Here is a 106,497-nt window from a genome sequence, read left to right on the forward strand (position 1 = left end):
CGCTTCGCCGCCGGCGGCAAGGCGCTGGGCGCCGCCGCCGTGGCGCGCTGGCTCGGGCAGTCCGCTGCCGATAGCGCTGATAGCGGCGATAGCGCCGCCGCCGCCGACGATGGCCTCGGCTACGTGATGCGCGACATGGCGTTCTGGAGCCACCTCACCCAGGCCATGCGCGGCGCGCAGGACGGCGTGCCGGGCACGCTCGATGCCGGCGTGGCCGAGTTGTTCCGCGCCGCCCAGCGCAGCGCGGCGGATGACTTCCAGCAGGCGCTGTCGCTGCTCAAGGAGAGCCTGGCGTGGCGCCGCAGCGACCGCCTCGACCAGAGCCGCGCGGCGCTGCGCCGCTTCCACCGCGTGGTGGCGCGGGGCGGCGTCAGCGCGGCCCTGCCCACCTTCGCGGCGATGGGCCACGTGGTGCGTGCGTGGGAACACTACGCACGCGGCGACCTGGACACCGCACAGGGCGAACTGGCGCGGCTCAACGCCGATGCCGAGCTGCGCCCGGTGGTGCGCTACAACCCGCGCGTGCGCTTCGAAACGCTGAACCTGGGCGCACTGGTGCGCAAGAGTCTGGCGCTGCGGCCGGACGACCCCAAGGCCAAACCCGGCAAAGTGGATCGCCACGCCGCCGCGCGCGACGCCCTCCAGGCGTTTTCCGGCGCGCTGCAGGCCGGCTACGAGGCCGATTCGGTCGATGCCGTGCAGCACGCCGCCGCCAATATCGGCTGGTCGCTGTGGCTGTTCTGGCAGCACGGGCTGGTCGATGAAGGACGCGCGCTGGCCGCCGGCGACGTGCAGCGGCAGGCCATGCGCTGGCTGGGCCTGTCCGAATGGATCTGTGACCGCTTCGGCGTGGGCGGCGGCTCGGCCTGGAACACGATCTTCCTGCTGCGCGTGGCACGCGGCACCGCCGATGTGGAGGCCCCCGACAGCGTTGCCGCGTTCCGCAGCCAGCGGCCGCTCACCGTGGCCGCCGCCATCGACGCCCTGCGCCCCTTCCACGCCCCGTTCGCGCCGGCCAAGGGCTTCGTGCGCTGGTCGTCGGTGGCCGCCTTCGCGCTGGAGGAGCACGATGCCGGCCACGTGCGCTACAACGCGCTCCAGCTCGCCAACCTGCTGATGGAATCGGCCTGGTACCTCACCCACGAGCAGGGCGCCACGGCCATCGCCTATACCGCGATGGAGCGGCTGGCGCAGCAGATCGGCGCGCTCAGGCCCGCCGAGCGCGGCTTCTTCCGCGCCGGGCTGCGCGCGTTTCCGCCGGAGTTACGGGCGGCGGCGGCGGAAGCCATGCGCCGCCCGCGCCTCAGCCGCTGAACTGAACCGCCCGCACCGGCAACGCGCGGCGGCGCGGCGCATTGGTCATGTCGGCCACATCGCCGGCCCCTCCCCCCGCCCGGCCCGGCAGGCGGAAGAACGCCACCGCCTCGTTGAGCATGCGGCCCTGTTCGTCAAGCGAGCGGGAGGCCGTGGCGGCCTCGTGTACGAGGGTGGCGTTCTGCTGGGTGACCTGGTCGATCTGCACGATGGCCTGGTTGACCTGCTCGATGCCCCGGTTCTGTTCGGCGGACGCCGCCGCGATCTCGTTGACGATGCCCGTCACGCGGGCCACCGCCTGGGTCACCTCGCCCATCGTCTTGCCGGCCTCGCTGGCCAGCAAGGCGCCTTCGCTCACCTGCGCCACGGAGGCCTCGATCAGCTCCTTGATCTCCTTGGCCGCGCTGGACGAACGCTGCGCCAGCCCGCGCACCTCGCTGGCCACCACCGCAAAGCCGCGCCCCTGCTCCCCGGCGCGCGCCGCTTCCACGGCCGCGTTGAGCGCGAGGATGTTGGTCTGGAAGGCGATGCCCTCGATGATGCCGGTGATATCGGCAATCTTGGCCGAACTGGCGCTGATGCCGTTCATGGTGTCCACCACGCGGCCCACCGTGCCGCTGCCCTCTTGCGCCACGGTGGCAGCGCTGCGGGCCAGTTCGCTGGCCTGGCGGGCGTTCTCGGTGTTGTGGCGCACCGTGGCGGTCAGTTCCTCCATGCTGGCGGCGGTCTGCTCCAGTGACGCCGCCTGCTCCTCGGTGCGTGCGGACAGGTCCGCGTTGCCGTTGGCGATCTCGCCCGTGGCATCGACGATGCTGGCGCTGCCCTGCCGCACGCGCGCCACGGTTTCGGTCAGGCGGTCGTTCATGTCGCGCAGCGCGCCCAGCAGGCGGCCGGTCTCGTCGTCCGAATTCACCTCGATGTGCATGCCCAGTTCGCCCCGCGCCACGGTGCGCGCCACGTTCACGGCGCGCTGGATCGGGCCGGTGATGGCGCGCGTCAGCAGCAGGCCGCCCATCAGCCCGAACACCACGGCGGCCAGCGAGACCACGACCAGCAGGTTGCGCTGCGTGCCGTAGTCGGCCTCCAGGGCGGCCACCATCTCCTGCTGGCGCTCGTGCGTGAAGCTGGCGTAGGCGTCGGTGGCCTTGACCAGCTCGGCCAGCAGCGGACGGCACTCCGCATTCATCCTGGCGATGGCCGCTTCCTGCTTCTTGTCCAGCGCAAGGCCGACGATGGCTGTCGCCACCGGGCCGTAGCGCGCCTCCACGGCGGCCATGCCGGCCACGAGGCCGCGCGCGGTTTCACTGACGTCGTCGCGCGACACCATCTCCCTGAGCCTGGTCATGCGCGCCGCCACGTCGTCATGCGCGCGCAGCACCTCGGCCTTTTCCACGTCGAGGTCCGCCTGCGTGGTCACCAGCACCAGATTGCGCGCGGCAATCGCGCGGCGGTCCACGGCGGAGCGCACTTGGGCGGCCACCTCGGCACGCGCGTTGAGGCCATCGACATAGGCCTTGAAGCCGCTGGTGGCACGGTTCAGCGCGTACAGCGACAGCCCCGACACCAGCAGCACGACCAGCGCCAGCGTGCCAAAACCGGCCACGAGCTTGGTCTTGATCGAAAGATTGCGAAAGCTCACGGTGATCCCCCTTTTCCCGAAGGCTTGCCCGCAGGCATGCCGGATTGCGCGTCACGCACACGCGTGACGGCCGAATCGCTGAGAGCCCGTTCCCCACTCGCTGGCACATCGCGATATGACTGACTCTGCCCTTGCTGGCGCGCTCGCGATTTGGCGCGCGTACGCGCCGTGCTCTGTCTAGTGCGTGGGCTAACGGCACGCCGTGGAAACCTTTACCCCTACCGCAGTAGGGCTACCCGCAGGGAGGGAATGGTTAACCCGCGCGAAGTGACGGCACCGCCAGATTTCGGTGCAAACCCGCCCCAGGACTGGGCCAATTTTAAAGTTGCATATGTAATGCATGTTTTATAGAATCGATCCGTCGCGGCGTTCGGCCGCGTGTTCATGCGAGCAACGATGTCCGTCCTGCTGCCGATCTCTCCCCCCTCCCGTCCCGACGCCGGCTATCGCGGACTGCCCGTTTTCGCACTCGGCTTCCGCCCCTTCTATCTGCTTGCCGCCGCCTTCGGCGCGCTGGCCGTGCCGGCCTGGGTGGCGCTCTACCTCGGCTGGTGGCAGCCGGCCGCGCAGCCGTGGATGGGCACCATGGCCTGGCACGCGCACGAGATGGTGTTCGGCTTCGCGGCGGCGGTGGTGGTGGGTTTCCTGTTCACCGCCGGCAAGAACTGGACGGGCCTGCAGACACCGCAGGGCACCTGGCTGGCCGCGCTGGCCGGCACGTGGCTGGCGGCACGCATCCTGATGTGGGCCGGGCCGGCCTGGGCGGCCATCGCCGTGGATGCGGCGTTCCTGCCGCTGTGCAGCTTCAGCTTCTATCGCCTGCTGCGCCGGGCCAGGAACCAGCGCAACATGGGCCTCGCCATCGCACTGGGGGTGCTGGGCGCGCTGAACCTTGCCTTCGACCTCGCCATGGCCAGCGGCCATCCCGGACTGGCCTTCCAGATGGCCGATGCGGCCACGGGGCTGGTCATCGTCTTCGTCACGGTGATCGGCGGGCGGGTGATTCCGATGTTCACCGCCAACGGCGTGCCCGGCGTGCGCATCCGCCGGATGGCGACGGTGGAGCGCGCGGTCATCGCGCTGACCCTGCTCGCCATCGTCGCCCATGCTTCGATGGTGTCGCCGCTGGCCACCACGCTGCTGGCACTCGGCGCGGCGGCGGCGCACGGCATCCGGCTGGCCGGCTGGGACCCCCTGCGCACCTGGCGCAAACCCATCGTCGCCATCCTCCACCTGGCCTATGCCTTCCTGCCGATTGGCTTCCTGCTGATTGCCGGCGCCGCGCTGGGCTGGCTGGACCGCTCCACCGCGCTCCACGCGCTGACCGTGGGCGTGATTGGCTGCGCCATCATGGCCATGATCACCCGCACCGCGCTCGGCCACACCGGCCGGCGGCTGGAAACCGGCCATCTGGAACACCTGGCCTACGCCTGCATCGTGCTGTCCGCGCTGGTCCGGGTGGCGCTGCCGCTCTGGCTGCCGGCGCTCAAGGCCGAAGCGGTGGCCGGGGCCGGCGCGCTCTGGGTGGCGGCGTTCCTGTGCTACCTCGTCAAATACACGCCCTACCTGTTGCAGGTGCGCGTCGACGGCAGGGATGGCTGATGCAGGGGTATGTCGTGTCGATCTCCATCACTTGACCAGACCGTGTCTGTCCCGGGCGAGGTGACCGTGATGCGTCACACGCTGTCTGGATATGACGTCCTAGGTCTTGAATGCCTCCTTCGGGAGGCATTTTCAATTGGCCGCGTCGTATGATGAGGGCTTTCCCGCGTCGCGATCCCGCGAGGTTGGCCATGCCTATCACCTATCTGCGCAGTCTCACCGCGCGCCAGCGCACTGCCCACGCCAACCGGCAACTGGCCGGATTCCTGTGCTTCGTGGCGGGCGCGGCCAATGCGGGCGGGTTCCTCGCGGTCAAGCAGTACACCTCGCATATGTCCGGCATCGTCTCGGCGATGGCCGACGATCTGGTGCTCGGCAACATCGCCCTGCTGCTCCAGGGCCTGGGCGCCTTCCTCTCCTTCCTGCTCGGCGCTGCCTGCTCCGCCATCACCATCAACTGGGCCCGGCGCAACAGCCTGCGCAGCGAATACGCGCTGCCGCTGGTGCTGGAAGCCGGCCTGCTGCTCTGCTTCGGGCTGATGGGCGCGCAACTGGGCCTGAAGCAGTGGCTGTTCGTACCGGCCACGGTGATGTTGCTGTGCTTCATGATGGGCCTGCAGAACGCGATGATCACCAAGGTTTCCAACGCCGAGATCCGCACCACGCACGTCACCGGCATGGTCACGGATATCGGCATCGAACTGGGCAAGCTGTGCTACTGGAACTGGGCGCCGCCGCTGGGCAACCGGCGGCCCGTGACGGCCAACCACACCAAGCTGCGCATGCTCTCCCTGCTGGTGGGACTGTTCTTCGGCGGGGGCGTGGTGGGGGCGCTGGCGTTCAACGGCATCGGCTACACCGCCACGATTCCGCTGGCGGCGCTGCTGCTGCTGGTGGCGCTGGTGCCGGTGCTCGACGACGTGCTGCCGCGTCTCTTCCTCCTGCTGCGCGCGCGCCGGCTGGCGCGGCGCAGCCGCCGCTGGGGCCGCCGGCGCTAGGCGAACAGAACAACCCGCCAGCCACCCTAAGCGCGCGCCGCGCGCCGCACCGCCTGCGGCGGCAGGCCGAAACCGCGCACGAAGGCCTCGCGCATATGCCGGCGGTCCCGGAAGCCGGTTTCGCGCGCCACCACGTCCAGCGGGTGGCGGCTCTGTTCGATCATCAGCCGCGCCGCCTCCAGCCGCAGGCTTTCAATCGCCTTGGCCGGCGACTGCCCGGTCTCCGCCGTAAAGATCCGGCTGAACTGGCGCGGGCTCAGGTGCACCGTCTGCGCGAGTTCCTCCACCGTCAGCGGCTGGCTCAGGTGCTTGCGCGCGTGGTCGATGGCGCGCTGGATGCGGTCTGACTTCGGCGCCATGTCCAGCAGTTCCGAGTGCTGCGACTGCCCGCCCGCGCGCCGCTGCACCATCACCAGCTTGTGCGCGAGGGACCGCGCCGCGTCCGCGCCAAGATCCTTCTCGACCAGCGCCAGCGCCAGGTCAAACCCGGCCGTCATGCCCGCAGAAGTCCAGATCGGGCCATCGACGATATAGATCCGGTCGTCCTCCACGCGGATGTCCGGGTGCTGCTGCTGCATCGCCCGCGCGTACGCCCAGTGCGTGGTGGCGCGCCGGCCTTCCAGCAGCCCCGCCTCGGCCAGCACGAAGGCGCCGGTGCATATCGACGCCGCCCGCCGTGCGCGCGGCGCCGCGCGGCGCACGAAGTCCAGATGCGCCGCCGGCGTCGGCGTGGCGACCGGGTCCCCCACGCCGACGATGATCCACGTATCCACCGCCGTGCGCGGGCCGGCGGCGCGCGTCTCCACATGCATGCCCAGCGAGGAGGCCACCGGCCCGCCTTCCACCGAGTAGTTGTCGATGGCGTAGAACGGCTCGCCCGCCACCATGTTGGCGTACTCGAACACGCTCTGCGTGGCCAGCGCCATCACCTGAAAGCCATCCAGCAACAGAAATCCGATGCGATGCATTGATCACTCCACTACCCGCCGTGGGGTCATGTCCTGAATCCGTACCATAAACGTCATTTCGGCCATCGTCAAACGTCCCTACGATGGCATCCATGGATTCGACGAATCCGATCCGACGATACGAACCGATTCACAAGGAGCATCACCATGGCAATCATCCCGACCCCTCCCCTCGGCACGGCCCTGATCACGGGCGCCTCCACCGGCATTGGCGCGCTCTACGCGGAGCGGCTGGCGCGGCGCGGCTACAACCTGATCCTGGTGGCCCGCAACCGGGAGAAGCTGAACGCGCTGGCCGCGCGCATCACGGACGAGACGCGCCGCGAAGTGGAAGTGCTGGTGGCGGACCTGAACGACCGCGCCTCGCTGGCCACGGTGGAAGACAAGCTGCGCCAGGACGCCAGCATCACGCTGCTGGTGAACAACGCCGGCGTCGGCACGCACACGCCGCTGCTGGAGAGCGATGTGGACAACATGACGCGGATGGTCGAGCTGAACGTGACCGCCCTGACGCGCCTCACCTACGCCGCCGTGCCGGGCTTCGTGGCACGCGGGCAGGGGTCGATCATCAATATCGCGTCGATCGTGGCGGTGGCGCCGGAGATCCTCAACGGGGTCTATGGGGCGAGCAAGGCGTACGTGCTGGCGCTCAGCCAGTCGCTCCATCACGAGCTGAAGGACCAGGGCGTGCGCGTGCAGGCGGTGCTGCCGGGCGCCACGGCGACCGATTTCTGGGCGATTGGCGGCCTGCCGGTAGAGCACCTCGACCCCGCCATCGTGATGCCGGCGGCGGCCATGGTGGATGCGGCGCTGGCCGGCTTCGACCAGGGCGAGCTGGTCACGATCCCGTCGCTGCACGCCATCGAGACGTGGCAGGCCTATGAAAGCGCGCGCCAGTCGATGATGGGCCAGCTGTCCCGTAACGAGCCGGCCCCGCGTTACGCCACGGCGGACTGATTGTTATCGCAGTCCGAGTGACGCAAGCGTCTCTCGCAGGCCCAGCAGCTCGACCATGGTCGCGCCCTGGGCCAGCCGCTCGCGCATCTGCGCCTCCTTCTGCTCGCGCGCCGCGCTGGCGGCGATGACCTCGGGCACCTCCTCCGCCGCCACGATGACGAGGCCATCGCGGTCTCCCACCACGATGTCGCCGGGCCGCACCACCGCCCCGCCCAGGACCAGCGGCAGGTTCAGCTTGCCCGGCTGGTGCTTGTTGGTGCCGCGAATGCTAAGGCCCCGGCAGAACACCGGGAAGCCCATCTCGACGATTTGCGAGGCATCGCGCACCGCGCCGTCGATGACCAGCCCGGCAATGCCGATCTGCTGCGCCGCGAAGGTCAGCACATCGCCCCACGGGCCGGCATCGACGAACGCCTTGGCGTCCACGACCAGCACATCGCCCGGGCGCGCCTTGGTCAGCGCGTAGTGAATCATCAGGTTGTCGCCGGGGCGGATGTCCACGGTCAGCGCCGGGCCGGCCAGCCGCATGGACGGGTCCAGCGGCGCGATGCGCGGGTCCACGGCGCCCCGCTGGCCCTGTGCCTCGTGAATCGTGGCGGTACCCAGGCGCTTGAGCTGGTCCAGCTGGGCGGCGGTGATCGAAGTTGTCATGGTGAGCGGCGATGGATGTCAGTCAACGGTCGCGCCGGAGCGCTTGACCAGGGATTCCCAGTACGGCAGTTCCTTGCCGATAAAGGCGCGGAACTGGGCCGGCGTGCCGCGCACGTCGCCCGAGCCCATCTCGGCCAGCTTGGCGGCGACATCCGGCTCGCCGAGCACGGCGTTGAGGTCGTCGCTCAGGCGCTGCACCAGCGGCGCGGGCGTCTCCGCCGGCACGAACAGGCCGTACCAGTTCTCGATCACGAAGCCCGGGAAGCCGGCCTCCTGCATGGTCGGCAGGTCAGGCAGCGCACGGGCGCGCTTCGCGCCCGTGGTGGCCAGCGGCCGCACGCGGCCGGACTTGAGCTGCGGTGCCAGCGCCGTGGTGGTCTCGAAGGCAATCGGCACCTGCCCCGCCAGCACATCGCTCAGCGCCGGCCCCTGGCCGCGATACGGCACGTGGATCAGGTCCAGATGGCGCTCCAGCTTCAGCAGTTCGCCCGCCAGATGCTGCGGACTGCCGCTGCCGCCCGAGGCGTAGCTGTACTTGCCCGGCGACGCCTTGACCAGATCCACCAGCTGCCCGACGTTGCTGGCCGGCAGCGCCGTGTTGACGTAGAGCACCAGCGGCACGGACGCCACCTCGCCCACCGGGGCCAGCGCGCGGGTGGGGTCCAGCTTGAGCTTGTACAGGCTGCGATTGATGACGATGCCGGTGTTGTTGCCGAGCAGCGCCGTGCAGCCATCGCCCTTGGCGCGGCCCACGAACTCGGTGCCGATATTGCTGCTGGCGCCGCCCCGGTTGTCCACGATCACCGGCACGCCAAGGCGCTTCGACAAGCCCGGTGCGACGATGCGCGCGAGGATGTCCGTGGTACCGCCCGGCGGGTAGGGCGAGACGACGCGCAGCGTGGTGCAGGGGTAGGCGGGGGTATCGGCAGCGGCGAGGGCGGTGGATTGCACGCCGGCGAAGGCTGCAGCAAAGGTCGCGGCCAGCGCGAATCCGTACGCCGCGCGCCGGCGCCCACTGGTCTGCGGGGAGGGGAATGCCATGTCTGTCTCCATCTCTATTTATAGTGTGCGAGGGGCCGGGGCAGCCCCTTCGCCACGCCGGGCTCAGTGGCCGGCGCGTTGCAGCGTGTGATAGCCGAACTGGCGGCGGGCGTCACGCAGCGCCATGCCCTCCAGCGCGGCGCCGAGAATCTGGTCCTCCACGTCACGCGTGCGCAGCGCGCGTTCGAACACCTCCTGCGCGCGAGCCTGCGGGACGACCACCACGCCGTCCGGGTCCGCCACGATGAAGTCGCCGCTGGCCACGCGCACATCGCCCAAACTCACCGGCTGCTCCACCGCCCGCACCTGCACCCGGTCCTTGCCGGTGCGCATGAAGCGGCCGCGCGCATAGAGCGGATAGCCGGCCGCGTCGGCCTCGGCGGTGTCCCGGCAGACGCCGTGGATCACCGTGCCGCCCACCCCGCGATGCGCCGCCAGCCGGCTCATGATGCCGCCCCAGACCGTGCAGTCCACGCGGCCCGCGTTGTCCAGCACGGCCACTGCGCCCTGCGGAATGTCATCGAGAAAGTCGCCCACGGTGCCCGGCGTGGCCAGGTCCACCGGCACGAAGGCCACGGTGAAGGCCGGGCCGAACACCTGCGGCTGGCCGGCGATGTGCTGGATGCCCAGCGCGCTGCCGGGCAGGCGGAAATAGTCGAGGGCGTCCGAGATCTCGGCGGTCGAGAGTTGGCGGGCGCGGGCCAGCCAGTCGGCCTGGCCGGGTTGGGAGGTGTCGGGGGTGTCGGGGGTGTCGCTCATCGTGCTGCGTCTCCTGCTGCTTTTCTCTACGGATGCACGCAGTTTCAAGTAAAGTCCTATCGAGATCAAACATCGAAAAATGGACTCGACTTCAATAAAAATGAACTTGCGGCAGCTACGTTATTTTTGCGAAGTGGTGGATGCGGGCAGCGCGGCGGAAGCCGCCAACCGGCTGTTCGTGGCACCCACGGCCATCAGCATGCAGCTTGGGCAGCTGGAATCCCTGCTCGGCGCGCCCGTGTTCGACCGCTCCCGCCGCCCGATGACGCTGACCGCCACCGGCCAGTTTCTCTATCCGCGCGCCAAGGACCTGCTCGCGCAGATGCGCCGGCTGGACGAGGAGGCGCGCGCCATCGCCGCCGGCAACCTGGGCTGGCTCGGCATCGGCTTTACGCGCTCGGCCATCTTCTCGATCCTGCCGGCAGCGGTGCAGCGCTTTCGGGAACAGCATCCGGATGTGCACTTGGATCCACTCGAACTGCTGTCCGAGCACCAGCCGGCGCAACTGCGGCGCGGGCGTATCGACGTGGGCATCTCGCGCTATGTGGGCGAGTTCGAGCGGCCTGCCGACCTGCACTACACCACGCTGTTCGAAGACCCCTTCGTGGCCGCCGTGCCGTTGCAGAGCCCGCTGGCACAGCGCACCGCCATCGCCGCGCGGGAGCTGGACGCGCTGCCGCTGATCCAGTATCCGAAAGACCCGCAGAGCGGGTTCGCCAGCCATATGGTGACGGCACTGCGCGACGCCGGCGCCCATCCCACGCCAGGACATGAGGCCATCGAGATCCATACCGCGCTGGGGCTGGTGGCAGCCGGGCTCGGCTTCACGCTGGTAGGGGCGTCGGTGGCGGCGCCGAACCGCACCGACGTCGCCTTCGTGCCGATCGACGATCTCCGCGTGCGCGCCACGCTGGTGGCCGTGACCCGCGCCGGGACACCGAGCCCGGTGATCGACGCCTTCGTGGCCGCGCTCGCCGCCAGCCATGATGGCGTGAAACCCCGATGACATCGGCCGGACTTTATTAGAGGTTCACGTGCAGCAATCGTCATAACAGCTTCACGCTCCCTCCCTAGCATGGCGGGCTTCCGTTCGTTCCCCGGCCGCCGCGCCTGCCCACCATGCTCTCTCCCCGCCATGCCCGTACCCTGATCGCCAGCCTGATCGGGGCCATGCTGCTGACCGCCTGCGGCGGCAGCGACGACAACAACACCAACAACACGGGCGCATCGACCCCGCCGCTGGCCGTGCCGGCGGCGCCGAAGGACCTCGGTTTCGTCGATAGCGCGCCCGTGGCCGACCAGGCGGCGGTGCTGCCGTTCGTCGACTTCGCCTATACCAACCAGCGCGGCGACGCGCGCTACGCCACGCAGGACACCAACGCCGGCGTGCGCGTGCTGGGTGGCTTCCTCGACCTGTGGCAGCCCCGCTCGCTGATCGTCGATGCCGGCACCACCGCGGCGGCCAACGGCAGCTTCCCGGCCGTGGTGGCCTCGGACTGGACCGGCCTGCCCGGCGACGCCACCGACGGCACGATCCGCAACGCCGCCGTGCTCGCCGCCAACATCGACTACGTGGCCACCGTGACCGCGCAGCGCACCGCCGCCCAGACGCTGGCCGCCTATCTCGACGACCGCCGGGGCAAGGCGTACAGCATCACCGACGGCATGGGCCCGCTGACCACCGCATGGCGCACCGCCGCCCAGCAGACCACCACGATCACCGACATCGCCGCCGACGCCACGACCGTGCTCTACAACGACAGCGGCAACAACACCGGCGTGGCCGGCAGCGCCAACACGGCGTTCGGCACGGTGGTGGACTTCGTCAACAACATCGGCGAGAACGGCTCCACCGAACCGGCCAAGCGCTTCTTCAAGTACGCGCGTCCGTGGCGCTGGAGCGCCAGCGTGCAGGTGGTGCCGGCGCTGGAACCGGCCAAGAGCCCCACGCCGGCCACCGATGGCGGCTACACCAGCGGCCACACCGCCGAAGCGGTGCGCGACGCCATCGCCATGGCCTACGTGGTGCCCGAGCGCTTCCAGGAGATGGTGGCGCGCGGCCTGGAACTTGGCGAGAACCGCATCCTCGCCGGCATGCACTCGCCGCTGGACGTGGTGAGCGGCCGCATGCTCGGCCAGGCCACGGCGGCGGCCAGCATCGCCACCGGCAACAATGCCGCCCGCAAGGACGCGGCCTACGCCCAGGCCCGCAGCACGCTGATGGCGGCGGCCAACGTCACCACCGACGCAGCGTTCCGTGACTTCGCGCATTCGGGCAGCACCGCCACCGACCGCTTTGCCGACTACGCCACCAACAAAGCCAACTACGTGCGCCGCATGACATTCGGCTTCGCGCCGATCGCCGATACGACGAAGCCGGCGGTGGTGCCGAAGGGGGCCGAGGTGCTGCTGGAGACGCGCCTGCCGTACCTGGACGCCGCCCAGCGCCGCGTGGTGCTGAAGACCACGGCCGTGGCGTCGGGCTACCCGGTGATGGACGATGCCGAAGGCTGGGGCCGCCTGAACCTGTTCGCCGCGGCCGATGGCTACGGCGCGTTCCGGGGCGACGTGGTCGTGAACATGGATGCCAGCCGTGGCGGTTTCCACGCGCTGGACACGTGGCGCAACGACATCGGCGGTGACGGCAAGCTGACCAAGCAGGGCACCGGCACATTGCGCCTGGGCGGCCAGAACACCTACACGGGCGGCACGCAGGTGACGGCCGGCATGCTGCAGGCGGTCTCGGCCACGGCATTCGGCAAGGGAGAGGTCTATCTGGGCGGCGGTACGCTGGCGTCGAGCGCGGACGCGCAACTGGTGATCGCCGGCGCGTTCACGCAACTGGCCGACACCACGCTGCAACTGGACATCGGCAGCGGCGGCGCGGGGCGCCTCGCGGTCAGCGGCATCGCCACGGTGGCGGGCGGCACGCTGGCGGTGAACTTCCGCAGCGGCTTCCGTCCGTCGGTGGGCGACACCATTGCGCTGCTGAACTGCGGCAGCCTGCGCGGCCGCTTCACGACGATCTCGGTGCCGGGCTACAAGACCACGGCGGTCTACACCGAGACGGGCCTGTCGATCCGCATCGACGGCACGGCCTGAGGGAGCTTGAGGGAGCCTGAGGGAGCCTGAGGGAGCCTGAGGGGCTAGAACACGCCGAGCGCGAGGCCGGCCGCCAGGCCGGCGCCAAGCTCGGCGCAATGGTCCAGGTCGTCCTGGCCGATCTGTTTCGTGGCGAGGATGGCTTCCGGCGTCTGCGCCCTGGTGCAGACAATCAGCGTCGGCGCCACGCGGTTGAGGCGCCAGCCCGTGGCGATGCGCTCAAGCTGGCGCTGCGCGTTCTGGCCGTCACTGCCGGCGCAGATCATGGCCGCGTAGGGGCGGCCGTTCACGCGGTCCAGCACCGGGTAGTAGCAACGGTCGAAGAAATCCTTCATCAGGCCGGACATCGCCGCCAGGTTCTCTGGCGTGGCGAACAGGTAGCCGTCGGCCGCGAGCACATCGGCGGCGCCGGCCTCGGTGGCGCGCAGCAGCCGGACGGCCACGCCCTCCTGCCCGCGCGCCGCCCGGGCCGCCGCCTCCGCCATCTGCGCCGTGCCCCCGGTCATCGTGTGATAGACGATCAACAAGGTCTTCATGGTGCGCCGACTCTACCATGTGGGACCGGGTGTGTTCAGCGCGCGGAGTCGAGCACCTCGCCTGCCGACTGCACGGCCTGGGCCTTGGTGTAGCTCTCGATCAGCAACTGGTAGGCCGGGAAGATCTTCGTGTAGACCTCGGCCCACTGCTGGGCATCGTCGCGATGCCAGGTCTGCTGGAGTTCGGAGGCCACGGCGGCGGTGTCCATCGGCACCACGCCGGCCTGCACCACGCGCGCCAGCGTGATCTCCTGGGCCATTTTCGAGTAGGTGCCGGACGCATCGACCACCGCGAACACCTTGTAGCCGTCCGCCACCGCGCTGATCGACGGAAAGGCCATGCAGACGCTGGTGATGGTGCCGGCGATGACCAGCGTCTTCCGCCCGGTCTCCTTCACGGCGGCGACGAACTCGGGGTTGTCCCACGCGTTGATCTCGCCCCTGCGCGCCACATAGCGCGCGTGCGGCGCATTCTCATGGATTTCGGGAATCAGCGGGCCGTTGGGCCCCTGCGGCACGGACGCGGTGGTGATGACCGGCAGCTTGCAGAGCGTGGCCATCCGGGCCAGCGCCGCCGCGCGCTGGCGCAGTTCGGGCATCGGCATGTCGCCGATGGTCTGAAACAGGCCGCTCTGATGGTCGATCAGGAGCATCGCGGTATCGGAGGGGTCGATAACAGGACGCTGGCCGTTGAAGTTTGCCGGGCTGCTCATGGTGGTTCTCCTTGGAGGTGAGTGCGGACTCAGCATAGGCTGCCCGCGGCTTTGGCTGTAGACTCGGATTCACGCTCTCAGCGTCCTATTTCGTGAACGACAAACCCAGGCACGCATGCAAGATCTGAACGATCTCTACTACTACGTGGAGGCAGTGGAACATGGCGGCTTCGCGCCGGCCGGCCGTGCGCTGGGGGTGCCGAAGTCCAAGCTCAGCCGGCGCATCAGCCTGCTGGAGGAGCGGCTCGGCGTGCGGCTGATCCACCGCTCCACGCGCCAGTTCGCCATGACGGAGATCGGCCGCACCTACTACGAGCACTGCAAGGCGATGCTGGTGGAGGCGGAGGCGGCGCAGGACGCCATCGACATGACCCGCGCGGCGCCGCGCGGCATTGTGCGTGTGACGTGTCCGGTGGCGCTGCTGCAGGTTCACGTCGGCACCATGCTGGCGGACTTCATGGTGCGCCACCCGCATGTGACGCTTCATCTGGAAGCGACCAACCGGCGCGTGGACCCGGTGGCGGAAGCGGTGGACGTGGCCATTCGCGTCCGGCCGCCGCCGCTGCAGGACAGCGACCTGGTCATCCGCGTGCTGGCCGAACGCACGCAATGCCTGTTCGCCAGCGCCGACCTCGTGCGGCAGCGTGGCCTGCCGCAACGCCCGGCGGACCTGGCCGACTGGCCGAGCCTGAGCCTGGGCGCCCCGCAGGCCGAGCATGTCTGGCGACTATGCGGCCCCGATGGCGAGGCGGCGGACATCCGCCATCGGCCGCGCTTCGTGACCGGCGACATGATCGCGCTGCGCACCGCCGCGCTGGCGGGGGTGGGCGTGGGACACCTGCCAGTGATGATGGTGTCGGCGCAGCTGGCCGAGGGCTCGCTGGTACGGCTGCTGCCGGAATGGCCGCCCCGGCCCGAAATCCTGCACGTGGTCTTCCCCTCCCGGCGCGGCCTGCTGCCGTCGGTCCGGGCACTGGTGGACCATCTCGCCGAAGCGTTCGGGGCGCTGCGCGAAGCCTAGCGCCCCAGGGCGCGGGACGGCCCGGGCCGGCGCCGTCCCATCGGCGAAATCAGGGCGGCTTACTTGCTGCCCTTGACCGTGGTGTAGCTCGTGATCAGGTTGCGGTAGTCGGGAATGTGGTTCGAGAACAGCGTGCCGAGCCCCTCGATGTCGTTGCGCCAGTCGCGGTGCAGCTCGCACGCCACGCCGAACCAGCTCATCAGCTGCGCGCCGGCCTGGGTCATGCGCTGCCAGGCCGCGTCCCGCGTGATCGGGTTGAAGGTGCCGGAGGCGTCGGTGACCACGAAGACGTCATAGCCTTCCTCGATGGCCGACAGTGCCGGGAAGGCGACGCAGACCTCGGTGACCACGCCGGCGATCAGCAGCTGCTTCTTGCCGGTGGCCTTCACGGCGGCGACGAAGTCGGCGTTGTCCCAGGCGTTGATCTGGCCGGGGCGCGGAATGAACGGCGCCTCGGGGAACATCGCCTTCAGTTCCGGGGCGAGCGGGCCGTTCGGGCCATCCTCGAAGCTCGTGGTCAGGACGGTGGGCAGGCCGAAGTATTTGGCACAGTCGGCCAGCGCCAGCACATTGTTCTTGAACTTGTCGGGTTCGATATCACGCACCAGCGACATCAGGCCGGCCTGATGGTCCACCAGCAGCACGGCGGCTTGGGACTTGTCCAGGCGGTTATACGTTTTGGTCATCATGCGCTCCAATGGAAGACCTGGGCCGGGCGGACGGGCATCCGCCCGGCGGGGGTAGCCCTGCGGGCCAGGCTCCGCCGCGAAACGGCGGCGTGAAGTCCACTGTAGGCGATCCATCGGCAGCGCGGCAGTCATGAAATGCGGATCGCAGCGTCCTGGCAAAGGAACGCTGCGCGGGACTGCCATCCAACCAGATCGGGCCGATCAGACCAGATTGATCTCGATATGGATGTTGCCGGTGAGGGCCTTCGAGTACGGGCAGGTCTGGTGGGCCGTCTCCACCAGCGCCTGCGCCACATCGCGCGGCACGCCCGGCAGGCTCACGTTCAGGCGCGCCTGCAGCAGGTAGGCATCGCCGGCCTTGCCGAGGTCCACTTCCGCGTCCACGGCGGTGTCGCCCGGCAGTTGCACCTTGCGGGCCTTGGCCGCGAGGCCCATGGCGCCGATGAAGCACGCGGACCATCCGGCGGCCAGCAGCTGTTCCGGGTTGGTGCCGATGCCGCGGGTGCCCGGCGAGGCCAGCTTGATGTCCAGCCGGCCGTCGTCGCTGCGCGCCGCGCCGTCACGGCCGCCGGAGGTGATGTGGACCTTGCCGGTGTACAGGACGTTTTCGATACGGGTCATGTCGTTTTCCAGTTTGCGGGTTGAAATGCGTGGATCCAGTCGGGCGGATCAGGTGAATCAGGCGAATCAGTCGAATCAGGCGTAGGCGCCGTCGAGGTAGGGGTCGACCGTGCGTGCCGGGTCGGCCGAGACGCCGGTGCGGTCCAGGCCGGCCACGATGCGGGCGCCGTCCGTGTACGGATCGACATTGCGGGCGCCATCGGTGAACGGGTCGACGTTGCGGGCGCCGTCGCTGTACGGGCTGCGGGCGTCCTGCACGGAGCGGGCACCGTCGCTGTACGGGTTGCGCGGCTCCTGCACCGAGCGGGCACCGTCGGTGTAGACATCACGGGCGCCGGTTACGGCGGCTTGGGCGCCGGCAGCGGCGGCAACGAGGGCAACGGCGAGAACGAGGCGCTTGGCGATGGAGGTCATGATCGTATTTCCTTGAAATTTGGGTTCGGTAGTCATTCAGGTATTGCGAGGCGGGTTGCGGTGCGTCTGGTTTGTTCGCTTGCCGCGCTGCCACGGAATGCATTTAAGTCGACGGACGTATCGCGCCCGTAGCGATTTGGGGGCCTTACTGTCAGGGCACGTATCGCTGCGGGAGCCAGATACAAAGGCGTACAAAAAGGCGGCGGGGCGGAGGGGGGGAGCACCCCGATCCGGCGGGATTCGGGTGACGGGAACGGGCCAAAGCGGGCCAAACCGGGGACCAAATCGGGCCGGCTCGGACCAAATCGGGCAAATCGGGCAAATCGGACGCTACCGGGCCGATCGGCGAGCCCGCCGGACGCCGCCATGTATCACTCTGTATCTGGCGACGGCCTCGCCACAGTGGCATACGCCCAGCCGCGCTGGCGACACATCGGCGATATGCGCAGCGGGTCTGATCGAGGCAAGCCAATCTTCCTACCGGATGCCAATCATGACCCTGCTGATACTTGCCTATATAGGTGGCGCACTCACCATCCTGAGCCCGTGCATCCTGCCGGTGCTGCCCTTCGTGTTCGCCCGCGCCGGCCAGCCCTTCGTGCGCAGCACGCTGCCGATGCTGGCCGGCATGGCGCTGACCTTTGCCGCCGTGGCCTCGCTGGCCTCGGTGGGCGGCGCCTGGGTGGTGCATGCCAATCAGGTGGGGCGCTACGCCGCGCTGGTCCTGCTCACGATCTTCGGCGCGAGCCTGCTGCTGCCCGCGCTGGCGGACCGGCTGGCCCGACCCGTGGTGGCACTCGGCAACCGGCTGGCCGGTGATGGCGACACCTCCACGGTATGGCGCTCGCTGCTGCTCGGCGTGGCCACCGGCATGCTCTGGGCGCCCTGCGCCGGCCCGATCCTCGGCCTGGTGCTGACCGGCGCGGCGCTCAATGGCGCCAGCGTGCAAACGTCGCTGCTGCTGGCCGCCTACGCGGCGGGTGCCGCCAGCTCGCTGGCCGTGGCGCTGGGCATCGGCGGCCGGGTCTTTGCGGCGATGAAGCGGTCGATGGGTGCCGGCGAGTGGCTGCGGCGCGGCCTGGGCGTGGGCGTGCTGGCTGGCGTGGCGATCATCGGCACCGGCACGGACACCGGTCTGCTGGCGCGGCTGTCGGCCGGCAGCACCACCGGGATCGAACAGGCGCTGCTCAATGCGGTGGAAAAGGCCCGCGACATGCCGCCGCAGGCCGCAAAAAACGGCGCTAATGCCGCTAATGCCGCTAATGCCGCTAGCAACGCCAACCACACCAATGACGGCATGCTGCTGGCCGCTAACGACGTCCGCGTGGGCTTCCCGGGCGGTGTGTCGGGCGCGTTGCCCCCGCTGCCGGTCGAAGGCCGCCTGCCCGCGCTGGACGGCGCGGTGCAATGGCTCAACTCGGCCCCGATCACCCGGGAGCAGTTGCAGGGCAAGGTCACGCTGGTCTACTTCTGGACCTATTCCTGCATCAACTGCATCCGCTCCCTGCCCTACCTGCGCGCCTGGGCGGACAAGTACAAGGACCAGGGCCTGACCGTGATCGGCGTACATACGCCGGAGTTCGCGTTCGAGAAGCAGCCCGAGAATGTGCGCCGTGCGGTGGCGGACTTCCGCATCGGCTTCCCGGTGGCCATCGACAGCAATTACAAGATCTGGCGCGCCTTCGACAACAGCTACTGGCCGGCGGCGTATTTCGTCGATGGTCGCGGCAACATCCGCCATCACCAATTCGGCGAAGGTGGCTATGCGACGTCCGAACGTGTGATTCAAGCACTACTTGCGGAAGCCGGCGACAAGTCGGTGGCCACGGGGCTGGTCGCCCCGGAGGCGCGCGGCGCGCAGGCCATGCCTGACCTGAACAACGTGCGTTCGGGCGAGACCTATGTCGGCTACCAGCAGGCTACCAACTTCGCCTCCCCCGGCGGCCTGCGGCCCGATGCGGCGCGCGACTACACGGTCGGCAAGCTGGATCTGAACAGCTGGGGGCTGTCTGGCCGCTGGACCGTGGGAGCGGAGCAAGGGACACTTGACCGCGCCAACGGCACCATCGCCTACCGCTTCCATGCGCGCGACCTGCACCTCGTGCTCGGCCCGGCAGCCAATGGGCAGGCGGTGCGCTTCCAGGTGACCATCGACGGCAAGCCGCCCGGTGCCAGCCATGGCGCGGACACCGACGAGAACGGCAATGGCGCGGTCACGCAAACCCGGCTCTACCAGCTGGTGCGGCAGGCGGGCGAAGTTGGCGACCACACGTTCGAGATCCGCTTCCTCGATCCGGGTGTGCAGGCTTACGCGTTCACCTTCGGCTGAAGATGAATTAGCAACGTAATCGTCACTTTCGCGGGGCTTCCCCGCGCATGCGGTAAACTACGCCCCGTTCTGCCGGCCGGGGCGCCGCTGCATCCAGCCCCTCCCAGCATCATCTGCCCGGCAAACACCCCTCTGCTTCACCTTCGCTCCGGGGACTGCGCCGCCCATCGCGCGCAGCCGCCCGGTCATTGACCTGCGCCCCCCATCGGAGACCTATCCGGGAACCCTTCCGGGAACCCGTCGGCGACCCATCGGGGACCGCGCGCAGGACTGAATCCCTCAGGCAGTTTGTCTGACTCCACCCTCCCGGGGCACGCGTGCGTGTGCCGCGGGCGGTCCGTTTTCCGGAGGACAACGCAATGAAGAAGCCAGCCAGCCTTTGGCTGCTTGCGGCCGGGCTCCTGCCCGTCGCCGCCCACGCCGCACCGGGCGTGACCCTGTACGGCATCGTCAGCTCGGCGGTGCGCTATACGTCGAACATCGACGGTCATCACAACGACCAGGCCGCGCTGGTCTCGGGCGGCATGGTCGGCAGCCGCTGGGGCCTGAAGGGCGATGAAGACCTGGGCGGCGGCCAGCACGCCATCTTCCAGCTGGAAAGCGGCTTCGCCAGCGACGACGGCCGCGCGTCCTACAACGCGCTGTTCGGCCGGCAGGCCTGGGTGGGCCTGAGCGGCGACTGGGGCAGCCTGACCTTCGGCCGCCAGTACAACGCCATCAACAACATCGGCTGGGCGTTCGACCCGCTCGACCAGGGCTGGGGCAATTTCTGGTCCGATCCGCTCTACATCGGCGGGGACATCTTCTTCCAGGACTACCGCATCGACAACAGCGTGGTCTACCAGCGCACCGTGGGGCCGTTCTCCGTGCAGCTGGACTACGGCGCCGGCGAGCAGGCCGGCAGCATGGGGCGCGGCACCACGCTCGGCGGCGGGGTGAAATACCAGCAGGGCCCGGTGGTGCTCGGCGTGGCCTACGACCAGCGCCGCAGCGACGATGGCGCCAACACGCTGCGCAACTACTCGGTGGGGGGCTCCTACGCGGTCGGCAAGGCTACGGCCTACCTCGGCCACATGGGCCGGCGCGAGTCCGCCGGCGACGCGCGCTTCGCCATCTCGTTCGTCGGGCTCGGCTACCAGCTCACGCCGGCGTTCCACGTCTCGGGCGCCTATTACCGCTACCAGCAGTCCGGCGACGTGACCACGCAGTTCCAGGACACTCCGGTGCGGCTGGGCGGCGGCAACGCGGACAGCATCGCGCTGGTGGGCGACTACGCGCTCTCCAAGCGCACCAGCGTCTACGTGGAGGCGGATATCGTGCATGCGCGCGGCGGCGCGGTGGGGCGGGAGACCGAGTACTGGGCCGGCACGCCGGCCACGGACGTGGACGACTCCACCCGCATCGGCGTGATGGTGGGCATGCGGCACCATTTCTGAAGCCGCGCTATCATCGCCCGCTCAGTCCGTTACATCTGTTCAACCCGGGAGCCGGCGATGACCGCGAACATGGACACCATCGAGATCAAGGCGTTTCTGCCGGCGCAGGATTTCGACCTGTCGAAGCGTTTCTACCTCGACCTCGGCTTTACGGAGGCGTGGGGCAGCGACGAGATGGCCTACCTGCACGCCGGGCGCTCCAGCTTCCTGCTGACGCGCTTCTACGAGAAGCCGTTCGCCGAGAACCTGATGATGTCGCTGCTGGTGGTGGATGTGGAGGCGTGGTGGCAGCACGTGGTGGCCCAGGACCTGGGCGCGCGCTACGGCGTGCGCGTGAACCCGCCCGAGGACCGGCCCTGGGGCATGCGCGACTTCACGATCGACGATCCGTCCGGGGTGCTGTGGCGGATCGGCCAGTCCATCGACCAGCCGGCCTGATGGCTGCCTGATGGCTGTCTTGGCTCCCTTCCTTCCGCTTTACGCCTATGTCTTCGATACTTTCCCCCCGCGAGCCCGGCGACGCCGCCTACTACCAGCTTCTGGCCGATAGCTACCAGCGGCTGCTCGGCCGCACGCTGGTGCCCGAGCCGATGCCCGCCACCAAGGCGGCCCGCTGGCTCTACGAGGAAGCGCCGTTCGCGGTACTTGCCCACAACACGGCGCCCGATCCGGTTTTCGTCTACGGCAACCTGGCCGCCCAGCAGCGTTTCGAGTACGACTGGGCCGCCATCACGCGGCTGCCGTCCCGGCTCTCCGCCGAGCCGCCCAATCAGGCGGAGCGGCAGGCGTTCCTGGCGCGCGTGCAGCGCGTGGGCTACGAGACCGGCTACACCGGCGTGCGCATCACCCGCACGGGCAAGCGCTTCATGATCGAGGAAGCCACCCTGTGGCAGCTGATCGACGCCGACGGCGTGCTGCACGGGCAGGCGGTGATCATTCCCCGGACGCGCGACCTGTAGGGAAGCGCCGTGACCGTGCCTTGAACGTCACTTGACCGGCGCTACCAGCGGCACGCCCTTCCGGACCACATAGGTCGCCAGTTCCGACGCCTTGCCACGCCCCACGTTCTTGGCCACGTGCGCGGTGCCGTCCGGGATGAACAGCGCCTCGCCGGCCTTCAGCGTCACCGGCGCGCGGCCCTCCAGCTGGTATTCGAGTTCGCCCGCCAGCACGTAGGCGATTTCCTCGCCCGGATGGGCATGCTTGATCGAGACGGCGCCCGGGTCGAAGTCCACCCGCACCTGCACGGCTTCGCGCCCCGGCGTGCTCAGGTCGCTCTGCACCAGGTCCGTACGATGGAGGCCGACGTTCTGGGCGTGCGCGGCCTGGAACAGCCCCGCGCCGGCCAGCAGGACGGTAGCGGCGAGGATACGGCTGGAGATACGGGCGGGGGTGCTGGCGGGGGTGCGGGCGGGGGTGCGGGTAGCAGTCATGGGAAGCCTTTGCGTTGCAGTGGAATGAGTCGACATTGCAACGCGCCGGTGTGTGGCGCGTGTATCGGGCCGGGGGCGGTTCTGTATGCCGATGTACGAACGCCCGGCGCCGATACGCGGCGATACAATGTCCGCCACGCCCGCCCCGGTGCGGGCCGGCGCCCTCCCCCAACGTAGGTTTCCGACTGCTACCCCATGACCGTAGACAAGCCACTCCTGGACGCCTTCGCCCCGACCGGCGTGCTGCGTGCCTCGATCAACCTGGGCAATCCGATTCTTGCGCACCGCGTTGACGTTCCCGCCGCTGGCGGCGCTGGCGGCGCTGGCGGCGTATCCGTGGACCTGGCCGGCGCGCTGGCCGAGCGGCTGGGCGTGAAGCTCGAGCTGGTGGTGGTGGAAACCGCCGGGAAGTCGGTCGATCTGGTGGCGAACGAGCAGGCCGACATCGGCTTCTTTGCCATCGACCCCAAGCGCGGCGCCAGCATCGCCTTCACCGAGCCCTACGTGCTGATCGAGGGCTACTACCTCGTGCACAACGACTCGCCGGTGCGCACCAACGCGGACGTGGACCACGCCGGCACCCGGGTGGTGGTGGGCAAGGGCAGCGCCTACGACCTGTTCCTGTCCCGCGAACTCCAGCATGCGGAGATCGTGCACGCGCCGTCGTCGCAGGAGGTGGTCCGCACCTTCCTCGAACAGGATCTCGACGTGGCCGCCGGGGTGCGCCAGCAACTGGAGGCGGATATCCGGGGCCTGCCCAACCTGCGCCTGCTGGACGAGCGCTTTATGGTGATCCGTCAGGCGATGGGCGTGCCGAAGTCTCGCGGCGACGCGGCGGCGGCCTTCCTGGCGGCGTTCGTCGAGGAGCGCAAGGCGTCCGGCGCGGTGGCGGCGGCGCTGCAAAAGCACCGCATCCAGGGCGCGACCGTGGCGCCGTTGGCGGCGGGCTAACCCATCGACGAGCCTCAGCGGCCGACGAAGGTCGGCTTGCGCTTCTCCGCGAAGGCCGTCGCCGCGTTCCGATAGTCCTCGCTCTGGTCGCTGCGGCGCGTGGCCTCCGCAATGGCGTGGCGCGCATTCGAGAATAATTGTTAGCGGATCGCAATACATCATTACTGCATTTGTCCGCACTGACCTATCCGTCGAACGCCCCGCTATGCCTTCAGGTCTGCTCCATGCCGCGCAGGCACAGGCTCATCAGCCCCATGCGCCCGCGCACGCCAAGCTTGGTGAAGACCCGGGCGACATGCGCCTGCGTGGTGGATGCCGTCAGGCCCAGCCGTCCGGCGATCTGGTTCTCGGAAGCTGCCGTCAGCAGCAACATCAGCACCTGCTGCTCGCAGGGCTCCAATACATTCAGCAAGGCGGCGGGAATCAGGTGGTCGCAGGTGGGCTGCCGCAAGGCGGTGACGTCGTGCGCCACGCCGAAGCGCAGTTGATGCGTCTCCAGCCAGCGGGCGGACCATGAGAAGTGAACGTCACTGCCGTCGCGGTGCCGGTAGCGGTTCTCGAACCCCGTGCGCCGGTGCCCGGCCATCACCGCGCCCGCCTCACGGAGCGTCCGGTCGCGGTCATGCGGCGCCACCAGTTCGATCATGGTCTGGCCGATGATGGCGGCCTGGGACAGGCCCAGGCTCTCCGCGCACCGCGCATTGACGTAGCGGATCTTCCCAGCCTTGTCGACCAGGAACACCGTGTCTGGCAAGCTGTCCGCCAGCGTCAGGATCGCGTCTTCCGCCAAGCGTTCAATCATGTGTACCGATCCCCGGGGCCGCGACAAAGCCATCGCGACAATGTGGCCGATCATGCCAGAGGATCGGCGTTCACTCCAGCGGCACCGGCCCTACGTCTCGTCCTTGACCGCATGCACGATGTTGTCGCGCAGTGCGATGACCTCCTTCTGCAACTTGGCAAAGGCCGGCGGCGTCAGCCCGCATGCCGACATCAGGTCGGTGCTCGCGGCCTTCTCGCGCACGCGTCGCCCGCTTTTCGTCAGGCTCACGCGCACCTGCCGTTCGTTCTCCGGGTCGCGCTTGCGTTCGACATGGCCCATCGCCTCCAGCTTCTTGAGGATGGGCGTCAGCGTGTTCGACTCCAGGAAGAGCTTTTCGCCAAGGCCGCTGACGGTCTGGCCGTCCGCCTCCGACAGCGCCACCAGGGTGACGTACTGGGTGTAGGTGAGCCCGAGCTTGTCCAGCACGGGACGGTAGAGCTTGCCGAAGGCGAGATTGGTCGAGTAGACCGCGAAGCACAGGAAGTCCGACAGCGGGGTATCCGCGGCGCTTGTCTCATCAATGGGTTTCATCTGCTTCCTCGTCGTGATGGGCCGATGGCAAAGAATACATCGTATGCGACGCAATCGTAAGCGCTGAGCGCCGTCCCCGGCCCACCGCCACGCCGCCCGCCGGGTTTCTTCACGCGCGCCGTACAAACGCCTTGACTTGTCCGGTCCCGTGAACCATTATGCAACGCATGCGATTACATCGCATGCGATTTGTTAAACCACACTAGTTTGAGAGAGACCCTCACCCATCATGACCAAGATCGAAAAAGTACTGTTCACCGGCAAGACCCACACCACCGGCAGCAAGGGCGGCCCGCGCCATCACGGCAACCTCGACCTCCATCTCACCACGCCCGGCAACGACACGGCGCCGACCTATGCCTATGAAGCGGTGCAGTCCCACCCGACGGCTGAACAGCTCTTCGCCGGCGCGTGGTCGGCCTGTTATATCGCCGCGCTGGGCCTTGCGGCCAAGGAGTTGAAGGTGGCGGTGCCGGCCGACCTGTCGGTCGAGATCGAGGTGGACCTGGGCATGACTGGCGCGGACTACTTCCTGCAGGGCCGCATCCACGTCAACCTGCCCGGCGTGGCGCAGGAGGCGGCCGAAGCCGTGGCGCACCGCGCCGATGCCATCTGCCCGTACTCGAAGGCTACGCGCGGCAATATCGACGTCGTGCTGAGCGTCGTCACCGCGTAACGGCGGTAACGGGGGTCATGGCGCAACCGCTTCCGCGTTGCGCCATGCCTGCCTTACTCCCGGTGAATCGCCAGCGGCCCGAACGACTGGGTGACCGGCATCACTTCCACGAAGTTGATGTTGACGCGCGCGGGCAGCGTTGCGGCCCAGAACACGGTTTCGGCGATGTCGTCCGGCGTCAGGGCGTCCGCGCCTTCGTAGACCTTCTCCACGCGAGCCTGATCGCCGCTGAATCGCACCGACGAGAACTCGGTGCCGCCCACCAGCCCCGGCGCCACGTCGGTCACGCGCACGCGGGTGCCTTGCAGGTCGGCGCGCAGGTTCAGCGAGAACTGGCGCACGAAGGCCTTGGTCGCACCGTAGGCGTTGCCGCCCGGATAGGCGTAGGCGCCGGCCGTGGAGCCGATGTTGATCACGTGGCCGCGGTTGCGCGCCACCATGCCGGGCAGCACGGCGCGCGTCATATACATCAGGCCCTTCACGTTGGTGTCGACCATCGTGTCCCAGTTGTCCAGATCAGCCTTCTGCGCCGGCTCCAGGCCCAGTGCCAGGCCGGCGTTGTTCACCAGCAGGTCGATCTCGGCAAACTCCGGCGGCAGCGCGGCCACGGCGGCGGCCACGGCTTCGCGGTCGCGGACATCGAGGATCAGCGGCAATACCTTATCGCGGCCCAGCGCGTCGGCCAGCTCGGCCAGGCGGTCCGCACGGCGTCCGGCCGCAATCACGCGATGGCCCGCCGTGGCGAAACGGCGGGCAATGGCGGCGCCGAATCCTGAGGTGGCGCCGGTAACGAAAACGATCATCTTGCTCTCCAAACTGGGACGGGTTCGGGCACCGATACTACACCGTATCCCCTGCCCCAGCCGTGGCTGGCGACACGCACTGGCTGCCCTGAGACCTGCCGGCGTGGAAGGCCATGGCACTGGGCCGGCGTCCGCCATCCTGGCGGGCGAAACCCCACACGGTCTTCTATAGTTTCTGGACGACCGACCCCGCACCCAAAGGAGCTCGACCATGCCGACCGCGCACGATGACCCTGCCCCGAACGTCTTTGATGCGTGGTCCAGTTCCACGCGGCAGCTGATGCAGGACTGCTCGCGCTACTTCGTGTCGCCATGGCTGAGTCAGCCGATTCTGCCGAACTGGCGCTTTGGGGATACCTACATTGTCTCGGAGGACAATTCGAGGGACCCCGGCATGGAGCGCCGCATCCTCTCGGAAAACAGCTATGGCCGCCAGCTCGGCCGCATCATGGACGCCCTGGAAGTCCTGGTCAAACACCAGAAGCCTGCCGACGACCCCGACAGCAAGGCCGCGCTGAAGGCGTTCCTGGAACTGGCCGAACAGATCCGCCAGATCAAGGCCGAGACCCAGTCCGACCGGGTCGACCAGCTCAGGACCAGCCTGGAGCGGCTGAAGACGCAATGTCCTGATGACTTCCGGCGCCTGATGCACAGCCTGCCCAAGCCGTAGCCCAAGCCGTAGCCCAAGCCCCGTAGCCCCGTAGCCCCCCACCCGTTGGCGCGCCTGCTCACCGCCCGCCCGTGACATCGAGGAAGGTGCCGGTGCTGTAGGACGCGTCGGCGCTGGCCAGCCACAGGATCGCGCGGGCGACCTCTTCCGGCTGGCCGCCCCGGCCCATCGGGATCGAGTCCTTGACGCGATCCACCCGTCCGGGTTCGCCGCCGCTGGCATGCATCTCGGTGTAGATGTGCCCCGGGCGGATGCAGTTGACGCGGATGCCCTCCCGCGCGACTTCCTTGGCGAAGCCGGTGGTGAAGGTCTCCAGGGCGCCCTTGGACGCCGCGTAGTCGACATACTCGTTCGGACTGCCGAGCCGGGCCGCGCCCGACGAGATATTGATAATCACGCCGCCCCGCCCGTTGTGACGCTGGGACATGCGCCGGGCCGCCTGCTGGGCGCAGAGCATGGGGCCGATGGCGTTGACGGCGAAGATGCGCTGCATCCGCGCGAAATCGAGATCCTCCAGCCGGGACTGCCGTGCGAGGATGGCGGCGTTGTTCACCAGCACGTCGATCCGGCCGAACGTCTGGTCGATGGCGGCGAATAGCTGGGCGACCTGCTCGGGGTCCGCGCTATCCGCGCGCACGGCCAGCGCCCGGCGGCCCAGCGCTTCCACATCGGCCACCACTGCGAGGGCGGCGGATTCATTGGCGACGTAGCTGATCGCCACATCGTAGCCCTGTGCGGCGGCCAGGCGCGCGGTGGCGGCGCCCACGCCACGACTGCCCCCCGTGATCAGAATCAGCGGTGCCTGCGGGACGGTATTCATGTTTTGCGCATCCTCATGTGATGATTGATTAACTATTGTGGCAGGCTCAAACCCCCAGGCACACCGCGCCGGCCGCGACGACGATGCAGGCGAGCCAGCGCGTACCGCTGACCGACTCCCGCAGGAACACCCGCCCGATCAGGACCGCGAAGACCACGCTGGTCTCGCGCAACGCCGAGACCGCGCCCATCGCACCCGATTGCAGCGCCCAGATCACGATGCCATAGGCGGCAATCGACACCAGCCCGCCGACCAGCGACGAACCCACCGCCAGCGGCTCGGACCGCACCGGTGCCCAAAGCGGCGCCAGCCCCCGCACCGCGACGAACAACACCGGCATCAGCCAGTAGAACAGGAACATCCACGCCGTATAGCTGAGCGGCTGGTCGCCGGACAACCTGACGCCGATGCCGTCGATCACGGTGTAGAGGGCAATCATCGCCCCGGTGGTCAGCGCGGCCAGCGCCCCCGCGCGGGACGCGCGGTGCCCCTGCAGGGCCATCACGATGATGCCACCCGAGACCATCGCGACGCCAAGCGCCCGCAAGGGGCCGATCGCCTCGCCCGCGAAGAGCGCGGCGCCAAGCGTGACCAGCAGCGGCGACGAGCCGCGCGCAATCGGATACGCCAGCGCCAGGTCGTTGCGGCGATAGGACCGCACCAGACTCACGTTGTAGACGATATGCACGAGCCCCGACGCGACGATGTACGGCCAGGCGGCGCTGGCCGGCAAGGGGTTGCGCAGGACGACGAGCGTGGCGACGGCCGCGATGGCGATGCTCATCCACGTCATCGACAGGAACCGGTCGCGGTTGCCGTGCAGCATGGCGTTCCAGCTCGCGTGGAGCATGGCGGCGAGGAGCACGATACCGCCGGTATAGCTGAGCATTGGGGTGGGAGGGGAGCAGGAAATGCCCAAGAATATCTATCTTGAAGCGGCACGACAAACCAGATAAATTGCCACATCGCGTTAGAAAATCTATTGCCATGAAACGGGTATTGCCGCCGCTCAATGCCTTGCGGGCCTTCGAGGCCGCAGGCCGGCTGGGCAGCTTCAAGGAAGCCGCCGCCGCGCTGCACGTGACGCACGGGGCGGTGAGCCAGCAGGTGCGCCTGCTCGAGGAATGGCTCGGCGCCGCGCTGTTCGAGCGGCATAACCGCCGCGTGACGCTGACGCCGGCGGCGAAAGCCTATCTGGCGGAAATCGGCCCCTTGTTCGAACAGCTCGCGCAGGCCACCGCGCGCTACGGGGTGCCCGGGCCGGTCTCCCGGACCCTCTCCGTCAACGCGCCCGCCACCTTCACCCTGCGCTGGCTGGTGCCGAGGCTGGCCAAATTCCGCGCCGAGCATCCCGATGTGGAGATCAAGGTGGAGACGTCGAACGAGCCGCTGGAGAGCCTGAAGGACGACCATGACCTGATCATCCGAGGGGGTCCGGACACGTTCTACGGCTACGCGATGCGGCCTTTCCTGACCGAGGAGCGGCTGCCGGTTTGTAGCCCGGCGCTGTTGCAGCGCCAGCCGCTCGGGGTGCCGGGCGACTTGCGCCACCACACCCTGCTGCATACCTCGAGCCTGCCGCGCCTTTGGCCGGACTGGCTGGCGAGCGCGCAGATCCCCGGGCTGCGGCCGGCGGCCACGCTGACCTTCGACCACTTCTACCTGACCTTGCAGGCGGCCATCGACGGTATCGGCATCGCCATGGGGCCGACGTCGCTGGTCTCCGACGACCTCGCCGCCGGGCGGCTGGTCGCCCCATTCGCCGGCCCGCGCCTGCCGTCGCGCAGCTATTGCGCCTACGTGCCGGACGAGAAACGGGGCGATGAACTGGTCGGGCTGTTCCAGTCATGGCTGGAACGGGAGGGGATGTGATTCTGCGGCGATGCGCTACGGACCCATACGGATCTGGTATACCATCGCCCGCTAGTCCCCGCCCTCCCAAGACCCCGGCATGAAGTTCAAGGAAATCAGTGCGTTCCAGGCCGTGATGCGCTCCGGCTCGATGACCGCGGCGGCCACCGAGCTGTACACGTCGCAACCGAATGTGAGCCGGCTGATCGCGCAGCTGGAATCGTCCACGGGACTGACGCTGTTCACGCGCAGCGCCGGCCGCCTGATTCCCACCGAGGAGGGCCTGGCTTTCCTGCGCGAAGTGGAACGCGCCTTCGTGGGCCTGGACACGCTCAAGGACGCCGCCCGCAACATTCGCCAGTTCGGCAAGGGCCGGCTGCGCATCGCCACGGTCCCCTCGCTGGCCATGACCGTGCTCCCGCTGGTGCTGCAGCGGTTTCATGCCGACTACCCGGGCGTCAACGTCGCCATGGAAACCGGCAGTACGCAGCTGGTGGCCGACAGCGTCGGCAGCCGCTACTGCGACCTCGGGCTGGTATCGTTCCTGCCCCCCGCCGCCGTCACCGATGCCCAGCCCGTGGCCGAACTCGCGGGCTGCTGCGTGCTGCCGCCCGGCCATCGCCTGGCCAGTCTGGACGTCATTACGCCCGCCGACCTGGCCGGCGAGTCCTTTATCTCGATGAGTCACGGGGATGGCCTGCGCGCCGCCGTGGATGCGGCGTTCGCCGCCGACGACCGGCGTGTCATGCACTTCGAGACCCCCTACGGGGCCACCATCTGCAAGATGGTCGGGCTGGGGCTGGGCGTGGGCATCGTCAATCCGCTGGTCGCCCGCATGCACGCCGCCGAGGTGGTGGTCCGGCCATTCCGGCCGCGTATACCGTTCGTCAGCTACCTCCTGCTGGCCCGGAACCGGCCCGCCAACGTGCTGGTGGACCGCTTTATCGAGCGGCTGAAGGAACTCATCGCTGCCGAAACGGCATCCCTGCCACCGGGGCTATCAGGTTTTCGTATAGACGCCTGACAGACTCGTATTTGCGCGCGCGGCGCGCGCTCCGCATACTGGCTCGCACTGACACACCGCTGTTTCGGCTGGTGTTTTCATGATGCTTGCGAGTACCAGACATGATTTCCAGCAGGGCCCAAGGCCCGCAATCCCCTCACGGAAGGCGCTGCAGATGACCGCAGCCTCCACCTCCCGACTCCCCGTGTTCGACGTTGCCGTCATCGGCGGCGGCCTGGTCGGCTCGGCCGTGGCCTACGGCCTGCGCGGCAGCGTGGGCACGATCGCCGTGCTCGACGAGGGCGATATCGCCCTGCGCGCCTCGCGCGGCAATTTCGGCCTGGTCTGGCTGCAGAGCAAGGGCTACGGCATGGGCGCGTACAGCCGCTGGACGCTGAACTCCACGCGGCTGTGGCCAAAACTTGCAGCCGGCCTGCTGCAGGAGACCGGCATCGACGTGGCCCTCGAGCAAAAAGGCGGACTGACGCCGCTGATGGGCGACTACGAGATCGAGGCGCGCCTGGCCTGGGTCAACACACTGATGTCACAGCCCGGCGTAGAGCCCTACGAATGGAAGTTCCTGGATCATCACCAGGCCGCTTCGCTCGTGCCCGGCCTGGGTCCCGATGTCACCGGGGCGATCTGGACGCCGCACGATGGCATCGTCAATCCGCTCAAGCTGCTGCGCGCCTTCCATACCGCGTTCAGCACCAGCGGGGTCGAGTACCTGCCGCACCACGGCATCACGGACATCGTGCAGCAGCCTGGCGGCGACTTCGTGCTGACCACGCCGAATGGCACCGTGCGGGCGCGCAAGATCGTGCTGGCCGGCGGCCTGCGCAACGGCGACCTGGGCCGCATGGTGGGCATCGACCTGCCGATGGCCCCGCAGCGCGGCCAGATCCTGGTGCTCGAACGCACGCGCCGCCTGCTGGACACGCCCATGGTCACGCTGCGCCAGAACGACGAGGGCAGCTGGCTGGTGGGCGACTCCCAGGAAGAGGCGGGCTACGCCGAACAGGTCACCACGCTGCCCATACTGGCCACGCTGGCCGACCGTGCCGTGCGCACCCTGCCCGCGCTGCGCGACGTGCGCGCGGTACGCGCCTGGTCCGCGCTGCGCGTGCGCGCCAAGGACGGCTTCCCGGTCTACGAACAATCGGCAACGCACCCCGGCGCGTTCATCGTCACCTGCCATAGCGGCGTGACGCTGGCCGCCACGCACGCGATGCACCTCGCCCCCATGATCGCCGCTGGCGAGCTGCCACCCGAGCTGGCCACTTTTTCGACCCGGAGATTCCATGTTCAGACGCATTGACGCGGCCGTCCTGCAAGCGACGGATCGCAAGGTACGGGTCACCGTGGATGGCACCGCGCTGGAATGCCGGGAAGGCGACAGCGTGGCGGCGGCCCTGTTCGCCGCCGGTGTGCTGGCCTGCCGCGACACGGCCGTTTCCGGCGCCGCACGCGGCCCCTATTGCATGATGGGCATCTGCTACGACTGCCTGGTCCGCATCGACGGCCGGCCCAACCAGCAGGCCTGCATGGCGCGTGTGCGCGATGGCATGACCGTGGAACGCCAGCACGGCGCGCGCGAGGTGGCGGCATGAGCATCGAGATCGCTACCACTACGTGCGACCTGCTCGTGGTCGGCGCCGGCCCTGCCGGGCTGGCTGCGGCCACCGAAGCTGCCGCGCTGGGCCTGTCGACGGTACTGATCGACGAGCAACCGGCCCCGGGCGGACAGATCTACCGCGCGATCAGCAGCACCCCGGTGCAGAACCGCGCGATCCTGGGCGAAGACTACTGGCACGGCCTGAGCCTGCTGGAGCCCTTCGCCAGGAGCGGTGCACGCCATCTGCCGGCGGCAACCGTATGGTCGGTCAACACGCTCGACGCGCAGCCTGGTACGGAGGGCGATGGCGACGGCGATACCGATACCGATGGCCGGGCCGCCGGCTTCGAGGTCGCGTATTCGGTGGCCCACCCCGGCCAGGACCCGCAGGCCGCGCTGCTGCACTGCCGCCACATCATCCTGGCCACCGGCGCGCAGGAGCGGCCATTCCCCATTCCGGGCTGGACCTTGCCCGGCGTGATCACGGCCGGCGCCGCGCAGATCCTGCTGAAGACCTCCGGCGTGGTGCCCGAAGGGCGCACGGTGCTGGCGGGCGGCGGGCCCCTGCTCTACCTGCTCGCCTATCAATACCTGAATGCCGGCGTGAAGCTCGAGGCGATTCTCGAGACGACCGATAGCGCCCAATGGCGCAAGGCGCTGCCGCACGCCTGGGGCTTCCTTCGCTCGCCTTATCTCGGCAAGGGGCTGAAGCTGCTGCGCGCGGTTCGCAAGGCCGTGCCGATCGTGAGCGGCGTGACGGCGCTTGAAGCCATCGCCGGCGCCGGCGGCCAGGTCGCCGAGCTGCGCTATCAGGCGGCGGGCCAGCGCCACAGCATGGCGATCGACCAGTTGCTGCTGCATCAGGGCGTGGTGCCGAATACCAACCTCTCGCGCGCCATTGGCGCCGAGCATGTCTGGAACGAGCGCCAGGACTGCTGGGAGCCGATGGTGGATGCGTGGGGCGCGACGTCGATGCCGCACGTGAGCATTGCCGGGGATGGCGCAGGCATCGCGGGCGCCGTGGCCGCCGAGCATCGGGGCCGCATCGCCGCCGTGCATGCCGCTGCCGCGCTGGGTCGCATCGGCAAGGCAACCCGTGACGGCAAGGCCGCCTCGCATCAGGCGGCGCTGGCGCGCGCCACGCGGGGCCGCGAGTTCTTCGAGGTGCTGTATCGCCCGCTGCCGCAGTTCCGCCGCCCAGTGGGCGACACCATCGTCTGCCGCTGCGAGGAAGCCACCGCCGAACAGGTGCGCCACGCCGCGCGCATCGGCTGTCAGGGCCCGAACCAGCTGAAGGCGTTCCTGCGCTGCGGCATGGGGCCGTGCCAGGGTCGTCTGTGCGGGCTGACCGTGACCGAACTGATCGCCGACGAACAACAGCGCCATCCGCGTGACGTGGGCTATTACCGGCTGCGGTTTCCCACCAAGCCGGTGACGCTTGGCGAGATCGCCACGCTGCCGCAGACCCAGGCGTCGCGGGACGCCGTGGTCCGGTTCAAGAAGTAAAGCGCAGTAGGCAGCAACATGAAAACAGAAGCGAGGACCGGGTCATGCATGGCATCCCGCGTCCCGCCAGTCGAACCAGCACAGCGACGACATCCTGAGAGCACTCCTCAACCCCCTTATCGAGAATCAACCATGGCGTTTTCCAAGATCGTCCCCGCTCTCGCCCTCGCACTGGCCGCCGCCCAAGGCATGGCCCAGGAACTGCCGCCGGGCCCGATGCGGATGCTGGTCGGCTTCGCGCCGGGTGGTGGCAACGATGTCATCGCCCGCACGGTCGCCACGCAGTTCCAGCTGAACACCAAGACCACCATCGTGGTGGAGAACAAGCCGGGCGGCGGCAGCACCATCGCCACCGCCGAGATGGCGCGCGCCAAGCCGGATGGCTCGGTGCTGCTGCTGGGCTCGGTGGGCGGCCAGGCGATTGCGCCGTCCATCTACAGCAAGCTGCCGTACGACCCCGTCAAGGGCGTGCAGCCGGTCTCGCTGGTGGCCAAGTCCGCCAACGCGCTGGTCGTGAACAATGACCTGCCGGTCAAGAGCGTGCAGGAGCTGCTCGCCTACGCCAAGGCCAATCCGGGCAAGCTCAATGTCACGTCGCCGGGCAATGGCACGATCTCGCACCTGTCGGCCGAACTGTTCAAGAGCATGGCTGGCGTCTCCATCACGCACATCCCCTATCGCGGCGATGCGCCGGCGATGCAGGATGTGATGGCGGGTCAGGCACAGATGACCTTCGCGAGCCTGCCATCGGCCAAGGCGGGGGCCGATTCCGGCAAGGTGCGCATCCTCGCCGTGACCAGCACCAAGCGCGTGGAAACCATGCCGAACGTGCCGACCATCGCCGAGTCCGGCGTGCCCGGCTATGAAGTGGTGTCGTGGTACGGCGTCTTCACCACGGGCGGCACGCCGATGCCGACGGTGAACCGCCTCGCACAGGAGATCGCCGCCGTGGTGGCGCAACCTTCCATCCGTGATTCGATCGCCAAGCAGGGCATGGAGCCCAGCGCGCTGGGCCCGGTGGAGTTCACGCAACTGGTGAACCGTGACGCCCAGAAGTGGGAGAAGGTCGTGAAGACCGTCGGCATCAAGCTGGACTGACCAGCGGGATGACCCAGGCAGGGCGGGCGTTGAGTGGCTCAACGCCCGTTACAGGGAGGATCAACGCAGCTCCCTTGCCAGATATCCCGCCGTCCGGCTCACCTCCACGCTTGCAATCTCGCTTGGGCGGCCGCAAGCCACGACGCGACCGCCCTGTTCTCCGGCACCGGGCCCCATGTCGATCACCCAGTCCGCCTGTGCCACGACACGCATGTCGTGTTCGACGACCACGACGGTGTTTCCCGCATCCACCAGTTCCTGCAGTTGCACCAGCAGGCGGTCCACATCGGCCGGATGCAGTCCATTGGTGGGCTCGTCCAACACGTAAAGCGTGTCGCCGCGCTGCGCGCGTTGCAGTTCATTGGCCAGTTTGATGCGCTGTGCCTCACCACCCGAGAGTTCGGTGGCGGGCTGCCCCAAGCGAAGGTATCCCAGTCCGATATCACGCAACGCCTTCAGCGATCGCATCACCGGCGGCTCGTCCGCAAAGACGTCGCATGCCGCATCGACGGTCAGACCGAGGATGTCAGCAATATTCCTGCCCTGCCAGGCAATCTCCAGTGTCTGCGGCTGATAGCGCGTGCCATGGCAGGTGGAGCACGGTGCATAGACACTCGGCAGAAACAGCAACTCCACGCTTACAAAGCCCTCGCCTTCGCATGTCGGGCAACGACCTTGTGCCACATTGAAGGAAAAGCGCCCTGGCGTGTAGCGCCGTCTGCGCGCCGCGGGGGTGTCCGCGAAAAGCTTGCGCACATGATCGAACAGTCCGGTATAGGTAGCGAGGTTCGATCGCGGCGTGCGGCCAATCGGTTTCTGATCGACGCGCACCAGGCGGCGCACCGCTTCCATGCCGCCCGTGATGCGCCCTTCCGTCGGCGCATCCGTTACCGCGAACAGCGGATCGCGCTCCTCGTCGGCATCGTTGTCGGTCGCGCGGCCCAGATGACGGTTCACCAGTTCCGGGAGTGCCTGGCTGATGAGGCTCGATTTCCCCGAACCCGAGACACCCGTCACCGCCGCGAAACATCCCAGCGGGATTGCAGCATCGAGCTTGTGCAGATTGTTGCGGGAGACATGCGCGAGCTGGAGCCAGCCTGCCGGATCACGCTGCATTCGCTGCGGCGCCTGGTGCTGGCCAAACAGATACCCTGCGGTACGCGATGCCGACACCGCCGCGAGTCCGTCAGGCGGCCCGCTATAGAGCACACGTCCGCCGCCCTCACCCGCGGCCGGTCCAACGTCTACGATCCAGTCCGCGTGGCGCATGGTCTCCGTGTCATGCTCGACCACGAACAGCGAGTTGCCGGCCGCCTTCAATCGTCGCAACGCCAGCAACAGCGCCTCGCCGTCGGCTGGATGCAGCCCGGCCGATGGCTCGTCGAGCACATAGACCACGCCGAACAGCTGGGACGACAATTGCGTAGCGAGCCGCAGCCGCTGCAATTCGCCCGACGACAGGGTCGGTGTGCTGCGGTCCAGCGACAGATAGCCCAGTCCGAGATCGATGAGCGTGGACACCCGCTCCATCAGCTCTTCCGCGATGCGTTGCGCGGCCAGCCGCTTTTCGTCGGAGAGGTTGGGCGTGCGGCGCACGTCGGGCGCCACCTTGTGCGCGGAGCCTCCCGCGGCGACGCGCCTCGCCGTGGCAGCGCGCATCGCTTTCGTGCTCAGCACCGCGCCGGATGCTACATCGGGGCTCGCCCACTCTCCGTGCGCAATGGGACGCATGATCTCCGCCACGCGGGCAAGGGGAAGGTGCGCGAACTCGCCGATGTCGATGCCCCCGAACGTCACCGACAACGCTTCCTTCTTGAGCCGCTTGCCGTGACATGCCGGGCATTCGCGCCCCAACATATATTGCGCCACCCGCTTCTTCATCAACGCGCTCTGCGTCGTGGCAAAGGTCTGCAACACATAGCGGCGGGCGCCCGTGAACGTCCCCTGGTAGCTGGGCTCCAGCTTGCGCTTGAGCGCAGCGCGCACTTCCCTGGGCGTAAAGCCAGCGTAGACCGGCACCGTGGGCTGTTCCTCGGTGAACAGGATCCAGTCACGATCCTTCTTCGGTAGCTCGCGCCAGGGCTTGTCCACGTCGTAACCGAGCGTGACCAGGATGTCGCGCAGATTCTGTCCATGCCATGCGGGCGGCCATGCCGCAATCGCGCGCTCGCGTATCGACAACGAATCGTCGGGGACCATGGACTGCTCGGTGACATCATAGATTCGCCCCAGACCATGGCAGGTGGGGCAGGCGCCCTCCACCGTATTTGGCGAAAAATCCTCCGCATACAGCATTGGCTGCCGGGCAGGATAGGTGCCGGCGCGCGAATAGAGCATGCGCACAAGACTCCCCAACGTGGTGACACTCCCGACGGTGGAACGTGCATTCGGCGTACCGCGCTGCTGCTGGAGCGCAACGGCCGGCGGCAGTCCTTCGATGGCGTCCACCTCCGGCACGCCGACCTGATCGATCAGCCGTCTGGCATAGGGGGCTACCGACTCGAAGTAGCGCCGCTGTGCTTCCGCATAGAGTGTGCCGAACGCCAGGGACGACTTCCCTGAACCCGAAACGCCGGTGAAGACCACCAGCGCGTTCCGAGGGATATCGACATCCACGTTCTTGAGATTGTGCTCACGCGCACCGCGCACGCGGACGAAGTTGCCTGCCACGCCGCCGGCGGCAGCCGGCAACGTGTCGTCCTGTGTCAATTGGCCCTGGCGTTTTTCATCCTTCATGCGAACTGGCCGTACTCGTTTCTGATTCGCTTGCTCGGAACCGGCACTCTTGCAGAAATTCCCGACGGAATCTACGGCTTTCAGCTAATTCGTACGTGGTCGGGGACCGCGAGCGGCGGCAATAGTCCCGCAAGGCAGGAACCATGCCAAGGAGGGGGTGAGGACGAGGAGAATATGAGAAAGCATCCTATCGGACGCTTCTGCGAGGGGCGCTGGGCTTGCGAACGCGTCGTGCGATAGCGTTCTTGAGCAGGACTGGTAAGCGACAATCGGGTGACGCTGGCGTCCGCCCGAGAGCCAGGAAGAGCAGCTTCAGTGTGCGACCGTTGTCCGCAACAGTGATGAGCTTGGGCCGGGCCGAGAAGACGCGGACGTCGACTTCATGACCCGGTGTGAGGGACGAACAAGGTTTGGAAAGTTCGTCCTCTCACCACCTCACAAACGCCGGGCCCACCTCTCAAACGCCGGGCCGGCGGCGGCCCGTCCTCTCTTACAGATACTTGAACAGGTTCATCCCCTGGATCTGCATGAACGATTGCTGCGCGCCTTGCAGCGCGGTCTGGCGCTGGTAGAACTCGCTGATGGCGGCCGCGTAGTCCAGGTCTTGCAGGCCCGACAGCGTTTGCGCGTTCGAGAGCGCGCGGTTCTCGCCGATGGTGTCCAGCGCGTCGATTTCATTCAGGCGCGAGCCCACCGACGAACGTACCGTCAGCACGTTGTCCAGCGAGTTGCTGAACTGGCGGATGCCCGTGGCGATCACGTTCTGCAGGTTGGCGTTAGCCGCTTCCTGGTTCAGGCCGGTGTTGATCGGGGCCTTCAGCGCATCGATCACGGCCTTCAGGTTCGCGAACACGTCTGCGCCGGCCTGCTGCGCCGGCTTGGCGGTCATGGTGTCGCCGTCTGCCGGGGCGCCCTTCACCGAGAACGACACGCCAGCCACATTGATGGCCACGCCTTCCGCGTAGTCCGTCGGGGTGCCCACGGCGGTACCGGTGGTGGTGTCCATGATGCTGTACTGCATCCTGCCCGTGCCGGCATTGGTCTGGAACGTCAGCGTCAGCGAGTGGCCGTACAGCGGGTCGGTCGGGTCCGTGACGGAGATCGCGCTGTAGGTGCCCGTGCCGGTGTTGGTCGAATTGCCCTTGAGCACGTAGCCGGCGTTGCCGGTGACGCTCATGAACACTTCCGAACCGTTGTTGCCCGCTTCCATCTGGCGCGCGGCATCCACCTGCAGCAGCTGGTGGCCGGTGTCGCCCTGGTACAGCGCACCGCCCGCCGCGTTGAGCGAGAACGGCACGGTGCCCGACTGCAGGCCGGCGAAGATGTAGTTGCCGTTGCCGTCGTCGGCGTTGGCCAGGCCCATCAGCTGGTCGAACTGGCCCTGCAGCGCGGTGGCCAGCGACGCGCGGTCGTTGTCGCTCATGGTGCCGTTACCGGCGTTCACCAGCATGGTCTGGATGCTCTGGATCGTCGTGGTGACGGTGGCCAGCGTGTTGTCTTCCAGGCCGAGGGAGGCCGTGGCCTGCCTGCGCGACGTGGTGTACTGGGTATTCACTGCACCGGACTGCGACACACCCAGCGCGCGCGTGGCGGCCACGGGGTCGTCGGACGGCGTCAGGATGCGGCGGCCGGTGCCGAGCTGCTGCTGCACGTGCAGCAGGGCCGATTGCTGGCCGTTCATCGAGGCCAGGCCCTGGTGGTACAGGGTAGAGGTAGCAACGCGCATGGCGAGATTCCTTCGTATCCGTTGAGATCGTTGGCGGCCGCGATTACGCGCCGATGCCGATGAGGGTGTCGAACAGCGTGCTGGCCGTCTGGATCACGCGTGCGTTGGCCTGGTACAGCTGCTGGAACTTGAGCATGTTCACGGTTTCCTCGTCCATGTTCACGCCCGAGACCGACTGCTGGGCCACATAGATCTGGTTGGTGATGCTGTCCTGCGAGGTCGAGGCGATGGTCGCTGACTTCGTCGCGCTGCCCACGTCGTTGACCAGCTGCGCGTAGGCGTCGTTGAAGCTCGACGTGCCGTTGATGGTCTTGGCCGTTTGCAGCTTGGCCAGCGCCAGCGCGTTGCCGTTGTCGGCCACGGCGCCGGAGTTGTTGGCCAGCGTGAAGGTGTCGCCGTTCTTCGGCGCGCCGTCGAACGTGAAGGTCATGCCGTTGAAGGTCACATCGGTGCCCGTGCCGTTGGGCGCGGTGCTGGTCGGGGTGACTACCGCGCCGGTGGAGTCGGTGAAGGTGTAGGCACCCGCCACGCTGTCGTACGTGGCCGTGATCGGCGCATTGGCCAGCAGCGCAAAGCCCTGCGCCACGTTGGTGAGCTTGGCGGTGCCCGTGCCGGTGTTGTTCTTGTTGACGTCGGCGCGTGCCGGGGAGGCGGCGGCTACCTTGGCCGGGTCGGTGATCAGCGTGCCGAAGCTGGCAGCCGCGTTGCGCGTCGGCTGGATCTGGAACGAATCGTTGGCGTTCATCGGCGCGCTAAGGCTGATCGAGACACCATCGACGACCATCGGCGTGGCGGCGGTCGGGGCGGCCGCTTGCGAGGCCACCACTTTATTGTCCGACAGGCGCGTCAGCGTGTAGTTGGTACCGTCGAACTTCAGCGCGTAGTCGCTGGTCGTCAGGTTGCTGGCGTTATCGATGGTGGCCGAGGCAATCGCCGCCGAGGTGTTGTTCTTGTTGGCGTAGACCACCGGCGAGCCCAGCGAGAACATGTCCGTGCCGATGGCGCCGTTCAGGTCTATGCCCAGCTTGTGCTGGTTGTTGAAGGTCTGGCCGATGGCCAGCGAGAGGCGGCCGATGGCGTTCTGTGCCGGCTCCAGGGAGTCCGAGCGGAACTTCAGGATGCCACCGAGCGAGCCGCCCGTCACCGAGCCCTCGGAGGCTTCGATGATGTTGCCGCTCAGGAGCGTGTAGCCCACCGTCGTGCGGCCGGGGTCGGTGGCCGAGGGCAGCGCCACCATGTCGTACGAATCGCTACCCATGACCAGCGGCTGGCCGTTGCCGACGAACACGTTGTACGTGCCGCCGTCCTGCACCACCACCTTGGCGCCGACCAGTTCGGTCAGCATGGCCACGGCCTGGTCGCGCTGGTCGAGCAGGTCGTTCGGCGGCTGGCCACCGCCGGCGGCGGTCATGCGCGTGATTTCCTTGTTCAGGTTCGCGATCTGCTTGGTGTAGTCGTTGACCTGGGTCACCGTCGACTTGATCTGCGTGTTCAGGCCGTCCTGCAGCTGCTTGAAGTAGTCGCTCGAAGACTTGATCTGGCCAGCCAGCGCCTGGGAAGCCGAGAGCAGGCTCTGGCGCGCGGCGGTGTCCGCCGGCGTGTCCGACACGGCCTGCACGGCGGCGAAGAACTTCTGCATCAGCGGCGAGAGACCGCCCTTCTGGTCGGCCAGCAGGTTGTCGATCTGCGAGAGCTGGTCCGCGTACGTCGCCAGCTGGGCGCTGGCCGACGTGGCGCCACGCAGCTGCCCGGTCAGGAAGCTGTCGTACACGCGCTGCACGGTAATGGTGTTGGAGCCCTGGCCGTAGAAGCCCGAGCTGGTGTACTGGCCGCCCGCCGACGCAATAATCGTGTTCTGGCGCGTATAGCCCGCGGTAGCCGCGTTGCTGAAGTTGTGGCCGGTCGTCGTCAGCGCGTTCTGCGCCACGTTCAGGCCCGAAAGACCGATATTAAAGAGAGACATGTGTCTGACCCCGGATCTGTTGGTAGCCTTCGGCGTGCGGCCGGCGGCGGTGGATGAGCAAGTTAACGGCGCGAACCACGCGGGACTTTAGCGTCTCATCGGCCATTTCCACGTTCTGGCTGGCGCGCATGTTGTGAGCGATCACTTGCTTGAAGACGTAGTCTGGAAGCGACAATAGCGCGGCCGAGAGCGGGCCGCGCGAGGCGTGGTACGGGGCGTTGGGCGGCGAATGCGTTGCCATGCCGCCCACCCTTCAGGTCGAAACCTTCTTCATGATCCGGACCAGCTTCTCGCCGTAGGCCGGATCGGTGGCGTAGCCGGCGCGCTGCAGGCCATGCGCGGCTTCTTCCGCGCTGTTGGCGGCCACCACGCCCGCGTAGCGCGAGTTGGTGGTCAGCAGTCGCGCGTAGTCAGCGCACGCTTCGTCGTAGGAGCCGTAGGCACGGAAGCGGGCCCGCACCTTCTGCGGCTGGCCATCGACATATTCGGTGGTCAGCACTTCGGCGGTCGGCCCCTTCCAGTTGGCGCCGGCCTTGATGCCGAACACGTTGAAGGTGGTGGAGCCGTCCGGGTTGGTGATCTCGCGGCGGCCCCAGCCCGATTCCAGCGCGGCCTGGCCGACGATCAGCTTGGCCGGCACGCCCGAGGCGCGCGAGGCGGCCATGGCCGGTCCGGCCAGCCGGTTGACGAAGTTGCTGATGTGTTCGGGGGAGTCGTCCGGCAACTGGCCCAGTTGCGACTGGCCGTTCTGCTGCCAGTCTGCCTGGCCCTGGTATTGGCGCACGCCGGCGGTGGGGTTCCACGCGCTGCCGGGCAGTACGGTGCCGATCGGCGGCGGGCCGTCGGCGTCGGTAGCGCCGCGGCTATCGAGCAGGGCCGCCATCTGGGCGTCCTGCTGGCGTCCGCCCACCCCGGGCGCGGCCATGGTGTCCGGCAGCTGCGTGCCCGTGGCCCGCGCCAGCTGGCGGATCATCACATCGGCCAGGCCAATGCCGCGCGAGGACAGCTGCTGCGAGAGCTGCTGGTCCATCATCGACATGTAGAGCTTGGTCTGCTCGTTGTCGAACAGGCCGTCCTGCGGCGTGGCGTCGCGCATGCTCTTGAGCACCATCTGCGTGAAGACGGCCTCGAACTGCTTGGCGGCCGCCTGCAGGGTGTTCTGGTTGTTGCCGGCGCGAGCCTGGTTCTTGAGCGCCTCGAAGCCCTGCGTATCGAGCGCGAAGCGCTGCGAGACGTCGGTCTGCGAGGAAAGCGTGGCGCCCGACATCAGATGATCTCCAGTTCCGCGCGCAGTGCCCCGGCGGCCCGCATGGCCTCCAGGATGGTCTGCAGGTCGGCCGGCGTGGCGCCCAGCGCGTTCAGGCCCTTGACCACCGCGGCCAGCGAGGCGCCCGCCTTGACGATCTGGAGCGAGCCGCCGCCCTGCTTGAGGTCGATCTGCGACACCGGCGCCACCACGGTCTGCCCGTTGCTGAACGGGGCCGGCTGGCTGATCACCGGTTGCGTGTTGATCACCACCGACAGGTTGCCGTGCGCCACGGCACAGTCTTCCACGGTGACCGCCTGGTTCATCACGATGGAACCGGTGCGGGCGTTCAGGATGACCTTGGCGGCGGCCTTGGCCGGGGTGACGTCGAGGTTCTCGATCCGGGCAAGGAAGCCCACGCGTGCCGTCGGCGCCTGCGGGGCGCGCACCTGGACCACGCGGCCATCCATGGCGGCGGCAGTACCGGGGCCCAGGTTGCGGTTGATGGCGTCGACCACGCGCTCGGCGGTGCCGAAATCGGTGTCCTTGAGTTCCAGGTTCATGTAGCCGCCTTCTGGCTGGAAGGCCGCGACGGCGCGTTCCACCACGGCGCCGTTGGCGATGCGCCCTACGGCCAGCTGGTTGATCTGGACCTTGCTGCCGTTGGCCGCCGCACCCGCGCCGCCCACCAGCATGTTGCCCTGCGCGATGGCGTACACCTGGCCGTCGGCGCCCTTGAGCGGCGTCATCAGCAGCGTGCCGCCGCGCAGGCTCTTGGCGTTACCCATCGACGAGACCACCACGTCGAGCTGGCTGCCCGGCTGCGCGTACGGCGGCAGCGTGGCGGTCACCATCACGGCCGCCACGTTCTTCAGCTGCATGTTCTTGCCGGCGGGCAGCGTCACGCCGAGCTGCGAGAGCATGTTCGTAATGCTCTGCGTGGTGAACGGCGTCTGCATGGTCTGGTCGCCGGTGTTGTCCAGCCCCACGACCAGGCCGTAGCCGATCAGCGGATTGTCACGCACGCCCTGAAACGTGACGAGGTTCTTCAGACGTTCCGCATGCGCCGTGCCGGCGCCCGCCAGTCCGAAGACCAGCGCGAGCGCGAGCAACAGGCGAGGAAGAGAGACCGCGCGACCCCAGCGGGTAGAAAGGCCGGGCGGGGTGCCCAATAGCGAGCCTGGCTTGTGGAAAGGCATCGGAGGCAGAAACATGGCGGGATCAGAACGGTAAGACATTGAGGAAGAAGCGCTGCAGCCAGCCCATGTTCTGCACTTCGTCGATGTATCCCTTGGCGGTGTACTCGATCCGTGCATCCGCCACCTGGGTGGACGGCACTGCGTTGTCGCCGGTGATCGTGCGCGGATTGACCACGCCGGAGAAACGGATGAACTCCGCCCCCTGGTTGATGGCCATCTGCTTTTCTCCGGACACCACCAGGTTGCCGTTGGCCAGCACTTCCAGCACCGTGACGGTGATGGTGCCGTTGAAGGTGTTCGCGGCGGTGGCGCCGCCGCTGGCCTTCAGGGCATTGCTGCCGTTGACATCGGCATTCGACCTGGCGCTGAACAGACCGGCCAGCGCACGTGGCACCGCGTCGAACGACAGCGTGGTGCTGCCCGTGCGGCTGGCATTGGTCCCGGAGTTCTTGCTGGCGTTGACGTTCTCGCTGATCACGATGGTCAGGATGTCGCCAACGTTACGTGGCCGCCGGTCCTCGAACAGCGGATTGCCCGCGTAGGACGAGGCAAAGATGGAACCCGTGGGCGCGCCCACGGCGCGCGGCTCGGCGCGTGCCGTGGTGGGCGTCTGCACGAGGGGCTCCTTCGGCATCAGCGCGCAGCCGCCGCTCGCCAGCACGGCCAGGCCGGCAAAGGCGTACAGGGCAAACACACCGAGGCGATGCAGCTTGGCGGCCATGGTCACTCCCATCATCCCATCTGGGTCAGGCGTTGCAACATCTGGTCGGACGTCTGCACTGCCTTGCTGTTGATTTCGTACGCGCGCTGGGTCTGGATCATGCTGACCAGTTCCTCGACCACGTTCACGTTCGACGCTTCAACGTAGTTGTTCTGCAGCGTGCCCGCGCCGTTCAGGCCCGGCACGGTGGTGTTCGGCGCGCCCGAGGCATCGGTCTGCGCGTAGAGGTTCTCGCCCAGGCTTTCCAGGCCGGCCGGGTTCGGGAACGTGGCGAGCTGGATCTGGCCGACCGTGGCGGCGTTGGTCTGGCCCGGCTGCATCACCGTGACGGTACCGTCGCGGGCTACGTTCACCGAGGTGTAGTTGGCCGGCAGCGTGATGGCCGGGTTCAGCACGAAGCCGCTCGACGTCACCAGCTGGCCGTTCGGGTCCACCTGGAACGAACCGTCACGCGTGTAGGTGGTGGTGCCGTCCGGCATCGTCACCTGGAAAAAGCCCTGGCCGATGATGGCCACATCGCGCGAGTTGCCGGTCTGCGTGGGGTTGCCCTGCGTGTGGATACGTTCCGTGGCCACGGGGCGCACGCCGGTACCCAGCTGCATGCCCGAGGGCAGCACGGTCTGGTCCGACGACAGCGCGCCCGGCTGGCGGATGGTCTGGTACATCAGTTCCTCGAACACGGCGCGGCTGCGCTTGAAGCCCGTGGTGGACACGTTGGCCAGGTTGTTCGAGATCACGTCCATCTGCGTCTGCTGCGCATCGAGGCCGGTCTTGGCAATCCAGAGTGAGCGGATCATGGTTTTCCTTCGAGTTCTGTGTCAGCGCAGCGCGCTTCAGTTGTTGGACAGCAGCGCGTTGGCCCGCTGGTCGTTGCTATCGGCGCCGGTAATCATCTTCATCTGCATCTCGAAGCGGCGCGCGTTGGCGATCATGTCGACCATCGCCTCCACCGGATTCACGTTACTGCCCTCCAGCGCGCCGGAGATCACACGCACCGTGGGGTCCTGCTCCAGCGCGTTCACGCCGGGACGCAGGCGGAAGTAGCCGTCGTCACCGCGTGCCAGCCCTTCGGGCGGCGGCGATACCACGCGCAGCTTGCCGACCTGGGCCAGGCCGTTGGCGGCCTCGCCCGGGCCACGTGCCACCACACTGCCATCGGTACCGATGGATACCGTGGCGCCCGGCGGCACCGCGATCGCGCCACCGTCGCCCAGCACCGGCCGGCCGGCCGAGGTCTGGAGCTGGCCGTCGGCCGAAATTTGCATCGCGCCGGCGCGGGTGTATGCCTCGGAGCCGTCGGGCATCTGCACCGCCAGCCAGCCGTTGCCCTGCAGGGCGACGTCGAGGTCGCGGCCCGTGTACGTCAGCGGGCCGGCCTTCATGTCGGCACCCGGCGTGGAGGCCAGCGTGAAGGCGCGGGTCTGCGTCTCCTGCCCCACTACCGGCACGGCGCGATACAGGTTGATCTGCGCGCGGAACGCCGGCGTGGAGGCATTGGCCAGGTTGTTCGATACCGCGGCCTGCTGGTCGAGTATCTGCTTGGCGCCCGAGAGGGCGGTGTAAATCATGCGGTCCATGTCGGCGTTCCGGCGGAGAGATCAGCGTGGATCAGATGTTCACCAGGGTCTGCAGGACGGTGTCCTGCGCCTTGATGGTCTGCGCGTTGGCCTGATAGTTACGCTGCGCGACGATCAGGTTGACCAGCTGGCCGGACAGGTCCACGTTGGACTCTTCCACGGCGTTGGACTTCAGCGTGCCCATGGCGCCGCCGGCCGTGCCGAGCAGTTCCTGGCCCGAGGCACCGGTGGCGGACCACACGTTGTCGCCTTCCGGCTTCAGGCCTTCCACGTTGCCGAACGTCGCCATGGCGATCTGGCCCAGCGACAGCGTCTTCTCGTTCGAGTAAGAACCGAGGATCGTGCCGTCTTCCTGCACCGAGAAGCCCAGCAGCGCGCCCGATGCGTAGCCGTCCTGCACGATCTTCTTCGGATCGTTGTCCGAGCCGAACTGCGTGGAACCGGTCAGGTTCAGGTTGGCGGTCAGCGCGGCGGCGCCGTTGGCGGCCGGCAGTGCGAGCGTCGGGTTCGCCGGCGTGGTCGATTGCATCACGCCGTTGCTGTCGAAGGCCATCGATACCGGCATGCCGGCCAGCGTGTTGCCCGCGGAATCGGTCAGGTACATGTTCCAGTTGGTACCGCCCGGCACGGTCGGCGCGGCAGCCGACTTGGCGAAGTACGCGGTGACCTGCTGCTTGTTGCCCAGCGAGTCATAGACGCTGATCGCCGTGCTGTAGTTGAACATGTCCGACGTCGGCAGCGCACCCGGGGCGCTGGCGAAAGCCGTGGTCGGCACGGTGCTGCGCGAGTCGAGCTGGAACTGCGCCGTCACCGTCTGCGTGGCGCGCGGGGGCATCTGTGCATTGCTGATGGTGATCGGCTGCGGAGCCACGCCGCCGGCGGTGGTGCCAGCCGGGTAGCCCGTGACCTGCAGGCCCGTGGCGTTGACCAGGCGGCCATCGTCCAGGCGGTTCATCTGGCCGTTGCGCGAATAGAACACCGAGCCATCGGTATTGGTCAGGCGGAAGAAGCCGTTGCCGTTGCTGATGGCCACGTCCAGGTTACGACCGGACGAGGCGATGTTGCCGTTGGTGAACGACTGCACCACGGCGTTCACGCGCGTGCCCAGGCCGATCTTCGAACCGGCGTACACGTCCGCGAACTGCGCGGTGGATTGCTTGAAGCCAACCGTGTTGGCGTTGGCGATGTTGTTGCCAATCACGTCCAGGTTGGACGCGGCGGCGTTCAGGCCGCTTACCCCTTGACCAAAACCCATGATTTTCCCCTAATAAGGCTGTCGTTCGTGAATTGCCCGCGCGTATGCCGGACCGGGTGATACGTAAAAGTGGATCAGGAAATGCGGCGCACGTCGTCGACGTTGGCGGTCTTGCCGTCGCCAAGTTCGACCAGCACGCCGGTGCTGTCACCGCTGATGGACTGGACCTTGCCGTAGACCAGCGCGATGGCGCTGACGTCCTTGCCCTCGGCCGTGCCGGACACCTTGAAGGTGTACTCGCCATTGGGCACGGCGTTGCCCTGGTCGTTCTTGCCGTCCCAGGCGATGTCGTGCACGCCGGCGGTCTGGCCCTTCATGTCGATGTTGCGGACCACGTTGCCGTTCTTGTCCAGCACCTGCACGGTGACCGAGTCAGCCGTGGACGGCACGTCCACGCCAATCTTGGTGGCCACGCCGTCCGCCACGGTGATTGCGTTGCCCGGCACCATCACGGTCTTGCCGATCAGGTTGGCGGAGTCCATCGCGCGGCTGGCCGCGGTCTGCGAGAGCAGCGCGGTCAGGGTTTCGTTCATCGTCTGCAGGCCGCTCACCGTGCTGATCTGCGCCAGCTGCGAGGTGAGCTGGGCGTTGTCCATCGGGTTGAGCGGGTCCTGGTTGTTCATCTGCGTCACCAGCATCTTCAGGAAGTTGTTCTGAAGATCTGCCGCGCTGGAGCTGCCGCCCTTGAGCGCGTCATTGACGGCGGAGTTGCTGTTGACGTTAGAGGTGGTCGTCATGGTGTCGGTTCCGGCGGTTCCTGGAAGGATTCGAAAGGTTGTGGGTTACTGACCGATCGTCAGCGTCTTCAGCATCATGGTCTTGGCGGTGTTGAGCACCTCCACGTTGGCCTGGTACGAACGCGACGCCGAGATCATGTTGACCATCTCTTCCACCGGGTTCACGTTGGGCATCGTCACGTAGCCGTTGGCGTCCGCCAGCGGGTGCGACGGGTTGTGCACCATGCGGGCCGGGGCAGCGTCTTCCATGACGCCGGCCACCTGCACGCCGCCCACGTCGGACTGGCCGGGCGTGGGCGCCATCTCGAAAATCACCTGCTTGGCGCGATACGGCTGGCCGTTCGGCGCCACGGCGCTGTCCGCGTTGGCCAGGTTGGAGGCCGTCACGTTCATCCGCTGCGACTGCGCGGCCATGGCAGAGCCGGCCACGTCGAAAATGTTCATGCTGGGCATGGTCGGTCCTCGTTAGCTCTGGATCGCCGACAGCATCGTCTTGATCTTGCTGCTCATGACCGTCAGGCCGGCTTCGAAGTGCACCGTGTTGTCGGCGAACGCCACGCGCTCGGTGTCCATTTCCACGGTGTTGCCGTCCATGCTCGACTGCAGCGGAATGCGGTAGTCGAGGTCGGCGCTGCTCGAAGTCGGCGCCTGGCCCGGCAGGTGGCGCTTCTGCGTGGTGGAAAGCGTCATGCCTTCGCTCTGGCGGCCGCGCTCCACCGACGTCGCCAGGGTGCTGGCGAAGTCGAAATCGCGTGCCTTGTAGCCCGGCGTGTCCGCGTGGGCGATGTTCGAGGCAATCACCGATTGCCGCTGGGTCCGGAGGCTCAGGGCTTCCTGCTGGAAGCGCAACGCCGCATCGAGTCTGTCGATCATGTCTGCCTTTCCTGCTCTGGCTTCAACTTCGGGGAGAAAACTGCCGTAGACCTGGGTATGCGTATACGCGTGCCGGTCCGGGGCTTCTTCAGGGTTGCCATCTTAGGGGCCGCCCTGTCACGCCAATCGTGCGAATAGGACCGAGAAATCCGCGCAATTCGCGCCGACCCTTCGCGCGAGGCTGCCTACAATTGCCCCACAGATTCGTTGTTGTATGCCGATGTCGTGGGGCGGCATCGCGCGGGCCCGCCCGCGCCGGCCACCCCCCATCCTTGCTGGGATGACCCCTATGAACCTCACTCGCCAGGCCGCCGGGCTGATGGCGCTGGCCGGCTTCGCGCTGGCCCAGCCGTCCGTCGCCGCGCCCGCCCAGGTCACGCCGGTGGCAATGCCGTCGGCTGCCACCCCGTTTGCCGACGACCCCGTGCGCGTGGTCGTCGAACAGTTCCTGCTGCGCCAGGCCACCGGCCTGCCGGGCAAGGTCAGCGTGCAGGTGGTGCCGCCCTCGGGCGGCCGCGCGCCCGATTGCCAGAACCCCGAACCCTTCCTGCCGTCCGGCGCCGCCCCGTGGGGCCGCGTGGCGGTGGGTGTGCGCTGCGGCGGCGACCGGCCCTGGACGCGCTACGTGCAGGCCCGGGTCTCGGTACTGACTGATTACTATGTAGCGGCCCGCGCAATGGCCCCCGGCGAGACCATCAGCGCCGCCGACCTCGAAGTGCGCCAGGGCGATCTGGCCGCGCTACCGCGCGCGGTTGTGACGGATCCGGCACAGGTAGCCGGCGCCGTGGCGGCCAACCGCATCGCGGCCGGTTCGCCCATGCGCACTGATCTGCTCAAGAAGTCGATTGCCGTGAAATCCGGCCAGACTGTCAACGTGACCGTCGAAGGTGACTCGTTCCAGCTCACCAGCGAGGGCAAGGTGCTCGCCGATGCCGCCACCGGCAATTCGGTGCAGGTGCGGCTACGCAACGGACAGGTGGTCAGCGGCCTCGTGCGCAGCGGCGACACCGTCGTCCTGCAGCAGTAATCGTCACATTTTTAACGGAAGAAGCCCGAAGTAGTCGCCAGGATTCCCGCGGAAGCAGGAAGAAAGAGCAGGCGCAGGCGGCGCATGCGAGAATGCCGCCCCACCCTGATCCGGATGCGAAAACCCTAAAGTTCCGGGTGGAACATCCGATAAGCCAAGGGAACCCAGCAAGGATTTCACCGTGAAGATCAACCAATCCACTCCGTCCCTGCCCGCCGATGCCGCGGCAACCGACAGCGCAGCCCGTCCGGCCGCCAACGGTGCCGCCTCGTCCGCGACTTCCGGCGCCTTGACCGGCGTGCGCGTCAGCCCGCTGACCGCGCAAGTGCGTGAGATCGGTTCGCGTCTGGTCAATGAGACCGACGACGACATCGATACCGCGAAGGTCGAGGAAATTCGCCAGGCCATCGCGGAAGGCAGGATCAAGATCGATCCCAGCAAGATCGCCGACGGCTTGCTCGCTTCGCTGCGCGAGTTGAGCCAAGGCGAAAGCCAATAACTCCCTGACATGAGCCAAGCCCTGATCCAGACCCTGAAGCTCGAAGCTGACGCCATCGCCGCATTTGGCCGCACTCTCGCCGAGGAGCGCGACACCATCAAACGCCAGGATTTCCAGGCGTTGAGCGAGCTGCTCAACCAGAAGATGGAACTGGCTCAGGGCCTCACGCGCGCCACCGCGGCGCGCGAAGCGCAGATGATTGCGCTGGGCCTGCGCGTGGGCCCGGGCGGCCTGCTTGTGGGCGGGCTGGTGGATGCGGCCGTGGCTGAGGCGTGGCGCAAGGTGGTGTTCTTCGCCAGCAAGGCCAAGGACGCCAACGAGTTGAACGGCGCCATCGTCAACGCCCACCTCGAATTCACGCAGGAAGCCATCCAGGTGCTGCGCCAGGGCGGCGCCGGCCCCAACGAGATGTATGGCCGCGACGGCCGCGCGCAGAACGCCGCAAGCGGCGTGAGCCTGGCGGCCGGCTGAGTTACATACGCATCACACCGCCGGTCCCAATCCGGCGGTAGTCAGAACCGGCCTACGCAAGGCTAGGTCATCGACCGATCCCGGCCGGCAGGCACCTTGCCTACATTGACAGTCAGGCGCATCCGCACGACACGCGCGGATGCCACCACTTTCTGTCTGGGAGGTGTCACTCATGTCCTTCGCGCTCTATCTCATCGGGCTCATGCTGCTTGTCGGCGGCATCGCCTGGGGCCTCAGCATCGCTGGGTTGGCTCCGGTTTATATCGGTATTGCCTGCTTGGTGGTACTGGGAATTGGAGTGATGTCGGCGGTATCGCGGACGCGGACTAAGGATCCGTCGTAGGGATGTGTCCGTCCAGGCTGGCGCGTCCCTGAGGCGCGCTCGGCCCTATGTCGCGTCAGTTGCGATTGGAGACGTCGGCTCCTCAGAACCCATGGCGTCAACGCACAGATTTGTTTTAGCCGTCCTCATTGCAACCCAGGCCTGATTCGATAATTTCACTGCTCATCACTGAAGATAAAGTCGTCCGCTTCCAGGTTGTGATCAAGCCTGTACTGCTCCTCCCACTTCCAAAAATCTCCCGGCGGGTCCGAATCGATACCCCTGTGCCAATACTGCTCACCATGAGCCAGTAGCATAGCAAAGTGATAGTCCAGTTCGTGTGCACGCACGACAATGGCCATATATCTATCTAGAGCGTGCTCTACTAAGGGTGAGTCCAGGACAAGGGACTTGGCTTCCTCCTCCGACTTACCCGCATACTTCACCATGATGGCCTGGATTATTGCCACCCAGGTACGGAAGTTAAAAACAACACTCTCTCTGGGATCGCGGTCGTTAACGATGACGATACCATCTACGATTTTGCTTTCCTCTATCACCTAGCAGTCTCCCTTTTTTGCTTTATCGAAAATCAAAGCCGCTTTCGCTGAAAATATAGCCATTTGACATCCCTTAGGGCTTGGCGGCACGCCACGACTTAATTTTTTAGGATTGCCGACCATTGGACCACTCACGGCATCATAATCATGGGAAAGCGTACCGTTGCGACCACGTGTCACGACGTCGGCCCACTCCGCATCCGCCGAACTAAATACCTTCACATTAAGACTCGCCAAATCTGAGTTCGGAACGACGAATTCGGTAATCGTCGGCTTAGCTTTTCGAAGCATCCAATCCTCAGCTTGTGCCCGCTCTGTCGTCACATAAAATCCCCCTTTGCCTGCGGGATTGAAGTCCAGCTTTCGACGCCCTTCAGACGGATCGATCGGTCCCTTGATGTTTCCTGCATGATAAAAAGTCGTCGTACTTTCATCAGCTGATAATCCCAGCGGATCAATATATTCCACTGGATTGGGCGCATACCCATACCCGTTCAGCCCTCCCCGAAGCCCAATCGGATCCCGGCTCACAAACCGCCCGCTTACCGGATCATAGTACCGGTGCCGGTTGTAATGGAGCCCGGTTTCCTCGTCGTAATACTGGCCCTGGAAGCGCAGTGGGTTGGCAATGCCTGCCTTGCGCGCCGCTTCGGAGATGACCTCGCGCGCGGCGCCCCAGGCCTTGTACTGCGCAGACCATGCAATCTCGCCGGTCTCGTCGGTCAACTCCTGGGGTGTGCCGAGGTGGTCGCACTGGTACCACGCGATGGCGTCGAACGGCCGGGGGGCGATGTCCTCGGTCCACAGCGGATCCTCATCGATGTCGTAGTCGCCCGCGTAGTCGGGCTGGCGATGCAGGGCGATGGCGTCATGGCGCACAGCCTGGGCCAGCGGTATGAAGCTGCCGGGCTCGTACAGATAGTGCGTGCTGCGGTCCGGCCGGCTTTCCCACGCCAGTTGGTCGCCGTCCCAGCCATAGAGCGTGACGCCCTGGGCGGAGGACGACTTGACGAGCCTACGCCCCAGCGCGTCGTAGATGTACTGCACTGACAGGTCCGCTTGGCGATAGCCGGCCAGCCGATTGAAAGCATCCCACGTGAAGGAGGCCGCCACGCCATGGTCCAGACGTCCGATGAGGTTGCCGCGTTCGTCCCATTGATATTGGGTGCCGGCGTATTGCCGGAGCAGGTTGTCCACCAGCCTCGGGCGGCCGGTCAGGCGACTATCGGTGGCCCGTCGTCCATGTGCCGGAGTAGCCTCATACAAGCGCGTATCGGGATCGTCGAGCAGGTTGCCGGCCGGGTCGAAGGCGAACGTTTCGCTGCCCAGTGCGCTGTGCGCAGCGAGCAGCCGGCCCACTGGGTCATAGCGATATCGCAGCGTGCCGCGCCGCATGTCGCGGATACCCGATAGCTGCCCGACCGCGTCGTACTGGTACTGGCGGTGCAGCAAGCGATGGCCCGCCCGGGCGCCCTCGATGTGGGATAGCGTCTGTTCCACCAGGCGCCCCGCCGGATCGTAGGCCTGCGCATGGGCGAGCCGGTTGCCCTGCGTGCGAAGCACCTCCCGGTGCAGGTCGTCGCGCTCCAGATGGACCAGTTCGCGGTCATCCAGCATCACGCCGTGCACGTGCCCCGCGCCGTAAGTCAGCGCGGCCACGCGGTGTCCGTCCGGACGGATCGTGGCGATGCGCTGGTGCAGCGCGTCTAACTCGTGCCGCCAGACCGCCACCAGCGGCTGCTCCAGGCACCGGTAGTGCTGATGTTCGCGCACCACATTGCCCGCGGCGTCGTGGAACCATTGCAGGCGGCTGTCCGCGTTCTCGGCCAGGATCATGCGGCCGTCGCCGTCATAGGCGAACGTCTCGGCCTGGCTGTGCCTGACCTGGCCTTGTCGATCCAGCTGGCCCGCCTCGCGGCGGATCAGGCGACCGGCTGCATCGAAGGCGTAGGTGGTTTGCAGTTGCCCGGCATCGACGCTCCGTGCCAGCCTGCCCGTGGCCGGCTCATGGAAGTGGCGCGTGGTCCTGCCGTCGAAGCCGGTTTCCTCCAGCAAACGCCCCACTGGGTCGTAGTGGAACTCGGTCCTCGCGTCGTTCTCGTTGACGAGCGCAATGAGCCGCCCGAGCTTGTCCCACTGGTAGCCGAGCGTGCGGCCCGCCGCATCGGTGCGCCCTGCTATCAGGCCGGCCTCGCTGTAGTGCCAGGTGGTACGCCGGTGCAGCGCATCGGTGTACGCCAGCAGCCGGCCTTCAGCGTCGCGCTCGAAGTATTCCGCGCGCCCATCGGGGTGGCTGACGCTGGCCAGTTGCCCGGCCTCGTACTGGTACTGGGTCGCCTCGCCTGCCGCATTCGTGAATGTCACCAGCTCGCCGCGTGCGCCGTACTGCCAGGTGCTGGTCTTGGCCGAGCAATCGGTGTAGCTGGCGAGCTGCCCCGAGGCGGTGTAGGCCAATTGCTTCCTCCCGCCCCGGGCGTCGAGGATCTCCACCAGCAGGCCTGCCTGGTTGTAGGCGTATTCGGTCTTGTGTCCGAGCGGATCCGTCTCCTCGATCAGGTTGCCCCGGTCGTCATGGCGGCGCTGCCACAGCCCGCCCTCGGCATCCCGGATGCCGATGAGTTGGTCGCCGTCGTCCCAGGCGTAGTGCACCGCGCTGCCGTCCGGGCGCAGGTGCTCGAGCAGGTTGCCGCGCCCATCGTAGGCGAACCTGTCCACGGCACCGTCCGTACGCACATGCCGCACAACATTCTTGGCGTCGTCGCGGAAGAACCATTCGGATCGTCCGTCGGGATGCCGGATCCGATAGGTGTAGCCGAGGATGTCGTAGTAATGCGAGGTTTCGTGGCCGAGCGCGTCGGTCACGCAGGTCACGCGGATGTCGGGGTCCCACGCCAGGCGGATGTCGAAACTGCCGTCATCGGCCCATTCGCGCACCGCCCGGGCATTGGGGCCGTCGCCGTGCCACTGCAGGTTCGTGCCGCGTCCGGTGCGGTCCGTGTAGCGCGTGAGCAGGTGATGCCGGTAGGTGTAGTCCCAGTGGGCGGCGTTCTCGTCCTGCGCCATCACGAGATCGCCCGCGCCGTCGTAGGTATAGCGCGAGAGCTGCCGCACAAGCTGGCCGTCGGCGATCTGCCACAGTTCGGCAATGCGCCCGGCCGCGTCGGGGCGGACGCCGATGTGGGCCATCGTCGCCGTACCTTGATAGGCGATCACATCCGACAGCACGGTGTCGCCGTGAACGCGATGGTCATAGTGCAGCGCCACGCCCGCGCCGCTGCGCAGCTTGATGCCGGTCAGGCGGAAACGCTGCCCGTGGCGGCGGTAGGTCTCCTCAGCTTCGAAACCCCGGGCGAGCGTCAGCGCGTTCTCCGACACCCGCACAAGCGTGATGTTCTCGATCGGATCGTGGTGGAACTTGCCAATCTCGGGGAGCGGATATGCATGGCTGCGGCCATCGCCGGCGTGATACACCACGCCCTTGGACACCTGATCGAAGCGGGTGGTGTACGGGGTGATCCAGCGCGCGCCGCATGGGTTCAATACACCGGTGTCGTAGGCGGCGAGGCTCGAGCGGTAGGTACGCGTCCAGGCAAGCGGCAACTGTCCCGGCAGGATGAAATCGGTGTGCGACAGCGTCTCGTCGCCGGTGGCGAAGCTGATGCTGCGCCGGCTGCCGGAGGGTGCCGGGCAGTTTCGGCAGCCGGGGCTGCCCCGTGCTGGCGCCTGACGGCCGATGGCGCCCAGTTCGCCATCCTGCGCGCGTTGCCGTGCCTCGCTGGTGTACTTCGGATGGACATTGGCGCTCTGGCCGGCGCGCCGCTTCTGGCGCCATCGCGCCACCGCCTGGCTGAGTATCGCCAGCAGCCAGCCGAGGCTGTGCGTGGCTTGCGGGTCGGCCAACTTCGCCAGTTGCGCCCGCAGTGTCGGGCCCATCTCGCGCAGGGCGCCCGCGCTGGCGGCCACCTGCTGCCGCATCTTCTCGGGCATCGCGAGCCGCACCGCCGTGTTGGCCACCGCCTTGCCCGACGCCTTGTGGGCATCCCACACCGCACCAAAGATATTGCCGATGGCCGCCCGGGGATCGTTCAGCAACTGCTCCGCCGCAACGCCGGCTTGCGTGCGGGCCGACCGCGCGTTGCCGGCGGCGTCGAGCCGGCCCAGCGCGACGGCTTCCATCCCGCCGGCAATCTCGCCCAGCAGCCTCTCGCCCAGGGCGCCGGCATCTTCCAGGATGCTGCCCAGCTTCGCCTGCGCCTGCTGCACAAAATCGTCAAGCTCGCCGATGATGGTGGCGTTCAAATGCCCGACCAGCACCTCGATCAACCCATCTCCGAGAGCAGCCGTGGCGGCGTGGCGCAGTTCCTGACGAACCAGCGCGAGCGTGGGCCGCAGGCTCATGCGTGCCGCTGCCATGCCCGGTGGCAACGGCAGGACGCCGATCAGGTTAATCCCCAGGCTGGCCCAGTCGAACACATCGCGCGAGCGGCTGCGCATCAGCGCGAAGATGTCGTTGAGCGCATCGACCAGTGCCATGATGTTGCCCACCACGGGCAAGCCGCCGGCCACGGCCTGGATGCGCGCCAGCGTCACCAGCCCGCCACTGGCCTGCCGCAGCCACGCATCGACCTGCGCGGCACCCCGGCCCACATCCTCCACGGCGATGGTATTGAGCGGGGCCACTACTGTCTCGGGCGGGCGCGGAGCAGGTGAAGGCGTCGGTTGGGACATGGCTGGGCGTGATGGCGATGGAGGGTTTCGGCGGGAATCAGGAGACAAATCCCGGCGTGGTCATCGAAGGCCGGGCGGGATGCGATACGGCCTTGGCCAACGCCGGCACCGCCATCGACGTCGGCATCGCGATCGGCATCGCCTGGCCCAGCAGCGCCTGGGCGCCGGACAGGCCGAATGCCGCAAGCCCATCGGGAAGGCCCTTGACCGCCGTGGTGAGCTGTTGCGCGATCTGCAGTGCCTGGCTGGTCTCGCTGGCCCGGCTGGCGGCAGCGAGCACCTGCCCGGCGACAAACCCGGCGGCGCTGTCGGCCATCGCGCTGGCGCCCGCCTGCCCTGCCGCGCGCGGCGACCATGTCGGCTGGCCGACATGACTGGCCTCGACCCAGGTATCGGCGGGGTCCTTGCCAAAGCGCACCGTGGCAGGGCCCGGTGCAAGCCCGCCGACGGCCGCGAAGCCCTTGGCGTTCAAGCGGCCGGTCACGGCCTTGCCCAACGCGTCCTCCACGCGGAACTCCCCACCGATGCCGGTGCGGTTGGCGTAGTGGTTGAACAGTTCGAGATTGCCTTGCCCGGGCTTGCGCGGCGGCGGGAACGCCGCGGCACCGCGCTGTGCCGTGATCAGGGCATAGCTGGCGGTGCGAATGACATACGCGGCGCCGGTGCGATGCGTGATGCCGCCCGCGTCATAAGTGGTACTGCTGCCGCCGCCGCTGATGACGAGCTGCTGCCGGGCCGACAGCGTGATCCGGTCGGCGGTGGCCGTGATCCCGATCCGGGCCAGCAGGTTGATGCTGTCGCGCAGCGCGCGCAGGTCGATGTCGCCGCCGGCCGCCACCAGCCGCCACCCCATGCTCTGGATAAAGATCCGCACGCCCCGGCTCGCGCTGGCCAGCAGCCGCTTGCCCACGGCCAGGCTGGTATGCCCGCCGCTGGTGAGCGCCAGATGCTCGCCCGAAGCAAGATGCGTGGAGCGCGCCGTGGTGGCCTCGATGCCGGCCGGGCTGGCAAGCACAAGGTGCGGCGCGGCCAGTTCGGGAAAGCTGCCGGCATCCGCGTTGGCGACCCCTGTGCCGTGGATGTCGTCGTTCTGCTGCTGGATGGCGCTGGCCACTTCGGCCTGGTCGGCCGCGTCCTGCGCCGCGTGCTGCTGCGCCAGCGCGGCCAGCGTTTCCTGCTGTGCACGGGCCACCGCCAGCCGCTCCACGGTCTCGCCCAGGTCCTTGTGATGCGCGCTGGCGTTGGCACGTCGCTCGGTGGTCAGCAGCATGCCGTGGGCGCGCACTACGCCCTGGCCGTCCGTGCGCAGCTCGAAACCCTCGCCCCGCTTGTCCTTGCGCCCGGCGCCGTGCAGCACGCGCGTCAAGAAGCCGAGGCCAAGCCATGAGGTCTGATGGTCGCTCTGCAACTGGGTCTGGATTTCTCCCTGGGTATCGTCCTGGACAAAGGCGTTGGCGCGCTCGCCATGCAATTCCTTGCTGACAAAGCCGGACAGCGCGTGCTGCGCCGGCAGGGGCCACTGCGGCATATTGAGGCGGTTCGGTACGCGGCCGGTGACGATGGGACAATCGGGATCGCCATTCAGGTGCTCGACCACCACCTCCTGGCCGATGCGCGGCACGTGCACCGCCCCGAAGCGATTGCCCTGCCACGCCGAAGACACCCGCACCCAGCATGAGCTGTTGGCGTTGCGCTGGCCGATCCGGTCCCAATGCATCTGGATACGGATGCGCCCATACGCGTCAGTCCACGTCTCCTCGCCCTCCGGCCCTACCACCGTGGCGGTCTGCGGGCCACTGGCGCGCGGCTTGGGCTGCGTCCGCTCGGGCCGGAACAGCACGTTCGTCGGCTGCGCCGTGAAGGCGACCTCGCAACGCCACTGCTGGCCGATGCCCGACGCTTCGGGCACATCCTCGATCTCCAGATCGGCGCCGAGGATCAGGTACTCGCGATTTGCCCTGTCCTGGACGAAATGGCTCAGCTTGAACGTGCACCCTGGCACCATGGCGCGCACGTGGCCCCGTCCGCTCGCCCGGCTGCCGTGCTGGCGGAGGGCCTCCATCCGCAGCCCGGCGACATGGCCGCCTTCACGCCACGGGTCGTTGTCGGTGGCGGGCTGGCCATGATCGCCTGGATATTCATAGACCTCTGCCTCGGCATGCGCGGTGTCGAGTGGCGCCGCCGAGCGCACCGCGAGATCCGCGCCTGGCTTGACGAAATCGTAGTCGGAACTGGCCCATTGGCCGGACACGAGGCGGTCGTGCAGCACGAACGCGTGCAGGCATTCCTCGTCGATGCGGTCCGCGCTGCGCTGCCAGCGAATGGTGTGGTAGGCGGCGCTGCTGTACGGCGCGAACGCACTGTTGGCATCGGTCAGCACCAGCCGGTGCTTGCCGTCGCTGTGCGCGATGTGCCAGGAGATGCCCCATTCCTGGGTCAGGCGCTGGAAAAAATCGAAGTCGCTCTCGCCGTACTGCACCTGGTATTCACGGCTGGGATAGCGCGCCGCGTCGACGCGCCATTCCACGGGGAAGGCGTAGGCGCAGAGCAGCGCGTCGAGGATCTCGACCACGGTTTGTTGCTGAAAGACGCGGTAGTCCGTCGTCAGCGTGGCCAGCCAGAGCCACGGGCGCAGCGTCAGGCAGTAAGCGATCTGCCGACCCTGCGGGATCGGGCCGCGCACGCCGGTAATCAGCCCCGTGATCTCCCGCGTGCCCGCGCCGATGCGGCCAGATGGCCCGGCGCCGCTGCCGTCGAGTTCAATCGCAACCGTCAGTTCCTGGCCGCGCAGCGCGTGCGTGTCGAGGTTCGCCGCCGGGCCGGACGGCGCGTGCCGCGCGTCGGGGGTTTTCAGTTCCACTTCGTATTCGAACAGCTCGCACAGCCGCTCCGTGCCGGACAGCCGCGAAAACACCAGCGCCGGTGTACCCATCAGCGTGGGCAGACCGGCGCAGCGGACAGAGACGGTACGGGACGGCAGCGGCGATGGCTCGCGCATATCGGAGCGGTCGATACAGGATGAAGGCTGGACGGCGGTATGCGCCGGCTTGCCGCACGGCGCAGCAAGCACAATGCGGCGAAAGGCCCGCATCATCGAATATGACAACTTCGAAAGTGCGCTTAGATATACTTCAATGAGATCTGCATGACTCGAGATGGCAGCCAGGAGCGTGCGGTGTTAAGGAACCGGCGGCCCATGTTGCGGATCGTGCGCCGGGCTCTATACACTACAAGCGTCCCGGCCCCCCCTGAAGGTGATCGCCCCCATGCTCGAGGCCCTGCGAAATACAACAAGCGCGCTGTTCGACCCCGATCGCCGATTCCGCCAGGCCCGCATCTTCCACGCCACGCGCGTGGCGCTGGCCCTGCTGGTGTCCATCGCGCTGACCACCGGCATCAACGTGCCGCATGGCGAATGGGCGTCGATCACGGTGCTCGTGGTCATTGGCGGGCTCCAGCATCACGGCAATATCCGCCGCCGCGCCGCCGAGCGCGGGGTGGGCACGCTGATCGGCGCCTTCGTTGGCCTGTTCCTGATCCTCCAGGAAAGCTACTTCCGTATTCCGCTGCTGACCTACCTGCTGATCGCCGTGGCGTGCGGGTATGCGGCCTACCATGCGGTCGGCAAGGGGGGATATATCGCGCTGCTGGCCGGCATTACGGTGGTCATCACGGCCGGCCACGGCGACCAGAACGTCTATGACGCGCTCTGGCGCACCGTCGATGTCATGATCGGCACGGCCATCGCGCTGGTCTTCTCGTTCGCGCTGCCGGCCTATGCGTCGTATTCGTGGCGTTTCAAGCTCGCCGGGCTGCTACGCGCCTGCGCGGCCGTCCACGCCAAGATCGAACGGGGTTTTGCGGATGAGAGCGAGCGCCAGCAGGCCATGATGAAGCTGGGCCCGCCGCTGGTGCAGCTGCGCAGCCTGATCCCCTCGGTGGCGAAGGAAACCGGCACGCCGCCGGCGGATCTGGAGGAAGTCCAGCACTGCGCGCGGGTGTGCATCAGCGCGCTGGAGATGCTGGCGACGATTCCGCCCGAGAGCATGGATGCCTGCGGAGAGGAGCACTGCATCCGCGACCTGCTGCTGGAGATGGCCAGCGCGCTGGAAGCCGGCGACGAGACCATGGTCCGCCAGAACATCACCCTGCCAGCGCCGCACCCGGACGATCCGTCCATCGGCCATAGTTCGTTTGCGTTCCTGACCCTGCAGCTGTCGGCCGAGCTGGGCCATCTGCGCGACCATCTGTCCCAGATGGCGGCGCAGCATCACTTTCCCTACGCCACGCGCTGAGCCGGGTTACTTCCGGTCCGTCAGCGCGATGCGCATGGCCAGCGCGCCGAGTACCGTTCCCATCACATAGCGCTGCGCGCGCAGCCATCGCTCGCTGCGCGACAGGAACGCGGTAATCCCGGACGCCCCCATCACCAGCAGGAAGTTCACCGCACCGCTGACGCCGATCTGCACCGCGCCCAGTTGCAGGCTCTGCCACAGCACGGAGCCCTGCTCGGGATGCAGGAACTGCGGGAAGAACGACAGGTAGAACATCGCCACCTTGGGATTCAGCAGATTGGTGACAAAGCCCATGCTGAACAGCTTGCGCGGCGGATCGGCCGGCAGCACGCGGGCCTGGAACGGCGCCGCGCCGCCGGGGCGCACCGCCTGCCAGGCCAGCCAGAGCAGATAGGCCGCGCCGGCCAGCCGGATGGCATCGAAGGCGAACGGCACCGCCATCAGTAGCGCGGTCAGCCCCAGCGCGGCGGCCATCAGGTGGACCACAAACCCGAGCAGCACGCCCGCCAGCGAGACCAGCCCAGCCGCCCGGCCCTGGCACAGCGCGCGGGACACGCAATAGATCATGTTGGGCCCCGGGGTCAGCACCAGGACAAGGGCGGCCAGGGCAAAGAAGGCCAGGTCGTGCCAGTCGAGCATGTCGGATTTCCTTCAAAAAGGGCGACTTCGGGGGATCGGGCCATTATAGGAACGGGTGCCCTCGTCGAGTGGATACAGATGCGCATGGCTTTCGGCCGCATCTGTACAGCACCGGCCGCCGTGTCGGACAAACTCGCCTTGCCGGGGCACCGCTGATGGGCCACATTGGGGCCACATTGGTCTGTGACGCCTCCTTGCCTCCCATGCCCATCCTCGACACCCGCATCCGGCACGTCCTTCAACACCCCGGCCGCTTCATCCTGACCACGCTCCGGGAATTCCGCGCCAACCAGGGCCTGCTGCTGGCCGGGGCGGTGGCGTACTACGCGCTGCTGTCGATCGTGCCGTTGCTGATCCTGATGCTGATTGGCCTGTCGCACGTGATCGACCCGGCCCGGCTGCTCGATACGCTGGCGCGCTACCTGGAATGGCTGCTCCCGGGGCAGTCACGCGCGCTGGTGGCAGAACTGGCGCGCTTCATGGAGCACCCCGCCCTCGGCTGGGTGCTGCTGGTGACGATGATCTTCTTCAGTTCGCTGGCCTTCACCGTGCTCGAGAACGCCATGTCGGTCATCTTCATCCATCGCGTGGCCATCCGGCGGCGCCATTTCCTGGTCTCGGCCATCCTGCCCTATTGCTACATCCTCGTGCTCAGCGTGGGGCTGCTGGTGGTGACACTGGTGGCGGGCGGGCTCCAGACCATCGGCGAGCGGCACCTGGAGGTGCTCGGCCATGACTGGTCGCTGGACCGCCTGTCCGGCACCCTGCTCTACCTGCTCGGGCTGGCTGGCGAGATCCTGCTGCTGACCTCGATCTACCTCGTCATGCCGGTAGGCCGGCTCTCGGTGCGCCATGCACTGGTGGGGGCGGTGTTCGCCTGCGTGCTCTGGGAGGTGTCCCGCCACGTGCTGGTCTGGTATTTCGCCACGCTGTCCCAGGTGGGGCGGGTGTACGGCTCCCTGACCACGGCCATCGTGGTGCTGCTGAGCCTGGAGATCGCCGCCACGCTGCTGCTGTTCGGCGCGCAGGTCATCGCCGCCGTGGAGCGCTCCGGCGCCGACCCGGCGCCGCAAGGCTTCCACACCTAGCCGCCAATCGGCCATTTGGCGGTAGATAACCGACAATTGCCGGATTTGTCGGCATGATGGATGACACAAACAACTTCGACATCTGAATGCCTTTGCATACATCCGCGCAAAAACCGCAATGGTTCGCCCCTCCCGACACCAAAAATAAGGCAAAATTCGGGTCTTGCCCCCGGCTGTGACCCACCCGGGGCATTTTCCAACCTGATTCTTGATGCGAGATAAGCAATGAGTACCCAGCAGCCAACCATCATCTACACCCTGACCGACGAAGCTCCGCTGCTGGCGACCAGTGCCTTCCTGCCCATCATCCGCACGTTCGCCGCCCCGGCTGGCGTGAACGTCGAAACCAGCGACATCTCGGTGGCGGCCCGCATCCTGGGCGAATTCCCCGAATTCCTGACCGAAGACCAGCGCGTGCCGGACAACCTGGCCGAACTGGGCCGCCTGACGCTGCTGCCGGATACCAACATCATCAAGCTGCCGAACATCAGCGCCTCGCTGTTCCAGCTGGTCAGCGCCATCAAGGAACTCCAGTCGAAGGGCTACAAGATCCCCGACTACCCGGAAGATCCGAAGAACGACGAGGAAAAGGCCATCCAGAAGCGCTACTCCAAGTGCCTGGGCAGCGCCGTGAACCCCGTGCTGCGCGAAGGCAACTCCGACCGCCGCGCGCCGGCCGCCGTGAAGAACTTCGCCCGCAAGCACCCGCACAGCATGGGCGAGTGGAGCATGGCTTCGCGCACCCACGTGGCGCACATGAAGCATGGCGACTTCTACCACGGCGAAAAGTCGATCACGCTGGACCGCGCCCGTGAAGTGCGCATGGAACTGGTCACCAAGAGCGGCAAGACCATTGTCCTGAAGCCGAAGGTGGCCCTGCTGGACGGCGAAGTCATCGACAGCATGTTCATGAGCAAGAAGGCCCTGCTGGCCTTCTACGAAGAACAGATGGAAGACGCGCGCAAGACCGGCGTCATGCTGAGCCTGCACGTGAAGGCAACCATGATGAAGGTGTCGCACCCGATCGTGTTCGGCCACGCCGTGAAGGTCTTCTACAAGGACGCCTTCGCCAAGCACCAGAAGCTGTTCGACGAACTGGGCGTGAACGTGAACAACGGCCTGGTGGACCTGTACACCAAGATCGAGGCGCTGCCGGAGTCGAAGCGCGAAGAAGTCATCCGCGACATGCACGCCTGCCACGAGCATCGCCCGGAACTGGCGATGGTGGACTCGGCCAAGGGCATCTCGAACCTGCACGCACCGAACGACGTGATCGTCGATGCCTCGATGCCGGCCATGATCCGTATCGGCGGCAAGATGTGGGGCGCCGACGGCCGCACCAAGGACACCAAGTGCCTGATCCCGGAATCGACCTTCGCCCGGATCTACCAGGAAATCATCAACTTCTGCAAGACCAACGGCGCCTTCGACCCGGTGACGATGGGCACGGTGCCGAACGTCGGCCTGATGGCCCAGAAGGCCGAAGAGTACGGCTCGCATGACAAGACGTTCGAGATTCCGGAAGACGGCGAGGCCCGCATCGTCGACAACGCCACCAATGAAGTGCTGTCGGCGCTGACGCAGAAGGTCGAGCAGGGCGATATCTGGCGCATGTGCCAGGTCAAGGACGCCCCGATCCGTGACTGGGTGAAGCTGGCCGTGACGCGCGCCCGCAACTCGGGCACGCCGGCCGTGTTCTGGCTGGACCCGTACCGTCCGCACGAGGCCGAGCTGATCAAGAAGGTGGAAACCTACCTGAAGGACTACGACACCAACGGCCTGGACATCCAGATCATGTCGCAGGTGCGCGCCATGCGCTACACGCTGGAACGCGTGATCCGCGGCCTGGACACCATCTCGGTGACCGGCAACATCCTGCGCGACTACCTGACCGACCTGTTCCCGATCATGGAACTGGGCACCAGCGCCAAGATGCTGTCGATCGTGCCGCTGATGGCTGGTGGCGGCCTGTACGAGACCGGCGCCGGCGGTTCGGCACCGAAGCACGTGGCCCAGCTGGTGGAAGAGAACCACCTGCGCTGGGATTCGCTGGGCGAGTTCCTGGCCCTGGCCGTGTCGCTGGAAGAGCTGGGCATCAAGTCCGGCAACGTCCGCGCCAAGGTGCTGGCCAAGACGCTGGACGCCGCCACGGGCAAGCTGCTCGACAACAACAAGAGCCCGTCGCCAAAGACCGGCCAGCTCGACAACCGCGGCAGCCAGTTCTACCTGGCCATGTACTGGGCCCAGGAGCTGGCCGCGCAGAAGGACGACGCCGAACTGGCCAAGACCTTCGCACCGCTGGCCAAGACGCTGACCGACAACGAGAAGACCATTGTCGGCGAGCTGTCGGACGTGCAGGGCAAGCCGGCCGACATCGGCGGCTACTACATGCCTGACTTCGACAAGCTGGATGCCGTGATGCGCCCGAGCAAGACGCTCAACGCGGCCCTGGAGGCCGTGAAGGGCTGATGACCGCCCCCTCCGCCCCGGCACCCGGGGCGGAACCGCCAGAACGGCCGGGCCCGCGCAACCGCGTGGACCTGGCCGTTTTGCATTGACCACCACACAAGCCACATCGTGCAGGAATCCCCGCACTCCCTCGCCGCCGCCGGACTCGACAGCGCCGCCTTCCACGCGCTGGCGGACGCGCTCGACCAGGCGTTCTGCATCATCGAGGTGATTTTCGACGGCGACCGGGCAATCGACTACCGCTTTGTCACGGTCAACCACGTGTTCGAGGCCCAGACCGGGCTGCATCAGGCGCAGGGCCGCAATATGCGCGACCTCGCACCCGGGCACGAGGCCCACTGGTTCGAGATCTATGGCGAGGTGGCGCTGCGCGGCCATCCGCGCCACTTCGTCGAGCAGGCGCGCGCGCTGGACCGCTGGTTCGAGGTGCACGCCTTCCGCGTGGGCGATGGCGTCCGCCCGCTGGTCGGCGTGCTGTTCCGCGACATCACCGCCCGGCGCGAGGCCGAGGCGGCGCTGCGCAAGACCGAAACCCAGGCGCAGCTGGCCGTGGCCATCGCCCGGCTCGGCACCTTCCGGCAGGACACCGAAACCGGGCTGGTCTATATGGATGCGCGCATGCGCGAGTTGCGCGGCGGCGGCGAGGCCGAAGTCATGCCGCTGGCCGAGACCCTGCAACGCGTGCACCCCGATGACCGGCCCCGGCTGCTGCAGGCCGTGGAAACCGCCATCGCCACGGCCGACGAAAGCGGCGGCGGCGGCTTCGAGGTGGACTACCGCATCCTCTGGCCCGACGGCAGCGAGCACTGGCACGCGGCCAACGGGCAGGTCGAGTTCGAGGGCGAGGGGCGCAGGCGGCACCAGGCCAGCGTGCTGGGTACGGCACTCGACATCACCGTGCGCAAGCAGGCCGAGGCCATCCTGCGCGAGGCCGACGCGCGCAAGGACGAATTCCTCGCCACGCTGGCGCACGAGCTGCGCAACCCGCTGGCCACCATCCACAACGCGCTCCAGCTCCAGCGCGCCGATGCCGCCCGGGTGGACGCGCCGCGCCTCCAGGCCATGCTCGACCGCCAGGTGGAGCACATGATGCGGCTGATCGACGAACTGATGGAGGTCTCGCGCATCACGCGCGGCGTGATCGAGCTGAAGCATGAAGCGCTCGACTTCGCCGACGTGCTGCGCAATGCCGTGGAAGCCGCCCGCCCCGCCGCCATCCAGGCGGGCCACGTGCTGACGCTGCAGCCCGCCGACGGCCCGCTGCCGGTGCACGGCGACGCGGTGCGGCTGGCGCAGATCCTCGGCAACCTGCTGGCCAACGCGGTGCGCTACACCGATCCGGGCGGCCGCATCGACGTGCACGCGTGGCGCGATGCCGCCGGCATCCACGCCGCCGTGACCGACACCGGCATCGGCATCCCGCCCGGGCATCTGGGGCGGCTCTTCGCGCTGTTCGGCCAGTTCGACAAGAACGCGCCGCGCTCGCAGGGCGGGCTCGGCATCGGGCTCGCCACCGCGCGCAAGCTGGCGCAGATGCATGGCGGCGACGTCCAGGCCGCCAGCCCCGGCCCGGGGCTGGGCAGCACCTTCACCGTCACCCTGCCGGCCAGCGACGCCCCCGCCGCGGCCGACGACGCGAAAAGCCGACCCGGCTCCCTGCCCAACCCGGTGCGCGTGCTGGTAGTGGATGACAACCGCGACGCCGCCGACAGCGTGGCGATGCTGCTGGACATGTACGGCGCGACCGCGACGGTGGCCTACGATGGCGCGAGCGCGCTGGAGTCCCTCGCCCAATGGTGGCCGGACGTGGTGCTGCTGGACCTCGGCATGCCTTCAATGGATGGCTACGAGGTGGCCACCCGCATCCGCCAGACCTGGCCCGATCGACCGGTGACGCTGGTGGCGCTGACCGGCTGGGGCCAGGCCGCCGACCGCGACCGCACCCGCGCGCATGGCTTCGACGCCCACCTCGTGAAGCCGGTGGGGCTGGACGCCCTGCTGGCGCTCCTTGCCGGCTGCGGCGGCGCTGCATCGCCCAAATAGGCCCCATTCGTCACACGTTACGCCGATGGTCTATGGTGATAAGCCCAGGACCCAGCGGAGCGAGTGCCATGGCATACATCGACGGATTCGTGCTGGCCGTGAAGACGGCCAATCGGGAAACCTACCGGCAAGTGGCGCAGAAGGCGTCTACCGTGTTCAAGGAACACGGCGCGCTGAAAGTGGTGGAATGCTGGGGCGACGATGTGCCGGAAGGCAAGGTCACCTCGTTCACCATGGCCGTCCAGCGCAAGGACGACGAGACGGTGGTGTTTTCGTGGATCCTGTGGCCCTCGCGCGAGGCGCGCGACAAGGGCATGGCCGCCGCGATGGCGGACGAACGGCTCAAGGAGGGCATGGACCCGATGCCGTTCGACGGCCAGCGCATGATCTTCGGCGGCTTCGAGGTCATCGTGGATGCCTAGTGGATGCCGGGTAGCAAAGTGCGCTCCACGGCCTCGGTGAGCGCCTGCAGCACCCGGCTGTCCTCGTCGGCCTTGCGCGACACCAGCGAGATCTGCAGCGTCGGCGCGTCGGCCCCCAGCCGCACGCGCCGCACGGGATAGCGGTCGCAGACCGTCGGGTCCATCAGCTGCACCACGGAGACGCCCAGCCCCGCGCTGACCATGGCGACGATGGCGATCACGCTGTCGAACTCCATCGCACTGCGTTTCTCCGGCATCACCCCGTGCACGTACCGCGCCGCCATGGCGCCGGTGACGGTGGCGCGGTCGTAGCGGATCCAGTCGTAGCGGGCGAGCAGATCGGCTGCGCTGGCCTCCCCCACGTCCGGCGGGGCGATCAGCACCATCTCCCGCGTGCCCACAGGATGCCAGCGCAGGCTCGCCACGCGGCCGGCTTCGGGCCGGGCCACCACCGCCGCATCGAGCTGCCCCGCCTTGACCAGATCCAGCAGCCCGGCGCTGCGCCCGCGTACCGGCCGCACGCGCAGCTTGGGATAGTGGTCGCGCAGGTGGCGCAGCGTGCCCGGCAGCAGCACCGGCTGGATCGACTCGATCACCCCGAGCCGGACCGAGCCCTCCACGGCCACGGACACCCGGCGCCGCAGCGCATGGAGGTAGCGCAGCCCGCCCTCCATGGCGGCGGCCACCTCGTGCGCTACGGCTGTGGGCCGCACCTGCAGGCCGGAACGGTCGAACAGGGGCTGGCCGACGTACTGCTCCAGCTGCTTCATCTGCATGCTGACCGCGCTCGGCGTGAGGTGCATCGTGGCGGCAGCCGCCGCGAACGAGCCCTCCTCGATCACGGCGGCAAGGGTGGCGAAGGTCTCCAGCTTCATCAGTTTTCCTTATCAGCGACGTCAAGGAACGTCACTTTTTCTTAGCTGTGCGGAAGCTTAGACTGGCTGCACGACGTCATGCAAGGCGCTCCGCCGGCGCCCGCATCCGACGTCCCTTCCATAAGACTCCGAGACACCGCCCCCATGACTGCCGATCACCCTACTGATCACCCAGATCACCCCCCCTATCGCCCCACCGCGTGGCTGGCCGCCGATGCCGACCGCGACACCTCCTGGATCCAGCGCCTCTCCGCCGCCGAGATCGCCAGCTTCGACGCCGCCCTGCACCACGCCAGCGCGCTGGACAAGCCGCTGCTGGAGATGACCGCCGATGACTTCCCGCTCGATGCCGCCGCGCGTGACGCGCTGGCCCGCGCCATCGACACCACGCAGGGCCGCTGGGGCATGTGCCTGGTCAAAGGCTTTCCCGTGCACCGCTGGACCGAGGACGAGACCCGCCTCGCCTACTGGGGCATGGGCCTGCACATGGGCGTGGCCCGCACGCAGAACCGCGCCAGCGACTTCATGAACGATGTGCGCGACGTGGGCGCCGCCTACAAGAGCAAGAACGGCCGGGGCTACAACACCAACGCCGGCCTCGACTTCCACACCGATTCCTGCGACGTGGTGGGCCTGCTGTGCCGCCGCGCCGCCCGTACCGGCGGCGCGAGCAAGGTGGTCAGCTCGATCGCCCTGCGGGACGCCATGCTGCGCCGCCGCCCGGACCTCGAAGCCGTGCTCCACACCCCGTTCCACTACAGCTACCAGGGCGCGCAGGCCCCCTCCCAGCCGCCGCACTATGCCTGCACCATCCTCGGCAACCATCCGTGGGCGTTCGCCATGCGCACCAATCGCAAGAACGTGGTGGCCGCCCAGCGCGACTTCGACGATGTGCCGCGCCTGACGCCGGCCCAGGAAGCCGCCCTTGACGAACTGGACACCCTGCTGACCGACCCGAGCCTGTGCTTCTCGATGCAGCTGGAGCAGGGCGACCTGCAACTGCTGAACAACTACGTCACCGTGCATTCGCGCACGAACTTCGAGGACTACGAGGAGTTCGACCGCAAGCGCCACCTGCTGCGGCTCTGGCTGGCCGTGCCGGGGGCCCAGCCGCTGCCCGATGAGTGGGCCGACTACTTCACCGACGTCCGCGCGGGCGCGGTGCGCGGTGGCCTGCGCGGCAGCGCGCGCAGCGCCGCGTTTGACGCCTACGAGCGCCGCCAGGCCGCCGCGCTGGGCATGCCGCTGATGCCATGGGCGCCGGCCACCCGGCCCGCCACGGCCTAGGCGCCAGCATCGCCCCACAAAAAATACAAAGATAAAAACGGAGACAACCATGGAACGACGCGATTTCCTCGCGCTGCTGTCGGCGGCGCTGATCCTGCCCCCGGGTCTGGCGCGCGCGGCGCCGGCCGTCACGAAAGTCCTCGTCGGCGCCACGCCGGGCGGCGGTACCGACATCGTCGCGCGCTCGCTCTCGGCGGAGCTGGAGCAGCGGCTCAGGCATCCCTTTATCGTCGAGAACCGGGGCGGCGCGGCCGGCAATATCGCGGCCATTGCCGTGGCCAAGGCGGACCCCGATGGCGGCACGCTGCTGCTGAGCTACACCAGCCACGCCATCAATCCGGCGCTGTTCGAGAAGAAGCCGTTCGACGCCATCAAGGACTTCACGCCGATCTCGCTGATCGCCAGTTCGCCGCTGATCCTGGTGTCGCGCCCGGACCTTGGCGTCACCAACCTGCGCGAGCTGGTGGCGCTGGCGAAGGCCAAGCCGGGCAAGCTGAGCATCGCCGTGGCTGGCGTGGGCAGCGCCAACCATCTGGCGGGAGAGATGCTCAAGCACGAGGCTGGCATCGACATCGTCAGCGTGCCGTACAAGGGCGCCGGCCCGGCCGTGGCCGATGTGGTGGGCAGCCAGGCCGACCTGCTGCTCGGCAACGTGGCCACGGTGCAGCCGCTGCTGGCGGCCGGCAAGCTCAAGGGGCTCGGCGTAAGCAGCCCGCAGCGGCTGCCGGCGTTCCCGGACCTCGCCCCGATTGCCGATCTCGTGCCGGGCTTCGACTACAGCTCGTGGTATGGGCTGCTCGGCCCGGCCGGCATGCCGCCGGATCTGGTGCGGGAGCTGGAGACGGCAGTCCGCGCTGCCGTGGCGGCGCCGGCCATGCGCAAGCGCTTGCAGGGGGAAGGTCTGGTACCGGTGGGGAACAGCGCCGCCCAGTTCGCGCAGTTCCTGCAGGCGGAAATGGCGCGATGGGCGAAGGTGGTGGCCGTCACGCACACACGCGTGGCGTGAGCCAGCAGATGGGGATTGCGGGGGACGCGCCGCTGACGGTTAGCGGAAGCTGACCGTCACCTCGTTGCTGCGCCCTTGCAGCGACGGCGCCAGACCGCCGCTTCCCGGCACGCGGAAGGCGAACACGAAGCCCTTGCTGGCATCGTCACCGACGAAGGCGTTGGTCTTGCCCTCGGCGCCCGGCAGCATCACGCAGCGGTCGGCATTGCAAAGGTAGGCTTGCAGGTCCGGCGGCGGCACGCGTGTGAAGCTGTAGCGCCAGCGCACCGCAGTGATGACGCCAGCCGACTGGGGCAGCACCCCGCCCGGCACGATCGGCGCGGACAGCGCGCGCTGGCCCCGGTTCGCAATCATCGGGCCTACCGCCGAGCCGGTCCAGGCATGGCGCGACGGGCCGATTTCGAGCGTCGCCTTCGTCAAGCCCTGCGCCGCCAGGATCGCCGGCAAGAAGCCGCAGAGCGCGGCCACCGTCATCGACAGCCAGGCTCGCATTACAACAGGCCCCGCAGCTGGTTGCGCAGGCGGGTAATCGCCTGGCTGCGGATCTGGCACACGCGCGACTCGGTCACTTCCAGCACCGCGCCAATCTCGCGCAGGTTCAGCTCCTGGTCGTAGCACAGCGACAGCACCAGCTTCTCCCGCTCGGGCAGCTTGTCGATGGCGCGGATCAGCGCCTCGCGCATGCCGGACTCCATCAGCACGGTCAGCGGGTTGGCGTCGTCGGTCACGCCAAGGTGGCGGTCCAGGAAGTCTTCCTCGCCGGAACGCTCGAAGTCCTCGTAGTGCAGCAGCTGGCAGCCGTAGACCTCGTTGAGCAGCTCCTGGTACTCGTCGAGCGGCATGTCCAGTTCCTTGGCCACCTCGGAGTCGATCGGCGTGCGGCCGAGCTTCTGTTCGAGACCGCGCTGGGTGCGCTCGATCTTGCGCGTGAACTGGCGCAGGCTGCGCGACTGCCAGTCGTTGGCGCGCACCTCGTCGAGCATCGCGCCTCGGATGCGCTGGCTCGCATAGGTCTCGAAGCGCGCGCCATGGTTGTCTTCATAGCGCTTGGCGGCATCGAGCAGGCCGATCATGCCGGCCTGGATCAGGTCGTCGATCTGGACACTGGCAGGCAGCTTGGCCGCCAGTTGCAACGCGATCCGTCGCACCAGCGGCGCATGTGACTTGACCACGCCTGCCTGTTCGAGCTTTCCCTGAATCGTATACATGGTGGAATTCTCGGTAAGAACTTGGTTCGGTGCCAGCGCCCCGCCTGGCATGGTGGCCTGCGGGGCGGACTGGCTGGCTGAGTGTCGGTCCGGTTGTTGCGACTTCTTGTTCTGTTGTCAGGCGGGAACGGCCGCGGCCATTCCCGGAGAGACTGCTTCCTGGCGCAGCGGCCATGCCCCGATGCCGCTGGCCACGTGGCGCAGCGCGCCGGTGGCTGCGGCGGCCGGATAGGCCTCCACGACGCAGCGGCCCAGTTGCAGCGCGCGCGCCACCAGCGGGTCCAGCGGCAGGTAGCCCGCCAGGCTTGCCTCCACGCCCAGGTACTGGCTCGCCGTGCGGGCCAGGTTGCGCGAGAGGGCCATCACCGTCGCTTCCTTGTCCGCCATGTTGACGATCAGCTGGAAGTGACGGCATGCGAATTCATGGTGCAGCCGCTTGATGCAGGCATAGGCTGCGGTGATCGACGTGGCCTCGGGCCGCATCACGATCACGAAGTTGTGCGCCGCGCCGGCCATGGGCGACAGCGCGCCGGTCTCGCTCGACTGCGCATCGACCAGCACCGTGCGGATGCCCGGCAAGGCGCGGTCGTCGATCTGCGCGCCGGCAGGCACGTTGCCGGCCGGCAGCACCGCCACGCCACTGGCAGCGCGGGTGCCGAGCGCTGCGTCGAACGGCATCCGTCCGCCCAGCACATCGGCCAGCGTGGCCTTCGGCGCCGCGCCGGCCAGCCGGATAGCGCGCGCGGCGGCGCGGTCTTCATCGGCCAGCAGCACGCGTTCGCCCTGCATGGCGAGCGCGTTGGCCAGGCCGAGCGCCACGGTGGTGGTACCGGCGCCAGCCTCGCAGCCCACCACGGCGATACGCCGGGTGACGCGCGGTGCCAGCATGCGGCGCAGGCTTTCCGCCTGGTCGGAGCCCATCAGGTTCAAGGCTTACTCTCCTGCCGGGGCCAGTTGGCGCGCGGCACTGGCGCCGATGGCGTCCATCGCCTGGCGTGCCGCGTCGGGCGTGTCGTCGAAAGCCGGCGCCGGGGCCGCGTTGCGGCCCGGGTAGTTCTCGAGCACATCCAGCAGCGCCAGCAGGCGGCCCATGCCTTCGTTGAGCACGGCGCCGGACACCGGCGCGTTGACGCGGGCGGAAGCACGGCCTGCCAGGCGCGACAGGAACGCCGGGGCCGTCGGCGTGGGGTTGTGTTGCAGGCGCAGCGCGGTCAGGCCGAGCTGCACCGAGACCAGCGTGCCGAGCGTGTCGCCATCGCCCTCACCGTCGCCCTCGTTGCCCTGCGCGAAGTGCTCCATCGCGTGGCGCAGCGTGCGGAACTGCTCTTCCGCGTGGTGCGTCCACTGGGCCCAGCGGGCCACCTGGGCCGCCACGTCGGCCAGCGCCGGGTCACACAGCACGTAGTCCACGGACAGCATGTCGCCGGTTTCGCGATCCACCAGACGGGACACCACGAGGCAAGCCTCGGTGCCGGCTTCGGCACCGGCGCCCTGGCCACGGCCACGCGCGGCGGCGCGCACCTGGCCTTCGGGTACGCGCACCATGCAGTGGCCGAGCCAGTGCACGGCATCGCGGTCGCGGCAGGTGGTGTCGCCGATGGCGAGGAAGGTGAGCGTGTCTGCGATGGTGTCGAGCTTGTTGGCAGCGCCGTCGGCAATCACCCGCGTGGTCTTGCGCGTGCCGGCCACCCAGCGCTCGCCCAGTTGCTGCCAGCGCGCCAGCGTGGCGGCGGACGGCAGCGAGGCATTGAGGTTGACCACGGTGCGGGCAGCGGCCAGCGTGGCGCGCACGGTGGCGGCTTCGGCTTCCGCCTCAGCCTCGGCCATCGACTGGCGCGTGCGGCCGGCGGGCACCACGGTGGTGGCCAGCGGCGTGCCGTCACGGTCGGCCAGCCACAGCGTCTGCTGCAGCAGTTGTGGGGCGCGGCGGCCCGGCACGGTCTGCGAGGCGGTGCCGGTTACGGCGAGTACATAGCGGTCGCACGCGCGGCTGGCGTCGCGGCACATCGACAGGCGCACCTGCTGGGCCATCTGGCGCAGCGCCGGCGCACCGGCCCCGCGTTGCTGCCACAGCGAGCGGGCCACGTCGAAGCCGTACTGCGCGCCGTTGAGTTCCTCCACGCATACGCCCACGGCGTTGGCGCTGTCGGTCAGCGAGCGCAGCACGTCGTCGGCGCCGGCGCGCTCGGTCTGGGCCGGCTCGGCGGCGCTGGCCTGGCGGCGCGCCACATCGGCATCGGCGAACAGCGAGCCACGGCGCGGCGTCAGGAAGGCACGTTCGACCAGGGCATCGGCCTGGGCCAGTTCGAGATGCTCCGGCACGCGCTGGCCGGTGGAGGCGTAGAACACGGGCAGGCGGTGACGGATCACCACATCGAGCACCGAGCCGAGGTGGGTGGCTTCGTCCAGCTTGCTGATGATGCAGCCGTCGATGCCGGCGGCGTCGCCAGCGGTGTCGTTACGGTAGGCGTGCACCACTTCATTGAGGGTGTCGCCGTGCGCGGCGCCGTTGAGCAGCAGCACACGCTGCATCGGGGCCTGCACGCCAGCCAGCATCGAGATCTGGTCGGACAGGCTGCGGTCGCGCTGGCTCATGCCCACCGTGTCGATGATGACGAGGTGCTTGTCCTTCATGGCCGACAGCGCGAAACGCAGGTCGGCGGCGTCCTTCACGGCATGCACGGGCACGCCGAGGATGTCGCCATAGATGCGCAGCTGCTCGTGCGCGCCGATCCGGAAGCGGTCGGTGGTCAGCAGCGCGAGCTTGCCGGGGCCGTGGCGCAGCACGAAGCGCGCCGCCAGCTTGGCGGTGGTGGTGGTCTTGCCGACGCCGGTCGGGCCAATCAGCGCGAGCACGCCGCCCTGCGCGAACAGCGTGTCCTCATCGGCCAGCACCGGCACCTTGCGAGCCAGTTCCTGGCGGATCCAGGCCATCGCGGCCGGACGGTCCGTGCCCACGGGCAGGTGGGCGAGCAGCGTGCGCGAGAGCTGGCCCGAGAAGCCGGCGTTGACGAGCCATTCGAACAGCGACTCGCGCAGCGGGTCGCCAGCGGCCACGCCGGCGGGCGTGTTAGCCAGGCCGGCGAACTGGCGCTCCAGCATGCTGCGCATCGAGGCCAGCTCGCCGCGCAGGTCGCCGAGTGCGGCCGGCTCGGGGGCGTCCGCGGCCATCATCGACGGCATCTGCGCCATCGGTGCCGGTGCGATCTGCGACATCGAGGGCAGCGAGCCCATCGGGCTCATCGCGCTCATCGGGTTCATCGCCAGCATCGGCGCGGAAGGCGATGATGGCAACGAAGGCGCGTACGGCTGCGCCGTGGCACTGACGGCGCCCAGGTCCGCATCGCGCATCGCCACGATCTCCACGCCGCCCTCGACGGCCCGGTTGGACAGCACCACGGCGTCGGGACCCATGGCCTCGCGCACCTTGCGCATCGCTTCGCGGCCATTGGCCGCCACAAACTTTGCCACGCTCATGTTCGTTCCTTACGCCGCGCCGCCGATCATTGCGGTAATGCGGATATTGCGGTTGTCCGGGACTTCGGCATGCGACAGCACCTTCAGTTGCGGGAGCGTGCGGCGCAGGAAGCGCGCCATCAGCGGCCGCAGCGGCGACGGCACCAGCAGCACGGGGTCGAGCCCCATCTGCTCCTGGCGGCCCACCGCACCCTGCGCCTGCTGGAGCAGCGCGTCGGCCAGGCCCGGCTCGATGCCGCCGCCGTTGGCCAGCGCCTGTGTCAGCACGCGTTCCAGGCCGGCGTCGAGGCTGATGACCTGCAGGTCGGCATTGTTCGGGAACAGCTGCTGCGTGATGGCCCGGCCCAGCGCCACGCGCACCAGCGCCGTGAGTTCGGTGGGGTCGCTGACCTTGGTGGCATGCTCGGCCACCACGTCGAGGATCGTGCGCATGTCGCGGATCGGCACGCCTTCGTCCAACAGGCTCTGCAGCACCTTCTGCAGGCCGGTCAGCGAGATCGTCTTCGGCACGAGGTCTTCGGTCAGCTTCGGCGATTCCTTGGCGATGCGGTCCAGCAGCGACTGCACTTCCTGGCGGCCCAGCAGCTCGGAGGCGTGCATCTGGATCAGGTGATTCAGGTGGGTAGCCACCACGGTGCTGGCATCGACCACGGTGTAGCCGTAGGCCTGCGCCTGTTCCTTGAGGCTGGCGTCGATCCACACCGCCGGCAGGCCGAAGGCGGGGTCGCGCGTGACCGGGCCCGGCAGCGTGCCGCTGACCTGGCCGGGGTTGATGGCCATCCACTGGCCCGGCGTGGCCTCGCCGCTGCCGATCTCCACGCCCTTGAGCGTGATGCGGTAGGCGTTGGGCTTGAGTTCGAGGTTGTCGCGGATATGCACCACCGGCACCAGGAAGCCGATGTCCTGCGCGATCTTCTTGCGAATGCTCTTGATGCGGCCCAGCAGCTCGCCGTTCTGGCCACGGTCCACCAGCGTGATCAGGCGGTAGCCCACTTCCATGCCCAGCGGGTCGACCATCGTGACGTCTTCCCAGGTGGCTTCGGCGGCCTCGGCGGCCACGGCCGGCTTGCGCTCCTCGCGGACCTTGGTCTCGGCCTGCACGGCGTCACGGCGCAGCATGTAGCGGCCGAACCAGAACATCGCGCCGGCCAGCAGCAGGAAGGCAAAGTGCGGCATGCCGGGGATGATGCCCATCGCACCGATGATGCCGGCGGTCAGGAACATCACGCGCGGGTTCGAGAACAGCTGGCCGGTCAGCTGCTGGCCGACATCCTGCTCGTTCGACACGCGCGACACGATCACACCGGCGGCGGTGGAGATCACCAGCGCCGGGATCTGCGCGACCAGGCCGTCGCCGATGGTCAGCAGCGTGTAGTTGTGCACGGCGGTGCCGAAATCCAGGTCGTGCTGCACCATGCCCACGACCATGCCGGCCGCAACGTTGATGAACATGATGATCAGGCCGGCGATGGCGTCGCCGCGCACGAACTTCGAGGCACCGTCCATGGCGCCGTAGAAGTCGGACTCCTGCGCCACCTCGGTACGGCGCTTGCGGGCGCCTTCCTCGTTGATCAGGCCGGCGTTCAGGTCGGCGTCGATGGCCATCTGCTTGCCGGGCATGGCATCGAGCATGAAGCGCGCGCCCACCTCGGCGATACGGCCGGCACCCTTCGTAATCACCATGAAGTTGATCACGACCAGGATGGCGAACACCACGATACCGACCGCGAAGTTGCCGCCCACCAGGAAGTGGCCGAAGGCCTCGATCACCTTGCCGGCGGCGTCCGGGCCGGTATGGCCCTCCAGCAGCACCACGCGCGTGGAGGCCACGTTCAGCGACAGGCGCAGCAGCGTGGAGAACAGCAGCACGGCCGGGAACGCCGCGAAGTCCAGCGCCGTGCGGGTGTACATGCCCACCAGCAGCACCATGATGGACAGCGCGATGTTGAACGTGAACAGCAGGTCCAGCACGAACGCGGGCAGCGGCAGGATCATCATGCCGAGGATCATGACGATCAGCAGCGGTCCTGCCAGCGCCTTCAGCTGGGCGCCCGAGCGCAGGCCCGGGGTGTTGAAGAAATTCGTCAGTGCGTTCATGCGCGGGCTTCCGGTACGGCAAGTTCGTCCGGCACCACCAGCTCCGTCGGGCCAGAAGGCTGCGGACCGTTGGAGTAGTGCCAGTGTTTCAGTTGATAGACCCAGGCCAGGACCTCGGCCACGGCGGTATACAGGCCCGCCGGGATTTCATGGCCCAGCTCCACGTGCCGGTGCAGCGCCCGCGCCAGCGGCGGCGCGGACAGGATCGGCACGCGATGTTCGGCGGCCAGTGCGCGAATGCGGGCGGCCACTTCCTCGGTTCCCTTGGCCACCACGCGCGGCGCGCCCATGCGGCCTTCCTCATAGCGCAGCGCCACGGCGAAGTGCGTGGGGTTGGTCACCACCACATCGGCCTTGGGCACCTCGGTCATCATGCGGCGACGCGCCATGGCCCGCTGCTGCTGGCGGATGCGGGCCTTGATGTGCGGATCGCCATCGGTTTCCTTCAGCTCCTGCTTGACCTCTTCCTTGGTCATGCGGAGCTTCTTGTAGAACGTCCAGAGCTGCCAGGGCACGTCCAGCGCCACCACCAGCAGCAGCGAGCCGGACACCACGCCGCACACGTAGAGCACCAGCTCCATCAGGTGCAGCAGCGCCTCCTGCACGGGCGCGTTCATCAGCGCCACGGCCTCGGGCAGCTTGCGCCAGACCATCCAGGCGCCCACGCCGCCCACCAGCAGCGACTTGGCGATGGCCTTGCCGAGTTCCACCAGCGAATGCGAGGAGAACATCCGGCCCAGCCCCTGCAGCGGCGAGAGGCGCGAGAAATCGGGCATGAACGACTTGCTCGCGAAGAGCCAGCCGCCCAGCGCCAGCGGCGCCACCAGCGCGGCCACGCCGAACATCAGCAGCAGCGGCATGAAGGCCAGCAGGCTGTCCCAGATGGCGATGCCGAACTGCGACAGCATGCGGTTGGTGTCGAACGCCGTGGCCGGCTCGAAAGCCAGGCTCTTGTGCATGACGGCGTCCAGCCGGCGGCCCAGCGTGCCGCCCATGACCCACAGGCCGATCACGCCCGTCATCAGCATCACGAACGTGCCGAGCTCGCGCGAACGCACCACCTGCCCCTCCTCGCGCGCCTTTTCAAGGCGCCGGGGTGAGGCGGGTTCGGTTTTCTCGAGATCGCTTTCCTCGGACATGGACGCTCCAACGCGAAGCGCGCAGGCGGCACTTCGTCAGCGAGGATTATCAAATCCCGGGGGCGCTGGCATTCAGGGGAAAAGGGAGGGAAACAGGTGCCTGTTTCAGGAATGAGGGGGGCAGCAGCGTTAACGGTCCGGGGGGTGCCGACCTTTAGGGGAAAGGTGCGCTTCCGGCCGCTTGGGCGCCGTTTTGGCACCGATCGGGCGGCCATCTTGCCATGTCTTGCCGATACCACGCAATGATGTGTTTTCGTTAAGGATTGCACCAAACATGTGATCTCAACAGCAATTCGACGGTCTTTGCGGGTTATCCGGGTAGTGTGGAGCGGCTTTCGCGAATCTCGTCAGGCTGTAGGGAACTGGCATCCAAACAATAGATGTTTGGTAGCATATCCTCCGTATCGATCACTTTCAGGGGACATGCGATGACGTCACAGACGGCGACTATCGACCAGGCCATGCTGGAAAAACTGGCCGCATCCGGCAGCCTGCAGCGCGTACGCGTCGTGGCGCAGACGGGCGGCTGGCGGATCGTGGTCCGCTACGGGACGAGCGAGAGCACCCTGGTGGTCCGGCGCGGCAACATCCGCGTCTGGCCGAAGCTCGACACGTTGGTCACCTTTCTCGTCCGTATGCAGATTGCAGAATTTGAAGTCGACGCCACGGCGTTCCAGTCTGACACCCCCGTCGCCCGTCCACGCCTGGACGCCGCCGAGCGCATGCGCGCGGCCCACGAGGCGGCGGCTTATGACCGGTGGTTCAAGGGGCAGGTGCAGGGGGGGCTTGAGGACAAAGGCCCCACCGCAACCCACGAAGAGGTGGAACGGGAGATGGACGCACTGAAGGCTGCCGTCCGGGCCCGGGCGGGAGAACCGGGAGACAAGGCTTGATCGTCGTGTGGCGGGCCGCTGCAAGAAAGGACCGCCGCGCACTGTTCGAACGAACCCTGATACATAACCCGACGGCAGCCGTACGATTCGACGATCTGATTCGCGAGCGGGTCGAACGGCTGATGGCCTTTCCGGCCATGTACGCGGTCGGTCGCGCGCCCGGCACGCGTCAGATCGTGCTGGACGAGGAGCATATCCTCGTCTATCGGATCAAGCCGCGGCGCGAGATTATCGAAATTGTTCGAATCGTGGGCGCCCGCCAAGCGTTTCCGGGGCGTCGCGCCTGATGACGCAGCGCCCCGGCCCGACTTGCCGCGACGGCCTTACCGCACCACGTCCGCGTGGTCCGTCGACTCAGCCAGGGTGCGCCAGGCGGCCAGTTCCGCTTCCACGAACTTGTGCTTCTGTTCGATGCGGGCGATGGCGTCGGAGCCGAGCGGCAGGCGCAGCGGCGGGTTATCGCTGTCCACCAGCTGCAGCATCGCCTCGGCGAGCTTCTCCGGGTTGCCCGGCTGGTTATGGTTGGCACCGGCGGCGAACACGCGCATCGCGCCCACGGTCTCGGCGTAGTCGGCAATCTCGGTCTTGGTGGCGACCAGCGAGTTGTCGTTCAGGAAGTCCGTGCGGAAGAAGCCCGGCTCTACCACCGTGGCGTGGATGCCCAGCGGGGCCAGTTCCTGGGACATGGCTTCGGTCAGCCCTTCCACCGCGAACTTCGAGGCGCCATAGACGCCCCAGCCGTGATAGGCCGAGTAGCCGCCCAGCGACGAGATGTTGATGACATGGCCGCTGCGCTGCCGGCGCATCTGCGGCAGCACGGCCCGGGTGACGGCGAGCATGCCGAAGACGTTGGTGTCGAAGTTAGCCTTCGCTTCGGCGATGCTGGTCTCCTCCACCGCGCCGAGCACGCCGTAGCCGGCGTTGTTCACCAACACGTCGATCCGGCCGAAGCGGGCCACGCCCTGGCGCACGGCCTCGATGGCGTCCGCTTCGCTGGTTACATCGACCTTGACCGCCAGCAGGCCAGGCTGGTCGCCAATGGCATCGACGATGGCCTGGGGGTTGCGCGCCGTGGCGATGACGCGGTCGCCGCGCGCCAGCGCGTTGCGGACAAACAGCGTGCCGAAGCCGCGCGATGCACCGGTGATGAACCAGACCTTGCTTTGGGATTGTTTCGAATCGGACATGACTGACTCCTGGGATTTGGGTGGCTCGGTTCCGGCCTTCGCTGCGTTCGCCGCGGCGCGTCGGTTACCGTTGAGACCCATGGTAGGTAGTCAGGCTTCCACAAACAATGGTGATGTGGATTGCATGAAAAGCAACTACTGGTTGTGAATCGACCTCACCCGGAATGAGCACTTTCGGCCGTGACACCGCCACGCACCGTCTCGACGATCGCCTGCCGCAGCAACGGGGCGGCAATCGGCTTATGCAGCACCCGGAGGCCGCTGGCGTGGAGCGCCTTGAGGCGGTCCGGCGCCGTGTCACCGGTGACGATCAGCCCCGGTACCTCGGTGTCGAGGTATTCGCGCAACCACGCGATGGCCTGCCGCCCGGTCACCTGCGCGGCCAGCCGGAAATCGGCCAGGATCAGGTCCACCGGGGCCGGGCCGGCGATGCGGGCGCGCTGGTGCGCCGCGCAAACTGCTTCAACCGTGGCGCCCGCATAGACGGTGTGGCCCCAGAACGCGAGCAGGTCGCCAAGCGCTGCAAGGATCTGCGGATCGTCGTCGACCAGCATCACGCCATAGCGCGCCTGGAGGTCCGCCGGAGCGAGGCCTTCGGCGCTGGTCAGGGCCGGCGCTTCCGGCTCGGCATCGCGCGCCAGCGGCACGGTCACCGAGAAATTGCTGCCACGGCCGGGCGTGGAGCGCAGCGTCACGGGGTGGCCGAGCAGGTCCGCCAGCCGGCGCACGATGGCGAGGCCGAGGCCCAGCCCGTGTTCGCTCTGCACATTGAGCAGCTGGGCGAATTCCTCGAAGACCAGCGCCTGTTGCGAGGGGTCGATGCCGGGCCCGCTGTCCAGCACCTGGATCTCGATCGCGCCGGGCCGGCGCCGGGCGCCCACCACGATGCGCGACCGGGGCGCGTAGCGCAGCGCGTTGCTCAACAGGTTGTCCAGGATGCGCCGCAGCAACTCGGGGTCACTGTCGATCCACGCCTGCGTGACCCGCACGCGCAGCGTGCTGCCGCGCTGGCGGGCCTGCTCGGCGTACTCGTCACGCAGATCGGCGAGCAGCTTGCCGAGGGGCAGCGGCCGGCGCCGGGCCGGCATCAGGCCGGCGTCCAGCCGCGACACATGCAGCAGCCCGTCGAGCAGGCCGCCCATGCGATCGAGCGTGCCATTCAGGCGCTGGCTGATTTGCGTGGCCGCGTCGGCGCGGACATCGCCACGCTCCGCCACCGCCGCCAGCGAGGCGGAAAGCAGCCCCAGCGCATGCACCGGCTGGCGCAGGTCGTGGCTGGCGGCGGCCAGGAAGCGCGTCTTGGCCATGTCGGCAGCGGTCGCCCGGTCGCGCTCATGCTCGAGCTGGCCGATCAGGGCGAGGTTCTCGAAGCGCAGCTTCACGCCGGTCAGCAGGGTGTGATAGGTGACGCGGCTGAAATAGCTGTTCACCACGATCATGGCAATGCCGAACGCCGCGTAGACGTTGTAGATGGGCTCCGGCTGCATCGCGTTGTGGACGATGAACGGGCCGCCCATCAGCAAGACCATGCCGACGTAGATGCGCGGCTGGGCAGACAGCGCCGGCACGGCACCGCACGTCATGCCGGCCAGCACGATGCAGGCGAAGGCCGTCCACTCCGCCCCGGGCGGGAACAATGCAGTCGAGCCGACCCATCCCCACAAGGCGGCCGATACCCATGACATTGCTGCGAAGCGGTTGGCCCAGGCGCGCGGCGTGGCGCTGGACTCATACCGATAGAACACCATCGAAAGCAGGATGCGCGCGAGCGTGACGGCATAGACCAGCGCCATCCACCACAGCAGCGGGCCGGCGTACGTGCTGTGGCGCAGCACGAACACGACGGCCACCGGAATCACGAAGTTGGCGAACAGGACCCCGTGCGACTGCCGATACAGCAATCGCACCATGGCGGACTGGATGTCGCCACTGGGCTGGCTCATGAGGATTCCGGGAAGGCGCAGGCAAACAGGGCCGTGTGACGGCCGACGCCCCTTTATAGCATCGAACCCCTCACGCCGAGACGCAAACGGCGCCCGGCGCGCGCGGACTGATTCCTCCCCGCAACACCCCCACGTTGGCGGGGCGGCGGGTTTAACGCAACTGCCATCAAGCGTGGAAACTGTCTGGCTGGGTGGGTGGGTGAGTGCCTAGGCGAGCCGCCCGGGCTCCACGTCGATGCCGAGCTGTGCGGCCATCTCTTCGACCAGGGACTGCAGCCGCGCCACCTTGTCGGCCAGCTCACGATGGCTGATGCGCAGCGCTTCCAATTCCGACGACGAGCCGGCTTCCGGCGCCGAGGCCCCACGTGGTGCGGCCAGGTCCGCCACGCTGACCTCCCCGCAGAGCAGATGCATCCAGCGGCTCTCCCGCTCGCCCGGGGCGCGCGGCAGGCGGATGACGAGGGCCGGATTGCGCTCGGCCAGTTCGTCGAGAAACGCCTCGACGGACGAGATATCCGCGAAGGCGTGCAGGCGCGCCGTGTTGAGGCGCAGCTCCGCCGCCGTCTGCGGGCCGCGCAGCAACAGCGTGGACAGCAGCGCCGCCGACTGGCTCGGCACGCCCAGCACCTTGGCCATGTTCTGCTCGAAGCGCGGCACCCGGCTGCTGCTGCCCTCGAACACCAGACTCAGCGACTTCAGGCCGTCGATAGCCGTCAGGATCTCGTCCTCGGACACGCTCATCACAGGGGACCGCGCGGTCTTCTGGTTGCAACCCGCCGCGAGCGCATTGAGCGAAAGCGGATAGGTGTCCGGCACGGTGTACTGCTTCTCCAGCAGCACGGCGAGCACGCGGCCTTCCAGCGCCGTCAGCGCGCGCAGCGGCGGCCGCGCCGGGATTTCTGTCGTAGCATTCATTGATGACATCAAGGTGAGAGGCGCGATCACGCGAAGACGCCCATTGGATCGCAAGCACGGGGACGATGCAACCGCCGCGTGATCAAGCCATCATCAAGGCAGAATCACCTCCGCAGAGAGTCCGCCGCCTTCGCGGTTGCGCAGCGCCAGCTTGCCACCGAGCGCCTGCGCCAGTTGCTGCGCGATGGCCAGCCCCAGCCCGCTGCCGCCGGTGTCGCGGTTCCGCGAAGCCTCCACGCGATAGAACGGCTGGAGCACGGCATCGAGCTGTTCCTCCGGGGTGCCGGCGCCGCGATCCATCACCATCAGCCGCAGGGCGCCATCGGCGTCGCGCCGGGCGACGATCTCGGCCGCGCCGCCGAACTTCAGCGCGTTGTCGATCAGGTTGGTCAGGATGCGCCGCAAGGCATGCGGGCGCGTGACGATCGCCCCGCCCACGCATGCCTCCATGGTCACGGCCTTGCCGGTGTCCTGATAGTCGTAGACCAGGCTTTCCAGGAACGATCCGATGTCGATGCGTGTGTCGGCCTCGCCATCGACGTGCGTGCTGCGCGCGTACGCCAGCCCTTCGCGCACGAGCCGCTCGATCTCGGACAGGTCGCTGATCAGCTTGTCCTTCTCCACGGACTCCTCCGCCATCTCGGCACGCAGCTTCATGCGCGTGATGGGCGTCTGCAGATCATGGGAGATGGCCGCCAGAATGCGCACGCGCTCCTCCACGAACTGGGCGATGCGGTCACGCATGGCGTTGAACGCCACCGCCGCGTGGGCCACCTCGCTCGGGCCGGTCTCGCTCATGCGCGGCGTGGTCTGGTTCGGGTCGAGCGTGTTCGCCGCATCGGCCAGCGTCGCCAGCGGCCGGATGGCCTGCCGCACCGCAAGCCAGCTGCACAGCACCAGCAGGGCAAGTTGCGCCACCATCACATAGGGGAGCCAGCGCGCCAGCGGCGCCATGGCCGGGTGGACGTCGATGGTCAGCGGGCTGCCGTCGCTCAACGTCAGGTGCGCCTGCAGGCGCTTGCCGTCGCCCGGAATCATCTCGACCCGGACCGGAAAGCGCTGGCCGGCCGCCTCCTCGATCTTGGTGGCGATGTCCTTGGCGCGCATGGTCATGTCGGGCACGCCCGGCAGCCCCGGACCGAGGATGTAGCGGTACGTCGGCCGGTCCAGCCGGTGGATCCAGTCAGGGCGCTCGGCGGCAGGCAGGCGGTCGAGAATGGCAATGGAGGTCGCCACTTCATTCTCCAGCGTGCCCAGCATGACCGTGCGCGCGGTGACGTAGCGTTCCATGAACAGCACCGTGAACGACATCGCATAGGCGATGACCAGCCCCGCCAGCAGGATCAGGAACAGCCGCGCGCTCAGGGTGCCGGGCCACCAGCGCACCCGCGGCGGCGCTACCAGGGCGGACATGGTCATTCGCGTGCCTCGGTGATCTCGACGGGCATCGCCAGCACATAGCCTTCGCTGCGCACCGTCTTGATGTAGATCGGCTCGCGGGCGTGGTCGCCCAGCCGCTGGCGCAGGCGGCTGACCAGCAGGTCGATCGAGCGGTCGAACAGCTCGGCGTCGCGGCCTTGCGTCAGGTTCAGCAGCTGGTCACGGTTCAGCACGCGCTGCGGATGGTCGACAAACACGCGCAGCAGGCGGTATTCGGCGCCGCTCAGCGCCACGACGGTGCCGTCCTTGTCCAGCAGATGGCGTGCCGTGGTGTCGAGCCGCCAGTCGCCAAAGGTGAGCAGCCGGCCCGCTTCGGACACCTGGAGGTTGGGCGGCAGCATCCGTGTGCGCCGCAGCACCGCCTTGATCCGCGCCATCAGCTCACGCGCGGCGAATGGCTTGGCGAGGTAGTCGTCGGCGCCCATTTCGAGGCCGATGATCCGGTCCGTCTCGTCGCTACGGGCGGTCAGCATCAGGATCGGGGTGCTCTTGTGCTTGCCGGCGCGCAGTTCGCGGCACAGCGTCAGGCCGTCGTCGCCGGGCATCATGATGTCCAGCACGATCAGGTCGACGACGTTCGACTCCAGGAACTGCCGCATGTGGCGGCCGTCCGGCGCAATGGTCACGCGCAGGCCGTTGCGGGTCAGGTAGGTGGAAACCAGCTCGCGGATTTCGCGGTCGTCGTCAACAACAAGGATATGGTCGATGTGGGCGTCCATCTGTCGGCGCTCTCGGTAGGTTTCGGTGGCGATGAGCGGAGTTTGCCCGCTCTGGCGATTGGTTGCACTTCCCTTTGTATGCCAATGTATCTGGCCAAGCCGGGCAGACAATACCTTACCTGGCGGCCGGCGGGCGATACATCCGGTACACGCGCACGGTGTCTGATAGCGACCATACACCACCTGAACGGAGCGCACTGCCATGACCACCCCCTCTTCCTTCTCGCGCCGCACCTTTGGCGCCATGGCGCTGGCGGCAGTTGCCGCCGTCGGCATCAGCCTGGCCAGCGGCCAGTTTCCGGGGCTGGGCGACGCCCGTGCCGCCCGTACGGACGCCCCGGCGCCCCCGCTGGACGGCGCGACGACCTGGCTCAACTCGTCCCCGCTGACCCTCGAACAGCTGCGCGGCCGGGTCGTGCTGGTCGATTTCTGGACCTACTCGTGCATCAACTGCATCAACACCCTGCCGTATGTACGCAAGTGGGCCGAAAAGTACAAGGACCAGGGGCTGACCGTGATCGGCGTGCATACGCCCGAGTTCCCGTTCGAAAAGGACGTGGGCAACGTCCGGGACGCGCTGAAGCGGTTCAAGCTCACGTACCCCATCGCCGTGGACAACGACTACAAGATCTGGCGCGCCTTCCAGAACAACTACTGGCCGGCGCTGTACTTCATCGACGCGAACGGGCGCATCCGCCACTACCACGTGGGGGAAGGCGACTACGAGCAGTCCGAGCAGATCATCCAGTCGCTGCTGAAGGAAGCCAAGGCTGGCGGCGCGGCACAGGCGCCCGCTGCGGCACCGGCGCAGTAAGCCGACGGCCAACCCAAGGAGATTCCGCATGAAGCTTTACGCAAACGAGATTTCGTCGGCCACGTCGCGCGTGCGCATCGCGCTGGCCATGAAGGGTGTGCAGGTGGACATCGTCAACGTCGGCATCCTGGGCGACGGCGCCGAGAACCGGCAGGCGGACTACCTCGGCATCAATCCGCAAGGCCTGGTGCCGGCGCTGCAGACCGACGACGGCGAACTGCTGACCCAATCGCTGGCCATCGTCGAGTACCTGGACGAGCGCTTCCCGCTGCCGCCACTGCTGCCCAAGGACGGTGCGGGCCGCGCCTTCTCCCGCTCGATCGCCCTGGCCATCGCCAGTGAAATCCATGCGCTGGTGCCGCCGCGCGTGGCCGCCCACCTGGCCAGGATCCCCGGCATGGGCGCGACGGGCGTCGTGGCGTGGAACCGCCACTGGATCCTGGAAGGCCTGGGCGCCGTGGAAGCCCGCCTCGCCGCCCGCCGCACCGGCCCCTACGTGGCCGGCAACACGCCGACGATTGCCGACATCTTCCTGTTCCCGCAATCGATCAACGCAGAGCGCGCGGGTATCGAACTGGAGCAATGGCCAAATATCGCGGAGATCATGGATCGGCTGCGGGACATCAAGGCGTTTGCGGAGAATGCGCCGGCGGCGCGGCGCTGATCCGGGGGCGCCCCGAGATTGCCCGCCCGCATAACAAAGCGCGAAAACATTCGTTCGCATCGCCGGGGGCACGGCGTAGGGTCTTGGACTATTGGCCAGTCCGGCCTTGTTCGAACGGATTCCGATGACCGCTTCCCGCCGCCAGTTCCTGCGCTTTGGCGCCACGCTTGCCGCTGCACCCGCGCTGATTTCCACCGCGCGGGGGCAGTCGCGCCCCGTTCTCAAGGCGGGGGATCAAAAGGGCGGCCTGCGCGCGCTGCTCGAATCCGCCGATGCGCTCAAGGGCATTGGCTATGACATCCAGTGGACCGAGTTCCCGGCCGCCGCGCCGCTGGCCGAGGCGCTCAATGCCGGCGCCGTGGATTGCGGGCCGATTGGCGATGCGCCGGCAATCTTCGCGCTCGCGGCGGGTACGCGGATCAAGCTGATCGGGGCCAATCGGTCCGACCCTTACGGCACCGCCATCCTCGTGCGCCCCGATTCGCCGCTGAAGACCGCGGCCGACCTCAAGGGCAAGAGCATCGGCACGAACCGGGGTTCGATTGGCCATTTCGTGACGCTGAAGGCGTTGGCGTCGGCCGGGCTGAAACCCGAGGACACGAATATCCGCTTCCTGCCGCCGGCCGATACCAAGCTCGCGCTGACCAACGGCTCCGTCGATGCCTGGGCGACCTGGGAACCGTACACGGCCATGGCGGAGACCAGCGGACACGCCCGCGTGCTTGTCAGCGGGCGCGGCCTGTGGTCGGGGCTCAGCTACCTGGCCGCCACCGACGCGGCGCTGGCCGCCAAGCGCGCGGTGCTGGCGGACTTCCTCCAGCGCGTGGTGCGCGCCCAGGTCTGGTCCTATGAACACGTGGCGGAGTTCTCCGCCACGCTGGCCCGCATCATCGGCATCTCCCCTGAGGCGGCGCGGCTGCAGTTCGAGCGGCGCCACACGACCTGGCAGCCGATCGATGCCAGCCTGGTCGCCATCCAGCAGCAGACCGCTGACTTCTACCTCAAGTCCGGCCTGCTGAAGCAACGGCTCGAGGTGGCATCGACGTTCGACACCCGCTTCGGACTGCCCACCTGACAGGCCCGAGGGCAGCGCCCTACTTCGCCGGCCGCCTGGCGAGCAAGGGCTCGCTCACGCCGTCGACACCTACCAGCCCGAGCACCGTGGTGAGTGCCCACTGGGCGCCCTCGTGGGCGTTGGTCGGGTCGAACCATTCGTCGCGCGAGTGGGAACCGCCCGACTTGCCGCCACTGCCGAGGATGACCGCCGGAATCCCGAGCGACATCGGCACATTGGCATCGGTGCTACCGGCGCGCAGGCTGGGCGCTTCCTTGCTGTTGGCCTTGATCACGCGCACCGCCGACTGCACGATGACCGAGTCCGTGGCGGTCTGGCCCGCCGGCCGGTCGCCGATCTGCTTTGCCTGGAAGGTGATTTCGTTGCCCTTGGCGGGCGACCAGCGGCCGTTCTCGTCGGCCACGCCCGATGCGATGGCGGACATGATGTGCCTCTCGGTCTCGAGCAGGGCCGGTGTGCCGTTGGAGCGGATATCGACGGCCATCCTGGCGTCGCCAGCGATCGCATTGACCGATGTGCCGCCCGCCACCGTGCCCACCGTGAACGTGGTCTTCGGGTCCGTCGGCGTGCGCACGTCGCTGACCTTGCCGATCGCGCGGCCCATCGCCTGGATGGCGCTGGGCAGGCCGAACGCGCCGAAGCTGTGGCCGCCCGGGCCACGGAACATGATTTCGTAGCGATGGCTGCCGGTGCCTTGCGTCAGCACGCGCTCGCCGGTGCCCGGCTCCAGGCCGATCATGCCGTCGATGTCGGGATGATCGCGGAACAATGCCTTCATGCCGCGCAGGTTGCCGAGTTCCTCCTCGCCGACGTTGCCCACGAACACGATGTCCCCTACGGTGCGGACGTTGTTTTCGTTGAGCACCTTGAGCCAGGACAGCAGCACGGCCAGGCCGCGCGTGTCATCGCCGATGCCGGGCGCGTAGAGCTTGCCGTCGCGGGATTTCACGGTGACGTCGGTGCCTTGCGGGAATACGGTGTCAAGGTGGGCGGAGACCAGCAGCTTGGGCCCCTTGCCGATGCCCTTGCGGATACCGATGGCATTGCCTTCGGCGTCGATGCGCGCATCGTCCAGCCCCAGCGCCTTCAGGCGCGACACGAAATACTGGGCGCGTGCGGACTCCTTGAACGGCGGCGCGGGAATCTCGGTCATCGTCTTCAGTTCGGCCAGCGCGCGGGCGTCGTCCGCCTTCACGTCGTCGAGCAGCTTCTTCACCACCGGCGAAGCCTCGAGGCGCGTATAGGTGCTGTCAACCTGGGGCGAGACCTGCGGCACCGTCAGCGTCTGCGCGGCGGCGATACCGGCGAAGGCCAGCGTGGCGAACGGAACAGCGTGACGGGCGAAGACGGTACGGCAAACGGCGGGCATGGCGACGGTATCCTCTGGCAGTGATACGACACGAAGGCCCGGCCCGGGACCTGCTCGGTACCGCGAAGCCGGGGAGCGGTCACATTCTGCCAGCGAACGCAGCGATGTGCTCGACGCGCCGTCTCCAAAAACAAACGGGACAATCGCCCGACGCGATTGTCCCGTTGCATCCTGCCATTGACCTGATGCGGCGTCAGAAGCCCAGGCTTGCCAGCAGATCGTCCACCTGCGACTGGTCCGACACCACGTCGGCCTTGCCCTCGGGGTTGATCTGCGGGCCGTTCATCAGCGTGGGCGGTGCTTCCACGCGGCGTTCGGCCGGTACATTGTCGATCAGTACCTGCAGCAGCTCCTGCTCCAGCGAACGGATCATGTCCATCATCTTCTTGATGACCTGGCCCGTCAGATCCTGGAAGTCCTGGGCCATCATGATGTCGAGCAGGTGGCTGCCCGTGGCCTTGGCCTTCTGCGGCACCTCGGTCAGGAACTCGCGCGTATCGAGCACCAGGGCCCGGGCATCGCCCAGTTCCACGGGGGTCTCGAACCACGCTTCCCAGCGCTTGTCCAGCGCGTTAGCCTTGGCTTCGAGATCTTCCTGCAGCGGCTGCGCCATTTCCACGGCCGTGAGCGTGCGCTCTGCGGCCTGCTCGGTCATGGCGGCGATGTAGCTCAGGCGGTCGCGCGCGTCAGGAATGGCCTGTGCGGCCCGCTCGATTTCCTTGTCGAGCCCCAGCTCCCGCATGTTATCGCGCAGCATCCGCGTAAGGTTGCCGATGCGATGGATGATCTGCTCGGCCGATTCATTGCTGAAAGTCGGAGTCGTCGACATGTCGTGCCCCTCTTACTGACCCAGCTTCTCAAAGATCTTGGTGATCTTCTCGTCGAGCGTCGCCGCGGTGAACGGCTTCACCACATAGCCATTGGCGCCAGCCTGAGCCGCAGCAATGATGTTTTCCTTCTTGGCCTCGGCCGTCACCATCAGCACCGGCGTCTTGGCGATCTCGGGAATCGCGCGGATCGACTGCAGCATGGTCAGACCGTCCATGTTCGGCATGTTCCAGTCGGACACCACGAAGTTGAAGCTGCCGTCCTTCACCTTCTCCAGGCCGGCGGCGCCGTCCTCGGCTTCTTCCACGTTGGTGAAACCGAGTTCCTTGAGCAGGTTACGGATGATCCGACGCATGGTCGGGAAGTCGTCGACCACGAGGATCTTGATGTTCTTGTCCACTTTACGGCTCCAATACGGTTGTGGATAACAAATACGAAAACTGCGCCCGGCGCGTGCCCAGGGTCTGTGCCCTACACGCGCTGCGCCCGCGCACCGAAGGTGGCCAGGTGCGCCATGACGCGCTGGCTCATCGAATGCAGGGGCACTACTTCATGCACGCCGCCGGTGGCGATGGCCTCCTTCGGCATGCCAAACACGATGCAGGACTGCTCGTCCTGCGCAAGGTTGTAGGAGCCGGCCTCGCGCATGCGCAGCATGCCGCGCGCGCCGTCCTTTCCCATGCCGGTCAGGATCACGCCCGTGACGTTCTTGCCGCCGTGCACGGCAGCGGAGTCGAACAGCACATCCACCGACGGGCGGTGCCGGTTCACCGGCGCTTCCTGCGACAGGTGCGCCACGTAGTTGGCGCCGCTGCGCGCAAGCAGCAGATGCGAGTCACCCGGCGCGATGTACGCGTAGCCGGGCAGCACACGCTCGCCGTGCTCGGCCTCCTTGACCGTGATGCGGCACAGGCCGTTCAGCCGCTGCGCGAACGATTTGGTGAAGCCGGCCGGCATATGCTGGACGATCATCACGGCCGGGCAGTCCGGCGGCAGCGGCATCAGGAATTCCTTGATGGCCTCGGTGCCGCCCGTGGACGCGCCCACAATGATCAGCTTTTCCGTCGACAGCAGCGGCGTGCGCAGCAGCGGCGCAGGCGGCGCGCCTTCTGCCGCGCCCTCGGCGCGGGGGGCCCGCACCCGGGCACGCGACGCCGCGCGGATCTTGTCGGCGATGGTGTCCGTGTACTCCATCAGCCCGTCGCGGATGCCCAGCTTGGGCTTGGTGACGAAGTCCACCGCACCCAGTTCCAGCGCGCGCATGGTGATTTCGGACCCGCGCTCGGTCAGCGACGACACCATCAGCACCGGCATGGGCCGCAGGCGCATCAGACGCTCGAGGAAATCGAGCCCGTCCATGCGCGGCATTTCCACGTCCAGCGTCAGCACGTCCGGGTTCAGGCGCTTGATGAGGTCGCGCGCCACCAGCGGATCGGGGGCGGTGCCCACCACTTCCATGTCTGTCTGGCTGTTGATGATCTCGGTCATCAGGCTGCGGATAAGCGCGGAATCGTCCACGCACAGCACCTTGATCTTCGCGGCGGTCATATCTGGTCTCTACGTCTCATTTTCAGGTCGGCGCCCTTGCCGTGGCCTGCCGCGTAAACAATTCCACTGCGCCTCGTACGGGCGCCTTCGTGGAGGTGGAAATCGCGCGTGCCAGCGCACGCTCCTCGCGTTCCACGCCTACCGTATCGTCTTGTCGAGTCAGCCGGCGCACCAGCGCCAGGCCGCTGCGCGGGAAATAGCTCACCCGTCGCGCGTGCGGGCCGCGCAGGTCTTGCGCCGCCACGCGAATCTCTTCGGTCTTCAGGTACTTCAATACAAAATCGGCATTCCGATCCCCAATATTGAGGGTCGTCATGTTCGCCAGTACCGCGCCGCCACCAAAAACCTTGGCTTCCAGGCGCTCACGCCGGGCGCCCATCTTCAATAGTTCATTGATGAGCACTTCCAGCGCGTAGCAGCCGTAGCGCATCGAGGCGGACAGCATGCGGTCCGGCCCGGCGTTCTCGTCGTCCGGCAGCATGAAATGGTTCATGCCGCCTACGCCCGCCACCTCGTCACGGATACAGGCGGCCACGCACGAGCCGAGCACCGTGGTGAGCACCACGTCCTCGCCGCTCACGTAATACTCGTTCGGCAGCAGCTTGATGGCCTGCTTGCCGAACTCGCGGTCGAAGTACTTGCGGGTGGCAATGGCTTCCGGCATCTGGGGCGTACGCATCATGCACCTCCGCTGCCGCCCTTGCCGGCCAGTTCGTAGACGGTCTGTCCGCGCAGCTGGAACGCGCGCGTGACATACGAGAAATTCTCGGAATGGCCGGCGAACAGCAGGCCATTCGGCTTGAGCAACGGGGCAAACCGTTCCAGGATGCGGCCCTGGGTCGGCTTGTCGAAGTAGATCATCACGTTGCGGCAGAAGATGGCGTCGAACTTCTCGCGCAATCCCCATTCCGGCGCCAGCAGGTTCAGCGGCTCGAAGGTGATCGTCGAAGCCAGGTCCGGCTTCACCTTGACCGAGCCCGAACGTGCGCCGGTGCCCTTCAGGAAGAACCGCTTGAGCCGTTCCTGCGAAAGTCGCCCCACCTGCTCGGCCGTGTACACGCCGGCGCGGGCCTTGGCCAGCACCTGGGTGTCGATGTCGGTGGCCAGCACCGTACCCGCGCGGTCGCCCAGCGCCTCGGCCAGGGTGATGGCGATGGAGTACGGCTCCTCGCCCGTCGATGCCGCCGCGCACCACACGCTGTAGGGCCGGCCAACCTTCTTGGCGTGCTCGGCCAGCAGCGGGAAGTGGTGCGCCTCGCGGAAGAACGAGGTCAGGTTCGTGGTTAGCGCGTTGGTGAAAAACTCCCATTCCTGGGAGCGATCATCAGACTCGAGCAGGGCCAGGTAGCTGCCGAAATCGGCCAGTCCCAGCGAACGCAGGCGCCGCGCGAGGCGGCTGTAGACCATCTCGCGCTTGTGACTGCCGAGCGAGATGCCCGCGCGCTTGTGAATCAGCGCGCGCACCTTCTCGAAATCATGCTCGGTGAGCAGGAAGTCACGCATGTCGTCGCGCAGCGGCGCCAGCACCGGTACGGCGGGTGCGGCAACCGCGCCTGGCTTCCCGATGGCGCTGGAGGAAGAACGGAGCGGCGTCATGGTGTGTATCTTCGTGGAGTGCCGGGGGTCGGCGGGTAAATCTTATGGGGCTTCTGGGCGATCTTGCCGGCTGGCCCGATCAGGCCAGTTCGGCTTCCACCAGCTCCATCTCGGAACTGGTCATCATGCGTTCGATGTCGATCAGGATCAGCATGCGGCCTTCCACCGAGCCGAGTCCGGTAAGGTGCTCGTTCGAGACCGACACGCCGAACTCCGGCGCCGGCTTGATATCGTCACCGGTCAGCGTCAGCACGTCCGAGACGCCATCCACCACGATACCGACCACACGGCCCGCCACGTTGAGGATGATCACCACGGTCTGGTGGTCATAGCGCACGTTGCCGAGGTCGAACTTCAGGCGCAGGTCCACGATCGGGACGATCACGCCGCGCAGGTTGGTCACGCCCTTGATGAAGCCGGGCGCGTTGGCGATGCGGGTGACGGTCTCGTAGCTGCGGATCTCCTGCACTTTCAGGATATCGATGCCGTATTCCTCGGTGCCGAGCGTGAAGACCAGGTATTCCTGGCCAGAGGCTTCGCCCGCCTGAGTATCGATGTGTCCGATGCCGGCCATGTCAGTGCTCCTTTGCTGTCGCTATGCTGTCAGTTACTGTGCAACCGCCGCGTCCTGGCGGCGCACGCCGGTGCGCTGCAGCGCGCCCACGTCTACGATCAGGGCCACGCTGCCGTCGCCGAGGATCGTGGCGGCCGAGATGCAGGGCACCTTGCGATAGTTCGTTTCGAGGTTCTTCAGCACCACCTGGTGCTGGCCGATCAGCTGGTCCACCAGCAGCGCGAAGCGCTTGCCCTCGGCGGCCAGGATCACGGCGATGCCCTGCGTCGGCTCCTGCAGCGCGCCGGTCACGTTGAAGACCTTGTGCAGTTCCAGCAGCGGCAGGTATTCGCCACGCACATTCATCACGCGCTCGCCGTTGGCGGCGGTGTGCACATCCTCGGACTTCGGCTGCAGGGACTCCATCACGCAGTTCAGCGGCAGGATGAAGGTTTCCTCGCCCACGCGCACCGACATCCCGTCCAGGATCGCCAGCGTCAGTGGCAGTACGATGCGGGTGGTGGTGCCATTGCCCGGGCGCGACGCGATTTCCACGTGCCCGCCCATTTCCTGGATGTTCCGCTTGACCACGTCCATGCCCACGCCACGGCCGGACACGTCGGTGACCACCTCGGCCGTCGAGAAGCCCGGCGCGAAGATCAGCTGCCAGACTTCCTCGTCGCTGATGTTCTCGGACACCGGCAGGCCGTTCTGGATCGCCTTGGCCAGGATGCGCTCGCGGTTCAGGCCGCCACCGTCGTCGCTCACTTCGATGACGATGTTGCCGCCCGCGTGCTGCGCGGAGAGGATCAGCTGGCCCGTCGGCTCCTTGCCGGCGGCCACGCGCTTTTCCGGGGTCTCGATGCCGTGGTCCAGGCTGTTGCGCACCAGGTGGGTCAGCGGGTCGATGATCCGTTCGATCAGGCTCTTGTCGAGTTCGGTCGCCTTGCCGAACGTGACCAGGTCGATCTGCTTGCCGAGCTTGCTGGCCAGGTCGCGCACCAGGCGCGGGAAGCGCGAGAACACGTAGTCCATCGGCATCATGCGGATGGACATCACCGCTTCCTGCAGGTCACGCGCGTTGCGCTCCAGCTGGCCCATGCCCGAGAACAGGCGGTCGAACAGCACCGGGTCGAGCGAGGAGGCGGTCTGCGCCAGCATCGACTGCGTGATGACCAGTTCGCCCACGAGGTTGATGATCTGGTCGACCTTCTCGGTCGGCACGCGGATCGAGCCGGAATCCGGCGCCGCAGCGCCGGCGGCCGGCTTGGCCTTTTCCTTGTCCTTGGCGGGTGCGGCGGCAGCCGGGGCAGCGGCCACGGGTGCCGGCGCGGCCACCGGGGCCGGCGCGGGTGCCGCGGCGGCCGGGGCAGCGCCACCGTCCACGGTTTCCACGGTGATCTGCTTGTCGTCGATCACGAAGCAGCAGACCGCGATGATGTCATCGGCGCTGCACTGGCTGTTCAGCCAGATGACGAGGTCGCCGTCGGCTTCCTGCTGGCCGGTGATCTCGCCCAGGTTGGCGATTTCCTCGCGCAGCAGCGCCTGGTCGCCGGCCGATACCTTGAGCAGGCTGATCTTCAGGTTACCAGCGCCACCACCGGCAGCGGGTGCGGCGGCCACGGGGGCCGGAGCGGCAGCGGCCACCGGCGCATGGCCCGGCTCGCCGCCGGCTTCCTCGGCCAGCTGCTGCAGGACGGCGCAGATGCGCGCCAGCGTTTCCGGATCGGGTTCGGTGCCGTTACGGTAGGCGTTGAGCTGATCTTGCAACACGTCCTTGGTTTCCAAAAAGGTGTCGATGATGACCCGGTTGAGGGCCAGTTCCCGCCGACGCGTACGGTCGAGCAGGTTCTCGAAAATATGGGTGGTCGCGGTCAATGCCGCGAAGCCGAAGGTGGCGGCGCCGCCCTTGATGGAGTGCGCGGCACGGAAAATGGCGTTCAGCTCTTCCGAATCGGGGGACTCGATGTCCAGCCCGAGCAGCAGCTGCTCCATTTCCACGAGCAGTTCTTCCGCCTCTTCAAAGAAGGTCTGATAAAACTGCGTGATATCGATATCGACAGACATGACCGTCCTGACTCGCTAAATTGCTCTGGAAGATGTGCCGCCCTGTCACGGGCGGCACGCCTCATTCGATCTTGCCCTTGCCGGCGGCGCCGCTGCCGGACGGCCTGGCCGCCGGAGCGGAGGCCGCCTGCGCCTGCTCCACCTGTGCCTGCAGTTCCTCTGCGGCACGGCCCTTCTGCGCCTGCACGGACACTTCGGCCGCGCTCGCGTTTTCGGATTCGAACTGCGCCTGGGCCCGCTTGTTCAGCACCACGATGCTGATGCGGCGGTTCACCGGGGCCAGCACGTCGTTCTTTTCCAGCGGCATGGTGTCCGCCAGGCCCAGCACGCGCAGCACCTTGCCTTCCTGCATGCCGCCGGCAATCAGCTCCTGGCGGGAGGCGTTGGCACGGTCCGCCGACAGTTCCCAGTTGCTGTACGCGCGCTCGCCCATCATGTACGTGGCCGAGTCGGTGTGGCCGGACAGGCTCACCTTGTTCGGCATCTCGTTCAGCACCGGGCCGATCTCGCGCAGGATGGTGCGCATGTACGGCTCCACCGAGGCGCTGCCGGTGCGGAACATCGGCCGGTTCTGCGTATCCAGGATCTGGATGCGCAGCCCTTCGCTCGTGATGTCCAGCAACAGCTGCGGACGGAACTGGCGCAGCACCGGGTTGTTCTCGATGATCTGCTCGAGCCGGCCCTTCAGGGCGCGCAGGCGCTCGGTGTCCAGCTGGTCGCGGCGGCGCTGGGCGTCCGACGGATCGTTGGTCTGCGCGCGCATCACTTCGCCATCCTTGGCCTGCACGTCCTTGCCGCCGCCGGGAATGACGCTCTTCGACAGGCTGCTCTTGTCGCCGCCGGCAATCGCCACCTTGAGCGGGGTGCGGAAGTACTCCGCCACGCCCGCCAGCGTCTTCGGCGAGACCGAACTCAGCAGCCACATCACCATGAAGAAGGCCATCATCGCCGTCATGAAGTCGGCGTAGGCAATCTTCCAGCTGTGGTTGCCATGCGGCTTGGAATGCGACTTGGCCTTGCGGATGACGATCGGGCGCAGATCCTGGGCGCTGCTCATGACGTCTCTCCGGTCAGGTCAGGCTCTTGACTTCGCGGACGTGGTCATCGAGCTCGAGGAACGACGGCCGCACCGTGGAGTACAGGACCTTGCGGCCGAATTCCACCGCCACCAGCGGCGCGTAGCCGTTGAGCGAGGCGAGCAGCGTGACCTTGATGCACTCGTACATCTTCACGCTCTCGGACACCTGGTGCTCCACGCGGGAGGCCAGCGGCGAGACGAAGCCGTACGCAAGCAGAATGCCGAGGAACGTGCCGACCATGGCGTGGGCCACGAGGGCGCCCAGCTCGGCCGGCGGCAGGTCTGCCGAGGCCAGCGCGTGCACCACGCCCATCACCGCGGCCACGATGCCGAAGGCGGGCAGGCCGTCGCCAACGCGCGACAGCGCATGGGCGGGAATCTCGGCCTCGTGGCGGTACGTTTCGATTTCGTGGTCCATGAGCGCCTCGATCTCGAAGGCGTTCATGTTGCCGTTGACCATCATGCGCAGATAGTCGGTGAGGAATTCCATCATCACCGCATCGGCCAGGATGCGCGGATACTGGCTGAACACGCTGCTGGCCGCCGGGTCGGCGATTTCCTTCTCGAGGAACAGGATGCCCTCGCGGCGGGCCTTGGAGAGCAGCACGTACAGCAGCGCCATGATGTCGAGGTACAACTCCTTGTTGTACTTCGAGCCACGCAGCAGCATCGGCATGGCCTTCATGGTGGCCTTGATGGCCTTGCCGCTGTTGGAGCTGACGAAGGCGCCCAAGGCGGCACCGCCGATAATGATGAGCTCCGCCGGTTGATAAAGCGCGCCCATGTGGCCGCCGGTGATGGCATAACCGCCCAGCACCGATGCCACCACGACGACATAGCCAATAACTACTAGCACGATCGGATCCCCGTCTGAAAAACACGCGTCAGGCACGCACGGGCATCCTGTAGGGGCGAGCGGGGTCACCGCTCACCCGTCCCGGGGAGCCCGATTGCCGCGCGGACATCTGGCCCGATGGAATCAGGCTTCGGTCAGCGTGGCTGCGGCGTCCTTCGAGAGCTTCTTCACTTTCCCAGCACGCGACGGCGGACGGCACAGGCTGCACACGAAGTTCGCGTGCGGCTCATAAGCGTGCGTCACGAACTGTCCGCCGCAACATGTGCACGAGGAAAGCTGCAGCATATTGCTCTCGAAAAACCGTACTAACGTCCAGGCACGGGTGAAACTTAAGACAATTTCGCCGCCCAGCAGCGAAACGTGCTCGAGGTACAGACGGTAAGCGGCCACTACGGCACGAATGCCCGACGTCTCGCCTTCCTGCACCATGAACTGGTACGCGGAGAAGAACAGGGACGAATGGATATTCGGCAGCCAGGTGGTGAACCAGTCAGTCGAGAACGGGAGCATGCCCTTGGGCGGCGACGCGCCCCGCAGCTCCTTGTAGAGGCGGATCAACCGGTCGCGCGAGAGCGTGGTCTCGGCTTCCAGCACCTGCAGGCGCGCGCCCAGGCCAATCAGCTCGATGGCGAGCTGGGTCTGGTTCGCGTCCTGCAGGACGCTTTTCCGGTTGGGGGCAGGGGTGGCCGTAAAGCTGCGGGCCGGCTGGGCCTGTAGGAGCGCGGTCAATTGAGCGACTCCACAGGTTGCCGGGCCAGCAGGATAGCAGCGTGGATCTGCTGCATATCGTGGCTCTTGGCCGTGTGGGTGAGCGTGGATAGCAGCGCATGATCGTCAAAGCGGAAACGGCACAGCACCATGTTCGATGCTGCCAGCTTGACGAGTTGCGCCGAGGTCAGTTTGGCAAGAATGTCGGCAATTTCCTTGCTGACGCCAAGCCTGAACATGGCTTCCACCTGGTTTTCGCGCACCAGTCTTTGCGCGAGCAGAAGATAGGCGAGATTGACCTCCCTGATCTCCTGGAGAACTTCACTGCTTTCCAATTTTTCCCCGCTACCAAAACCCTTCGACCGCTTGTCCGGCGCTTACCGGCTTCGTGTCCCTAGGGACACTGGCCGGCGACCAGATCGTTTAGTGCGTGTTCGATGGGTACGACGTACTACGAAAGAACTTCGCCCGGTTACACCTTCTCTCTGAAACGTTACATCTGTTACAGAGTGTAAGTGAAACTGTTACGTTTATATCGGCAATCGGCCCGGAATGCCAATCCCTACTTGAGTTGGGGTCCGGCAAATGTCGCACGGAAAAGACATGGCCCGCCGAATTTGTAACACCAGCACGCGCCTGCTTGTGGTTTACATCAAGCGCGTTCAAGCACGTAACGCATCGTGTACCAAACGGATACACGCCTTGTGCGGTGGACATGACATGGCCAGACGGAGGCCAGCAGATTCCACTATTGACGAACCAGCGCGCCTTGGCTAAACACGCGCCGCAGCCATGCGGCAAGCCGCGCAAAGACGTCGTCAGGCGCCTCACGGAACAGCTGCGGCCGCGCCCGCTCCACTTGCTCGAGCATGCGCGCGGCTTCGTCGGCACTGACCGAGCCGTACTCGAGCGCAAGGCCCAGCAGCGCGCGCATCTCGCCCACCTTGCTGCGGCCCAGCGCCTCGCTCTGCTCGGTCTGTAACGCATACATGACGTCATACGCGCGTTGGCGAAGACTGTCGGCAATCCGCCACGCCGGGGTACGCATGCGCTCCTCCAGCGTGCGGATGTCGATGGCCGACGCCGAAATCTGCGCAGCCAGCGCCTCGGTGAAGGCGGCGTCGGCGCCGGCCTCGGTGAGGATCTGCGTGGCCCACTCGCGCGCGTGCTCCACGCGCTGCTGCGGCGTCCAGTCGGGCTGGATGGCCAGGCCGAAGCCGAAGCGCTGGGCGTCGCGCATCAGCGCGGCCAGCGCGTTGGGCAGCTGCTTGTCGAAGACCTTCTTGGCCCAGCCGTATTCGCCGCTGGCCAGCAGCCGCATCACGGCGCGCTCGGTCAGCGGGCCGTCCTGCTGCATCAGCCGCGCCCGCAGGAAGTCGTCGAACGCAGGCGGCACGAACTGCGGGTCGATGCCAGTGGAAACTTTTACAAAGGCGTCGAAATCCGCGCGCAGCCTTGCCGTGGCTTCGGCCGACAGCGACAGGTTGATATCGGTAGTCATGATGTCATCGCATGCAAACGCGCCCCGGCGCAGCTTTTACAACGCTGCAGCCGGGGCGCACGGCGCGACTGGGCACGGCAGTCAGAACGGCGTGAGGCCGGTCAGAATGCGCTCCAGTCGCCGTTGTCGGATCCATTACCGGCCGCCGTGGCGGACGGACGCAACAGCTTCGGCTCGGCCGCTTCCGTGTCGTCGGCGGCTTCCGCTGCCGCCGCACCGGCACCCGCCACGACCAGCGCCGTGCCAGCCGCCTTGTTACGCGCGCCACGGGCCTTGGCACCCTTCGCCGAGGTTACCGCCTTGACGCCGGGCCGGGCCACCGAACGCGCCGCAGGCGCGGCCGACAGGCCCAGCGCGGGCGCCGTCGTCGCCGCATCGTCATGCGACAGCTTGTAACCCGACACCGAATCCTGCAGCTTCATCGCCTGATCCTGCAGCGAGCCCGCGGCAGCCGCGGCCTGCTCCACGAGCGCCGCGTTCTGCTGCGTCACCTCGTCCATCTGCGCCACGGCCTGGTTCACCTGTTCGATGCCCGAACTTTGCTCGGCCGAGGCCGCGCTGATCTCGCCCATGATGTCGGTCACGCGCTTCACGGCCTGGACGATCTCGCCCATGGTCGTGCCCGCCTGGCCCACCAGCGCCGCGCCGTTGTCCACGCGCGCCACGGTGTCGCCGATCAGGCCCTTGATTTCCTTGGCCGCGTTGGCGCTGCGCTGCGCCAGGCTGCGCACCTCGCCAGCCACCACGGCAAAGCCGCGGCCCTGTTCGCCGGCACGCGCCGCTTCCACGGCGGCGTTCAGCGCCAGGATGTTGGTCTGGAAAGCGATGCCTTCGATCACGCCGATGATGTCGACGATCTTGCGCGAGGCCTCGTTGATCTCGTCCATCGTCTGCACCACGCGGCCCACCACCTCGCCACCGCGCACGGCGGTCTCCGAGGCATTGGCGGCCAGCCCGCTGGCCTGACGTGCGTTATCGGCGTTCTGGCGCACCGTGCTGGTCAGCTCTTCCATGCTCGAGGCGGTTTCCTCGAGCGAGGCTGCCTGCTGCTCGGTACGCTGCGACAGGTCGTTGTTGCCAGCCGCGATCTCGCGCGATGCCGTGCCGATCGATTCCGCCGATTCCTTGAACTCGCGCACCATCGACGACAGTTGCTCCTGCATCTGGCTCATGGCCAGCAGCAGGCTGCCACGGTCGCCGTTGCGCAGCGCCACCTTGCCCGAGAAGTCGCCGTCGGCGATCTGCGAGGCGATGGACGCCGCATAGTCGGGCTCGCCGCCCAGCTGCTTGGACAGCTGCCGCGCCAGGAACCAGCCCAGCAGTACGGAAAGCCCCAGGCCACCCACCACCAGGATCAGCATCAGCACGCGCGAGCTGTTATAGACGCTGGTCGATTCGTCCATATTGGCCTTGGCGCGCTCGTCGCGACGCTTGACCATCTTGAACAGCACGTCTTCCAGCGCGCGGCTGTCCTTGAGCAGGTCAGCGCTCTCGGTGAACACGGTGGACTCGAACTGCGACGTGTCCAGCGGCTGCTTGCCGACCAGCGCCACATACTTCTCCATGCGCTCGCGGAAGGCCGGCAGCAGCGTTTCATACTGCTTGACCATTGCCTGGCCTTCCGGCGCCGAGAACGAGTCCTTGGCGGCCTTCACGCGCGACTCCATGGCGGCCAGCGATTTCTCGATGGTCTCGCGCTCGGTGGCGCGCTCGCCCATCGTCGAGGCGGACAGCAGCGCGATCTGCGAGCGGCTGGCGTAGACGAGGTTGATATTGCCGTCCTGCACGGCCTTCAGTGCCTGCAGGTCGCTGTTGTAGATCTTGCCGGTCCATTCCGCCATGCGCCCCATATTGACAACGCCCAGCAGGCCGACGATGGCGCCGATTACGGAAACGACCAGGAAGCCGGCAATGAGCCTGGTCGTAACGCGCAGTTGATTGAACCACTGCATAGAACTACCCCCTTCTGTCAAAAAAGACCGGGATGGGCATCGGTTGCCGCCTCCCGCGTTGTTATCGCGGCCGCAAGGCCGCTCTTACCCCGTTCCTGGCGCCACGTTGTGCCCGTGGCGTCTTGACGTTCAGATACTTGCGTACCCGGCTCCGCTCCCCACTTCCGGCGCCGGCAGGCCCTTGCGCGGGCGCGCCGGCCGGACTTCGGCCTGCAAGCTGACGCGGAAGGTGGATACCGACTCGCGCAACCGGTTGGCCTGTTCTTCCAGTGCGCCGGCCGCGGCAGCGGCCTGCTCCACCAGCGCAGCGTTCTGCTGCGTCACCTCGTCCATCTGCGCCACGGCCTGGTTCACCTGTTCGATGCCAGAACTCTGCTCCGCCGATGCCGAACTGATCTCGCCCATGATGTCGGTCACGCGGCGCACGGCCTGCACGATCTCGTCCATGGTTGCACCCGCGTCGCTCACCTGCGCCGCGCCGTTCTCCACGCGTGCCACGGTGTCGCCGATCAGGCCCTTGATTTCCTTGGCCGCGTTGGCGCTGCGCTGCGCCAGGCTGCGCACCTCGCCCGCCACGACGGCAAACCCCCGACCCTGCTCGCCGGCCCGGGCTGCTTCCACGGCGGCGTTCAGCGCCAGGATGTTGGTCTGGAAGGCGATCCCTTCGATCACGCCGATGATGTCGACGATCTTGCGCGAGGCCGCGTTGATCTCGTCCATTGTCTGCACCACGCGGCCCACGGCGTCACCGCCGCGCACGGCGGTGTCCGAGGCATTGGCAGCCAGCCCGGTCGCCTGGCGCGCGTTGTCGGCGTTCTGGCGCACCGTGCTGGTCAGCTGCTCCATGCTCGAGGCGGTTTCCTCGAGCGAGGCCGCCTGCTGCTCGGTGCGCTGCGACAGGTCGTTGTTGCCGGCCGCCACCTCGTGCGTGGCCGTGGAAATGTTCGCCATGCCTTCGTGGATGTCGTGCACCACGGACAGCAGGCTGCGCTGCATGGTGCGCATGGCCCGCGCCAGCGCGCCGATTTCATCGTTCGATTCGTGGTCGAAGCCAGTGGTCAGGTCGCCCGCGCCCATGCGCAGGGCGAAGTCGAGCATCTCGCCCACCGGGCGCTCCACCCGCGTCACCAGCATCGAGCCCGCCGCGAACGAGGACAGCACGGCCAGCCCGAAGGCGCCCCACAGCCACGGCCACAGTTGCGCAGCGGCCTCCGGCGCGAGCCAGTGCGCGCCGCCCGCAGCCGCCAGGAACCAGACCAGTCCGGCCAGCTGGGCCCAGAGGATGCGGCGCTTGAGGTCCACGCGCGTCAGGCGGCCCAACAGCCCGGCGAGGCCCGTGCGCACCACGGCGCCATCGCGAATCGCCAGCCCGCGCGCCCGGTTCTCCCGGAAGCGCTGGTACAGCGCGGCGGTGGCATCGATCTGCTCCCGGCTGGCCATCGCCCGGACCGAGGTGTAGCCCACCACGCGGCCCGCCACGCGCGTGGGCGTGACGGTGGCCAGCACCCAGTAGTGGTCGCCGTCCTTGCGGCGGTTCTTGACCAGGCCGGTCCAGGACTGGCCGGCCTCCAGGGCGCGCCAGAGATCGGCGAACGCTTCCGGCGGCATGTCGGGATGGCGCACGAGGTTATGCGGCGCGCCAAGCAGCTCCTCCGCCGTGAAGCCGCTGGTCTCGATGAACGCCCGGTTGGCGAAGGTGATCCGTCCCTTGAGATCGGTTCGCGAAATCAGATAGTCGTTCGGCGAGAGCAGGTGCTCGCGTTGGGTTACAGGCTGGTTGTTGCGCATGTCTCGTTGCTGCGTAAATGCCGTGGGCGCCAGCGCGCTTTGTCAGGCGTGCGCGCCGTAGGCCGGTGTGAAGTGGGGGGTCAGTGGCTGCTGGCCGCGGCGTCGATGGCGGCGAGGTCGTCGATGTTCATCAGCTTCTCGATGTCCGCCAGGATCAGCATGCGGCCCTCGAGCGAGCCCAGCCCGCGGATGTATTCGGTGTCCACGCCGCCGGAGAGCGCCGGGGCGGGCTTGATCTGCGCCGGCGCCAGCGTCAGCACGTCTGACACGCCGTCCACCACGATGCCGGTGGTGCGTTGATTGAGATCAACGATGATCACCACGGTGTACTGGTCGTAGCTGACCTCGGCCTGGTTGAACTTGATGCGCAGGTCGATGATGGGAACGATGGTGCCGCGCAGGTTGATCACGCCCTTCAGATAGGCGGGCGCGTTGGCGATCTGCGTCACCGATTCGTAGCCGCGAATCTCCTGCACCTTCAGGATGTCGATGCCGTACTCTTCGCGACCCAGGCGGAACGCGAGGAATTCCTCACCCGCGCCGTCTGCCTTGTTGATGCTCGTATTCATGGTTGCCCCCGCTGGCTGGATGGGTCGAGGCCGGGGTTCCGTGCCCCTTGGCTTGTGGCGACCCGCGATTTGCGACCCACAATATGCGGCCAGAGGCAGCCGGCACACGCCGGACACCTGCTATGGCCCTCCAGTATTTACGGCATCAAACGGGGTGAATGAAGGGCGACATGGACCCGGACATTACCCCTCCGTGGGAGGGGTCAGCAGGGCTTCCACCGACGCCATCAGCTCGTCCGGATCGAACGGCTTGGCCAGGAAACCGGACGCACCGGCCTCGCGGGCCTGGTCGCGGATGCGGTCGTCGTGCTCGGTGGAGAGCATCAGGATCGGCACGCCGGCATAGGCCGGCAACGCCCGCAGCGCGCGGATCAGCGTCAGGCCGTCCATGCCGGGCATCACCTGATCGGTCACCAGCATGCCGAAGCGCCCTTCCAGCGCCACCTCATGGGCTTCCTTGCCGTCAGCGGCCTCCGTCACCGTGTAGCCACCAGCCCGCAGGCAGGCGCCGATCATGCGGCGAAGGGAAGGCGAGTCGTCGACGACGAGAATGCTCGGGAGGGACATTGGGGGGACTCCGGGGGTAAAAGTTGGTCCGCCTGCGTGCGTGCAACGGGCGCGCGGGCGCCCAGGCGGCTGGCGACGGACGGGCCAGCCGTGTGCACGCGGTACGCGTGCCACTGCCCTGTCTTCAGCATAACGTCCCGTTCGCGCACGGATTTGAGGCAACAACACGCCAATTAGAGGGAAGCCTCTAATCCGGGAGACTGGCGCGGTGTCAGGCGCGCAGCGGTTCGGCGCCGTACAGGGTATCGGCGAAGGCCGAGGGCTCCAGCGGCAGCGCCATCAGGAAGCCCTGCACTTCGTCGCAGCCCATGCCGTGCAGGATGTCCAGCTGCGAGTTCGACTCCACGCCCTCCGCCACCACCTTCATGCGCAGTTCGTGCGCCAGCGCCACCATCGAGCCGACGATCGCGCGGCCCTGCGGGTCCGTATCGAGCCCGCCAATCAGCGTCCGGTCGATCTTGAGCGTGCCCACGCGCAGCCGCTTCAGGTAGCCCAGGCTCGAATAGCCGCTGCCAAAGTCGTCCAGCGCCACCTGGATGCCCAGCGCCTGCAGCTCCGCCAGCGTCTCCAGCGACTTGCCGATGTCCTTCATCGCCGCCGTCTCGGTAATCTCCAGCGTGATGGCCGAGGGCGGGATGTCGTGCTGGTGGATCTGCTCCAGCAGGTACTGCGGGAAATTCCGGCTCGCGAAACGCAGCCCGGACACATTGATCGCCACCGGCACGATGGGCAGCCCCGCGTCGTGCCACTGGCGCACCTGCGCGCAGACCGTGGCGATGACCCAGTCGTCGAGCTTGTCGATCTGGCCCGACTGCTCCGCCACCATGATGAATTCGGCCGGATTGACGGCGCCCAGCGTGGGATGGCGCCAGCGGCACAGCGCCTCGGCGCCCACCACGCGGCGGGTCTTCACATCGAACTTCGGCTGGTACATCAGCTTCAGCCCATCGTCCTGGATGGCCAGCCAGAGGTCGCGCCGGATCACGCGCATGCGGCGCGCGCGCTCGCCGGCGGCGGAATTGAACACGCGCACCTGGTTGGAGCCGCTCTCGCGCGCCTCCGCCAGGCTCACGCGGGCGGCCTGCATCAGCGCCTCGGAGGTCTGCGCGTCGCGCGGATAGATGGCGATGCCGATATTCACGCCGATCTGCATCTGCAGGCCCCGCGCCGCCACGAACTCGGCCAGGGAACCGAGCACGCGCGAGCCCAGTTCATGGGCCCGGCTGTGCTGCACCAGTTCCGGTACACCCACCGCAAATTCGTCGCGCGCCAGCCGGGCCAGGAAATCGTGCGGCTCCAGCGCGGCCTGCGCCAGCGCGCCGGCGTCCTGGGCGAGGATGTCGTCGGCGCGCACCTCGAATACTTCGTCCACCTCGCGGAAATCGGCAATATGGATCAGCAGCACCGCGCAGCCGGTCTCGGAGAGCCGGGCATGGGCGATGGTCTGGTCGAGCCAGCGCGCGAACGCGTTGCGGTCCGGCAGGTCGGTGGCCACGCTGTACTCGCCGACCGGGGCCTGTCCACGCGCGGCGGGCCGCACGGTCAGGCCGGGAATGCGCGGCGGACCGCGCCGCCCCGCGCGCTGGTCCTGGCGCGAGAGCATGCCGGCCGG

The 106,497-nt window shown here is 67.5% G+C and carries 97 protein-coding genes and 2 pseudogenes; 36 read left to right on the forward strand and 63 right to left on the reverse strand.

The window, feature by feature from the left end; genetic code table 11:
* Positions 1–1,314, forward strand: a 1,314-nt coding sequence (locus tag KHO18_RS11735; protein WP_211943247.1) for a hypothetical protein, incomplete at its 5' end; no start/stop codon positions are given.
* On the opposite strand, the gene KHO18_RS11740 is transcribed toward KHO18_RS11735, so the two are convergent.
* Positions 1,304–2,953, reverse strand: a complete 1,650-nt coding sequence (locus KHO18_RS11740) for a methyl-accepting chemotaxis protein (protein ID WP_211943248.1) — start codon at positions 2,951–2,953, stop codon at positions 1,304–1,306. The two genes, KHO18_RS11735 and KHO18_RS11740, sit on opposite strands and share 11 nt — an antisense overlap.
* 396 nt (positions 2,954–3,349) lie before the next feature.
* Here KHO18_RS11740 and KHO18_RS11745 point away from each other — a divergent pair, with 396 nt between their 5' ends.
* Both KHO18_RS11745 and KHO18_RS11750 read left to right on the forward strand, forming a co-directional pair.
* Complete coding sequence (locus KHO18_RS11745) at positions 3,350–4,555, forward strand: NnrS family protein (protein WP_211943249.1); 1,206 nt, start codon at positions 3,350–3,352, stop codon at positions 4,553–4,555.
* A 191-nt stretch (positions 4,556–4,746) separates the two neighbouring features.
* Positions 4,747–5,544: pseudogene (locus KHO18_RS11750) on the forward strand (YoaK family protein); the annotation flags it as partial.
* Positions 5,545–5,579: 35 nt separating this feature from the next.
* Here KHO18_RS11750 and KHO18_RS11755 read toward each other — a convergent pair.
* Positions 5,580–6,521 carry a GlxA family transcriptional regulator gene (locus KHO18_RS11755; RefSeq protein ID WP_144199999.1) on the reverse strand — a complete coding sequence of 314 codons (942 nt, stop codon included), beginning with the start codon at positions 6,519–6,521 and terminating at the stop codon, positions 5,580–5,582.
* A gap of 147 nt (positions 6,522–6,668) precedes the next feature.
* Here KHO18_RS11755 and KHO18_RS11760 point away from each other — a divergent pair, with 147 nt between their 5' ends.
* Complete coding sequence (locus KHO18_RS11760; RefSeq protein ID WP_144199997.1) at positions 6,669–7,478, forward strand: SDR family NAD(P)-dependent oxidoreductase; 810 nt, start codon at positions 6,669–6,671, stop codon at positions 7,476–7,478.
* Positions 7,479–7,481: 3 nt separating this feature from the next.
* Here KHO18_RS11760 and KHO18_RS11765 read toward each other — a convergent pair whose 3' ends face one another.
* The 3 genes from KHO18_RS11765 to KHO18_RS11775 all read right to left on the reverse strand — a co-directional run bounded on the left by KHO18_RS11765 (position 7,482) and on the right by KHO18_RS11775 (position 9,929).
* Positions 7,482–8,129 carry a 4-carboxy-4-hydroxy-2-oxoadipate aldolase/oxaloacetate decarboxylase gene (locus KHO18_RS11765; protein WP_144199995.1) on the reverse strand — a complete coding sequence of 216 codons (648 nt, stop codon included), beginning with the start codon at positions 8,127–8,129 and terminating at the stop codon, positions 7,482–7,484.
* A gap of 18 nt (positions 8,130–8,147) precedes the next feature.
* A complete protein-coding gene (locus KHO18_RS11770; RefSeq protein ID WP_144199993.1) occupies positions 8,148–9,170 on the reverse strand; it encodes a Bug family tripartite tricarboxylate transporter substrate binding protein in 1,023 nt (340 codons plus the stop codon).
* Between the two features lie 63 nt (positions 9,171–9,233).
* Positions 9,234–9,929, reverse strand: coding sequence for an RraA family protein (locus KHO18_RS11775; protein WP_211943250.1), 696 nt, complete (start codon positions 9,927–9,929; stop codon positions 9,234–9,236).
* Between the two features lie 100 nt (positions 9,930–10,029).
* Here KHO18_RS11775 and KHO18_RS11780 point away from each other — a divergent pair, with 100 nt between their 5' ends.
* Entirely contained in the window at positions 10,030–10,935 is a 906-nt protein-coding gene (locus KHO18_RS11780) for a LysR family transcriptional regulator (protein WP_211943251.1), read from the forward strand.
* A 113-nt stretch (positions 10,936–11,048) separates the two neighbouring features.
* The gene (locus KHO18_RS11785; protein WP_144199987.1) at positions 11,049–13,031 is read left to right on the forward strand and encodes a phosphatase PAP2 family protein; all 1,983 of its coding nucleotides are present in this window, start codon (positions 11,049–11,051) and stop codon (positions 13,029–13,031) included.
* 44 nt (positions 13,032–13,075) lie between these two features.
* Here the strand turns inward: KHO18_RS11785 and KHO18_RS11790 are convergent, their stop codons facing one another.
* Together KHO18_RS11790 and KHO18_RS11795 are read right to left on the reverse strand one after the other, a co-directional pair.
* On the reverse strand, positions 13,076–13,567 hold the full coding sequence (locus tag KHO18_RS11790) for a flavodoxin family protein (protein ID WP_144199985.1): 492 nt from the start codon (positions 13,565–13,567) through the stop codon (positions 13,076–13,078).
* A 35-nt stretch (positions 13,568–13,602) separates the two neighbouring features.
* The gene (locus KHO18_RS11795; protein WP_144199983.1) at positions 13,603–14,280 is read right to left on the reverse strand and encodes a hydrolase; all 678 of its coding nucleotides are present in this window, start codon (positions 14,278–14,280) and stop codon (positions 13,603–13,605) included.
* 115 nt (positions 14,281–14,395) lie between these two features.
* Between KHO18_RS11795 and KHO18_RS11800 the strand changes: the two genes are divergently transcribed.
* The gene (locus tag KHO18_RS11800) at positions 14,396–15,301 is read left to right on the forward strand and encodes a LysR family transcriptional regulator (protein WP_144199981.1); all 906 of its coding nucleotides are present in this window, start codon (positions 14,396–14,398) and stop codon (positions 15,299–15,301) included.
* A 59-nt stretch (positions 15,302–15,360) separates the two neighbouring features.
* Here KHO18_RS11800 and ycaC read toward each other — a convergent pair whose 3' ends face one another.
* The 3 genes from ycaC to KHO18_RS11815 form a co-directional block, all read right to left on the reverse strand.
* Positions 15,361–15,987: an isochorismate family cysteine hydrolase YcaC gene (gene ycaC, locus KHO18_RS11805; protein ID WP_144200081.1), complete on the reverse strand. Its 627-nt coding sequence runs from the start codon at positions 15,985–15,987 to the stop codon at positions 15,361–15,363.
* A gap of 204 nt (positions 15,988–16,191) precedes the next feature.
* Entirely contained in the window at positions 16,192–16,611 is a 420-nt protein-coding gene (locus tag KHO18_RS11810) for an organic hydroperoxide resistance protein (protein WP_144199979.1), read from the reverse strand.
* Positions 16,612–16,686: 75 nt separating this feature from the next.
* Complete coding sequence (locus KHO18_RS11815) at positions 16,687–17,028, reverse strand: hydroxyquinol 1,2-dioxygenase (RefSeq protein WP_144200079.1); 342 nt, start codon at positions 17,026–17,028, stop codon at positions 16,687–16,689.
* A gap of 490 nt (positions 17,029–17,518) precedes the next feature.
* Here KHO18_RS11815 and KHO18_RS11820 point away from each other — a divergent pair, with 490 nt between their 5' ends.
* From KHO18_RS11820 to KHO18_RS11835, 4 genes are all read left to right on the forward strand, one after another.
* Positions 17,519–19,354, forward strand: a complete 1,836-nt coding sequence (locus KHO18_RS11820; protein ID WP_144199977.1) for a cytochrome c biogenesis protein DipZ — start codon at positions 17,519–17,521, stop codon at positions 19,352–19,354.
* Between the two features lie 359 nt (positions 19,355–19,713).
* Positions 19,714–20,790, forward strand: a complete 1,077-nt coding sequence (locus KHO18_RS11825; protein ID WP_144199975.1) for a porin — start codon at positions 19,714–19,716, stop codon at positions 20,788–20,790.
* A 57-nt stretch (positions 20,791–20,847) separates the two neighbouring features.
* The gene (locus KHO18_RS11830) at positions 20,848–21,228 is read left to right on the forward strand and encodes a VOC family protein (RefSeq protein ID WP_092295655.1); all 381 of its coding nucleotides are present in this window, start codon (positions 20,848–20,850) and stop codon (positions 21,226–21,228) included.
* A gap of 47 nt (positions 21,229–21,275) precedes the next feature.
* Positions 21,276–21,749 carry an MEKHLA domain-containing protein gene (locus tag KHO18_RS11835; RefSeq protein WP_144199972.1) on the forward strand — a complete coding sequence of 158 codons (474 nt, stop codon included), beginning with the start codon at positions 21,276–21,278 and terminating at the stop codon, positions 21,747–21,749.
* A 27-nt stretch (positions 21,750–21,776) separates the two neighbouring features.
* Here KHO18_RS11835 and KHO18_RS11840 read toward each other — a convergent pair whose 3' ends face one another.
* Complete coding sequence (locus KHO18_RS11840) at positions 21,777–22,223, reverse strand: cupin domain-containing protein (RefSeq protein WP_211943252.1); 447 nt, start codon at positions 22,221–22,223, stop codon at positions 21,777–21,779.
* A 195-nt stretch (positions 22,224–22,418) separates the two neighbouring features.
* Between KHO18_RS11840 and KHO18_RS11845 the strand changes: the two genes are divergently transcribed.
* Positions 22,419–23,174, forward strand: coding sequence for a transporter substrate-binding domain-containing protein (locus tag KHO18_RS11845; protein ID WP_144199968.1), 756 nt, complete (start codon positions 22,419–22,421; stop codon positions 23,172–23,174).
* Positions 23,175–23,385: 211 nt separating this feature from the next.
* Here KHO18_RS11845 and KHO18_RS11850 read toward each other — a convergent pair whose 3' ends face one another.
* Both KHO18_RS11850 and KHO18_RS11855 read right to left on the reverse strand, forming a co-directional pair.
* Positions 23,386–23,976, reverse strand: a complete 591-nt coding sequence (locus KHO18_RS11850; RefSeq protein WP_186296899.1) for a PAS domain S-box protein — start codon at positions 23,974–23,976, stop codon at positions 23,386–23,388.
* A 90-nt stretch (positions 23,977–24,066) separates the two neighbouring features.
* Entirely contained in the window at positions 24,067–24,528 is a 462-nt protein-coding gene (locus KHO18_RS11855; RefSeq protein WP_092295696.1) for a MarR family winged helix-turn-helix transcriptional regulator, read from the reverse strand.
* A 229-nt stretch (positions 24,529–24,757) separates the two neighbouring features.
* Here KHO18_RS11855 and KHO18_RS11860 point away from each other — a divergent pair, with 229 nt between their 5' ends.
* The gene (locus KHO18_RS11860; RefSeq protein WP_211943253.1) at positions 24,758–25,204 is read left to right on the forward strand and encodes an Ohr family peroxiredoxin; all 447 of its coding nucleotides are present in this window, start codon (positions 24,758–24,760) and stop codon (positions 25,202–25,204) included.
* Between the two features lie 53 nt (positions 25,205–25,257).
* Here KHO18_RS11860 and ydfG read toward each other — a convergent pair whose 3' ends face one another.
* A complete protein-coding gene (gene ydfG, locus KHO18_RS11865; protein ID WP_144199964.1) occupies positions 25,258–26,007 on the reverse strand; it encodes a bifunctional NADP-dependent 3-hydroxy acid dehydrogenase/3-hydroxypropionate dehydrogenase YdfG in 750 nt (249 codons plus the stop codon).
* A 211-nt stretch (positions 26,008–26,218) separates the two neighbouring features.
* Between ydfG and KHO18_RS11870 the strand changes: the two genes are divergently transcribed.
* Positions 26,219–26,677 carry a hypothetical protein gene (locus KHO18_RS11870; protein ID WP_144199962.1) on the forward strand — a complete coding sequence of 153 codons (459 nt, stop codon included), beginning with the start codon at positions 26,219–26,221 and terminating at the stop codon, positions 26,675–26,677.
* Between the two features lie 58 nt (positions 26,678–26,735).
* Here the strand turns inward: KHO18_RS11870 and KHO18_RS11875 are convergent, their stop codons facing one another.
* A complete protein-coding gene (locus KHO18_RS11875; RefSeq protein ID WP_144199960.1) occupies positions 26,736–27,497 on the reverse strand; it encodes an SDR family oxidoreductase in 762 nt (253 codons plus the stop codon).
* Positions 27,498–27,543: 46 nt separating this feature from the next.
* The gene (locus KHO18_RS11880) at positions 27,544–28,386 is read right to left on the reverse strand and encodes a DMT family transporter (protein WP_144199958.1); all 843 of its coding nucleotides are present in this window, start codon (positions 28,384–28,386) and stop codon (positions 27,544–27,546) included.
* A gap of 98 nt (positions 28,387–28,484) precedes the next feature.
* Here KHO18_RS11880 and gcvA point away from each other — a divergent pair, with 98 nt between their 5' ends.
* From gcvA to KHO18_RS11910, 6 genes are all read left to right on the forward strand, one after another.
* Entirely contained in the window at positions 28,485–29,369 is an 885-nt protein-coding gene (gcvA, locus tag KHO18_RS11885; RefSeq protein ID WP_144199956.1) for a transcriptional regulator GcvA, read from the forward strand.
* Positions 29,370–29,448: 79 nt separating this feature from the next.
* Positions 29,449–30,372: a LysR substrate-binding domain-containing protein gene (locus KHO18_RS11890; protein ID WP_144199954.1), complete on the forward strand. Its 924-nt coding sequence runs from the start codon at positions 29,449–29,451 to the stop codon at positions 30,370–30,372.
* A 154-nt stretch (positions 30,373–30,526) separates the two neighbouring features.
* Positions 30,527–31,669, forward strand: coding sequence for an NAD(P)/FAD-dependent oxidoreductase (locus KHO18_RS11895; protein ID WP_144199952.1), 1,143 nt, complete (start codon positions 30,527–30,529; stop codon positions 31,667–31,669).
* Positions 31,653–31,961: a (2Fe-2S)-binding protein gene (locus KHO18_RS11900; protein ID WP_211943254.1), complete on the forward strand. Its 309-nt coding sequence runs from the start codon at positions 31,653–31,655 to the stop codon at positions 31,959–31,961. Before KHO18_RS11895 ends, KHO18_RS11900 begins: the two co-directional genes overlap by 17 nt.
* On the forward strand, positions 31,958–33,472 hold the full coding sequence (locus KHO18_RS11905; RefSeq protein WP_211943255.1) for an NAD(P)/FAD-dependent oxidoreductase: 1,515 nt from the start codon (positions 31,958–31,960) through the stop codon (positions 33,470–33,472). The genes KHO18_RS11900 and KHO18_RS11905 overlap by 4 nt, the downstream gene beginning before the upstream one ends.
* 132 nt (positions 33,473–33,604) lie before the next feature.
* Positions 33,605–34,570, forward strand: a complete 966-nt coding sequence (locus KHO18_RS11910) for a Bug family tripartite tricarboxylate transporter substrate binding protein (protein ID WP_244844723.1) — start codon at positions 33,605–33,607, stop codon at positions 34,568–34,570.
* A gap of 60 nt (positions 34,571–34,630) precedes the next feature.
* Here KHO18_RS11910 and KHO18_RS11915 read toward each other — a convergent pair whose 3' ends face one another.
* The 13 genes from KHO18_RS11915 to flgB form a co-directional block, all read right to left on the reverse strand.
* A complete protein-coding gene (locus tag KHO18_RS11915) occupies positions 34,631–37,306 on the reverse strand; it encodes an excinuclease ABC subunit UvrA (protein WP_211943256.1) in 2,676 nt (891 codons plus the stop codon).
* Positions 37,307–37,796: 490 nt separating this feature from the next.
* Positions 37,797–39,032 (reverse strand): flagellar hook-associated protein FlgL, encoded by a 1,236-nt coding sequence (gene flgL / locus KHO18_RS11920; protein WP_144199946.1) that lies wholly within the window; start codon positions 39,030–39,032, stop codon positions 37,797–37,799.
* 43 nt (positions 39,033–39,075) lie between these two features.
* Positions 39,076–40,995, reverse strand: coding sequence for a flagellar hook-associated protein FlgK (gene flgK / locus KHO18_RS11925; protein WP_144199944.1), 1,920 nt, complete (start codon positions 40,993–40,995; stop codon positions 39,076–39,078).
* Entirely contained in the window at positions 40,982–41,236 is a 255-nt protein-coding gene (locus KHO18_RS11930; RefSeq protein WP_211943257.1) for a hypothetical protein, read from the reverse strand. Before KHO18_RS11930 ends, flgK begins: the two co-directional genes overlap by 14 nt.
* Before the next feature lie 12 nt (positions 41,237–41,248).
* Complete coding sequence (gene flgJ, locus KHO18_RS11935) at positions 41,249–42,262, reverse strand: flagellar assembly peptidoglycan hydrolase FlgJ (protein WP_144199939.1); 1,014 nt, start codon at positions 42,260–42,262, stop codon at positions 41,249–41,251.
* Positions 42,262–43,455: a flagellar basal body P-ring protein FlgI gene (locus tag KHO18_RS11940; protein WP_144199937.1), complete on the reverse strand. Its 1,194-nt coding sequence runs from the start codon at positions 43,453–43,455 to the stop codon at positions 42,262–42,264. Before KHO18_RS11940 ends, flgJ begins: the two co-directional genes overlap by 1 nt.
* 7 nt (positions 43,456–43,462) lie before the next feature.
* On the reverse strand, positions 43,463–44,161 hold the full coding sequence (gene flgH / locus KHO18_RS11945; protein WP_244844726.1) for a flagellar basal body L-ring protein FlgH: 699 nt from the start codon (positions 44,159–44,161) through the stop codon (positions 43,463–43,465).
* Positions 44,162–44,172: 11 nt separating this feature from the next.
* Positions 44,173–44,958 carry a flagellar basal-body rod protein FlgG gene (gene flgG, locus KHO18_RS11950; RefSeq protein ID WP_144199935.1) on the reverse strand — a complete coding sequence of 262 codons (786 nt, stop codon included), beginning with the start codon at positions 44,956–44,958 and terminating at the stop codon, positions 44,173–44,175.
* Between the two features lie 36 nt (positions 44,959–44,994).
* Entirely contained in the window at positions 44,995–45,738 is a 744-nt protein-coding gene (gene flgF / locus KHO18_RS11955) for a flagellar basal-body rod protein FlgF (RefSeq protein ID WP_144199933.1), read from the reverse strand.
* Between the two features lie 31 nt (positions 45,739–45,769).
* The gene (gene flgE / locus KHO18_RS11960; RefSeq protein ID WP_144199930.1) at positions 45,770–46,993 is read right to left on the reverse strand and encodes a flagellar hook protein FlgE; all 1,224 of its coding nucleotides are present in this window, start codon (positions 46,991–46,993) and stop codon (positions 45,770–45,772) included.
* A 74-nt stretch (positions 46,994–47,067) separates the two neighbouring features.
* A complete protein-coding gene (flgD, locus tag KHO18_RS11965) occupies positions 47,068–47,730 on the reverse strand; it encodes a flagellar hook assembly protein FlgD (RefSeq protein WP_144199928.1) in 663 nt (220 codons plus the stop codon).
* A 45-nt stretch (positions 47,731–47,775) separates the two neighbouring features.
* Entirely contained in the window at positions 47,776–48,183 is a 408-nt protein-coding gene (flgC, locus tag KHO18_RS11970) for a flagellar basal body rod protein FlgC (protein WP_092295836.1), read from the reverse strand.
* A gap of 12 nt (positions 48,184–48,195) precedes the next feature.
* Positions 48,196–48,603, reverse strand: coding sequence for a flagellar basal body rod protein FlgB (flgB, locus tag KHO18_RS11975; RefSeq protein WP_144199926.1), 408 nt, complete (start codon positions 48,601–48,603; stop codon positions 48,196–48,198).
* 289 nt (positions 48,604–48,892) lie between these two features.
* Between flgB and flgA the strand changes: the two genes are divergently transcribed.
* The 4 genes from flgA (at position 48,893) to KHO18_RS11995 (ending at position 50,943) form a co-directional block, all read left to right on the forward strand.
* Positions 48,893–49,630, forward strand: coding sequence for a flagellar basal body P-ring formation chaperone FlgA (flgA, locus tag KHO18_RS11980; protein WP_149138702.1), 738 nt, complete (start codon positions 48,893–48,895; stop codon positions 49,628–49,630).
* 181 nt (positions 49,631–49,811) lie between these two features.
* The gene (flgM, locus tag KHO18_RS11985) at positions 49,812–50,129 is read left to right on the forward strand and encodes a flagellar biosynthesis anti-sigma factor FlgM (RefSeq protein WP_149138701.1); all 318 of its coding nucleotides are present in this window, start codon (positions 49,812–49,814) and stop codon (positions 50,127–50,129) included.
* A gap of 9 nt (positions 50,130–50,138) precedes the next feature.
* Positions 50,139–50,600, forward strand: a complete 462-nt coding sequence (locus KHO18_RS11990; protein WP_211943258.1) for a flagella synthesis protein FlgN — start codon at positions 50,139–50,141, stop codon at positions 50,598–50,600.
* Positions 50,601–50,772: 172 nt separating this feature from the next.
* Positions 50,773–50,943, forward strand: coding sequence for a hypothetical protein (locus tag KHO18_RS11995; RefSeq protein WP_177219943.1), 171 nt, complete (start codon positions 50,773–50,775; stop codon positions 50,941–50,943).
* Positions 50,944–51,098: 155 nt separating this feature from the next.
* Here KHO18_RS11995 and KHO18_RS12000 read toward each other — a convergent pair whose 3' ends face one another.
* From KHO18_RS12000 to KHO18_RS12010, 3 genes are all read right to left on the reverse strand, one after another.
* Entirely contained in the window at positions 51,099–51,482 is a 384-nt protein-coding gene (locus tag KHO18_RS12000; protein ID WP_211943259.1) for a hypothetical protein, read from the reverse strand.
* Complete coding sequence (locus tag KHO18_RS12005; RefSeq protein WP_244844727.1) at positions 51,483–56,138, reverse strand: RHS repeat-associated core domain-containing protein; 4,656 nt, start codon at positions 56,136–56,138, stop codon at positions 51,483–51,485.
* Between the two features lie 109 nt (positions 56,139–56,247).
* Positions 56,248–59,304: a type VI secretion system Vgr family protein gene (locus KHO18_RS12010; protein WP_244844728.1), complete on the reverse strand. Its 3,057-nt coding sequence runs from the start codon at positions 59,302–59,304 to the stop codon at positions 56,248–56,250.
* A 172-nt stretch (positions 59,305–59,476) separates the two neighbouring features.
* Between KHO18_RS12010 and KHO18_RS12015 the strand changes: the two genes are divergently transcribed.
* On the forward strand, positions 59,477–60,505 hold the full coding sequence (locus KHO18_RS12015; protein WP_144199910.1) for an FUSC family protein: 1,029 nt from the start codon (positions 59,477–59,479) through the stop codon (positions 60,503–60,505).
* A gap of 6 nt (positions 60,506–60,511) precedes the next feature.
* Here the strand turns inward: KHO18_RS12015 and KHO18_RS12020 are convergent, their stop codons facing one another.
* Positions 60,512–61,144 carry a LysE family translocator gene (locus tag KHO18_RS12020; protein WP_144199908.1) on the reverse strand — a complete coding sequence of 211 codons (633 nt, stop codon included), beginning with the start codon at positions 61,142–61,144 and terminating at the stop codon, positions 60,512–60,514.
* Positions 61,145–61,347: 203 nt separating this feature from the next.
* On the opposite strand from KHO18_RS12020, the gene KHO18_RS12025 reads away from it, so the two are divergent.
* The 4 genes from KHO18_RS12025 (at position 61,348) to KHO18_RS12040 (ending at position 67,166) form a co-directional block, all read left to right on the forward strand.
* On the forward strand, positions 61,348–62,232 hold the full coding sequence (locus KHO18_RS12025; RefSeq protein WP_144199906.1) for a YihY/virulence factor BrkB family protein: 885 nt from the start codon (positions 61,348–61,350) through the stop codon (positions 62,230–62,232).
* Between the two features lie 225 nt (positions 62,233–62,457).
* Positions 62,458–64,701, forward strand: a complete 2,244-nt coding sequence (locus tag KHO18_RS12030) for an NADP-dependent isocitrate dehydrogenase (protein ID WP_144199904.1) — start codon at positions 62,458–62,460, stop codon at positions 64,699–64,701.
* A gap of 108 nt (positions 64,702–64,809) precedes the next feature.
* Positions 64,810–66,744 carry a hybrid sensor histidine kinase/response regulator gene (locus tag KHO18_RS12035; protein WP_144199902.1) on the forward strand — a complete coding sequence of 645 codons (1,935 nt, stop codon included), beginning with the start codon at positions 64,810–64,812 and terminating at the stop codon, positions 66,742–66,744.
* 68 nt (positions 66,745–66,812) lie between these two features.
* Entirely contained in the window at positions 66,813–67,166 is a 354-nt protein-coding gene (locus KHO18_RS12040; RefSeq protein ID WP_144199900.1) for a DUF1428 domain-containing protein, read from the forward strand.
* Here the strand turns inward: KHO18_RS12040 and KHO18_RS12045 are convergent.
* Entirely contained in the window at positions 67,163–68,041 is an 879-nt protein-coding gene (locus tag KHO18_RS12045) for a LysR family transcriptional regulator (protein WP_211943261.1), read from the reverse strand. The two genes, KHO18_RS12040 and KHO18_RS12045, sit on opposite strands and share 4 nt — an antisense overlap.
* A 144-nt stretch (positions 68,042–68,185) precedes the next feature.
* Between KHO18_RS12045 and KHO18_RS12050 the strand changes: the two genes are divergently transcribed.
* Positions 68,186–69,328 carry a TauD/TfdA family dioxygenase gene (locus KHO18_RS12050; protein ID WP_211943262.1) on the forward strand — a complete coding sequence of 381 codons (1,143 nt, stop codon included), beginning with the start codon at positions 68,186–68,188 and terminating at the stop codon, positions 69,326–69,328.
* Between the two features lie 49 nt (positions 69,329–69,377).
* Complete coding sequence (locus KHO18_RS12055; protein WP_144199894.1) at positions 69,378–70,334, forward strand: tripartite tricarboxylate transporter substrate-binding protein; 957 nt, start codon at positions 69,378–69,380, stop codon at positions 70,332–70,334.
* A gap of 39 nt (positions 70,335–70,373) precedes the next feature.
* Here the strand turns inward: KHO18_RS12055 and KHO18_RS12060 are convergent, their stop codons facing one another.
* The 6 genes from KHO18_RS12060 to flhB form a co-directional block, all read right to left on the reverse strand.
* On the reverse strand, positions 70,374–70,826 hold the full coding sequence (locus KHO18_RS12060; RefSeq protein ID WP_244844730.1) for a flagellar protein FlhE: 453 nt from the start codon (positions 70,824–70,826) through the stop codon (positions 70,374–70,376).
* Positions 70,826–71,542, reverse strand: a complete 717-nt coding sequence (locus tag KHO18_RS12065; RefSeq protein ID WP_144199892.1) for an RNA polymerase sigma factor FliA — start codon at positions 71,540–71,542, stop codon at positions 70,826–70,828. The genes KHO18_RS12060 and KHO18_RS12065 overlap by 1 nt, the downstream gene beginning before the upstream one ends.
* A gap of 117 nt (positions 71,543–71,659) precedes the next feature.
* The gene (locus KHO18_RS12070) at positions 71,660–72,463 is read right to left on the reverse strand and encodes a MinD/ParA family ATP-binding protein (protein ID WP_144200069.1); all 804 of its coding nucleotides are present in this window, start codon (positions 72,461–72,463) and stop codon (positions 71,660–71,662) included.
* 12 nt (positions 72,464–72,475) lie between these two features.
* The gene (gene flhF / locus KHO18_RS12075; protein WP_211943263.1) at positions 72,476–75,019 is read right to left on the reverse strand and encodes a flagellar biosynthesis protein FlhF; all 2,544 of its coding nucleotides are present in this window, start codon (positions 75,017–75,019) and stop codon (positions 72,476–72,478) included.
* A gap of 9 nt (positions 75,020–75,028) precedes the next feature.
* Positions 75,029–77,116, reverse strand: coding sequence for a flagellar biosynthesis protein FlhA (flhA, locus tag KHO18_RS12080; RefSeq protein ID WP_144199888.1), 2,088 nt, complete (start codon positions 77,114–77,116; stop codon positions 75,029–75,031).
* Positions 77,113–78,255, reverse strand: coding sequence for a flagellar biosynthesis protein FlhB (gene flhB / locus KHO18_RS12085; protein WP_144199886.1), 1,143 nt, complete (start codon positions 78,253–78,255; stop codon positions 77,113–77,115). Before flhB ends, flhA begins: the two co-directional genes overlap by 4 nt.
* Before the next feature lie 428 nt (positions 78,256–78,683).
* Between flhB and KHO18_RS12090 the strand changes: the two genes are divergently transcribed.
* Together KHO18_RS12090 and KHO18_RS12095 are read left to right on the forward strand one after the other, a co-directional pair.
* Positions 78,684–79,148: a hypothetical protein gene (locus KHO18_RS12090; protein WP_211943264.1), complete on the forward strand. Its 465-nt coding sequence runs from the start codon at positions 78,684–78,686 to the stop codon at positions 79,146–79,148.
* Positions 79,149–79,153: 5 nt separating this feature from the next.
* Entirely contained in the window at positions 79,154–79,435 is a 282-nt protein-coding gene (locus KHO18_RS12095; protein ID WP_244844735.1) for a type II toxin-antitoxin system RelE/ParE family toxin, read from the forward strand.
* Positions 79,436–79,471: 36 nt separating this feature from the next.
* Here the strand turns inward: KHO18_RS12095 and KHO18_RS12100 are convergent, their stop codons facing one another.
* The 5 genes from KHO18_RS12100 to KHO18_RS12120 all read right to left on the reverse strand — a co-directional run bounded on the left by KHO18_RS12100 (position 79,472) and on the right by KHO18_RS12120 (position 85,352).
* A complete protein-coding gene (locus tag KHO18_RS12100) occupies positions 79,472–80,335 on the reverse strand; it encodes an oxidoreductase (protein WP_211943265.1) in 864 nt (287 codons plus the stop codon).
* Between the two features lie 155 nt (positions 80,336–80,490).
* The gene (locus KHO18_RS12105; protein WP_244844732.1) at positions 80,491–82,278 is read right to left on the reverse strand and encodes a sensor histidine kinase; all 1,788 of its coding nucleotides are present in this window, start codon (positions 82,276–82,278) and stop codon (positions 80,491–80,493) included.
* 207 nt (positions 82,279–82,485) lie between these two features.
* The gene (locus tag KHO18_RS12110) at positions 82,486–83,193 is read right to left on the reverse strand and encodes a YceH family protein (RefSeq protein WP_144199878.1); all 708 of its coding nucleotides are present in this window, start codon (positions 83,191–83,193) and stop codon (positions 82,486–82,488) included.
* A 93-nt stretch (positions 83,194–83,286) separates the two neighbouring features.
* Positions 83,287–84,606, reverse strand: a complete 1,320-nt coding sequence (locus KHO18_RS12115; RefSeq protein ID WP_211943266.1) for an ATP-binding protein — start codon at positions 84,604–84,606, stop codon at positions 83,287–83,289.
* A gap of 2 nt (positions 84,607–84,608) precedes the next feature.
* A complete protein-coding gene (locus KHO18_RS12120) occupies positions 84,609–85,352 on the reverse strand; it encodes a response regulator (protein WP_144199872.1) in 744 nt (247 codons plus the stop codon).
* Between the two features lie 238 nt (positions 85,353–85,590).
* On the opposite strand from KHO18_RS12120, the pseudogene KHO18_RS12125 reads away from it, so the two are divergent.
* The 3 genes and pseudogenes from KHO18_RS12125 to KHO18_RS12135 all read left to right on the forward strand — a co-directional run.
* Positions 85,591–86,118: pseudogene (locus KHO18_RS12125) on the forward strand (thioredoxin family protein); the annotation flags it as partial.
* Positions 86,119–86,194: 76 nt separating this feature from the next.
* Positions 86,195–86,830 carry a maleylacetoacetate isomerase gene (maiA, locus tag KHO18_RS12130; protein ID WP_144199870.1) on the forward strand — a complete coding sequence of 212 codons (636 nt, stop codon included), beginning with the start codon at positions 86,195–86,197 and terminating at the stop codon, positions 86,828–86,830.
* Between the two features lie 124 nt (positions 86,831–86,954).
* Positions 86,955–87,905 carry an ABC transporter substrate-binding protein gene (locus tag KHO18_RS12135; protein ID WP_211943268.1) on the forward strand — a complete coding sequence of 317 codons (951 nt, stop codon included), beginning with the start codon at positions 86,955–86,957 and terminating at the stop codon, positions 87,903–87,905.
* A 19-nt stretch (positions 87,906–87,924) separates the two neighbouring features.
* Here the strand turns inward: KHO18_RS12135 and KHO18_RS12140 are convergent, their stop codons facing one another.
* From KHO18_RS12140 to KHO18_RS12225, 18 genes are all read right to left on the reverse strand, one after another.
* Entirely contained in the window at positions 87,925–89,274 is a 1,350-nt protein-coding gene (locus KHO18_RS12140) for a M20/M25/M40 family metallo-hydrolase (protein WP_144199864.1), read from the reverse strand.
* A gap of 193 nt (positions 89,275–89,467) precedes the next feature.
* Complete coding sequence (gene cheZ, locus KHO18_RS12145) at positions 89,468–90,103, reverse strand: protein phosphatase CheZ (protein WP_144199862.1); 636 nt, start codon at positions 90,101–90,103, stop codon at positions 89,468–89,470.
* A 12-nt stretch (positions 90,104–90,115) separates the two neighbouring features.
* A complete protein-coding gene (cheY, locus tag KHO18_RS12150; protein WP_144199859.1) occupies positions 90,116–90,502 on the reverse strand; it encodes a chemotaxis response regulator CheY in 387 nt (128 codons plus the stop codon).
* 71 nt (positions 90,503–90,573) lie between these two features.
* Complete coding sequence (locus tag KHO18_RS12155; protein WP_144199855.1) at positions 90,574–91,650, reverse strand: protein-glutamate methylesterase/protein-glutamine glutaminase; 1,077 nt, start codon at positions 91,648–91,650, stop codon at positions 90,574–90,576.
* Between the two features lie 22 nt (positions 91,651–91,672).
* A complete protein-coding gene (cheD, locus tag KHO18_RS12160; RefSeq protein ID WP_144200062.1) occupies positions 91,673–92,329 on the reverse strand; it encodes a chemoreceptor glutamine deamidase CheD in 657 nt (218 codons plus the stop codon).
* Positions 92,329–93,246, reverse strand: coding sequence for a CheR family methyltransferase (locus KHO18_RS12165; protein WP_144199853.1), 918 nt, complete (start codon positions 93,244–93,246; stop codon positions 92,329–92,331). Before KHO18_RS12165 ends, cheD begins: the two co-directional genes overlap by 1 nt.
* Before the next feature lie 79 nt (positions 93,247–93,325).
* Positions 93,326–93,820, reverse strand: a complete 495-nt coding sequence (locus KHO18_RS12170; RefSeq protein WP_092295931.1) for a chemotaxis protein CheW — start codon at positions 93,818–93,820, stop codon at positions 93,326–93,328.
* A gap of 33 nt (positions 93,821–93,853) precedes the next feature.
* On the reverse strand, positions 93,854–95,866 hold the full coding sequence (cheA, locus tag KHO18_RS12175) for a chemotaxis protein CheA (RefSeq protein WP_211943269.1): 2,013 nt from the start codon (positions 95,864–95,866) through the stop codon (positions 93,854–93,856).
* Between the two features lie 61 nt (positions 95,867–95,927).
* Positions 95,928–96,923 carry a flagellar motor protein MotB gene (motB, locus tag KHO18_RS12180; protein WP_144199849.1) on the reverse strand — a complete coding sequence of 332 codons (996 nt, stop codon included), beginning with the start codon at positions 96,921–96,923 and terminating at the stop codon, positions 95,928–95,930.
* A gap of 13 nt (positions 96,924–96,936) precedes the next feature.
* A complete protein-coding gene (gene motA / locus KHO18_RS12185; protein ID WP_092295940.1) occupies positions 96,937–97,800 on the reverse strand; it encodes a flagellar motor stator protein MotA in 864 nt (287 codons plus the stop codon).
* Between the two features lie 123 nt (positions 97,801–97,923).
* Positions 97,924–98,529: a flagellar transcriptional regulator FlhC gene (flhC, locus tag KHO18_RS12190; RefSeq protein ID WP_144199847.1), complete on the reverse strand. Its 606-nt coding sequence runs from the start codon at positions 98,527–98,529 to the stop codon at positions 97,924–97,926.
* Positions 98,526–98,843, reverse strand: a complete 318-nt coding sequence (gene flhD / locus KHO18_RS12195) for a flagellar transcriptional regulator FlhD (protein ID WP_010812713.1) — start codon at positions 98,841–98,843, stop codon at positions 98,526–98,528. Before flhD ends, flhC begins: the two co-directional genes overlap by 4 nt.
* 413 nt (positions 98,844–99,256) lie before the next feature.
* Positions 99,257–100,009: a DUF4088 domain-containing protein gene (locus KHO18_RS12200; RefSeq protein WP_144199845.1), complete on the reverse strand. Its 753-nt coding sequence runs from the start codon at positions 100,007–100,009 to the stop codon at positions 99,257–99,259.
* A 101-nt stretch (positions 100,010–100,110) separates the two neighbouring features.
* Complete coding sequence (locus KHO18_RS12205) at positions 100,111–101,961, reverse strand: methyl-accepting chemotaxis protein (protein ID WP_144199843.1); 1,851 nt, start codon at positions 101,959–101,961, stop codon at positions 100,111–100,113.
* 129 nt (positions 101,962–102,090) lie between these two features.
* Positions 102,091–103,749 carry a methyl-accepting chemotaxis protein gene (locus KHO18_RS12210; RefSeq protein ID WP_211943270.1) on the reverse strand — a complete coding sequence of 553 codons (1,659 nt, stop codon included), beginning with the start codon at positions 103,747–103,749 and terminating at the stop codon, positions 102,091–102,093.
* Positions 103,750–103,829: 80 nt separating this feature from the next.
* Positions 103,830–104,318 carry a chemotaxis protein CheW gene (locus tag KHO18_RS12215; RefSeq protein WP_144199839.1) on the reverse strand — a complete coding sequence of 163 codons (489 nt, stop codon included), beginning with the start codon at positions 104,316–104,318 and terminating at the stop codon, positions 103,830–103,832.
* A gap of 183 nt (positions 104,319–104,501) precedes the next feature.
* Positions 104,502–104,885: a response regulator gene (locus KHO18_RS12220; protein ID WP_144199837.1), complete on the reverse strand. Its 384-nt coding sequence runs from the start codon at positions 104,883–104,885 to the stop codon at positions 104,502–104,504.
* Between the two features lie 211 nt (positions 104,886–105,096).
* The coding region (locus KHO18_RS12225; RefSeq protein WP_211943271.1) for a putative bifunctional diguanylate cyclase/phosphodiesterase at positions 105,097–106,497 on the reverse strand (1,401 nt) is incomplete at its 5' end.

Origin of the sequence: Cupriavidus campinensis, from assembly GCF_905397395.1 — a bacterium.
GTDB lineage: Bacteria > Pseudomonadota > Gammaproteobacteria > Burkholderiales > Burkholderiaceae > Cupriavidus > Cupriavidus campinensis.

Coding starts and splice junctions, on each gene's coding strand:
- flgB (WP_144199926.1), bottom strand. CDS start 48,603: ATGATCGACAGACTCGATGCGGCGTTGCGCTTCCAGCAGGAAGCCCTG.
- KHO18_RS12115 (WP_211943266.1), bottom strand. CDS start 84,606: ATGTCCGCCCTGGTAGCGCCGCCGCGGGTGCGCTGGTGGCCCGGCACC.
- KHO18_RS12060 (WP_244844730.1), bottom strand. CDS start 70,826: ATGCGAGCCTGGCTGTCGATGACGGTGGCCGCGCTCTGCGGCTTCTTG.
- KHO18_RS11930 (WP_211943257.1), bottom strand. CDS start 41,236: ATGGCAACGCATTCGCCGCCCAACGCCCCGTACCACGCCTCGCGCGGC.
- KHO18_RS11905 (WP_211943255.1), top strand. CDS start 31,958: ATGAGCATCGAGATCGCTACCACTACGTGCGACCTGCTCGTGGTCGGC.
- cheA (WP_211943269.1), bottom strand. CDS start 95,866: ATGTCTGTCGATATCGATATCACGCAGTTTTATCAGACCTTCTTTGAA.
- KHO18_RS12200 (WP_144199845.1), bottom strand. CDS start 100,009: ATGACTACCGATATCAACCTGTCGCTGTCGGCCGAAGCCACGGCAAGG.
- KHO18_RS11745 (WP_211943249.1), top strand. CDS start 3,350: ATGTCCGTCCTGCTGCCGATCTCTCCCCCCTCCCGTCCCGACGCCGGC.
- KHO18_RS11860 (WP_211943253.1), top strand. CDS start 24,758: ATGACCAAGATCGAAAAAGTACTGTTCACCGGCAAGACCCACACCACC.
- KHO18_RS12205 (WP_144199843.1), bottom strand. CDS start 101,961: ATGCAGTGGTTCAATCAACTGCGCGTTACGACCAGGCTCATTGCCGGC.
- KHO18_RS11855 (WP_092295696.1), bottom strand. CDS start 24,528: ATGAAACCCATTGATGAGACAAGCGCCGCGGATACCCCGCTGTCGGAC.
- ydfG (WP_144199964.1), bottom strand. CDS start 26,007: ATGATCGTTTTCGTTACCGGCGCCACCTCAGGATTCGGCGCCGCCATT.
- KHO18_RS12070 (WP_144200069.1), bottom strand. CDS start 72,463: ATGGGCTCCGACCAGGCGGAAAGCCTGCGCCGCATGCTGGCACCGCGC.
- flgC (WP_092295836.1), bottom strand. CDS start 48,183: ATGCCCAGCATGAACATTTTCGACGTGGCCGGCTCTGCCATGGCCGCG.
- KHO18_RS12120 (WP_144199872.1), bottom strand. CDS start 85,352: ATGGACGCCCACATCGACCATATCCTTGTTGTTGACGACGACCGCGAA.
- KHO18_RS11890 (WP_144199954.1), top strand. CDS start 29,449: ATGAAGTTCAAGGAAATCAGTGCGTTCCAGGCCGTGATGCGCTCCGGC.
- KHO18_RS11895 (WP_144199952.1), top strand. CDS start 30,527: ATGACCGCAGCCTCCACCTCCCGACTCCCCGTGTTCGACGTTGCCGTC.
- KHO18_RS11940 (WP_144199937.1), bottom strand. CDS start 43,455: ATGTTTCTGCCTCCGATGCCTTTCCACAAGCCAGGCTCGCTATTGGGC.
- KHO18_RS11800 (WP_144199981.1), top strand. CDS start 14,396: ATGCAAGATCTGAACGATCTCTACTACTACGTGGAGGCAGTGGAACAT.
- cheD (WP_144200062.1), bottom strand. CDS start 92,329: ATGCGTACGCCCCAGATGCCGGAAGCCATTGCCACCCGCAAGTACTTC.
- KHO18_RS11755 (WP_144199999.1), bottom strand. CDS start 6,521: ATGCATCGCATCGGATTTCTGTTGCTGGATGGCTTTCAGGTGATGGCG.
- KHO18_RS12210 (WP_211943270.1), bottom strand. CDS start 103,749: ATGCGCAACAACCAGCCTGTAACCCAACGCGAGCACCTGCTCTCGCCG.
- KHO18_RS12165 (WP_144199853.1), bottom strand. CDS start 93,246: ATGACGCCGCTCCGTTCTTCCTCCAGCGCCATCGGGAAGCCAGGCGCG.
- KHO18_RS11845 (WP_144199968.1), top strand. CDS start 22,419: ATGACCGTAGACAAGCCACTCCTGGACGCCTTCGCCCCGACCGGCGTG.
- KHO18_RS11760 (WP_144199997.1), top strand. CDS start 6,669: ATGGCAATCATCCCGACCCCTCCCCTCGGCACGGCCCTGATCACGGGC.
- KHO18_RS11990 (WP_211943258.1), top strand. CDS start 50,139: ATGAGCCAAGCCCTGATCCAGACCCTGAAGCTCGAAGCTGACGCCATC.
- KHO18_RS12215 (WP_144199839.1), bottom strand. CDS start 104,318: ATGAATACGAGCATCAACAAGGCAGACGGCGCGGGTGAGGAATTCCTC.
- KHO18_RS11835 (WP_144199972.1), top strand. CDS start 21,276: ATGTCTTCGATACTTTCCCCCCGCGAGCCCGGCGACGCCGCCTACTAC.
- KHO18_RS11910 (WP_244844723.1), top strand. CDS start 33,605: ATGGCGTTTTCCAAGATCGTCCCCGCTCTCGCCCTCGCACTGGCCGCC.
- KHO18_RS11995 (WP_177219943.1), top strand. CDS start 50,773: ATGTCCTTCGCGCTCTATCTCATCGGGCTCATGCTGCTTGTCGGCGGC.
- flhB (WP_144199886.1), bottom strand. CDS start 78,255: ATGTCCGAGGAAAGCGATCTCGAGAAAACCGAACCCGCCTCACCCCGG.
- KHO18_RS11870 (WP_144199962.1), top strand. CDS start 26,219: ATGCCGACCGCGCACGATGACCCTGCCCCGAACGTCTTTGATGCGTGG.
- KHO18_RS12045 (WP_211943261.1), bottom strand. CDS start 68,041: ATGAAGCTGGAGACCTTCGCCACCCTTGCCGCCGTGATCGAGGAGGGC.
- KHO18_RS12015 (WP_144199910.1), top strand. CDS start 59,477: ATGCTCGAGGCCCTGCGAAATACAACAAGCGCGCTGTTCGACCCCGAT.
- KHO18_RS11795 (WP_144199983.1), bottom strand. CDS start 14,280: ATGAGCAGCCCGGCAAACTTCAACGGCCAGCGTCCTGTTATCGACCCC.
- KHO18_RS11900 (WP_211943254.1), top strand. CDS start 31,653: ATGTTCAGACGCATTGACGCGGCCGTCCTGCAAGCGACGGATCGCAAG.
- KHO18_RS12010 (WP_244844728.1), bottom strand. CDS start 59,304: ATGATGCGGGCCTTTCGCCGCATTGTGCTTGCTGCGCCGTGCGGCAAG.
- gcvA (WP_144199956.1), top strand. CDS start 28,485: ATGAAACGGGTATTGCCGCCGCTCAATGCCTTGCGGGCCTTCGAGGCC.
- KHO18_RS11770 (WP_144199993.1), bottom strand. CDS start 9,170: ATGGCATTCCCCTCCCCGCAGACCAGTGGGCGCCGGCGCGCGGCGTAC.
- KHO18_RS12020 (WP_144199908.1), bottom strand. CDS start 61,144: ATGCTCGACTGGCACGACCTGGCCTTCTTTGCCCTGGCCGCCCTTGTC.
- motB (WP_144199849.1), bottom strand. CDS start 96,923: ATGAGCAGCGCCCAGGATCTGCGCCCGATCGTCATCCGCAAGGCCAAG.
- KHO18_RS12155 (WP_144199855.1), bottom strand. CDS start 91,650: ATGACCGCCGCGAAGATCAAGGTGCTGTGCGTGGACGATTCCGCGCTT.
- flgG (WP_144199935.1), bottom strand. CDS start 44,958: ATGATCCGCTCACTCTGGATTGCCAAGACCGGCCTCGATGCGCAGCAG.
- cheZ (WP_144199862.1), bottom strand. CDS start 90,103: ATGTCGACGACTCCGACTTTCAGCAATGAATCGGCCGAGCAGATCATC.
- KHO18_RS11820 (WP_144199977.1), top strand. CDS start 17,519: ATGACCCTGCTGATACTTGCCTATATAGGTGGCGCACTCACCATCCTG.
- KHO18_RS11780 (WP_211943251.1), top strand. CDS start 10,030: ATGAACTTGCGGCAGCTACGTTATTTTTGCGAAGTGGTGGATGCGGGC.
- maiA (WP_144199870.1), top strand. CDS start 86,195: ATGAAGCTTTACGCAAACGAGATTTCGTCGGCCACGTCGCGCGTGCGC.
- KHO18_RS12140 (WP_144199864.1), bottom strand. CDS start 89,274: ATGCCCGCCGTTTGCCGTACCGTCTTCGCCCGTCACGCTGTTCCGTTC.
- KHO18_RS11915 (WP_211943256.1), bottom strand. CDS start 37,306: ATGAAGGATGAAAAACGCCAGGGCCAATTGACACAGGACGACACGTTG.
- KHO18_RS12220 (WP_144199837.1), bottom strand. CDS start 104,885: ATGTCCCTCCCGAGCATTCTCGTCGTCGACGACTCGCCTTCCCTTCGC.
- KHO18_RS11840 (WP_211943252.1), bottom strand. CDS start 22,223: ATGACTGCTACCCGCACCCCCGCCCGCACCCCCGCCAGCACCCCCGCC.
- KHO18_RS12090 (WP_211943264.1), top strand. CDS start 78,684: ATGACGTCACAGACGGCGACTATCGACCAGGCCATGCTGGAAAAACTG.
- KHO18_RS11810 (WP_144199979.1), bottom strand. CDS start 16,611: ATGACCCGTATCGAAAACGTCCTGTACACCGGCAAGGTCCACATCACC.
- flgE (WP_144199930.1), bottom strand. CDS start 46,993: ATGGGTTTTGGTCAAGGGGTAAGCGGCCTGAACGCCGCCGCGTCCAAC.
- flgF (WP_144199933.1), bottom strand. CDS start 45,738: ATGGACCGCATGATTTACACCGCCCTCTCGGGCGCCAAGCAGATACTC.
- KHO18_RS11850 (WP_186296899.1), bottom strand. CDS start 23,976: ATGATTGAACGCTTGGCGGAAGACGCGATCCTGACGCTGGCGGACAGC.
- KHO18_RS12065 (WP_144199892.1), bottom strand. CDS start 71,542: ATGTATACGATTCAGGGAAAGCTCGAACAGGCAGGCGTGGTCAAGTCA.
- KHO18_RS11765 (WP_144199995.1), bottom strand. CDS start 8,129: ATGACAACTTCGATCACCGCCGCCCAGCTGGACCAGCTCAAGCGCCTG.
- KHO18_RS11775 (WP_211943250.1), bottom strand. CDS start 9,929: ATGAGCGACACCCCCGACACCCCCGACACCTCCCAACCCGGCCAGGCC.
- flgH (WP_244844726.1), bottom strand. CDS start 44,161: ATGGCCGCCAAGCTGCATCGCCTCGGTGTGTTTGCCCTGTACGCCTTT.
- flhF (WP_211943263.1), bottom strand. CDS start 75,019: ATGAGCGTGGCAAAGTTTGTGGCGGCCAATGGCCGCGAAGCGATGCGC.
- flgK (WP_144199944.1), bottom strand. CDS start 40,995: ATGTCTCTCTTTAATATCGGTCTTTCGGGCCTGAACGTGGCGCAGAAC.
- KHO18_RS11825 (WP_144199975.1), top strand. CDS start 19,714: ATGAAGAAGCCAGCCAGCCTTTGGCTGCTTGCGGCCGGGCTCCTGCCC.
- flgA (WP_149138702.1), top strand. CDS start 48,893: ATGAACCTCACTCGCCAGGCCGCCGGGCTGATGGCGCTGGCCGGCTTC.
- KHO18_RS12050 (WP_211943262.1), top strand. CDS start 68,186: ATGACTGCCGATCACCCTACTGATCACCCAGATCACCCCCCCTATCGC.
- KHO18_RS12025 (WP_144199906.1), top strand. CDS start 61,348: ATGCCCATCCTCGACACCCGCATCCGGCACGTCCTTCAACACCCCGGC.
- KHO18_RS12110 (WP_144199878.1), bottom strand. CDS start 83,193: ATGAATGCTACGACAGAAATCCCGGCGCGGCCGCCGCTGCGCGCGCTG.
- KHO18_RS11830 (WP_092295655.1), top strand. CDS start 20,848: ATGACCGCGAACATGGACACCATCGAGATCAAGGCGTTTCTGCCGGCG.
- KHO18_RS11785 (WP_144199987.1), top strand. CDS start 11,049: ATGCTCTCTCCCCGCCATGCCCGTACCCTGATCGCCAGCCTGATCGGG.
- flgL (WP_144199946.1), bottom strand. CDS start 39,032: ATGCGCGTTGCTACCTCTACCCTGTACCACCAGGGCCTGGCCTCGATG.
- KHO18_RS12170 (WP_092295931.1), bottom strand. CDS start 93,820: ATGGCCGGCATCGGACACATCGATACTCAGGCGGGCGAAGCCTCTGGC.
- KHO18_RS12105 (WP_244844732.1), bottom strand. CDS start 82,278: ATGAGCCAGCCCAGTGGCGACATCCAGTCCGCCATGGTGCGATTGCTG.
- KHO18_RS12055 (WP_144199894.1), top strand. CDS start 69,378: ATGGAACGACGCGATTTCCTCGCGCTGCTGTCGGCGGCGCTGATCCTG.
- KHO18_RS12030 (WP_144199904.1), top strand. CDS start 62,458: ATGAGTACCCAGCAGCCAACCATCATCTACACCCTGACCGACGAAGCT.
- flgD (WP_144199928.1), bottom strand. CDS start 47,730: ATGACGACCACCTCTAACGTCAACAGCAACTCCGCCGTCAATGACGCG.
- flgJ (WP_144199939.1), bottom strand. CDS start 42,262: ATGTCGGGCGCCACGCTTTCCTCGCAGACCGACGTCTCGCAGCGCTTC.
- KHO18_RS12040 (WP_144199900.1), top strand. CDS start 66,813: ATGGCATACATCGACGGATTCGTGCTGGCCGTGAAGACGGCCAATCGG.
- KHO18_RS12135 (WP_211943268.1), top strand. CDS start 86,955: ATGACCGCTTCCCGCCGCCAGTTCCTGCGCTTTGGCGCCACGCTTGCC.
- KHO18_RS11875 (WP_144199960.1), bottom strand. CDS start 27,497: ATGAATACCGTCCCGCAGGCACCGCTGATTCTGATCACGGGGGGCAGT.
- ycaC (WP_144200081.1), bottom strand. CDS start 15,987: ATGACCAAAACGTATAACCGCCTGGACAAGTCCCAAGCCGCCGTGCTG.
- flhA (WP_144199888.1), bottom strand. CDS start 77,116: ATGAACGCACTGACGAATTTCTTCAACACCCCGGGCCTGCGCTCGGGC.
- KHO18_RS11880 (WP_144199958.1), bottom strand. CDS start 28,386: ATGCTCAGCTATACCGGCGGTATCGTGCTCCTCGCCGCCATGCTCCAC.
- KHO18_RS12100 (WP_211943265.1), bottom strand. CDS start 80,335: ATGTCCGATTCGAAACAATCCCAAAGCAAGGTCTGGTTCATCACCGGT.
- KHO18_RS11790 (WP_144199985.1), bottom strand. CDS start 13,567: ATGAAGACCTTGTTGATCGTCTATCACACGATGACCGGGGGCACGGCG.